Annotated in this window: 100 protein-coding genes, 10 tRNA genes and 4 pseudogenes (2 of these 114 only partly in view); 74 read left to right on the forward strand and 40 right to left on the reverse strand. The window is 59.1% G+C overall.

Features of this window, described 5'->3' with window-relative positions:
- Positions 1-86, reverse strand: partial view of a heavy metal response regulator transcription factor gene (locus ACYZT2_RS11115; RefSeq protein WP_461972067.1) — the start only. 595 nt of this gene lie to the left of the window's left edge; only the first 86 of its 681 coding nucleotides appear in the window; it begins with the start codon at positions 84-86; its stop codon lies off the left edge, out of view.
- Positions 87-241: 155 nt separating this feature from the next.
- Between ACYZT2_RS11115 and copI the strand changes: the two genes are divergently transcribed.
- A complete protein-coding gene (gene copI / locus ACYZT2_RS11120; protein ID WP_461972069.1) occupies positions 242-769 on the forward strand; it encodes a copper-resistant cuproprotein CopI in 528 nt (175 codons plus the stop codon).
- A gap of 61 nt (positions 770-830) precedes the next feature.
- On the forward strand, positions 831-1661 hold the full coding sequence (gene queF / locus ACYZT2_RS11125; RefSeq protein ID WP_461972071.1) for an NADPH-dependent 7-cyano-7-deazaguanine reductase QueF: 831 nt from the start codon (positions 831-833) through the stop codon (positions 1659-1661).
- Positions 1662-1834: 173 nt separating this feature from the next.
- On the opposite strand, the gene ACYZT2_RS11130 is transcribed toward queF, so the two are convergent.
- Both ACYZT2_RS11130 and ACYZT2_RS11135 read right to left on the reverse strand, forming a co-directional pair.
- Positions 1835-2098: a DUF4404 family protein gene (locus ACYZT2_RS11130; protein WP_461972073.1), complete on the reverse strand. Its 264-nt coding sequence runs from the start codon at positions 2096-2098 to the stop codon at positions 1835-1837.
- A 109-nt stretch (positions 2099-2207) separates the two neighbouring features.
- The gene (locus ACYZT2_RS11135; RefSeq protein WP_052965479.1) at positions 2208-2828 is read right to left on the reverse strand and encodes a hypothetical protein; all 621 of its coding nucleotides are present in this window, start codon (positions 2826-2828) and stop codon (positions 2208-2210) included.
- 200 nt (positions 2829-3028) lie between these two features.
- On the opposite strand from ACYZT2_RS11135, the gene ACYZT2_RS11140 reads away from it, so the two are divergent.
- Positions 3029-3718 (forward strand): MlaA family lipoprotein, encoded by a 690-nt coding sequence (locus ACYZT2_RS11140; RefSeq protein ID WP_461972075.1) that lies wholly within the window; start codon positions 3029-3031, stop codon positions 3716-3718.
- Positions 3719-3787: 69 nt separating this feature from the next.
- On the opposite strand, the gene ACYZT2_RS11145 is transcribed toward ACYZT2_RS11140, so the two are convergent.
- A complete protein-coding gene (locus ACYZT2_RS11145; RefSeq protein WP_461972077.1) occupies positions 3788-4087 on the reverse strand; it encodes a PilZ domain-containing protein in 300 nt (99 codons plus the stop codon).
- A gap of 275 nt (positions 4088-4362) precedes the next feature.
- On the opposite strand from ACYZT2_RS11145, the gene rssB reads away from it, so the two are divergent.
- Together rssB and rssC are read left to right on the forward strand one after the other, a co-directional pair.
- Positions 4363-5544, forward strand: a complete 1182-nt coding sequence (rssB, locus tag ACYZT2_RS11150; protein ID WP_038979995.1) for a two-component system response regulator RssB — start codon at positions 4363-4365, stop codon at positions 5542-5544.
- The gene (gene rssC, locus ACYZT2_RS11155; RefSeq protein ID WP_007897104.1) at positions 5544-6026 is read left to right on the forward strand and encodes an anti-sigma factor antagonist RssC; all 483 of its coding nucleotides are present in this window, start codon (positions 5544-5546) and stop codon (positions 6024-6026) included. The genes rssB and rssC overlap by 1 nt, the downstream gene beginning before the upstream one ends.
- 236 nt (positions 6027-6262) lie before the next feature.
- Here the strand turns inward: rssC and tal are convergent, their stop codons facing one another.
- The 3 genes from tal to dusA all read right to left on the reverse strand — a co-directional run bounded on the left by tal (position 6263) and on the right by dusA (position 8917).
- Positions 6263-7189 carry a transaldolase gene (gene tal / locus ACYZT2_RS11160; protein WP_461972080.1) on the reverse strand — a complete coding sequence of 309 codons (927 nt, stop codon included), beginning with the start codon at positions 7187-7189 and terminating at the stop codon, positions 6263-6265.
- Positions 7190-7374: 185 nt separating this feature from the next.
- Complete coding sequence (locus ACYZT2_RS11165; protein WP_461972082.1) at positions 7375-7746, reverse strand: DUF2388 domain-containing protein; 372 nt, start codon at positions 7744-7746, stop codon at positions 7375-7377.
- A 175-nt stretch (positions 7747-7921) separates the two neighbouring features.
- Complete coding sequence (gene dusA / locus ACYZT2_RS11170; RefSeq protein ID WP_461972084.1) at positions 7922-8917, reverse strand: tRNA dihydrouridine(20/20a) synthase DusA; 996 nt, start codon at positions 8915-8917, stop codon at positions 7922-7924.
- 415 nt (positions 8918-9332) lie between these two features.
- On the opposite strand from dusA, the gene ACYZT2_RS11175 reads away from it, so the two are divergent.
- Positions 9333-9593: a DUF6429 family protein gene (locus ACYZT2_RS11175; RefSeq protein WP_461972086.1), complete on the forward strand. Its 261-nt coding sequence runs from the start codon at positions 9333-9335 to the stop codon at positions 9591-9593.
- Between the two features lie 456 nt (positions 9594-10049).
- Here the strand turns inward: ACYZT2_RS11175 and ACYZT2_RS11180 are convergent, their stop codons facing one another.
- The 7 genes from ACYZT2_RS11180 to ACYZT2_RS11210 form a co-directional block, all read right to left on the reverse strand.
- The gene (locus ACYZT2_RS11180; RefSeq protein ID WP_461972088.1) at positions 10050-10562 is read right to left on the reverse strand and encodes a hypothetical protein; all 513 of its coding nucleotides are present in this window, start codon (positions 10560-10562) and stop codon (positions 10050-10052) included.
- Positions 10563-10583: 21 nt separating this feature from the next.
- On the reverse strand, positions 10584-10925 hold the full coding sequence (locus tag ACYZT2_RS11185) for a hypothetical protein (RefSeq protein WP_461972089.1): 342 nt from the start codon (positions 10923-10925) through the stop codon (positions 10584-10586).
- A gap of 149 nt (positions 10926-11074) precedes the next feature.
- Positions 11075-11998 (reverse strand): copper homeostasis membrane protein CopD, encoded by a 924-nt coding sequence (gene copD, locus ACYZT2_RS11190; protein ID WP_461972091.1) that lies wholly within the window; start codon positions 11996-11998, stop codon positions 11075-11077.
- A gap of 3 nt (positions 11999-12001) precedes the next feature.
- Entirely contained in the window at positions 12002-12385 is a 384-nt protein-coding gene (gene copC, locus ACYZT2_RS11195; protein ID WP_461972093.1) for a copper homeostasis periplasmic binding protein CopC, read from the reverse strand.
- 54 nt (positions 12386-12439) lie between these two features.
- Complete coding sequence (locus tag ACYZT2_RS11200) at positions 12440-13330, reverse strand: copper resistance protein B (RefSeq protein ID WP_461972095.1); 891 nt, start codon at positions 13328-13330, stop codon at positions 12440-12442.
- Between the two features lie 10 nt (positions 13331-13340).
- Complete coding sequence (locus ACYZT2_RS11205) at positions 13341-15125, reverse strand: copper resistance system multicopper oxidase (protein ID WP_461972097.1); 1785 nt, start codon at positions 15123-15125, stop codon at positions 13341-13343.
- A 144-nt stretch (positions 15126-15269) separates the two neighbouring features.
- Positions 15270-15974, reverse strand: coding sequence for a murein L,D-transpeptidase catalytic domain family protein (locus ACYZT2_RS11210; RefSeq protein ID WP_461972099.1), 705 nt, complete (start codon positions 15972-15974; stop codon positions 15270-15272).
- Positions 15975-16055: 81 nt separating this feature from the next.
- Between ACYZT2_RS11210 and ACYZT2_RS11215 the strand changes: the two genes are divergently transcribed.
- On the forward strand, positions 16056-17807 hold the full coding sequence (locus tag ACYZT2_RS11215) for a L,D-transpeptidase family protein (protein WP_461972101.1): 1752 nt from the start codon (positions 16056-16058) through the stop codon (positions 17805-17807).
- Here ACYZT2_RS11215 and ACYZT2_RS11220 read toward each other — a convergent pair.
- Positions 17804-18286: a hypothetical protein gene (locus ACYZT2_RS11220; protein WP_461972103.1), complete on the reverse strand. Its 483-nt coding sequence runs from the start codon at positions 18284-18286 to the stop codon at positions 17804-17806. The genes ACYZT2_RS11215 and ACYZT2_RS11220 overlap by 4 nt on opposite strands.
- Before the next feature lie 144 nt (positions 18287-18430).
- Between ACYZT2_RS11220 and ACYZT2_RS11225 the strand changes: the two genes are divergently transcribed.
- Positions 18431-19096, forward strand: a complete 666-nt coding sequence (locus ACYZT2_RS11225; RefSeq protein WP_461972105.1) for a ribonuclease T2 — start codon at positions 18431-18433, stop codon at positions 19094-19096.
- 112 nt (positions 19097-19208) lie between these two features.
- On the opposite strand, the gene ACYZT2_RS11230 is transcribed toward ACYZT2_RS11225, so the two are convergent.
- Positions 19209-19862: an HAD family hydrolase gene (locus tag ACYZT2_RS11230; RefSeq protein WP_461972107.1), complete on the reverse strand. Its 654-nt coding sequence runs from the start codon at positions 19860-19862 to the stop codon at positions 19209-19211.
- 211 nt (positions 19863-20073) lie between these two features.
- Between ACYZT2_RS11230 and ACYZT2_RS11235 the strand changes: the two genes are divergently transcribed.
- The 7 genes and pseudogenes from ACYZT2_RS11235 to ACYZT2_RS11265 all read left to right on the forward strand — a co-directional run bounded on the left by ACYZT2_RS11235 (position 20074) and on the right by ACYZT2_RS11265 (position 26004).
- Positions 20074-20571: a PAAR domain-containing protein gene (locus ACYZT2_RS11235; RefSeq protein WP_461972110.1), complete on the forward strand. Its 498-nt coding sequence runs from the start codon at positions 20074-20076 to the stop codon at positions 20569-20571.
- A 135-nt stretch (positions 20572-20706) separates the two neighbouring features.
- Positions 20707-21303: an alpha/beta hydrolase gene (locus tag ACYZT2_RS11240; RefSeq protein ID WP_461972112.1), complete on the forward strand. Its 597-nt coding sequence runs from the start codon at positions 20707-20709 to the stop codon at positions 21301-21303.
- Position 21304: 1 nt separating this feature from the next.
- Complete coding sequence (locus ACYZT2_RS11245) at positions 21305-21835, forward strand: hypothetical protein (protein ID WP_461972114.1); 531 nt, start codon at positions 21305-21307, stop codon at positions 21833-21835.
- A gap of 185 nt (positions 21836-22020) precedes the next feature.
- Positions 22021-23592, forward strand: coding sequence for a sensor domain-containing diguanylate cyclase (locus ACYZT2_RS11250; protein ID WP_461972116.1), 1572 nt, complete (start codon positions 22021-22023; stop codon positions 23590-23592).
- Between the two features lie 228 nt (positions 23593-23820).
- Positions 23821-24138: pseudogene (locus tag ACYZT2_RS11255) on the forward strand (EAL domain-containing protein); the annotation flags it as partial.
- Between the two features lie 118 nt (positions 24139-24256).
- Positions 24257-25051 (forward strand): exodeoxyribonuclease III, encoded by a 795-nt coding sequence (xth, locus tag ACYZT2_RS11260; protein WP_461972118.1) that lies wholly within the window; start codon positions 24257-24259, stop codon positions 25049-25051.
- A 113-nt stretch (positions 25052-25164) separates the two neighbouring features.
- Positions 25165-26004, forward strand: a complete 840-nt coding sequence (locus ACYZT2_RS11265) for an arylamine N-acetyltransferase family protein (protein ID WP_461972120.1) — start codon at positions 25165-25167, stop codon at positions 26002-26004.
- Positions 26005-26066: 62 nt separating this feature from the next.
- On the opposite strand, the gene ACYZT2_RS11270 is transcribed toward ACYZT2_RS11265, so the two are convergent.
- Positions 26067-26411: a BrnA antitoxin family protein gene (locus ACYZT2_RS11270; protein ID WP_461972122.1), complete on the reverse strand. Its 345-nt coding sequence runs from the start codon at positions 26409-26411 to the stop codon at positions 26067-26069.
- Positions 26408-26696: pseudogene (locus ACYZT2_RS11275) on the reverse strand (BrnT family toxin). Before ACYZT2_RS11275 ends, ACYZT2_RS11270 begins: the two are co-directional and overlap by 4 nt.
- Before the next feature lie 254 nt (positions 26697-26950).
- Between ACYZT2_RS11275 and ACYZT2_RS11280 the strand changes: the two are divergent.
- Both ACYZT2_RS11280 and ltrA read left to right on the forward strand, forming a co-directional pair.
- Positions 26951-28468, forward strand: coding sequence for a nucleobase:cation symporter-2 family protein (locus ACYZT2_RS11280; protein WP_461972124.1), 1518 nt, complete (start codon positions 26951-26953; stop codon positions 28466-28468).
- A 717-nt stretch (positions 28469-29185) separates the two neighbouring features.
- Positions 29186-30607 carry a group II intron reverse transcriptase/maturase gene (gene ltrA, locus ACYZT2_RS11285; protein WP_461968955.1) on the forward strand — a complete coding sequence of 474 codons (1422 nt, stop codon included), beginning with the start codon at positions 29186-29188 and terminating at the stop codon, positions 30605-30607.
- A gap of 795 nt (positions 30608-31402) precedes the next feature.
- Here the strand turns inward: ltrA and ACYZT2_RS11290 are convergent.
- Positions 31403-31478, reverse strand: a tRNA-Asn gene (locus ACYZT2_RS11290).
- Between the two features lie 225 nt (positions 31479-31703).
- Here ACYZT2_RS11290 and ACYZT2_RS11295 point away from each other — a divergent pair.
- Positions 31704-31934 (forward strand): hypothetical protein, encoded by a 231-nt coding sequence (locus ACYZT2_RS11295; RefSeq protein ID WP_123356271.1) that lies wholly within the window; start codon positions 31704-31706, stop codon positions 31932-31934.
- Here ACYZT2_RS11295 and ACYZT2_RS11300 read toward each other — a convergent pair.
- Together ACYZT2_RS11300 and ACYZT2_RS11305 are read right to left on the reverse strand one after the other, a co-directional pair.
- Positions 31931-32131, reverse strand: a complete 201-nt coding sequence (locus ACYZT2_RS11300) for a hypothetical protein (RefSeq protein ID WP_007905992.1) — start codon at positions 32129-32131, stop codon at positions 31931-31933. The two genes, ACYZT2_RS11295 and ACYZT2_RS11300, sit on opposite strands and share 4 nt — an antisense overlap.
- Positions 32132-32365: 234 nt before the next feature.
- Positions 32366-33562, reverse strand: coding sequence for an amino acid aminotransferase (locus ACYZT2_RS11305; RefSeq protein WP_461972127.1), 1197 nt, complete (start codon positions 33560-33562; stop codon positions 32366-32368).
- Between the two features lie 337 nt (positions 33563-33899).
- Between ACYZT2_RS11305 and uvrB the strand changes: the two genes are divergently transcribed.
- The 11 genes from uvrB to ACYZT2_RS11360 all read left to right on the forward strand — a co-directional run bounded on the left by uvrB (position 33900) and on the right by ACYZT2_RS11360 (position 42273).
- Positions 33900-35915 (forward strand): excinuclease ABC subunit UvrB, encoded by a 2016-nt coding sequence (gene uvrB, locus ACYZT2_RS11310; protein ID WP_007905988.1) that lies wholly within the window; start codon positions 33900-33902, stop codon positions 35913-35915.
- Positions 35916-36192: 277 nt separating this feature from the next.
- On the forward strand, positions 36193-37674 hold the full coding sequence (gene gltX / locus ACYZT2_RS11315) for a glutamate--tRNA ligase (RefSeq protein WP_461972130.1): 1482 nt from the start codon (positions 36193-36195) through the stop codon (positions 37672-37674).
- A gap of 294 nt (positions 37675-37968) precedes the next feature.
- Positions 37969-38044 (forward strand) — tRNA-Ala (locus ACYZT2_RS11320).
- Between the two features lie 79 nt (positions 38045-38123).
- Positions 38124-38199, forward strand: a tRNA-Glu gene (locus tag ACYZT2_RS11325).
- Positions 38200-38252: 53 nt separating this feature from the next.
- Positions 38253-38328 (forward strand) — tRNA-Ala (locus ACYZT2_RS11330).
- An 80-nt stretch (positions 38329-38408) separates the two neighbouring features.
- Positions 38409-38484 (forward strand) — tRNA-Glu (locus tag ACYZT2_RS11335).
- A 182-nt stretch (positions 38485-38666) separates the two neighbouring features.
- Positions 38667-39206: a TetR/AcrR family transcriptional regulator gene (locus ACYZT2_RS11340; RefSeq protein ID WP_461972132.1), complete on the forward strand. Its 540-nt coding sequence runs from the start codon at positions 38667-38669 to the stop codon at positions 39204-39206.
- 30 nt (positions 39207-39236) lie between these two features.
- On the forward strand, positions 39237-40070 hold the full coding sequence (locus ACYZT2_RS11345) for an alpha/beta fold hydrolase (RefSeq protein ID WP_007905981.1): 834 nt from the start codon (positions 39237-39239) through the stop codon (positions 40068-40070).
- 48 nt (positions 40071-40118) lie between these two features.
- On the forward strand, positions 40119-40568 hold the full coding sequence (locus tag ACYZT2_RS11350; protein ID WP_056744388.1) for an acyl-CoA thioesterase: 450 nt from the start codon (positions 40119-40121) through the stop codon (positions 40566-40568).
- Positions 40569-40735: 167 nt separating this feature from the next.
- The gene (locus ACYZT2_RS11355; RefSeq protein WP_038980070.1) at positions 40736-41695 is read left to right on the forward strand and encodes a tRNA dihydrouridine synthase; all 960 of its coding nucleotides are present in this window, start codon (positions 40736-40738) and stop codon (positions 41693-41695) included.
- 131 nt (positions 41696-41826) lie between these two features.
- Complete coding sequence (locus ACYZT2_RS11360) at positions 41827-42273, forward strand: Hsp20 family protein (RefSeq protein WP_461972135.1); 447 nt, start codon at positions 41827-41829, stop codon at positions 42271-42273.
- Positions 42274-42507: 234 nt separating this feature from the next.
- On the opposite strand, the gene ACYZT2_RS11365 is transcribed toward ACYZT2_RS11360, so the two are convergent.
- Entirely contained in the window at positions 42508-45786 is a 3279-nt protein-coding gene (locus ACYZT2_RS11365) for a PAS domain S-box protein (RefSeq protein WP_461972137.1), read from the reverse strand.
- A gap of 84 nt (positions 45787-45870) precedes the next feature.
- Positions 45871-46761 carry a LysR family transcriptional regulator gene (locus ACYZT2_RS11370; protein WP_461972139.1) on the reverse strand — a complete coding sequence of 297 codons (891 nt, stop codon included), beginning with the start codon at positions 46759-46761 and terminating at the stop codon, positions 45871-45873.
- A 158-nt stretch (positions 46762-46919) separates the two neighbouring features.
- On the opposite strand from ACYZT2_RS11370, the gene leuC reads away from it, so the two are divergent.
- From leuC to ACYZT2_RS11465, 19 genes are all read left to right on the forward strand, one after another.
- Positions 46920-48338, forward strand: coding sequence for a 3-isopropylmalate dehydratase large subunit (gene leuC, locus ACYZT2_RS11375; RefSeq protein WP_461972141.1), 1419 nt, complete (start codon positions 46920-46922; stop codon positions 48336-48338).
- An 11-nt stretch (positions 48339-48349) separates the two neighbouring features.
- Positions 48350-48994 carry a 3-isopropylmalate dehydratase small subunit gene (gene leuD, locus ACYZT2_RS11380; RefSeq protein ID WP_461972143.1) on the forward strand — a complete coding sequence of 215 codons (645 nt, stop codon included), beginning with the start codon at positions 48350-48352 and terminating at the stop codon, positions 48992-48994.
- A gap of 137 nt (positions 48995-49131) precedes the next feature.
- Positions 49132-49899: a class I SAM-dependent methyltransferase gene (locus tag ACYZT2_RS11385; RefSeq protein WP_461972145.1), complete on the forward strand. Its 768-nt coding sequence runs from the start codon at positions 49132-49134 to the stop codon at positions 49897-49899.
- Between the two features lie 61 nt (positions 49900-49960).
- The gene (gene leuB / locus ACYZT2_RS11390) at positions 49961-51043 is read left to right on the forward strand and encodes a 3-isopropylmalate dehydrogenase (protein WP_461972147.1); all 1083 of its coding nucleotides are present in this window, start codon (positions 49961-49963) and stop codon (positions 51041-51043) included.
- Positions 51044-51110: 67 nt separating this feature from the next.
- A complete protein-coding gene (gene asd, locus ACYZT2_RS11395; protein ID WP_047531244.1) occupies positions 51111-52223 on the forward strand; it encodes an aspartate-semialdehyde dehydrogenase in 1113 nt (370 codons plus the stop codon).
- Positions 52224-52465: 242 nt separating this feature from the next.
- Positions 52466-53476 carry an aspartate-semialdehyde dehydrogenase gene (locus ACYZT2_RS11400; protein ID WP_461972149.1) on the forward strand — a complete coding sequence of 337 codons (1011 nt, stop codon included), beginning with the start codon at positions 52466-52468 and terminating at the stop codon, positions 53474-53476.
- A 208-nt stretch (positions 53477-53684) separates the two neighbouring features.
- Positions 53685-56324, forward strand: coding sequence for a FimV/HubP family polar landmark protein (locus tag ACYZT2_RS11405; protein WP_461972151.1), 2640 nt, complete (start codon positions 53685-53687; stop codon positions 56322-56324).
- A gap of 479 nt (positions 56325-56803) precedes the next feature.
- Positions 56804-57628 carry a tRNA pseudouridine(38-40) synthase TruA gene (truA, locus tag ACYZT2_RS11410; RefSeq protein ID WP_305506799.1) on the forward strand — a complete coding sequence of 275 codons (825 nt, stop codon included), beginning with the start codon at positions 56804-56806 and terminating at the stop codon, positions 57626-57628.
- Between the two features lie 63 nt (positions 57629-57691).
- Positions 57692-58318 carry a phosphoribosylanthranilate isomerase gene (locus ACYZT2_RS11415; RefSeq protein ID WP_461972153.1) on the forward strand — a complete coding sequence of 209 codons (627 nt, stop codon included), beginning with the start codon at positions 57692-57694 and terminating at the stop codon, positions 58316-58318.
- Between the two features lie 193 nt (positions 58319-58511).
- Positions 58512-59432, forward strand: coding sequence for an acetyl-CoA carboxylase, carboxyltransferase subunit beta (gene accD / locus ACYZT2_RS11420; RefSeq protein WP_461972155.1), 921 nt, complete (start codon positions 58512-58514; stop codon positions 59430-59432).
- The gene (gene folC, locus ACYZT2_RS11425; protein ID WP_461972157.1) at positions 59429-60736 is read left to right on the forward strand and encodes a bifunctional tetrahydrofolate synthase/dihydrofolate synthase; all 1308 of its coding nucleotides are present in this window, start codon (positions 59429-59431) and stop codon (positions 60734-60736) included. Before accD ends, folC begins: the two co-directional genes overlap by 4 nt.
- Positions 60720-61382: an SPOR domain-containing protein gene (locus ACYZT2_RS11430; protein WP_461972159.1), complete on the forward strand. Its 663-nt coding sequence runs from the start codon at positions 60720-60722 to the stop codon at positions 61380-61382. Before folC ends, ACYZT2_RS11430 begins: the two co-directional genes overlap by 17 nt.
- Positions 61383-61662: 280 nt before the next feature.
- Complete coding sequence (locus ACYZT2_RS11435) at positions 61663-62223, forward strand: CvpA family protein (RefSeq protein WP_052965529.1); 561 nt, start codon at positions 61663-61665, stop codon at positions 62221-62223.
- Between the two features lie 41 nt (positions 62224-62264).
- Complete coding sequence (gene purF / locus ACYZT2_RS11440; protein ID WP_007905939.1) at positions 62265-63770, forward strand: amidophosphoribosyltransferase; 1506 nt, start codon at positions 62265-62267, stop codon at positions 63768-63770.
- 192 nt (positions 63771-63962) lie between these two features.
- Complete coding sequence (locus ACYZT2_RS11445; protein WP_461972162.1) at positions 63963-65174, forward strand: O-succinylhomoserine sulfhydrylase; 1212 nt, start codon at positions 63963-63965, stop codon at positions 65172-65174.
- Positions 65171-65947, forward strand: coding sequence for an SDR family oxidoreductase (locus tag ACYZT2_RS11450; RefSeq protein ID WP_461972164.1), 777 nt, complete (start codon positions 65171-65173; stop codon positions 65945-65947). The genes ACYZT2_RS11445 and ACYZT2_RS11450 overlap by 4 nt, the downstream gene beginning before the upstream one ends.
- A 256-nt stretch (positions 65948-66203) precedes the next feature.
- Positions 66204-66279 (forward strand) — tRNA-Val (locus ACYZT2_RS11455).
- 55 nt (positions 66280-66334) lie between these two features.
- Positions 66335-66411 (forward strand) — tRNA-Asp (locus ACYZT2_RS11460).
- Between the two features lie 92 nt (positions 66412-66503).
- Positions 66504-66580 (forward strand) — tRNA-Asp (locus ACYZT2_RS11465).
- A 176-nt stretch (positions 66581-66756) separates the two neighbouring features.
- Here the strand turns inward: ACYZT2_RS11465 and ACYZT2_RS11470 are convergent.
- On the reverse strand, positions 66757-68040 hold the full coding sequence (locus ACYZT2_RS11470) for an NAD(P)/FAD-dependent oxidoreductase (RefSeq protein WP_461972166.1): 1284 nt from the start codon (positions 68038-68040) through the stop codon (positions 66757-66759).
- Positions 68041-68224: 184 nt separating this feature from the next.
- Here ACYZT2_RS11470 and ACYZT2_RS11475 point away from each other — a divergent pair.
- From ACYZT2_RS11475 to ACYZT2_RS11490, 4 genes are all read left to right on the forward strand, one after another.
- Positions 68225-68301 (forward strand) — tRNA-Val (locus tag ACYZT2_RS11475).
- Between the two features lie 191 nt (positions 68302-68492).
- Positions 68493-68960: an anti-virulence regulator CigR family protein gene (locus ACYZT2_RS11480; RefSeq protein WP_461972168.1), complete on the forward strand. Its 468-nt coding sequence runs from the start codon at positions 68493-68495 to the stop codon at positions 68958-68960.
- 177 nt (positions 68961-69137) lie between these two features.
- The gene (locus tag ACYZT2_RS11485) at positions 69138-69614 is read left to right on the forward strand and encodes a hypothetical protein (protein ID WP_461972170.1); all 477 of its coding nucleotides are present in this window, start codon (positions 69138-69140) and stop codon (positions 69612-69614) included.
- Positions 69615-69817: 203 nt separating this feature from the next.
- Positions 69818-70273, forward strand: a complete 456-nt coding sequence (locus ACYZT2_RS11490) for a DUF2214 family protein (protein ID WP_461972172.1) — start codon at positions 69818-69820, stop codon at positions 70271-70273.
- Between the two features lie 194 nt (positions 70274-70467).
- Here ACYZT2_RS11490 and csrA read toward each other — a convergent pair whose 3' ends face one another.
- Positions 70468-70662 carry a carbon storage regulator CsrA gene (gene csrA, locus ACYZT2_RS11495; RefSeq protein WP_007905913.1) on the reverse strand — a complete coding sequence of 65 codons (195 nt, stop codon included), beginning with the start codon at positions 70660-70662 and terminating at the stop codon, positions 70468-70470.
- Between the two features lie 248 nt (positions 70663-70910).
- On the opposite strand from csrA, the gene ACYZT2_RS11500 reads away from it, so the two are divergent.
- Complete coding sequence (locus tag ACYZT2_RS11500) at positions 70911-71276, forward strand: SPOR domain-containing protein (RefSeq protein WP_461972174.1); 366 nt, start codon at positions 70911-70913, stop codon at positions 71274-71276.
- 73 nt (positions 71277-71349) lie between these two features.
- Here ACYZT2_RS11500 and ACYZT2_RS11505 read toward each other — a convergent pair whose 3' ends face one another.
- From ACYZT2_RS11505 to ACYZT2_RS11515, 3 genes are all read right to left on the reverse strand, one after another.
- Positions 71350-72039 (reverse strand): endonuclease, encoded by a 690-nt coding sequence (locus ACYZT2_RS11505; protein ID WP_429433919.1) that lies wholly within the window; start codon positions 72037-72039, stop codon positions 71350-71352.
- Positions 72040-72043: 4 nt separating this feature from the next.
- A complete protein-coding gene (locus ACYZT2_RS11510) occupies positions 72044-72334 on the reverse strand; it encodes a DUF1654 domain-containing protein (RefSeq protein ID WP_461972176.1) in 291 nt (96 codons plus the stop codon).
- A gap of 162 nt (positions 72335-72496) precedes the next feature.
- A complete protein-coding gene (locus ACYZT2_RS11515; RefSeq protein ID WP_461972178.1) occupies positions 72497-73585 on the reverse strand; it encodes an asparaginase in 1089 nt (362 codons plus the stop codon).
- A gap of 337 nt (positions 73586-73922) precedes the next feature.
- Between ACYZT2_RS11515 and ACYZT2_RS11520 the strand changes: the two genes are divergently transcribed.
- The 8 genes from ACYZT2_RS11520 (at position 73923) to ACYZT2_RS11555 (ending at position 81540) form a co-directional block, all read left to right on the forward strand.
- Positions 73923-74375 carry a hypothetical protein gene (locus tag ACYZT2_RS11520; protein WP_461972180.1) on the forward strand — a complete coding sequence of 151 codons (453 nt, stop codon included), beginning with the start codon at positions 73923-73925 and terminating at the stop codon, positions 74373-74375.
- Between the two features lie 179 nt (positions 74376-74554).
- Positions 74555-75511 carry a sugar ABC transporter substrate-binding protein gene (locus ACYZT2_RS11525; protein WP_253545580.1) on the forward strand — a complete coding sequence of 319 codons (957 nt, stop codon included), beginning with the start codon at positions 74555-74557 and terminating at the stop codon, positions 75509-75511.
- 56 nt (positions 75512-75567) lie between these two features.
- Entirely contained in the window at positions 75568-77121 is a 1554-nt protein-coding gene (locus ACYZT2_RS11530; protein WP_461972183.1) for a sugar ABC transporter ATP-binding protein, read from the forward strand.
- Positions 77118-78095 (forward strand): ABC transporter permease, encoded by a 978-nt coding sequence (locus ACYZT2_RS11535; protein WP_007905898.1) that lies wholly within the window; start codon positions 77118-77120, stop codon positions 78093-78095. Before ACYZT2_RS11530 ends, ACYZT2_RS11535 begins: the two co-directional genes overlap by 4 nt.
- A gap of 3 nt (positions 78096-78098) precedes the next feature.
- On the forward strand, positions 78099-79118 hold the full coding sequence (locus tag ACYZT2_RS11540; RefSeq protein ID WP_461972185.1) for a LacI family DNA-binding transcriptional regulator: 1020 nt from the start codon (positions 78099-78101) through the stop codon (positions 79116-79118).
- Positions 79119-79159: 41 nt separating this feature from the next.
- A complete protein-coding gene (gene rbsK / locus ACYZT2_RS11545; protein ID WP_461972187.1) occupies positions 79160-80077 on the forward strand; it encodes a ribokinase in 918 nt (305 codons plus the stop codon).
- Entirely contained in the window at positions 80074-80478 is a 405-nt protein-coding gene (gene rbsD / locus ACYZT2_RS11550; protein ID WP_461972189.1) for a D-ribose pyranase, read from the forward strand. Before rbsK ends, rbsD begins: the two co-directional genes overlap by 4 nt.
- A gap of 33 nt (positions 80479-80511) precedes the next feature.
- The gene (locus ACYZT2_RS11555; RefSeq protein ID WP_461972191.1) at positions 80512-81540 is read left to right on the forward strand and encodes a nucleoside hydrolase; all 1029 of its coding nucleotides are present in this window, start codon (positions 80512-80514) and stop codon (positions 81538-81540) included.
- 39 nt (positions 81541-81579) lie between these two features.
- On the opposite strand, the gene ACYZT2_RS11560 is transcribed toward ACYZT2_RS11555, so the two are convergent.
- Positions 81580-81786 (reverse strand): hypothetical protein, encoded by a 207-nt coding sequence (locus ACYZT2_RS11560; RefSeq protein WP_223570614.1) that lies wholly within the window; start codon positions 81784-81786, stop codon positions 81580-81582.
- A gap of 131 nt (positions 81787-81917) precedes the next feature.
- Between ACYZT2_RS11560 and ACYZT2_RS11565 the strand changes: the two genes are divergently transcribed.
- Positions 81918-82223 carry a hypothetical protein gene (locus ACYZT2_RS11565; RefSeq protein WP_461972194.1) on the forward strand — a complete coding sequence of 102 codons (306 nt, stop codon included), beginning with the start codon at positions 81918-81920 and terminating at the stop codon, positions 82221-82223.
- A gap of 163 nt (positions 82224-82386) precedes the next feature.
- On the forward strand, positions 82387-82704 hold the full coding sequence (locus ACYZT2_RS11570) for an I78 family peptidase inhibitor (RefSeq protein WP_038980107.1): 318 nt from the start codon (positions 82387-82389) through the stop codon (positions 82702-82704).
- Between the two features lie 72 nt (positions 82705-82776).
- On the opposite strand, the gene ACYZT2_RS11575 is transcribed toward ACYZT2_RS11570, so the two are convergent.
- Both ACYZT2_RS11575 and ACYZT2_RS11580 read right to left on the reverse strand, forming a co-directional pair.
- A complete protein-coding gene (locus tag ACYZT2_RS11575) occupies positions 82777-82989 on the reverse strand; it encodes a cold-shock protein (RefSeq protein ID WP_007905882.1) in 213 nt (70 codons plus the stop codon).
- Between the two features lie 290 nt (positions 82990-83279).
- A complete protein-coding gene (locus ACYZT2_RS11580) occupies positions 83280-83582 on the reverse strand; it encodes a hypothetical protein (protein WP_038980108.1) in 303 nt (100 codons plus the stop codon).
- Positions 83583-83956: 374 nt separating this feature from the next.
- On the opposite strand from ACYZT2_RS11580, the gene thrS reads away from it, so the two are divergent.
- The 9 genes from thrS to ACYZT2_RS11625 all read left to right on the forward strand — a co-directional run bounded on the left by thrS (position 83957) and on the right by ACYZT2_RS11625 (position 91408).
- Positions 83957-85879, forward strand: a complete 1923-nt coding sequence (gene thrS, locus ACYZT2_RS11585; protein WP_461972196.1) for a threonine--tRNA ligase — start codon at positions 83957-83959, stop codon at positions 85877-85879.
- Positions 85879-86430 carry a translation initiation factor IF-3 gene (gene infC / locus ACYZT2_RS11590; RefSeq protein WP_176469887.1) on the forward strand — a complete coding sequence of 184 codons (552 nt, stop codon included), beginning with the start codon at positions 85879-85881 and terminating at the stop codon, positions 86428-86430. Before thrS ends, infC begins: the two co-directional genes overlap by 1 nt.
- A 60-nt stretch (positions 86431-86490) precedes the next feature.
- Positions 86491-86685 carry a 50S ribosomal protein L35 gene (rpmI, locus tag ACYZT2_RS11595; RefSeq protein ID WP_008145659.1) on the forward strand — a complete coding sequence of 65 codons (195 nt, stop codon included), beginning with the start codon at positions 86491-86493 and terminating at the stop codon, positions 86683-86685.
- 27 nt (positions 86686-86712) lie between these two features.
- Complete coding sequence (gene rplT, locus ACYZT2_RS11600; RefSeq protein WP_007905879.1) at positions 86713-87069, forward strand: 50S ribosomal protein L20; 357 nt, start codon at positions 86713-86715, stop codon at positions 87067-87069.
- Positions 87070-87178: 109 nt separating this feature from the next.
- Complete coding sequence (gene pheS / locus ACYZT2_RS11605; RefSeq protein WP_054053056.1) at positions 87179-88195, forward strand: phenylalanine--tRNA ligase subunit alpha; 1017 nt, start codon at positions 87179-87181, stop codon at positions 88193-88195.
- A gap of 26 nt (positions 88196-88221) precedes the next feature.
- Positions 88222-90600, forward strand: coding sequence for a phenylalanine--tRNA ligase subunit beta (gene pheT, locus ACYZT2_RS11610; protein ID WP_461972198.1), 2379 nt, complete (start codon positions 88222-88224; stop codon positions 90598-90600).
- Positions 90601-90603: 3 nt separating this feature from the next.
- Positions 90604-90906: an integration host factor subunit alpha gene (gene ihfA, locus ACYZT2_RS11615; RefSeq protein ID WP_002553164.1), complete on the forward strand. Its 303-nt coding sequence runs from the start codon at positions 90604-90606 to the stop codon at positions 90904-90906.
- Positions 90887-91243: a MerR family transcriptional regulator gene (locus ACYZT2_RS11620; RefSeq protein ID WP_003179985.1), complete on the forward strand. Its 357-nt coding sequence runs from the start codon at positions 90887-90889 to the stop codon at positions 91241-91243. The genes ihfA and ACYZT2_RS11620 overlap by 20 nt, the downstream gene beginning before the upstream one ends.
- Positions 91244-91331: 88 nt before the next feature.
- Positions 91332-91408, forward strand: a tRNA-Pro gene (locus tag ACYZT2_RS11625).
- Between the two features lie 169 nt (positions 91409-91577).
- Here the strand turns inward: ACYZT2_RS11625 and ACYZT2_RS11630 are convergent.
- The 4 genes and pseudogenes from ACYZT2_RS11630 to ACYZT2_RS11645 all read right to left on the reverse strand — a co-directional run.
- A pseudogene (locus ACYZT2_RS11630) lies at positions 91578-91773 on the reverse strand (transposase); the annotation flags it as partial.
- 549 nt (positions 91774-92322) lie between these two features.
- Entirely contained in the window at positions 92323-93264 is a 942-nt protein-coding gene (locus ACYZT2_RS11635; RefSeq protein WP_461972200.1) for an NADP-dependent oxidoreductase, read from the reverse strand.
- 77 nt (positions 93265-93341) lie between these two features.
- Complete coding sequence (locus ACYZT2_RS11640) at positions 93342-93665, reverse strand: alpha/beta fold hydrolase (RefSeq protein WP_461973072.1); 324 nt, start codon at positions 93663-93665, stop codon at positions 93342-93344.
- Positions 93662-94141, reverse strand: a pseudogene (locus tag ACYZT2_RS11645) (SDR family NAD(P)-dependent oxidoreductase); the annotation flags it as partial. The gene ACYZT2_RS11640 and the pseudogene ACYZT2_RS11645, both read right to left, overlap by 4 nt.
- Here ACYZT2_RS11645 and ACYZT2_RS11650 point away from each other — a divergent pair.
- Positions 94083-94697, forward strand: coding sequence for a TetR/AcrR family transcriptional regulator (locus tag ACYZT2_RS11650; protein WP_461972202.1), 615 nt, complete (start codon positions 94083-94085; stop codon positions 94695-94697). The pseudogene ACYZT2_RS11645 and the gene ACYZT2_RS11650 sit on opposite strands and share 59 nt — an antisense overlap.
- A gap of 129 nt (positions 94698-94826) precedes the next feature.
- Here the strand turns inward: ACYZT2_RS11650 and ACYZT2_RS11655 are convergent, their stop codons facing one another.
- Positions 94827-96530 (reverse strand): ABC transporter ATP-binding protein/permease, encoded by a 1704-nt coding sequence (locus ACYZT2_RS11655; RefSeq protein WP_461972204.1) that lies wholly within the window; start codon positions 96528-96530, stop codon positions 94827-94829.
- Positions 96531-96729: 199 nt separating this feature from the next.
- Here ACYZT2_RS11655 and fhuF point away from each other — a divergent pair, with 199 nt between their 5' ends.
- Positions 96730-97419, forward strand: a complete 690-nt coding sequence (gene fhuF / locus ACYZT2_RS11660) for a siderophore-iron reductase FhuF (protein ID WP_461972206.1) — start codon at positions 96730-96732, stop codon at positions 97417-97419.
- 40 nt (positions 97420-97459) lie between these two features.
- Here fhuF and ACYZT2_RS11665 read toward each other — a convergent pair whose 3' ends face one another.
- The 4 genes from ACYZT2_RS11665 to ACYZT2_RS11680 form a co-directional block, all read right to left on the reverse strand.
- Positions 97460-99103, reverse strand: coding sequence for a cyclic peptide export ABC transporter (locus ACYZT2_RS11665; protein ID WP_461972208.1), 1644 nt, complete (start codon positions 99101-99103; stop codon positions 97460-97462).
- Positions 99100-102936, reverse strand: a complete 3837-nt coding sequence (locus ACYZT2_RS11670) for a non-ribosomal peptide synthetase (protein WP_461972210.1) — start codon at positions 102934-102936, stop codon at positions 99100-99102. The genes ACYZT2_RS11665 and ACYZT2_RS11670 overlap by 4 nt, the downstream gene beginning before the upstream one ends.
- Before the next feature lie 52 nt (positions 102937-102988).
- Complete coding sequence (locus tag ACYZT2_RS11675) at positions 102989-112105, reverse strand: amino acid adenylation domain-containing protein (protein WP_461972212.1); 9117 nt, start codon at positions 112103-112105, stop codon at positions 102989-102991.
- Between the two features lie 87 nt (positions 112106-112192).
- Positions 112193-115343, reverse strand: the 3' portion of a protein-coding gene (locus tag ACYZT2_RS11680) for a non-ribosomal peptide synthase/polyketide synthase (protein ID WP_461972214.1). 10796 nt of this gene lie beyond the right edge of the window; 3151 of the gene's 13947 nt are visible here — the last part of the coding sequence; its start codon lies beyond the right edge, outside the window; its stop codon occupies positions 112193-112195.

Here is a 115343-nt window from a genome sequence, read left to right on the forward strand (position 1 = left end):
AGTTCGGTGGTGAAACCGGCCTCGGTCAGGCCCTGGCGCAGGTAGTGGCCGGTTTTCGGTTGGTCTTCGACAATCAGCAGTTTCATGGGCGACTCGGGGCAGTTTGAACAGGTGCGTTATACCGTGGGCGGTGCCTGTGCAGGCCAACCTGACAAAGTTGTAATCTGCCTGTCAGGTGGCTGGCAGAGCCTTCGGATTAGAGTTTCCCACAAGCTGAACCTCATCTTGTTGGAGTACGACTATGTTTTTGCGAAATCGTCTGGCATTGGCCGCTTGCTTGCTGACACTGAGTGTAGGGCTTGAAGCCTCGCCGGCGCAGACCTACGACTTCGGTCAATCGGTCCCGGCCGCCAAGGCTACCCGCAGCGTTGAAATGGTAATGGGCGATATGTCGTTCGATCCGAAAGCCATTGAGATCAAGGCCGGTGAGACCGTTCGCTTTGTACTGGTGAATAAAGGCCAGTTGTTGCACGAATTCAACCTCGGCGACGCGGCGATGCATGCCAGGCATCAGCGGGAAATGCTCCAGATGCAGCAAAGCGGCATGCTGATGCCTACAGGCATGAAGGCCATGGACCACGGCTCCATGGGCCATTCTTCCGAAGGGCATGGGATGAAACACGATGACCCGAACAGTGTGCTGGTGGAGCCGGGTAAAACCGCCGAGCTGACCTGGACCTTCACCAAGGCCACCAACCTGGAATTTGCCTGCAATATCCCCGGCCACTATCAGGCCGGTATGGTCGGCAAACTGACAGTCAGTCAGTAAGCACTCAAAGGCGGGAGCAAAGGCTGGTAGAATCCGCTGATTCTTCAGTCAGGTTTCCGCCATGCATCCCGCAGCCGAACATTCGCCGCTGGGCAAATCCAGCGAATACATCGCCACCTACACGCCGTCCTTGCTGTTCCCGATCTCGCGCACCGCGAAATGGGCCGAGCTGGGTCTGACGGCGCAAACCCTGCCGTACAAGGGTGTGGACTTCTGGAACTGCTTCGAACTGTCGTGGCTGTTGCCGTCCGGCAAGCCCGTGGTGGCGATTGGCGAATTCAGCATTCCGGCGGATTCGCCGAACATCATCGAATCCAAGTCGTTCAAGCTGTACCTCAACTCGCTGAACCAGACAGCGTTTGCCGACACTGCAAGCCTTGAAGCGACGCTGGCGAAAGACCTTTCGGCTGCTGCCGGCAAACCGGTGGGTGTGCGGATTCGCAGCCTGAAAGAGGTTGAGGCAGAAGGTGTCGTGGCATTGCCGGGTGTGTGCATCGATGACCTCGACATCAGCGTCAGCAACTATGAGCATCCGCGTCCGGAACTGCTGCGATGCGATGAATCGCTCATTATTGAAGAGCGCGTACACAGCCATTTGCTCAAATCCAACTGCCCGGTTACTAGCCAACCGGATTGGGGCAGTGTAGCGGTGGAGTATCGCGGCGCGGCGCTGGATCATGCGAGTCTGCTGGAGTACATCGTGAGTTTCCGTCAGCACTCGGACTTCCATGAGCAGTGCGTGGAGCGAATTTTCCTCGACCTGCAACGGTTGCTGAAGCCAGAGAAACTGACGGTGTATGCGCGGTATGTGCGTCGCGGTGGGTTGGACATCAACCCGTATCGCAGCACCGAAGAAGTGCAACTGCCGAACCATCGCCTGGTCCGTCAGTAAATATCCAATGTGGGAGCGAGCCTGCTCGCGATGAGGACGGCACATCCAACATTAATGTTGGCTGATACTCCGCCATCGCGAGCAGGCTCGCTCCCACAGGTGATTACATTTGCAAATCCCGGATATGAAGAAAGCCCCGCTATCGCTAGCGGGGCTTTTTGCATCTGGCGGGTTCAGATCCCCATGTTGCCCAAGGCTTGCACGATGTTGCGCAAGGTGCCGGCAAGGGTCGGGTGTTCGAGTTCGAAGCGCTCGACGGCCAGGTTCACATTGTCGGCGAGGTTGGTGTCCTGGGTTTTGGTTTCGAGTTCAAGTTCCAGTTCGATCTGTTGCATCAGCGCGTTCAGGTCAGCGCGCTCGGCTTCGGAAAGCGGTGGATTCTGTTCCAATTGCTCGCGCAGTTTGTTGAGCTGTTCTTGCAGTTCGCGGGCAGGCATGGCGTTCTTCCTTTTATCGATAGGCACTGGCATAGACCGCAGCGGCGCGCCAAAGGTCTATGGCTGACCTTTAGATTAATCCACTCTCGGGCTATCTGCATGATCTCAGTCAGGGCTTTTCGCCCTTGAGCCGGCGCAGGCTGATATCGGCCAGGCAGGTGTCGAGTTCGCCCAGATGATCGATCACCGAATGCACGCCCAGGCCGAACAACTGCATTGTCGCCTTGCCGCGCAGATGTTCCCGTTCCTTTTGACTCAAGGCCTGCCATTCGCTCGGGGCCAGCCCGCACAGCGAGCCGCAGGACGCCAGGCCAATGGTCCACAACCCGGCATTCAGGCCCGATTGCAGAAGGCGCGGTTCGCCGCTGACCAGCACGCAACCGTCCAGACGTTCGACATTCAACGCCATCAAGGCTTGCCAACAGGCGTTCGGGGCCGGCCATGGGTTGATTGTTGCCGGGTGTTGCGAAGGTTTGATCCAGTCCGGGAGTGCCGCGGCCAGAGAGTGGCTGAGGGCGGGGGGCAGTTCATCGAGCCAGGCGCAAGGAATCTGTTGGCGCTGCAAGCTGGACAGGCTATCCAGAGCGCCGAGCGTGACTTCGGCGTGCTCGGCAGTCAGTGTGCCGGCTTGACGAGTGCGTGCGCCGAAATCCACCAGGCATCCACTGAGGCCGAACAGTACAGCGGTCAGGCTGGGTGCGATGAGAGGCGAGGTTTCGGCGCGTGGCATGTCAACATCCTTGAAATAGTAACAAGGCTATTCGCGGACGGTGACAGTTGAGTGACACGGATATGAATGGTGCGAAGTCAAACGAATCATCTGTAGGCCATCGCGCACGATGCTGCCTAAACCGATTTTTCCGTCATATACTAGCGGCCTTTGCGCCTGGGCCAAGCCCCCGCGCCAGTACGAATCCAAGGAGTTTCTCTATGCGCTGGAGCAATCATCTCGCTCAGCTTTGTATGTGTGCCAGTGTATTGCTGGTTCCGTTCGCGGCCCAGGCTGCCACGGAAGACGACCCTTGGGAAAGCATTAACCGCCCGATCTACAAATTCAACGATTTTGTCGACACCTACGCACTGAAGCCATTGGCTCAGGGCTACCAGTTTGTCACGCCGCAGTTTCTGGAAGATGGCATCCACAACATGTTCCGCAACGTCGGCGACGTGACCAACCTGGCCAACGACGTGTTGCAGGCCAAACCCGCTGCGGCAGGCGTCGATACTGCGCGTTTGATCTTCAACACCACCTTCGGCCTGCTGGGCTTCTTCGACGTGGGTACCCAAATGGGCCTGCATCGCAATGATGAAGACTTCGGCCAGACCCTCGGTTACTGGGGCGTGGGCAGCGGCCCGTACCTGATGCTGCCGCTTCTGGGCCCAAGCACCTTGCGCGATGCGCCTTCCAAGTATGTCGACGGCTATACCGGTCCGTACCGCTATATCCACGACGTGCCGGTGCGTAACTCGATCTTCGGCCTGAACATCGTCGACACCCGCGCCACCCTGCTGTCGGCCGAGAAGCTGGTCAGCGGCGACAAATACACCTTCATTCGCAATGCGTACCTGCAAAACCGCGAATTCAAAGTCAAAGACGGCCAGGTCGAAGACGATTTTTAATCTCGACCGGTAAAACGAAGAAGGCGGCCATTTGGCCGCCTTCGTTCGTTTGGCTTGCGGGTATCGAGGTTATTTCATCTTCAGGATTGTAAGCCCGAGTTTCTGATTAGCCCCGTCCTGTGCTTTCACCCATACCACCTCGGTGTGGGCTTCAAGGCCTTTTAGCGCCGCATGATCGGAATCGATCCGCACACTGAGCCGGTCACCGACCTTGAATAAGCGGGGCGCCTCAACTTGCATACCGCTGCTGGAAAGGTCAATGCAGACGGCTGGCACCTCGTCGCCTTCATGAATCAGCGCCACATCGGCATCGACCCGCATGCGGATAAAATCGCGCTTTTCGCTGTAGTCCCGCTCAGTTTGGCTCATGGGCTCGATCCTTCTTTTGGGTTACGGTTTTGGCTGTTCTTATAACTCCCGGTGATTTGACAAGTAAAGACGTCAAGCGACCATCGGCGTGAGCTTGAAACGCCTCGCGGATGGGAGTACCGTCTGCGCCTTAGAAGGGCACCTTTGGTGTACCTGTGAGTAGGGCGAATGCTCGAAAACGGTGCGGCAGAGAGGCTAGAAAGCGAATCCAGTAGTGTGTGCGGGGCCAATGCCCAGCCTGCTACGCCAACCTAATTCTGGCGCCGTTTGCCCACATGCCAAAAACCAGTGCCACGCTGCTGATAATCGATGATGACGAAGTAGTGCGCGCGAGCCTCGCGGCCTACTTGGAAGACAGTGGTTTCAGTGTCCTGCAGGCCAGCAACGGCCAGCAGGGTCTTCAGGTATTCGAGCAAGACAAGCCCGACTTGGTCATCTGCGATCTGCGCATGCCGCAGATGGGCGGACTCGAACTCATTCGCCAGGTCACCGAGCTGTCGCCGCAAACCCCGGTGATCGTGGTGTCGGGCGCGGGCGTGATGAACGACGCGGTCGAGGCCCTGCGCCTGGGCGCGGCGGACTACCTGATCAAGCCTCTCGAAGATCTGGCCGTGCTCGAGCACTCCGTGCGCCGGGCCCTGGATCGTGCGCGCCTGCTGCTGGAAAACCAGCGCTATCGCGAGAAACTGGAAAAGGCCAATCGCGAGCTCGAAGCCAGTCTGAACCTGCTCCAGGAAGACCAGAACGCCGGTCGCCAGGTGCAGATGAACATGCTGCCGGTCAGCCCCTGGAGCATCGACGAGTTCCAGTTTGCGCACCAGATCATCCCGTCGCTGTACCTGTCGGGTGACTTCGTCGACTACTTTCGGGTCGACGAGCGTCGGGTAGCCTTTTATTTGGCGGACGTTTCTGGTCATGGCGCTTCTTCCGCCTTCGTTACCGTATTGCTGAAGTTCATGACCACGCGCTTACTGTTCGAGTCCAAGCGCAACGGCACATTGCCGGAATTCAAGCCTTCAGAGGTCCTTGGTCATATCAACCGGGGGCTGATCAGTTGTAAGCTGGGTAAACACGTCACAATGGTCGGTGGAGTCATCGACGAGGAGACCGGTTTGTTGACCTATAGCATCGGCGGTCATCTGCCGTTGCCTGTGTTGTACACGCCAGACAGTGTTCGTTACCTGGAAGGGCGCGGTCTGCCGGTGGGCCTCTTCAATGAAGCCACCTACGAAGACCACGTACTGGAATTGCCGCCAGTGTTCAGCTTGACGCTGATGTCTGATGGCATTTTGGACCTTTTGCCGGAACCCACACTCAAAGATAAAGAAGCTGCTTTACCTCAACGGGTGAAGGCAGCGGGCGGCAGCCTGGATGGTCTGCGCCAGGTTTTTGGATTGGCCACGCTAGGGGAGATGCCGGATGATATCGCCCTGTTGGTGTTGAGCAGGAATCTTTAATGAGTACCGGTAGAATCCAGTTCGCCGAGCAGGACGGCACCTTCGTCCTGAAGTTCGTCGGTGAAGTTCGCCTGACCCTGTGTTCGGCGTTGGATGCGACTATTGAGCGGATCTTCACCGCGTTGAATTTCAACGCCATCGTGATCGACCTGACCGAAACCCGCAGCATCGACAGCACCACCCTGGGCCTGCTGGCCAAACTGTCGATCCTGTCGCGGCAAAAGGTCGGCCTGCTGCCGACCGTCGTCACCACCCACGAAGACATCACCCGTCTGCTGCAGTCCATGGGCTTCGAGCAAGTGTTCAACATCGTTGACCGCCCGATCCCATGCCCTGAATGCCTGACCGACCTGCCAGACCAGGACCAGTCCGAAGAAGTGGTGCGAGTCAAAGTCCTCGAAGCGCACAAAATCCTCATGGGCCTGAACGACTCCAACCGTGAAGCGTTCCATGACCTGGTGAATGCGCTGGAGCGGCATTGATTCCCTGAAGTGATGTGGGCCTGAAGGCTCCATCGCGAGCAGGCTCGCTCCCACATTAGTCTTGCGTCGAACACACCATTCCGGCTCCCCCAAAAATCCCCTGTGGGAGCGAGCCTGCTCGCGAAGGCGCCATAACAATCACCACATCTTTCAGCGCGAAGCCCACTACCCAAATTCAACGCAAAAAAAGGGCGAACCCATCAAGGTTCGCCCTTTTTGCATCCAGCTAACTCAAATCACAGCTTGGCCTGCAACAACGCCTCAAGCTTCTCCTGATCCCGAGCAAACTGGCGAATCCCCTCAGCCAGCTTCTCGGTCGCCATCGCATCCTCGTTGGACAACCAACGGAACTGCGCTTCATTCAAGCTAAGACGCGCTTCACCGGCATGCCCCGGCGCCAATTTGCGCTCCAGCTTGCCAGTGTCCACCGCCAGCTTCTCCAACAGATCCGGGCTAATGGTCAGACGATCACAACCGGCCAACTGCTCGATCTGATTCAGATTACGGAAGCTCGCGCCCATCACCACAGTCTTGTAGTCATTGGCCTTGTAGTAGTTGTAGATGCGCGTCACCGACTGCACGCCCGGATCATCCGCGCCGGTGTAGTCGTTGCCGGTGGCCTTCTTGTACCAGTCGTAGATGCGGCCCACGAACGGCGAAATCAGAAACACCCCGGCATCGGCGCACGCGGCAGCCTGAGCGAAGGAGAACAGCAGCGTCAGGTTGCACTGAATGCCTTCCTTTTCCAGCTTCTCGGCAGCGCGAATGCCTTCCCAGGTCGAAGCGATCTTGATCAGCACACGGTCACGGCCAACGCCGGCCTTGTCGTACAGGTCGATCAGCCGGTGCGCACGCTTCAATACGGCGTCAGTGTCGAACGACAAGCGCGCATCCACTTCAGTGGAAATACGGCCCGGTACAACCTTCAGAATTTCTTGCCCTACCGCAACGCCAAAACGGTCACTGGCCAGGCCCACATCGCCCTTGCAGTCGTGAACGCAAGCGTTCAGCAACTCGGCATAACCGGGAATGGCCGCCGCTTTGAGCAGCAGGGAAGGGTTGGTGGTAGCGTCCACGGGTTTAACGCGAGCGATTGCTTCGAAGTCGCCGGTGTCGGCAACCACGGTGGTCATTTGTTTGAGTTGTTCCAGCTTGGAAGTCATGAGCGTGCTCTGTCCTATGGGTCTAATGACATTACCCGAGCGCTTGCAGCCACTCAAGGGCGCGTACGTGTATCGATGGCCCCAGCGGCAACAACCTGAAAACGGATGTTTGAAAGGCGGGGCGTGGTATCGGTAGATACGATGCTGAAATGGGGGACAGGTTCAACGCAGGTGACGGTTAGTGGCTACTGACTGCTAATCAGCGCAGCCACCGCAAGATCGTCCAGCTGTTCGTCGTGCGTTTCCTGCCTGAAACGACTCAACGCCGAGGTGAAATACACCACTTCAAGCATGCCATCGCTGGCGAGATAAAGCTGCGCCGCCTCTACCTCTTGCACGGAGTAAACGCGTTTGTTCAACCCGGACATCTCTTGGGTGGCAGTGAAGGGCGACAGAACCGTGGTAGCGAGGCCAAAACCGGTAAATTGGGTGATTTGCCATGGGCTTTCTTCACCGAAACACATGAAGTCGCAGTGGGCGTAGGCCTTCGCAGATGTTGCAGAAAAAAAGGCGAGGAGGATACAGCGCTTGAAAAAAACAGAGTTGAACAAGGGCATAACAACAAGGACGTCCTGTCAGTAAATCGGCGTTATTTCACAGCAGGCAACATCCATGAGCTACCTGCCAGCCTGCGGGGTGCAGGCTTTAATTCGACATTCGAAGCGGCGCAATGATCCACGCTTTGCGCCGGCACAACAACGAGCAAAAGCGATTTTCATCAGTGAGGCGTGATCAACGCCCCTCCAACAACTCCGCCGCCTGATCCAGCAACGCCAAAGGCTCTTTGGCCTTATGAATATCCACCGACAACAACTGCCGAAACTTCCGCGCCCCCGGAAACCCGGTGCCCAGCCCCAGCACATGCCGGGTGATATGGTGCATCGATCCACCCGCCAGCAGATGCTCGGCGATATAAGGCCGCAACTGCGCCAGCGCCTCGGCTCGGCTAATCACCGGAGCCTTGCTGCCGAACAGCTGCTGATCCACCTCAGCCATCACATAAGGATTGTGATACGCCTCACGGCCCAGCATCACGCCGTCAAATGTCTGCAAATGCTCGTGACAAGCCTCCAGCGTCTTGATCCCGCCGTTGAGAATGATCTCCAGCTCCGGAAAATCGGTCTTCAGCCGCGTCGCCACGTCATAGCGCAGCGGCGGAATGTCGCGGTTCTCCTTCGGCGACAACCCCTCCAGAATCGCAATCCGCGCATGCACCGTAAAACTCGTGCACCCGGCATCACGGACCGTACCGACGAAATCACACAACTGCTCGTAACTGTCGCGCCCATTAATCCCGATCCGATGCTTCACCGTCACCGGAATCGACACCGCATCACGCATCGCCTTCACACAATCAGCCACCAACTGCGGATGCCCCATCAGGCATGCCCCGATCATATTGTTCTGCACCCGATCACTCGGGCAGCCGACATTCAAATTCACCTCGTCGTAACCGTGTTCCTGGGCCATGCGTGCGCATGCGGCCAGGTCCAAGGGAACGCTGCCGCCGAGTTGCAGGGCGAGCGGGTGTTCGGCTTCGTTGTGACGCAGGAAGCGGTCGTGATCGCCATTGAGCAGCGCGCCGGTGGTGACCATCTCGGTGTAGAGGAGGGCGTGCTTGGAGAGCAGGCGTAGGAAGAAACGGCAGTGGCGGTCTGTCCAATCCATCATCGGGGCGACGGAAAAGCGGCGGGAGAGCGGGACGGGTGTGGCGGTGATTGGGGGCATTGGCGGTTCTGAGATGGGTGGCGCTAGAAGGTGGGTGAAGTTTATCAGGATTGAGCCCTGCGGGGTTCAGGGGAGTCACCTCAGCATGCCGTGAGCACTGATAACTAATTTTTGTAAATGTTGAAAAAAACTATTTATTACTAGCGATAAGTCGACACATGGCAAAAAAACGATGTGTATATTTAGCGCGAGATAGTCGGGAGCAGTTCCACGGCAGCAGGGTTTCGAAGTCTTCAGTCGAAGCCCTGCTGCCGTGGCACTGCTCGCCAGAGCCAACGAAACCGCGCCCCCATCTTGCGGAAGGCGTAGTTCATGGATGGTATACGATTGATCTCTTCAATTTCGGTCAGCGCCTGTAGCGCCGCCGTGAGCACGAACTCGACGATACCTGTTGAATACGAGCGGAGTAACAATCATGGAATACGACGACAAACTGATTGAAGAAGCCGTACTTGCCCTGTTGGCAACCTTCAGTTTCGATAACGGCAATGCTTGGAAAGGGTTCGATTTCGAGACCATGAACCGATTGCATGAACATGGTTTCATCAGTAACCCGGTGAGCAAGAACAAATCGATCTGGTTGACGACGGAAGGGCTGGAGCGAGGTCGGCAGATCGCCGACCGGTTGTTTGGGTTGAGAACTCAAGTGAGGCATATATCCAACTCGGGTACCTGACTTCACGCCTAAGAGTGCCATCGCAAGCGTTCTGGTCGAGACCGCGAAGGTCAACGACCAAGAACCCTACGTGGCTGCGCCACGTACTTGAGCGGCCGCCGTATCCGGGATCGGTGGCCAACTAAGAAGCGTTGTTGTCTTGGAGTCGCTCATCAGAAATGCCGTGCCATGTGCTAGATGGGGTTTATGGATCGCATAGTGCGCTAGCCAAGCTGGCAGTTGATAAAGGACGAAAGTCCCTGCGAGAGAAGTTATGGCGAAACACCTCGACCCCGAGTCGTGTTGCCCTCGACCTAGGCGAAAACCATACGAATCGGCAATGGGGACGGATTTATTTTCGGTGATTTTTGGATATCTCGTCCCCTATTTATTTGTATCGAAACTCAAGCCAGCGTATTAGTAGTTTGTCTTTCTGTCGTCTGAAATAGCTGTTCTCTCGGGCTTTCAAGGTCTTCTCTATATCAGACCTGCCAAGGCTCCGCCGGCGGGGCCGCTACCCAGGATGATTCCTTGGCGTCCGGCCTCCTTGGTTTTGTTATCGGCTTTGTAAATCTCAGACGCTGCGAAGGCTGTGGTTACGATCCAGGCGACTTTTCCTGTCACCTTCATCATCTTGGTACCGCGAGTAACTTTGGCATTGTCCACACCAGACTTTTTCACAATCAGGTAGTGAACTTTGGATTTTTCTACATCGGTTAAAAGTTCAAATTTTTTTTTGTAAAGCGTGTGAGCGTACTTGTCCAGGGTGGTTTGGAGAGTGGGACCATTGAGCTTTATATATTCTGCAACCGCGACACCCTGAGCCGATGTGAACTTGCGATGCTCATTCATGATGTTGTTACGCATTTCTTGGCAATACGCCACGCCGTCTTTGGCTGTGACTTTGCCCGCCAGCCTCTCGACTGTCATCCACTGTCCCAATAGCCCATTCATTCCAATGGGTGATACGTGCCAGGCAAGACCCGACACGTATCCCTCCACATGAGTTGTTTATCCAATAGCCAAGGACTTACAACTCTCAACATACGCTTCAACTGAATTGCTAGCAGAGTGGACTCTTACCCCCTTGAGTTTATCGAATGGCGGCTCTTTCCAAAGCTTTGATGCGTCGATGGGAAGGACGACCTGTATAACCGTTCCTTGGGGTGGATCAGCAACAAAGTCGAAGTCTTGAATGCCGTCAGGCGGGAACTGAATATAAACCCGTGGCTCCAATCTCGGGTTTGTCCATCCAGCAGCACCCACGAGGCCAATTGCCAATATGTGTAGCTGTGGTGGGTTTGATTTAAGTAATTTTAACTCGACATCCACTACTTTCATTACGTCAGCCATTTTCGATCTCCTTTCGATAATTGCGCCTCTTTTTCACCTTGGCGCTTGGGTGTGAACCCTATGGCTTGAAATCTGGTGGTTAGACGCTAGTAAAGGACCCCCACCCTGTCCACTGACTGCTTTGGCCGGTCATCGGATGCTTTCATTCCCTACAGAGCACCCATTTCCGGGCTCAGCGTTCCTAGCCAAGCCACAAGCCCGATAATGACCACAGCCGCCACCAATTCCACCATCATGCTACGCCGTAGCGCATTAGCGGCGACCATGTATTGCCCCTCCCGCAACGACAGCTCCAGAAACGGCCCAAGGTGAAACCGGTTCAGCGCGGCAAGCACGAGCATCCCTGCAAACAGCACCACTTTGATGAACAGCAAAATCCCGTAAGTGCTGAGAAAAACTGCATCCAGCGTCGGCCCAACGATGAACAGATAATTCACAACCCCCGTCACCGCGACGACCACCACGATTACCGCGCCAATCACCTCAAATCGATTAACCGCGCGGGCCAACAACCTGATGCGTGCTTCGGTCTGCAGAGCATTAATTTTCGCCATCAACGCAAACGCCACCAGCGCCCCAACCCATGCCCCAGCCGCCAGCAAGTGCAGAATATCCACCACGAAATGCCAATAACGACGACTGCCTTCATCCATTGCTCCATGCCCGTTCCAGGCCAGGCTGGCAAGGGCAACACCGCCGGCAAAAGCCGTGACCAACAAACTGAAACCAGGCGCACGGAGCATCACCGCTAAACCAGCGACGATCAGCGCGATGATGCGAACCACACAGGCCAACCCGACGTCCGTCTCGAACACCATCATTTCGATGTGCGGACGCAGCGCGGCGAAGTCCGATTCCCCGCTCATGGCGCTCACCATCATCAGCATGCTGGCAACGGACAACAGCGCACCCAGCACTGCCGTTCCCGCTAACATCGACCGGAACGGCAACACCACTCCCGACATCCGCTCCTGTCCTTTAAGACCGTACAGCCCCAAAAACGCCACCCCAAACAACAGCATCAAATCCACATACAACGCAAAGCGCAGGGCAATGCTGATTGAGTCGCTCATCCATCACTTCACTTTGAACGTAACGCTGCCGGTGATCGGGTGAGTGTCCGAAGATACGGCGCGCCATTCGACTTTGTAGCTGCCGGTGGGCAATGGCGAGAGCGGGGTGATGACCATGGTTTTCGGGTCGCTGCTGGCGGAGACTTTGGCCTTCATCGGCATGGGCGAGTGGGCCATGCCGGGCATTGCGGTCATGACCAGTTTGGCGCCGGAGAATTGGGTCACGAGGTTTTCGGAGAAGTGCAGTTCGATCTTGCTTGGCGCTGCGCCGTCCGCGCCTTCGGCCGGGGTGGAGGAGAGCAGTTTCGGGTGGGCCTGAGCCAGTGCGCTCATGAGTAGCCCGGTGGAAAGTGCGATGGCAACAGCGGTGCTTTTGATTATGCGCATGCAAGGCCTCTTACCGCTTTAAGCGGTTGTTTTTTGGTGTTTGAGTTAATGCGTTTAGAACCATAGCCGAACGCCGAGGACGAGGCGGGCTTCGCTGCGGTCCTCGCCTTCGTCCTTGGCGTAGTCGGCGGTTTTGCCGTAGGTGCGGTTCCAGGTCACGCCGATGTAGGGCGCGAATTCCCGCCGGATTTCATAGCGCAATCGCAGGCCGGCTTCGGTGTTGGACAGCCCGGAGCCGATGCCCCGTTGCGGGTCGTTTTTGCCGTAGACGTTGAGCTCGGCGGTCGGCTGCAAAATCAGCCGGTTGGTGAGCAGGATGTCGTAGTCACCTTCCAGCCGTGCGGCGGTCTGGCCACCTTCGCCGATGAAGGCCGTGGCCTCGGTTTCGAAGTTGTACAGCGCCATGCCTTGCACGCCGAACGCGGCCCAGGTTTGCGGGGCGCCGGGTTTGAAATCCTGGCGCACGCCGGTCACCACGTCCCACCACGGGGAGATGGCGTGACCCCACAGGGCCTGGACTTCGGCGTCTTCGGTTTTGCCATTGACGCGTTCGCCTTCGGAGCGCAGCCACAGGCGATCGATGTCGCCACCGATCCAGCCGGACAAATCCCACGCCAAGGCGCTGCCGTCGTCGGCATCCTGCCATTCGAGTTTGTCGGCGAGGAAGTAATAGTTGAGCGCGGTGTCATGCACCGCGTGGCCGGCCGGGCTGACGTAGACGGCGGCGCGGTCGGCGTCGGTCAATGCCGGGATCGGCGTGCGACTTTGGGTCGGCGCGGCGGGCTGCATCTGGCCATCGTCCATGCTCTGCATCTGGCTGTGATCCATGCCCGGCATCTGGCTATGGTCCATGCCCTGCATATAGTCGGTGGCGGCCATGGCTGAAGAAACCGTAAAGCCAGTGAGTGCCAAAGCGAGGCGGGTAGAGCGAATCAGTCTGGTCATGGGTAGCGCCTCATTCTTCCACGCGAACTTCACGGAACATGCCCATTTCCATGTGATACAGGAGATGGCAGTGATAGGCCCAGCGGCCGAGCGCGTCGGCGGTGACCCGATAGCTGCGCTTTGATCCCGGCGGCATGTCGATGGTGTGTTTGCGCACCATGAACTGGCCGTTCTCGTCTTCGAGGTCGCTCCACATGCCGTGCAGGTGAATGGGGTGAGTCATCATCGTGTCGTTGACCAGCACCACCCGAACCCGCTCGCCGTACTTGAGTCGCAGCGGTTCGGCATCGGAGAATTTCACGCCGTTGAACGACCAGGCGAACTTCTCCATGTGGCCGGTGAGGTGCAGCTCGATGGTGCGGCCAGGCTCGCGACCATCCGGGTCTTCGAAGGTGCTGCGCAGGTCGGAGTAGGTCAGCACGCGGCGGCCGTTGTCGCGCAGGCCCAGGCCCGGGTCGTCGAGTTTCGGCGAGGTGGTCATGGCTTGCATGTCCACCAGCGGGTTGTCTTTTTCCGTGTCTGGATGGGATTGCATACCGGCCATGCCGCCCATGGCCATGCTGCTGTGATCCATCCCGGCCATATTGTCCATGCTCTGCATGTTACCGCCGTCCGTGCCCGTAATGCTGCTGTGGTCCATCCCCGCCATGTCACCGCCCATGCTGCCGTGATCCATCCCGCCCATGCCCATGTCATCCATGGTCACTAGCGGTCGCGGATCCAGCGGTGGCACCGGCGCCGACAATCCGGCCTTTACCGCAAGGGTGCCGCGGGCATAACCCGTTCGATCCATCGACTGGGCGAACAGGGTGTAGGCGTCCTGGGTCGGCTCGACGATTACATCGAACGTCTCCGCCACCGCGATACGGAACTCGTCGACGCTCACCGGTTTGACGTGTTGGCCATCCGCCGCGACCACGGTCATTTTCAGGCCGGGGATGCGCACGTCGAAGTAGGTCATGGACGAGCCGTTGATAAAACGCAGTCGCAGCTTTTCGCCGGGGCGGAATACGCCCGTCCAGTTCATGTTCGGCGCCTGGCCGTTCATCAAGTAGGTGTAAGTGGCGCCACTGACATCCGCCAGATCGGTGGGGTTCATCTTCATCTCGGCCCACATCTTGCGATCGGCAACTGTCGAGCCCCAGCCTTTCTCGCTGACGTCGTGGATGAAGTCGCCCACGGTGCGCTTGTGGTAGTTGTAGTAATCCGATTGTTTTTTGAGTTTGCTCATCAGGTCGACGGCGTCTTCGTCGGTCCAGTCGGTCAGCATCACCACGTAGTCGCGGTCGTACTGGAACGGCTCCGGTTCCCTGGCGTCGATCACCAATGGCCCGTAAACCCCGGACTGTTCCTGAAAGCCGGAATGGCTGTGATACCAGTAGGTGCCGTTCTGCCGGACCTTGAACTGGTAGACGTACATGCCATCCGGTTCGATGCCGTGAAAGCTCAGCCCCGGCACGCCGTCCATGTTGGCGGGCAGCAAGATGCCGTGCCAGTGAATCGAGGTGCTGTCCTTGAGTTTGTTCTTCACCCGCAGCGTGACGGTGTCGCCTTCACGCCAGCGCAGCAAGGGGCCGGGAATGCCGCCGTTGATGGTCATTGCCGAGCGAGGATTGCCGGTGATGTTGACCTGGGTTTCGCCGATGAACAGATCGAAGTCGGTACCGGCCAGCACATTCGGTTCGCCGGGGCTGGTGATCGCCCAGACCGGCGTGCGCCACAGCCCGAGGCCCGCGAGGACTCCACCCGCGGCCAGGCCCTTCACGAAGGTGCGTCTTGAGGTGTTGGAATGCATGCCGTTTTTCCCGTCCGTCAGCCTGATGAAGCCCTCACATCCATCCTGAGCGGAGGGAGAGAACTTAATGGGGTAGAGGCTAACGGGCGGCGCCTTTCAGCAGCCTGAGGCCAAGATTACATTTCTGACAGTTTCACTCTGTGTTCAATGATTTCCAGTCGGCCTGGCGGAGCCCGCCACGGTAGCGCTACCGCAATTGATATACGAAGAAGACTTCAACCAGCGTTGATCCGGATAGTAAGAAAACAACAACTGTCCGTCCTTCATCGAGTCGATCAGCTGATGCGCAATCGCAGGCCTCACAGCCGGGCAACCCAGGCTTCTGCCGATCCGGCCATTTGCCCGCGCCAGGTCAGGACTGACATACGGCGCGCCATGGATAACGATCGCCCGCTCGAAAGCGTTGTCGTTGAAACCCGGTTCCAGACCTTCCATGCGCAACGAATAACCGTTCTGCCCGACATAGCTGGACTGGGTTCGGTATAAGCCCAGACTGGTGGCGAAGCTGGCATTGCGGTTGGAGAACTGGCGGGCCATGTTTTCCCCGCTGTTGCGACCATGGGCGACCAGTTCGTGGAACAACAATTTGCGTTGTTTAAGGTCGAACACCCAAAGACGTTGCGCGGTCGAGGGCAGTGAATAATCGATCACTGCTAGTCTTTGAGCCGGAGCCGCACTTTGGGCCCGGCTGCATTGGGAAGCGCGTACGGCCAAGGCAATTACTTTGGCGTTGGCATTGGGGGCCGCTTTGATGAGGGCGGCTTCAAGCGAATCGGCGTAGGCTGCCGGTAAGGTAAACGCGGTCAGCAACAGGGCCGTTATTGAAAAGCCGCAGCGGTCTAGGGCCATACGCAAGTCTCATCTGATTGTTTCGAGTCTAGCAGCGCGCACGACGCTAGCCGGTTGAAAACGGGAGATTAAGGATTATCCATGGGGCAATTAACAAGGTTATTCGTCATAAGCCACCTATTTTTTATGGGCTTTCTGATAAGCGGCATGGCAATTGCGGAAACTTCGCCGATTGAGCCGCCATCTGCCGTTAGCGTGGTCGCGGAGGCAGCACCTGGCGATCACGTCGGTCAGGCAATTCAGGCGGCGCTGGCGCCATTGAGTTCAGCATTTCCCCCGTTGCTCACTTCGCCGCGTCATCAACGGGTCGACGTTAATCGAGCAGTGCTGGATTTTTATAGTCATCGTGGCTATCGCGCTGCCTGGACGGACGATGACGATGTCGTCCAGTTATTGAAAAGCCTGAGCGACACCGGGGTCGATGGCCTGGACCCTGCGGATTTTCGAATTGCCGAACTGGTCACGGCCAGAACGTCGACGCAGACAACTGCGCCCACTCCCGGGCAGCAGGCAGCTTTTGATATCTCGGCGACCCAGACGTTTATCACGGCGCTGCTGCAGTTGCGGCGCGGCAAGGTCGATCCTTCGCGGCTGGACATCCATTGGAATTTCGACCCGCTCGGCATCGACCCTCGGGAGGACGTCAATCTTTTCTTCGCCGCCCTCGACAGTCATGACGTCGCGCGCGCGTTCGCCCAGGCGCCGCCACAAGAAGCGATTTATGGCACGTTGCGACAGGGCCTGGCGAAACTGCGCAGGGTTCGCGACAGTGGCGGCTGGCCAAAGATCCCGGAAGGGCAGACGCTCAGCCCCGGCATGGATGACGCCTCGGTTGCGCTGTTGCGAGCCCGTTTGGTGGCGGGGGGGTATCTGACCGCGAAAAAGAACGCGCGATCTGACTATGACGATACCGTCACAGCGGCGGTGAAGAAGTATCAGGCCGAGCAATACCTCGGGGCGGATGGTGTGGCGGGGCCGGCGACACTCGCGGCGCTGAATGTGCCGGTCGAGGCGCGAATCGATCAGGTCCGCGTGAACATGGAACGGGCGCGGTGGCTGCTGTACAAACTTCAGGGCACCTTTGTCATCGTCGACATCGCCGGGTACAAGGTTTCGTTCTATCGCGATGGCAAGCTGATATGGCGCTCCCGGGTGCAGGTGGGTAAACCGTATCGCAGCACGCCGATTTTTCAATCGGAGATCACCTACATCACGTTCAACCCGACCTGGACCGTGCCGCCGACCATTCTGGTCAAGGACATGCTACCGAAAATTCGCAGCAACCCTGGCTATCTTGATGCAAACCGGATTCGTGTGATCGATCGAGAAGGCAACGTGCTCGACCCGTTTACCGTGGATTGGGACAACCCGCGCGGCCTTACGCTGCGCCAGGATGCAGGGTCGGATAACTCGCTGGGGCAGGTGGTCATTCGCTTTCCCAATGACTATGCGATTTATCTGCACGACACACCGCATCGCGAGTTGTTTGCGCAATCCAATCGCGCGACCAGTTCCGGCTGTATTCGGGTAGAAAACCCGCTGCAGTTGGTGGAGTTGTTGTTCAACGACCCGGTTCGCTGGGACAGCGCAGGGATTCAAAAGCAGTTAACCAACGGCAAGACAGAAAACATCAGGCTTCCCGTAAAAGTGCCGGTGTTGTTGGCCTATTGGACGGTGGACCTGAGCCTTGATGGGCGAGTGACGTTCAAACCCGATGTGTATGGGTATGATAAGCCGGTGTTGCGGGCGCTGAATCTGCCGTCCGAACGGCCAACGCTGGACGGGAGGCGAGCGGCGCCTCCCTCAATGGCGGTGGGGCAGAACAAGTTTTAAAGCCCCAGGCCTTCTTGTACTGCCAGCAGCAGATTATGTTCCGTCAGTGCGATCGCATCCGGTTGTTGTCCGGATTGTTCGATCGCCTGAAGCCACCACTGCGTCTCGCCGTGTTCGTTCACGGTTCGCAACAGTGCGAGTTCTTTCCCTATCGAATGGATCTCCATCCGCCCGGCACCGTCGGCGGTGAAGCGGGCGACGGGATCGAAGGTGATGCTGTGGTGGTTGCCTTCGATCAGCAATTGGTCGATGGCGTAATCGTAACTCGCCCCGTCCGGCGCCCTCTCGAACACGTGAGTGGAATTGCGTCGCAGCTTCAGGCCCACTTCGATCAGTGGCTGCAGCCAGGCTTCGATCTGGTGATACAGCTCGTAGGCCTGGGCGGGCCAGCTGTCGATAGCCTGATCGGCGATGGTCGCGTCGGCACTGGTTTGCCGGGATTGTTTCAGCTTCTCGGCGAGCTCGTCTGCTTTACTCATTTCGATTTCCTGTCGTGATGTCAGTTAATCGTAGCTCCTTCAAGGTCATGCGGTTTTGCCTTGCGTCATGCGATTGAAACACCCGCGTGACAAAACTATTCTTCGGCCCTTTACGGCCAAATCAACCATCCCAAGGAGTGGGTAATGAAGAAATTTTACGCAATCGTCGCGTTGATCGCGCTGACCTTCGGCAACATCGGCCTGAGCAGCGCCCGCGAAACCCAGAACAGTAAAGTCCAGGCGGAATCGGTCGCGGGGGTGTTCGATTACTACCTGCTGACGCTCTCCTGGTCGCCCACCTTCTGCCTGACCCACAAAGACGATTCGCAATGTTCCGGTAAAGGCTATGGCTTCGTGCTTCACGGCCTCTGGCCACAATACGCCAAGGGTGGCTGGCCGGAGTCTTGCCCGCCGAGGGTGACTTTGTCGCCGGCGGAAAACACCAAGGGTCTGACTTTGTTCCCGACCCAGAAGCTGCTCGATCACGAATGGGCCAAGCACGGTACGTGCAGCGGCCTCGGCGCCATGGGCTACCTGGACGCGTCCGACAAGGCGCTCGGTGCGGTGAAGATCCCGCAGAAGCTGCAACCGTTCAGCACTTCGTATTACTTCGAAGCCCAGGAAATCGCCCAGATGTTTCGCCAAAGCAACCCCGGGATTCCGGCCAATGGCATTGCCGTGATTTGCAATGGCCCGGAGTTGTCGGAAGTGCGGGTATGCATGGGCAAGGACTTGGGGTTCGGCGCGTGCGGGACGGGTGTGAAGACGCAATGCCGGGCAGGGGACATTCGGGTTCCGCCTTCGCGGTGATGGATTGGCTGTCGCGGACCAGTAGGAGCCAGCGGTGCGGCGATCCGACTTGCCGGCGAAGGCGTCTTTAAGAGCGCCTTCGCCGGCAAGCCTGGCTCCTACGAAAAGCGGTTTACCTCGCTGATTGGCTTTGCTGTACGGGCAACCCAAGCGCCACCAGTTCCTCGCGCAATTGTTCCGGGCTGAAGAACTGAACCGCATGAAATCCCTCCCGGCGTGCTCCTGCAATATTCGGCGCATGATCGTCGATGAACACCGCGCGGCGGCTATCAATGCCAAACCGCGATAGCAGCAACTGAAAAATCTCCGGCGAAGGCTTGATTATCCCCTCGGCACCCGACACCAGAATGCCTTCGAATCGCTGCAGGAACTCAAAGCGCTCAAGGGCAATCGGAAAGGTTTCGGCGGACCAGTTGGTCAGAGCTAATAACCGCACGCCTTTGGCATGCAGTTCATCGAGGATGTTCACCGTATCTTCTATGGCACCATCGAGCATTTCTTCCCAGCGCTCGCGGTAGGCACGAATCAGTGCCTCCTGGGACGGATGACGGGCGATGGCTTCCTCAATCGCTTTCTGCCAGGTTCTGCCTTGGTCCTGTTGTTCGTTCCAGGCGGTGTGGCAGACCTCTGACAGGAATGTTTCCATGGCCTCCAGGTCTTCACCGAACAACTTTCGGTAAAGGTTTCTGGGGTTCCAGCGGATAAGGACATTACCGAGATCGAACACAACGGTGTCAATGGGGGCAGGGTGGTGCGCAGTGCTCATGTTTTTCCTCCTTGGGTAAACGGTCCGGGGCAGGCGCGGCAGCCGATATCGAAGCGTCCGATAGGCTCCTGAGGTTTTTCATCCTAGCAGAGACGGTTTTCGTATTTTATTCGCACTCGGCTATCATCCGGGTTTGAACATATTTGTTATCTCCCGCATGCTTACACGCTTGTTCAATGGATTGTCAAAGAAGACTGCAAGGAGCTTGTTCATGAGTGGAAAACCCGCTGCCCGAGTGACAGATCCCACCGCTTGCCCGCTGCCGGGTCATGGCACGAACCCTATCGTGAGTGGTTCTCCTGATGTGAATTTCGACGGCTTGGCTGCAGCGCGGATGACCGATAAATCGGCCTGTGGGAGCCCTATCACCAGTGGCGTTTCCACCACGGTTTTCATCAATGGCCTGAACGCTGCGACTCAGGGCAGCATTGGCGGCCATGGCAACGTGGTCGTTGGCGGGTCAGGTACGGTCATCATTGGCGATACCGTCGTCGTGGCCCCATTCAGCGGGCTTGTGCCTATGCCGGTGAACTTTACCGATAAGTTGAAGCTGATTAATAAGGTTACCGGTGAACCCATGCCGGATCATCCTTACGTTATTCAACGTGCGGATGGTCGGCTGGAGCATGGTGTGTCCGATTTTTTGGGGTTTACCCACGAAATAAGCTCTCACTTTGCTGAAAACATCAAGCTGTTTTTGGAGGAGTAAAGCATGGGGGCTGAAACGGTTACTTGTGCTAACGGGAGCTCTTATAATCTGCAAACCGAGCATACACTGACGGATAAGAAGGATGTCAGTGAAAAGACTGTGCCTGTGTAAAGTACCAAGGCGATTGTTTTCTTTGTGGGTGGGGCAGGGGACAAGGAACGCTATTATTTTTCAGGACCCTTTAGAAATGTCCAAGATGCTCAGACTTCGTTTAATAAGCGAACTCTCTGCCTGGAAGAACAAGGGCGGTACCGCTCTGAATGGTTGGGTTATAACGAGGTCAGCGGAAAAAAAGATATCCAGAAATATGTCTTGGATGTCATTCCGTACAAGTCATGTCCTGTCTATGTTGTGGGGCATAGCCTGGGCGGATGGAATGGTGCTCATCTGACAAAAATAATGTCGGACTGGGGATACAAGATAAAAATGTTGGTTACTCTGGATCCTGTCGGTAAGGGGGCATTGGTTTGGTTAGGATCAGATATCTACCGAGCAACACCGGAGCCGGTTGCTGAACAATGGATAAATGTGAAGGCAACCCCTTCTAAGCCAGATCAGTCGGACGGAGTCGCGGATTTTGGGAGAAAGTGGTCGATCGCAAGTGGTCCGGCTATCAATGCGCATGTGGATGTCAATCATTACAATGCATTAAGCATGTTCACTCAACCTATTGCAGGTATGAAGTCTGCGAGCGATATGGTGTATGAGTCGATAATGAAAGAGTTTCCTTGATATGAATAAAATTCTATTGTTTCTGTTGGTCGCGGCATGCTCATCTTGTGCCAAGGATCATAATAAGCTGGCTGCGGATTTAAAGTTTTTATCGGTTGAGCGTGAAGGTGCTCTATCGCTATACGATATTCGCTTCAGCTCGGATATGAATATTCAAGATCTTTACGGTAGAGGCGAGGGGGTAGGGCAGGCTTCAACCATGCTTGTTTGTGCATTGGAACGTGATGATGATTTTTCGGCTGATCATACAATTGAACGTTCGGCTTATGGCTTGATTGAAAAAGAATCATCCGGAAATACTGCAGGAGAATTCAGTTATGTCAGTAGTGCATTTTTGAGTGAGACTTTGAATAAAGGTACTTCTCGAAGGAATTTATCGGCTGATGAGTTGAACGCTATGCTGTTGAGCAAAAAGAATATTCCCTGCAAGGTTGTTGTCACAGCTTATGGGTACAAACCTTATTACTCAAAAACGATGAGTATCCCATCCGCAGATCTACTGCGTGAAGTCAATAAACCCAAAGCCAATTGATCGCACAGTCACGGTCGATTGAATCCATATCGATGCAGCGATCTCCATTGAGCCGCCCAAAAGCATAACGTCACGACTATTTATCCCCCAACCCTGCGTTTACCCCGCACAACCCCGTAGACTAAGCTCCCAAAAAATAAGGATTTTGGGCATCTGCCCATGCCTTACCCGTTCAGGACTCGCTTTTGTCTATCCCCTTTCCCGATCCGCACCACGCGCCCGACGGTGCCTTGAAGCGGCTGCCCCTGCTCAGAGCTGCGGTGCTGTTTATTGCGGCGGTGTGCCTCTGCCTCTGTGGGCTGCTTTACCTGCAACTGGAGCAGTCGCGTCGACACGATCTGGCGTTGGCCGAGGTGTCTTCGTCGAACCTGACCCGGGCCATGGCACAGCAGGCCGAAGACACCTTCATGAAAGCCGATCTGGTGCTGACCAGTCTGGTGGACTGGATTCAGGCTGATGGTTTCGAGTCTGTCCAGATGCCGCGCTTGCAGAAAACCTTCGCGCGGCGGGTGCAGGCGCTGCATCAGTTGCACGGGATATTTCTGTTCGACAAGCAGGGGCAATGGGTCGTGACTTCGTTCGAGAATCTGTCTCGCGGAGCGGGTGCGGCGGATCGTGAGTACTTCAAGTTTCACCAGCAGAACGTGTCGTCCGTGGCGCACATCGGCCCGGCAATTCGCAGTCGGGAAAATGGCGAGTGGATCATTCCGGTTTCCAAGCGGATAAACGACAAGAACGGCGGTTTTCAGGGCGTGTTGTTGGCCGGGATCAAGATGTCGTACTTCGATCAATTCTTCAAAAGCTTCAGCATCGATGACAACGGTGCGATGTTTTTGGGGTTGACCGATGGGACATTGCTGACGCGACGGCCGTTTGTGGAATCGCAGATCGGCACGTCATTGGCCCAGGGCGAGATCTTTCAAACGCTCTTGCCCAACGCGACGTCGGGCAACGCCATGATCGGCTCGGTGGTGGATGGCATCGTCCGGTTGTATGGCTACCGTCAGCTCGATGCCTATCCAGTGGTGGTCGCGGCGGCATCCTCTAAAGACGCGATCCTCAAGGGCTGGTACGACACGGCGATTCAATCCAGTGTGATCGTCGCTCTGGTCGTCCTCGGTGTGGGGTTGTTCGGTTGGGTGTTCATTCATCAGGTGCGCGCGGGTGAGCGCATCGAGGCGGATTTGCGCAAGGCGCAGAAAACCCTGGAATTGATCGCCACCCACGACAGTCTGACCGGGTTGGCCAACCGTCGATTGTTCGAGCGCGCGCTGGAAATCGAGTTCGGGCGCGGTGCCCGGCAGTCGAGTCCGCTGAGCCTGATCATGCTCGATATCGATTATTTCAAGCGCTATAACGACACCTACGGTCATGTGGCCGGGGACCATTGTCTGGCCGAAGTGGCGCGGGCACTGAAGAGTTGCTGTCACCGCAAAGCCGATCTGGCGGTGCGCTACGGTGGTGAAGAGTTCGCGGTGTTGCTGCCGGATACCGACATCCACGGTGCGCTGACGATCGCCGAGCAGATCCGCCGCAGCGTCATGGACAAGAACATCATCCACAGCGGTTCACCCACGGGCTATGTGACGGTCAGCCTTGGCTGTTATTCGTTTGTGCCAACAGGGCACGACAGTACCGAAATGTTGATCAAGCGCGCAGATGCGGCGTTGTACCAGGCCAAGCATTCGGGACGAAATCGTTCGGCGGTGTTGTCGATGGAAGGAGGCGTCGAGGCGCTGATGCGCTCGGACCGCTGAAGCATTCCTCCAGAGGTGGGACGTATAAACGACGCATACTTCGTAGCAGCTGCCGAAGGCTGCGTTCGGCTGCGAAGCAGTCGTAAAATCATAGATTGCGATACGTCAGGCAGACCGCATTAGCCGGATTCACGACTGCTTCGCAGCCGAACGCAGGCTTCGCCAGCTGGCCGGAACCGCTGGCCCCGCCATCGGTGCCCGTGCCGCTGCTGCCATTGATGTCCGAAGTTGCGCGAGGCCTGCGAGACGGCCCTGACCTGGCCCGGTGCGATGATGGTCTCGGTCAATCTGTCGCCCGTGCAATTTGCCCGTAGCGATGTGATCGAGGACGTCCGGGAAGTGTTGGTCCAGACACGCTTGCCTGCCAGTCGGCTGGAGCTGGAGATCACTGAAAATGTGATGCTCAACGACGTCGATGGGGCTCTGGCGACCATGAATGCGCTCAAGGAGTTGGGCGTGCGGCTGAACATGGACGACTTCGGCACCGGTTATTCTTCGCTGGGTTACCTGCGCACGTATCCGTTCGACGGGATCAAGGCATCAAGGGATGATTTTTCGCCGCAGGGCACGCACCTTTAGTCGCCTGTTTCGTGCGCCACGGCAACTGCCGTGACGCACCCCGGTCACAACTGGATATCGCCCCATCCGTTGCGAGCGTCGGATCATGAAGAACCTGAAAATCGCCACCTTCAACGTCAACGGCATGCGCGCGCGCTTGCCGAATCTGCTGGCCTGGCTTGCGCGGGAGCAGCCAGACATCGCCTGCTTGCAAGAACTTAAATCGGTCGATGGCGCATTCCCCGTCGCGGAACTGGAGGCGGCCGGGTATGGCGCCGTCTGGCACGGCCAGGTGTCGTGGAACGGGGTGGCGATTCTGGCGCGCGATGCGCAGCCGTTGGAGAGCCGGCGCGGTTTGCCGGGTGATGACAGCGATACCCATAGCCGCTACGTGGAAGCTGCCGTGCATGGGGTTCTAGTAGGTTGTCTGTACCTGCCCAATGGCAACCCGCAGCCGGGGCCGAAGTTCGATTACAAACTGGCGTGGTTCGAGCGTCTGATCTCGCACGCCAAGGACCTGCAGAGCAGCGACCACCCGGTGGTGCTGGCCGGTGACTACAACGTGGTGCCCACCGATCTGGACATCTACAACCCGCGGTCCTGGCTCAAGGACGCGCTGCTTCAACCCGAGAGTCGCGCGTGTTATCAGCGATTGCTGGATCAAGGCTGGACCGATTCCCTGCGTCATCTGTATCCAGAGGAGCGCATCTATACCTTCTGGGATTATTTCCGGCAGCACTGGCAGAAAAACTCGGGGTTGCGCATCGATCATCTGCTGCTCAATCCGACACTGAGTCCTTACCTGCAAGAGGCCGGCGTCGATGCCTGGGTTCGTAACGAACCTCATGCCAGCGATCATGCGCCAACGTGGATTCGATTGGGTTCGCGCAAGCGTCGATAGTCTTGGCGCGTGCGGCGATTGGCTAAATCAATTGTCAGTCCGACCGTGTTTTCCCTTATACATGGCGCCCATCGGCGGAGCGATCCGCGGACTTCTGCATAAAGGATTGAGCGATGAGCGAGACACGACTGACGAATCTTGCGTTGTACCTGCAACGCCTGGGCTTCGAAGCCCCCCCGGCGCCGACCCTGGAAACCCTGCGCCAATTGCAATTGCGCCACACCGGTGCCTTTCCGTTTGAAAACATCGCCACCTTAATGGGCGAACCGGTGCTGATCGATCTGCCGTCCATAGAGCAGAAAGTCTTGCACGATGGGCGTGGTGGTTACTGTTACGAACTCAACAATCTGTTCCTGGCCTTGCTTCAGACACTGGGCTTCGATGCGCGTGGCATCACCGGCCGCGTAGTCATGAGTCAGCCCGAAGGCGCATGGACCGCACGTACTCACCGCTTGAGTGTGGTGACACTCGACGGCGTGCGCTACATCACTGACGTCGGCTTCGGCGGCATGGTGCCCACCGCACCGCTGATCCTGGATACCGAAGCCAAGCAGTCCACCCCTCACGAACCCTATCGCATCGAATCGCATGCCGACGGCTACACCTTGCGCGCCAACGTCGGTGGTGAATGGCGGGCGATGTACATCTTCGATTTGCAGCGTCAGGAAGACATCGATTACACCCTCGGCAACTGGTACGTCTCGACCCATCCCGAATCGTCCTTTCTCAAACAATTGATGGTGGCGCGGACGGGGGAGGGATGGCGACGGACGCTGAACAACGGCAGTTTTGCCATTCATCGCATGGGCAGCGACAGCGAACGGCGGCAGGTGGCGGACGTTGAGGAGTTGATCGGGTTACTGGAAAGTGAATTCGGAATTCGGGTGCCGGCGCATGAAGCATTGAAGCGAGTGCTTGAGCGCTTGATTGAGCCTGTGTCGCAGGCAAATTGAGCACCAAACAAAGGGGCGGATTTGATCAAATCGCCCCTTTTTCTGGTCGATGTCCAGGGGGGCTAGGAGCGAGCTTCAAGCTCCATCACGTGATGGATTTCGCTGAGGGCCTCTGACAACTTTTTCTCCAGGCTTTTCAGTTCGGAGGCGGTGATGCCTTTTTTGAAATGCCCGACATTGGCAACAGCCGTGTTCTGATCGGGCTTTGTCGTTTTGCCCTTATCACTGAGCAATGCCTGGCGCAGGGTATTGTTGATCACCGTCTGGTAGCCATACCCCTCGCTTTCTGCCAGCGCGCGCGCGGTCTCTATGACGACATCATCGAGCATGATGGTGATTCTGGTCTTGCCTTTGCTGGAGGCAACCGCTCCACGCTTGGCATTGCTGAAGTCGTATTCATCTTTCATCGGTCAAGCTCCATATAGTGGCGACGCTCGTTTTTAGTGGCGATGCGCGCAGAAATGATTCGCACGAAATTCGGGTCGCGGTAGGTGTATGCAACGACCAGCAGTCGACCTTTGGCATCCAGCCCGATGATGATCCATCGCTGCTCATCGTGGTGGTTGTCCTGAAGTGTCAGAGCTCGTTCGTCATAAAACACGGGTTCTGTCTCTGCGAGGCTGACGCCTTGATGCTTTAGTTTTGTTGGCCGCGTTCTTTGCCTTGTGATACTGAATTTCGAATGACTTCATTATGCATACATTATATGTATAAGCGAGGGGCGGCCGTGCCGACGGTCGCTTGGAAAGCAAAAGATTAGCGGTGGGGAGGAAAGGGGAGGAAGGATGTATTTCAAGAGTTTTTTAGGCTGGGGGCTCTACGGCTAAAGGGCAGTGTGAACATCTGTCCATAATCTGACCGGCTAGTTGTATACAACTCTATAGACAGTTGTCCTGACTATTGAATACAGTGTGCGCACAACAAAAAACCAGGGAACCCCCCAACCATGAAAACGCCCCATGTTTCACTCCAGCGGCCTGAGGATGAAAATCTCGGGATCGGCGCGAATATGGCTTATGGCTTGCAACACGTTCTAACCATGTATGGCGGTATCGTCGCGGTGCCTTTGATCATCGGCCAGGCGGCCGGGCTTTCGCCGGCGGACATCGGTTTGTTGATTGCTGCTTCATTGTTTGCAGGGGGCCTGGCAACATTGCTCCAGACCCTGGGTTTACCGTTTTTCGGTTGTCAGTTGCCGCTGGTGCAGGGCGTGTCGTTCTCTGGCGTTGCGACCATGGTGGCGATTGTCAGCAGTGGCGGGGAGGGGGGCTTTCAGTCGATTCTCGGGGCGGTGATTGCCGCGTCGCTGATTGGTTTACTGATCACGCCGGTGTTCTCACGAATTACCAAGTTCTTTCCGCCGCTGGTGACCGGCATTGTGATCACCACTATTGGCCTGACGCTGATGCCGGTGGCCGCGCGCTGGGCCATGGGTGGCAACAGCCATGCGCCAGACTTCGGCAGCATGGCGAACATTGGTCTGGCGGCGGTGACGCTGGTGTTGGTGCTGCTACTCAGCAAAATCGGTAGTGCAACTATCTCCCGTTTGTCGATCCTCTTGGCCATGGTCATTGGCACAGTCATCGCCGTGTTCCTCGGCATGGCGGATTTCTCGTCCGTCACCCAGGGCCCGATGTTTGGCTTCCCGGCACCGTTCCATTTCGGCATGCCGACCTTCCACTTCGCCGCGATTCTGTCGATGTGCATCGTGGTCATGGTGACGCTGGTAGAAACCTCGGCCGACATTCTGGCTGTCGGTGAAATCATCGAAACCAAAGTCGACTCCAAACGCCTGGGCAACGGCCTGCGCGCCGACATGCTGTCGAGCATGATCGCGCCGATCTTCGGCTCCTTCACCCAAAGCGCCTTCGCCCAGAACGTCGGGCTGGTGGCGGTAACCGGGATCAAGAGCCGTTTCGTGGTGGCCACCGGCGGTGTGTTCCTGGTGGTGCTCGGATTGCTGCCCTTCATGGGCCGGGTCATCGCGGCCGTGCCAACCTCCGTCCTCGGCGGTGCCGGCATCGTGCTGTTCGGCACCGTGGCGGCCAGCGGCATTCGGACGCTGTCCAAGGTCGACTACCGCAACAACGTCAACCTGATCATCGTCGCCACCTCCATCGGCTTCGGCATGATCCCCATCGCCGCGCCGAACTTCTACGACCACTTCCCTAGCTGGTTCGCGACGATCTTCCACTCGGGCATCAGTTCCTCGGCGATCATGGCCATCGTGCTGAACCTGACCTTCAACCACCTCACTGCCGGCAACTCGGATCAACAATCGGTGTTTGCGGCCGGTACCGAGCGCGTCTTGCGTTATCAGGATCTGGCGGCGTTGCGGGAAGGGGATTACTTCAGCGAAGGCAAGCTGCGTGACTGCGACGGGAATGAGATTCCGGTGGTGGAGGCAGAGCATGGGCATGCAGAGCCGCGGGCGGTGCATGCGAAAAGCAGTGAACATGTCTGACAGTGATCAAGTGTGGGTCGACCGATTCAACTGTCAGTCAGGTTGACACTCGCTCCACTCATGCTTGAGAATTGAATTCGAGGTCTGCAATTGCGCATCCTTGGGCTTGGCCTCCAGCATTGGCCCCCCATCTTGTTGGCAGCAGAGAAGCTGGCTCCCTCTGAAGTAGTGACGACTGGCATGCCGGTCGGATTCTGAACCCAAGGTCATTCGTGACCAGGAGCTAAAGAATCGCTGCGACTACTCCTCGAAGTATTCAAAAGGCGTCCTTCGGGACGCCTTTTTTATTGGTGCGCCAGGCATGGCGCGTTGCGCGCAAGCGCAACCAGCTGGGCTGTGGTGGCCACGCTGGTGACTTGGAGGTGAAAGTCCTCTACACACCCGGCAAGGGGAAGTGTTAGCCAGAGGCAAGGGTGTCGCGGGTGACTGCGAATCTGAAGGAAGCCCGAGGCAAAATGCTGGCCTGACGAACAGGAAGCGGATAGAGGCGGCGCAGCGGGGTAAGAAGGCCAAAATCTTCAAAGCCCAGTACTTGCACGGAACGCTGTGACGTAGATCCGACAGGCATAAGCAGGAAGGTCGCGCGAATTACCCTGGGAGATCTGCACGTTTGCCACTGTGCTACCGCGCGTCGAGAGGCGACGGGATGAGCGTGCAGAAGTCAGCCGAGGCCGTAGTAAGTGGCAAATAACCCTGCCACCAAGGGCCGAACAGGTTATGCCGCCAGTAGGCGTCAGAGTCTCGTTGAATACCGAAATGCAGAAATTTCTCCCAGAGAAGACTGTTACTCCGAGTCCCGGACAGAATCCGAGGATGACGGCTGATAGCGCAAAGGTATCGACGGCGTCTGTGACGTGGACGAACGCGGAGCCGGACACGCTGATGGCGCGGGTGCTTGCACCCGCCAACCTCAGACGTGCGTATCATCGCGTAGTCAGCAACAAGGGCGCGCCGGGTGCCGATGGCATGACGGTCGACCAGTTGGCGGACTATGTGAAACAGTATTGGCCGACCCTCCAGAAGAGGTTGCTGGCCGGCGAGTACCACCCGCAAGGTGTACGCGCCGTCGACATCCCCAAACCCAAAGGCGGCACCCGGCAGCTGGGTATTCCCAGCGTTGTGGATCGCCTGATCCAACAGGCATTGCTGCAACAGCTCACGCCGATCTTCGACCCGCTATTCTCGGACTATAGCTACGGCTTCCGACCGGGCAGAAGCGCCCACCAAGCCATCGAGAAAGCCCGCGCCCATGTGGCGGCAGGGCATCGCTGGTGCGTGGAACTCGATCTTGAGAAGTTCTTTGATCGGGTTAATCACGACATCCTGATGGCTTATCTGGCGCGCCAAATCGAAGACAAGCGGGTGCTCAAGCTGATCCATCGTTACCTCGAAGCGGGAACGATGTCAGGCGGTATCGCCAGCCGACGGCAGGAAGGGACGCCGCAAGGCGGCCCGCTCTCGCCGTTGCTGTCGAACATCCTGCTCAACGAACTCGACCGCGAGCTGGAACGACGGGGGCATCGTTTTGTGCGTTATGCCGACGATGCGAACATCTATGTGCGCAGCCCTCGTGCTGGCGAACGAGTGATGAGGAGTGTTGAGCGCTTCCTGAATCAGCGCCTGAAACTGACGCTGAGCCGGGACAAGAGCCGAGTTGCGAGGTCTTGGAAGTGTGATTACTTGGGTTACGGGATGAGCTGGCATCAGCAACCGAAGCTGAGAGTGGCGACGATGAGTCTAGGTCGCTTGCGCGACCGACTCAGAGAGCTGCTACGTAAAGCGCGGGGCCACAAGATGGCGAATATCATCGAGCGGATAAACCCCGTGCTGCGTGGTTGGGCGGGCTACTTCAAACTGAGCCAAAGCAAACGGCCACTTGAGGAACTGGACGGCTGGGTGCGTCGCAAGCTTCGCTGTGTCGTCTGGCGTCAATGGAAGCGGCCCTCTACGAGGGCGCGCAACTTGATACGCTTGGGACTTAATGAGGCGCGGGCGTGTAAATCGGCAGTCAATGGCCGAGGCCCATGGTGGAACTCGGGAGCGCCTCATATGAATCAGGCGCTGCCGAAGAAGCTGTGGGACCGACTCGGGCTGATCTCGATACTGGATACGATAGATCGGCTTAGCCGTGTAACCTGAACCGCCGTATACGGAACCGTATGTACGGTGGTGTGAGAGGACGGCGGATGTAAATCCGCCTCCTACTCGATCTTGGAACCCGGTTTGGCTATTGTGCCGAGAAGGGTGCCTACTGCGCGTCTCTTGGGATACCAGGTTACGACGTAATATCCGAAGCCGCGACGCTCGTTTCGAGGCTCCAGAATGAGTGAACCGGTAGGGTTTTTAAGTACGGCAACTCTATGATCACCTCTCATTTCCTTGAATTCACAATAGATGGGCGCGCCGGGTACGACCATTTTGGCGATGTGTGTCGCTACATCATCAATGGTGCGGCACCCATATTTCGCCAGGTCGGTCTTATGGGCTTCCCAGACATGTCGAACTCCGAATCCATTATTGATTCCTTTGTGTATTCCTACCCACAGGAATATCTCACCTCCCCGTAAATTGAACCGGGGCATGTCGGGAAGGGTGCCAAAGCTCAATGAGCCGCAAGGGTGAGGGACAAGGACGTTCTCCTTGAGTTTGAGTAACTCTGACACTTGAACGATCCAGGGATATCGGCAGGTGAAAGTCGCTATTCATAACGCACAAGTTCGCTGCCTCACAGACCTCATCTGGCCATCATGAAAGTGGCTACTGTTGCTCTAGTACAGGGTTTCCGGGGCTGAGGGGATAGCCTAAAGCACGGCTACAGAGAATCAGGAAGTTTCCTACTCTGTCGGAGGAGGGCATACATAGGCTCGCGTCTTTCCGTCAGCCACAAAAAAGCCCCTGAATCTTTCGATTCAGGGGCTTTTCGATTCTGCTGTCTGGCTCCACGACCTGGACTCGAACCAGGGACCCAGTGATTAACAGTCACTTGCTCTACCAACTGAGCTATCGCGGAATGGCGTCTATGTTACTGATTCAAAAAGAGAAGTCAAGCCTCTGTTGGCAGTTTGATGTTTTCATCGGATCAGAGGGGGTTATCGGCCATTGGCGGTTACCAGAATCGCGGTAGAGGTCTACCATGGTCGCCCGGAAGTGGTGACACGCGCTGCCGGCCCTCAGCCGAAAAGGTATGCGCCATGAATCACCCAAGCCTCACACCTCAAAACAGCGGGGTGTTCGCATGAGCATCGCTCAGATCAGCCTGCCCAAAGGCGTTGGCCCGCACGCCGAGAAACTGTTCGACGCCATCACTCAGGCCGGCACCGCTGACGAATTGAACCGCGCGGGCGGCAAGGCCGAAGGTTTTGTTTTGGGCCTGGAAAGCACCAAAGCGATAAAAAGCCAGGTGGCGGAGTCGCTTTATGTGGCCTATGACGACGCAGCCAGCCAGCGTGCAACCGAATTGGCTTAACCGCCGAAGGTAATGGTGCCGAGCATCAGCTTGGCGTACAGCATCGTGGCGGTCAGTTGCACCAGCCACAGCGCCAGGCCACCAAGGAACACGCCCGCAGCCACTTGCAGCACCAGGTTATTACCGCGTTTGGCCGAAGAGCGGGGCACGAAGTGGTCCAGCTCGTCGCGGTCGGCGCGTAGGTCATCGTTTTTCATGTGGGCTCTCAAGAATTCTCGGGTGTACATAAAACCTGTGGGAGCGAGCCTGCTCGCGATGGCGGCGGCACCTCTTGTATCTATGTGACAGAAAGACCGCTATCGCGAGCAGGCTCGCTCCCACATTTGATTTGTGTGGAGTTTAAAGGGCGCAGCTGCTGCTTTGAGATTTATCTGCGATCCATAAAAAAACGGGAAGCCCTATGGCTTCCCGTTTTCATATCACGCGACGACTCAGATCACCTGAACGATGGCCTTGGTCACGGCGTCGATGTTGCTCTGGTTCAGCGCGGCAACGCAGATGCGGCCGGTGTCCAGGGCGTAGATGCCGAACTCGCTACGCAGGCGGGTTACCTGCTCAACCGTCAGGCCGGAGTACGAGAACATACCGCGTTGGCGACCGACGAAGCTGAAATCGCGCTGTGGAGCGTTTTTCGCCAGCAGGTCGACCATTTGGGTGCGCATGCCGCGAATCCGCAGGCGCATTTCTGCCAGTTCCTCTTCCCACTGAGCGCGCAGTACCGGGCTGTTCAGCACGGCGGCGACGATGCTTGCACCGTGGGTCGGCGGGTTGGAATAGTTGGTGCGGATCACGCGTTTGACTTGCGACAGCACGCGCGCGCTTTCTTCTTTCGATTCGCTGACGATCGACAGGGCGCCAACGCGCTCGCCGTACAGAGAGAAGGATTTGGAGAACGAGCTGGAAACGAAGAAGGTCAGGTCCGATTCGGCGAACAGGCGCACGGCTGCGGCGTCTTCATCGATGCCGTCGCCAAAGCCCTGGTAGGCCATGTCGAGGAACGGCACGTGACCTTTGGCCTTGACCACGTCCAGCACGTTTTTCCAGTCCGCCGGGCTCAGGTCCACGCCGGTCGGGTTGTGGCAGCAAGCGTGCAGCACAACGATGGAGCCGGACGGCAGGGCGTTCAGGTCTTCCAGCAGGCCGGCGCGGTTAACGTCGTGGGTGGCGGCGTCGTAGTAGCGATAGTTCTGCACCGGGAAACCGGCGGTTTCGAACAACGCGCGGTGGTTTTCCCAGCTTGGGTCGCTGATTGCCACGACGGCGTTCGGCAACAGTTGCTTGAGGAAGTCGGCGCCGATTTTCAGCGCGCCGGTCCCGCCGACGGCTTGGGTAGTGATAACCCGGCCAGCGGCGATCAGCGGCGAATCATTGCCGAACAGCAGTTTCTGCACAGCCTGGTCGTAGGCAGCGATGCCGTCGATCGGCAAGTAGCCACGGGAAACGTGTTGAGCGGCGCGAATCGTCTCGGCTTCGACAACGGCGCGCGGGAGTGGAATTCGCCCCTCCTCGTCGCAGTAAACACCGACCCCCAGGTTGACCTTGTTGGTACGGGTATCGGCATTGAATGCTTCGTTGAGGCCCAGGATTGGATCGCGTGGTGCCATTTCGACAGCGGAGAACAGGCTCATTATTGCGGCGGCTCTGAATGGAGTGTGGAGGGACGTGTCGCGCTCCAGCCGAATGCACTAGAGCGGTGCACAAACGGGGAGCTAGTATAGAGGCCATCAGCGATTGATGGCGACAGGCGATTCGGCTTTTACGGTAAGTTTTTCGAATTATTTTTCGATCGTTGAGCGAGTGGTGTCATCAAAGGTTTATCCGATGTAGGACGTTTGCCTTGAAAGCGATGGCAATCGGCTCCACATTGAGCACAATCCAGTTTTTTTCCTCGGGCGACATCGGTCGTTTGTGGTTTTTTTCGTCGCTGTCCGGTTTGAGTGGACAGGCGCGAATCCAGAGGTATGTATGTCTGAATTCCAGCTAGTCACCCGCTTCGAGCCCGCCGGCGATCAGCCGGAAGCCATCCGCCTGATGGTCGAGGGCATTGAGGCCGGGCTGGCGCACCAGACGTTGCTCGGTGTGACCGGCTCGGGCAAAACCTTCAGCATCGCCAACGTGATCGCCCAGATACAGCGCCCGACACTGGTGCTGGCGCCCAACAAGACTCTGGCCGCGCAGTTGTATGGCGAATTCAAGGCGTTCTTCCCGAACAACGCCGTTGAATACTTCGTTTCCTATTACGACTACTACCAGCCCGAAGCCTATGTGCCGTCGTCCGATACCTTCATCGAGAAGGATGCCTCGATCAACGACCACATCGAGCAGATGCGCCTGTCCGCGACCAAAGCGCTGCTGGAGCGCAAGGACGCGATCATCGTCACCACGGTGTCGTGCATCTACGGTCTGGGTAGTCCGGAAACCTATTTGAAGATGGTGTTGCACGTCGATCGCGGCGACAAGCTCGACCAGCGCGCGCTGCTGCGTCGCTTGGCCGACTTGCAATACACCCGCAACGACATGGATTTCGCCCGGGCGACCTTCCGGGTGCGCGGTGACGTGATTGATATCCACCCGGCGGAATCCGATTTCGAAGCGATCCGCATTGAGCTGTTCGATGACGAAGTGGAGAGCTTATCTGCCTTCGACCCGCTGACCGGTGAGGTCATCCGCAAACTGCCGCGTTTCACCTTTTATCCGAAGAGCCACTACGTGACGCCGCGCGAAACCCTGCTCGAAGCCACTGAAGGGATCAAGGTCGAATTGCAGGAGCGCCTGGAATACCTGCGCTCCAACAACAAACTGGTGGAAGCCCAGCGACTGGAGCAGCGCACCCGTTTCGACCTGGAGATGATCCTCGAACTGGGCTACTGCAACGGCATCGAAAACTATTCGCGCTACCTCTCGGGCCGTGAATCCGGCCAGGCGCCGCCTACCTTGTTCGACTACCTGCCGGCCGACGCTTTGCTGGTGATCGACGAATCCCACGTCAGCGTGCCGCAAGTCGGCGCCATGTATAAAGGTGACCGTTCCCGGAAAGAAACGCTGGTGGAGTACGGCTTCCGTCTGCCGTCCGCGCTGGATAACCGGCCGATGCGTTTCGACGAGTTCGAAAGCATCAGTCCCCAAACGATTTTTGTCTCGGCCACGCCGGGCAATTACGAGGCGGAGCACGCTGGCCGAGTGGTCGAGCAATTGGTGCGCCCGACTGGCCTGGTGGACCCGCAAATCGAAATCCGTCCGGCGTTGACTCAGGTCGACGACCTGCTCTCGGAAATCACCAAGCGCGTCGCCCTGGAAGAGCGGGTGCTGGTTACCACGCTGACCAAGCGCATGTCCGAAGACTTGACCGATTACCTGGCCGACCACGGCGTGCGCGTGCGTTATCTGCACTCGGACATCGACACCGTGGAGCGGGTCGAAATTATCCGTGACTTGCGTCTCGGCGTCTTCGATGTGCTGGTGGGGATCAACCTGCTGCGTGAAGGCCTGGACATGCCGGAAGTCTCGCTGGTGGCGATTCTCGACGCCGACAAGGAAGGTTTCCTGCGTTCCGAGCGCTCGCTGATCCAGACCATCGGCCGGGCGGCGCGCAACCTCAATGGGCGGGCGATTCTGTATGCGGATCGCATTACTGGTTCCATGGAGCGGGCGATCGGCGAAACCGAGCGTCGTCGCGACAAGCAGATCGCCTTCAACCTGGCCAACGGCATCACGCCGAAGGGGGTGTTCAAGGACGTTGCCGACATTATGGAAGGCGCGGTCGTGCCGGGTTCGCGCAGCAAGAAGCGCAAAGGCATGGCCAAGGCTGCCGAGGAAAGTGCCAAGTACGAGGCGGAACTGCGCTCGCCGAGCGAGATCAGCAAACGCATTCGTCAGTTGGAAGAAAAGATGTACCAGCTCGCCCGCGACCTGGAGTTCGAAGCGGCGGCGCAGCTGCGCGACGAAATCGGCAAGTTGCGGGAGCGGTTGTTGGTCGTTTGATCTTTGTGTTGCCTGTTAGGGCCTCATCGCGAGCAGGCTCGCTCCCACATTGGACCGCGTCCGTCCGGGCAACTCGGTCAACTGTGGGAGCGAGCCTGCTCGCGATGGCGTCCGACCGGACGCCAATCTGTAAACCAATGCACCAAAGCCTTCAGCCTGGGGACATTGAGATGTAAATACCCCACTCACTAGAGCGTGGCAGGCTACGCCTGTTACCATTCGGCTCTTGTTGGAAGTTCGCTTTGATCTTCGCTTTTTATTCTTTTCGAGACATGCCATGACCACCGTCCGCACTCGCATCGCGCCATCGCCTACCGGGGACCCCCACGTAGGTACCGCTTACATCGCTTTGTTCAACTACTGCTTTGCCAAGCAGCATGGCGGTGAGTTCATCCTGCGGATCGAAGATACCGACCAATTGCGTTCGACCCGCGAGTCCGAACAGCAGATTTACGACGCCCTGCGCTGGTTGGGTATCGACTGGAGCGAAGGCCCGGACGTCGGTGGCCCGCACGGTCCTTACCGTCAGAGCGAGCGCGGCGATATCTATCAGAAGTACTGTCAGCAACTGGTCGACATGGGTCATGCCTTCCCATGCTTCTGCACCAGCGAGGAGCTGGACCAGATGCGCGCCGAGCAAATGGCGCGTGGCGAAACCCCGCGCTATGACGGCCGTGCGCTGTTGCTCTCTGCGGATGAAGTTGCGCGCCGCCTGGCCGCTGGCGAGCCACACGTCATCCGCATGAAAGTGCCTTCCGAAGGCGTGTGCGTGGTGCCTGACATGCTGCGTGGCGACGTCGAGATCCCGTGGGATCGCATGGACATGCAAGTGCTGATGAAGACCGACGGTCTGCCGACGTACTTCCTGGCCAACGTGGTCGATGACCACCTGATGGGCATTACTCATGTTCTGCGTGGTGAAGAATGGCTGCCTTCGGCACCGAAACTGATCCTCTTGTACGAATACTTTGGCTGGGAACAGCCGCAGCTGTGCTACATGCCGCTGCTGCGTAACCCGGACAAGAGCAAGCTGTCCAAGCGCAAGAATCCGACCTCGGTGACGTTCTACGAGCGCATGGGCTTCATGCCGGAAGCAATGCTCAACTACCTGGGCCGCATGGGCTGGTCGATGCCGGACGAGCGCGAGAAGTTCTCGCTGCAGGAAATGGTCGACAACTTCGACCTGCAGCGCGTCTCCCTCGGCGGGCCGATTTTCGACATCGAGAAGCTGTCGTGGCTCAACGGCCAATGGCTGCGTGACCTGCCAGTGGAAGAGTTCGCTGCTCGTCTGCAAAAGTGGGCACTGAACCCTGAATACATGATGAAGATCGCACCGCACGTGCAAGGCCGAGTTGAAACCTTCAGCCAGGTCGCACCGCTGGCGGGCTTCTTCTTTGCCGGTAGCGTGAACCCGGACGCCAAACTGTTCGAATCCAAGAAGCTTTCCGGCGATCAGGTCCGTCAGTTGATTCAGTTGATTTTGTGGAAGCTTGAAAGCCTGCGTCAGTGGGAGAAGGACAGCATTACCGCGACGATTCAGGCGGTGGTCGAATCCCTGGAATTGAAGCTGCGTGACGCCATGCCGCTGATGTTCGCCGCGATAACAGGCCAGGCCAGTTCGGTATCGGTGCTCGACGCGATGGAAATTCTCGGCCCGGACCTGACCCGTTTCCGCCTGCGCCAGGCGATCGACCTGCTGGGCGGCGTGTCGAAGAAGGAAAACAAGGAGTGGGAAAAACTGTTGGGCAATATCGCCTGATTCCACTTGTTGTCGACGTTCACCTGTAGCAGCTGCCGAAGGCTGCGTCGGGCTGCGGAGCAGTCCTTAACAGCCGCCACACAATCTGTCTGAAAGGGCAGAGCACCAGGATTGCAAGCGCTGCGCACTCGAACGCAGCCTGCGGCAGCTGCTACATGGAGCGGATACACCCCCGGATTTACGGGGTTGGGCGGTAAGTGATTGTTATGTGGGCAAAAAATTTTGGAAATTGTTAAAAATAAGTTTGACAGCCTTCTGATGCGCCATTAAGATTCGCCCCGTCCTCAGCGATGAGGGGCTATAGCTCAGCTGGGAGAGCGCTTGCATGGCATGCAAGAGGTCGACGGTTCGATCCCGTCTAGCTCCACCAATTTACACTTCAAGGTCTGGCCACACCGGCCTTGAAGCGATCAGCACTCAGCGTTGATCAAGTGTATAGAAGGGTTTGCGTCCCCTTCGTCTAGTGGCCTAGGACACCGCCCTTTCACGGCGGTAACAGGGGTTCGAGTCCCCTAGGGGACGCCAGTTTTACAGAAGCGATGTTGCAAGATGTCGCTCCGCCGCGAGGCGAAAAATCCGGGGCTATAGCTCAGCTGGGAGAGCGCTTGCATGGCATGCAAGAGGTCGACGGTTCGATCCCGTCTAGCTCCACCAATTTTACAGTTCAAGGTCTGGCCACACCGGCCTTGAATCGATCAGCTCTCAGCACTGATCAGTTGTATAGAAGGGTTTGTGTCCCCTTCGTCTAGTGGCCTAGGACACCGCCCTTTCACGGCGGTAACAGGGGTTCGAGTCCCCTAGGGGACGCCACGATTACCCGCTCTGCGGGATTTTTAAGGGTCATTCAATTATTGAATGGCCCTTTTGTTTGTCTGGCGTTTGGCCAACTCTCTTTTTTCCTCAAAACTGTTCTTCAGACCAGCGGTCACATCCACGACTTGCGAAAAATTATTATGAGAATAATATTCTAGTCGTAATATTCGGAGGCAACGATGAACGATAAAAAAGCTCAAACCCGCGAACGCATCCTCAAGGCTGCCAGTGCAGCGCTGATTCAGCGCGGCCCGGCCGAGCCGAGCGTGGGCGAAGTGATGGGCGCGGCCGGCCTGACGGTCGGTGGTTTCTATGCGCACTTCGAAAGCAAGGACGCATTGATGCTGGAAGCGTTCAAGCAGCTGCTCAGCCATCGTCGTGGCTTGATCGCCAATATGGACGCTGAGTTGACCGGCGAAGAGCGTCGCGCGTTGGTCGCGGCGTTCTACCTGTCGCGCAAACACCGTGATTCCACCGAGCAGGCATGTCCGATTCCGGCGTCGGTCGGCGAGCTGGGCCGTTTGCCGGACGAATTTCGTGTGGCGTTGAATGAGCATGTTGAGTTGATGGTCGCGCAGTTGTCGGCCAGCCCGGAAGAGGCCGACAAAGCCTTGGCCGACTTGGCCTTGATGGTCGGTGGTTTGGGTCTGGCGCGGGCGCTGGGGCCAGGAGAGTTGTCTGATCGATTGCTGCGCGCCGCCAAGTCGGCGGTGCTATGACCTAAAGGCGTCAGCCTGAGGAGATGGGCGATGAACACGTTGAGCTGGGTTCGTGGCGTTAATGGCACCTTGGGCTGGTTCGCGCCGAAGCTGGTGGCGAGCAAGATGCGTCTGGCATTCATGACCCCGCGGGAATTACCGCCGCGCGACTGGGAATTGCCGCTGCTGGCTAAATCCGAACGAATCACTTTGCGCTTCGGTCTCTCTGCGCTGCGTTGGGGGCAGGGGCCGGCGGTATTGTTGATGCACGGCTGGGAGGGCCGGCCGACACAGTTTGCCGCGCTGATCACGGCGCTGGTCGATGCCGGTTACACCGTGGTTGCACTGGACGGCCCAGCTCACGGTCGTTCGCCTGGACGCGAGGCAAATGTGGTGCTGTTCGCTCGGGCCATGCTCGAAGCGGCCGCTGAGTTGCCGCCGCTGCAAGCGGTGATCGGTCATTCCATGGGCGGCGCCAGTGCCATGCTCGCGGTTCAGTTGGGCTTGCGCACCGAAACCCTGGTCTCGATCGCCGCCCCGGCGCGAATTCTCGGGGTACTGCGTGGGTTCGCACGCTATGTGCGCCTGCCGCCCAAAGCCCGTTCGGCGTTTATTCGCCAGGTCGAGAAAGACGTCGGCATGCGCGCCGCTGCGCTGGACGTTGCGCGCTATCAGCTCGACATGCCGGGGCTGATCGTCCATGCCGAGGACGACAACTTTGTTCCGGTGAAGGAATCCCAATTGATCCACGAAGCCTGGTTCGACAGCCGTCTGTTGCGCCTGGAAGAGGGTGGGCATCAGCGGGTGCTCGCCGATCCGCGGGTGATCGACGGCGTTCTCTCGCTGCTGGCCGGTCGCAGCCTGCAATCGCGCCAATCGGCCTGAGCATCCGTTACACTGCCCCGGTCGAAATAATCTGACCGGGAGTGGGGCATGGGCTGGGATCGGGCAACGCCGTTTATCATTGATCTGGAAGTGGGCGCCGAGGACATCGACGGGCTGGGCCACGCGAACAACGCGGTGTACGTAACCTGGCTCGAGCGCTGCGCCTGGCGCCACTCGCAACGGCTTGGGCTGGATCTGGTCGAGTACCGGCGGCTGGATCGGGCGATGGCGGTGGTACGGCACGAGATCGATTATCTGGCGGCGGCCTATGAGGGCGATGAGTTGCAGTTGGCGACCTGGATCGTCGATTGGGACCAGCGCCTGAAAATGACCCGACACTTCCAGTTGAAGCGCCCCAGCGACAACACGACGTTGCTGCGGGCGCAGACCACTTTCGTGTGCATCGAACTGTCCACCGGCAAGCCCAAGCGCATGCCGGCGGAATTCATCGAAGGCTACGGCCCGGCGTTGCAGATGTTGGATACGACCAAAATCTAATGTGGGAGCGAGCCTGCTCGCGAAGGCGGCGTATCAAACAGCTTATGTTTCGACTGACACACCGCTTTCGCGAGCAGGCTCGCTCCCACAAGGGAATCAGCGATGTTCTGCAGATTCCTCGCGCAATCCAGTAAACTGCCGCACGTTTTTCGTTGAGTGTGTTTTTCATGCAAATTGCTTTGGCGCCCATGGAGGGGTTGGTCGACAACATCCTGCGGGACGTGCTGACCCGTGTGGGCGGTATCGATTGGTGCGTGACCGAATTCATTCGGATCAACGATCAGCTGCTCACGCCTGCCTATTACCACAAGTTCGGCCCGGAACTGCTGACCGGCGCCCGGACCGCCTCCGGCGTGCCGCTGCGGGTGCAACTGCTCGGCTCCGATCCGGTGTGCCTGGCGGAAAACGCCGCATTGGCCTGCGAGTTGGGTTCCGAAGTCATCGACCTGAACTTTGGCTGCCCGGCCAAGACCGTCAACAAATCCCGTGGCGGCGCGGTGCTGCTCAAAGAGCCTGAACTGCTCAACCAAATTGTCGAACACGTCCGTCGCGCGGTGCCAGCGCACATTCCAGTGACCGCCAAGATGCGCCTCGGTTTCGACAGCCCGGACGGTGCACTGGTTTGCGCCACGGCCTTGGCCGAAGGCGGCGCGGCGCACATCGTGGTTCATGCGCGTACCAAGACCGATGGCTACAAGCCGCCAGCCCACTGGGAATGGATCCCTCGGGTGCAGGACGTGGTCAAGGTGCCGGTGTTTGCCAACGGCGACATCTGGAGCGTTGAAGACTGGCGCCGTTGCCGCGAAATCAGCGGCGTCGAAGACATCATGCTCGGTCGTGGTCTGGTATCGCGCCCGGATCTGGCCCGGCAAATCGCCGCCGCCCGCGCCGGTGAAGACGTCGTCGAGATGACTTGGGCCGAACTGCTGCCGCTGATTCAGGACTTCTGGCTGCAAGCCAAGGCGCAGATGACGCCACGTCAATCGCCGGGCCGCTTGAAGCAGTGGCTGGCGATGCTGACCCGCAATTATCCTGAAGCGGTAGAGCTGTTCACCGTCCTGCGTCGTGAGACCGAACTGGATAATGTCTCGCGTTTACTGGGTCTGCAGGTGTCTGAAGCGGCCTGAATCTACTTAAAAAAAATCTGAAAAAAATCTCTTGAAAATCAATCAGCGGTCCTTATCTAAGGATTACGCGATGCCGAATTCGGGTCGCGGAGACAAAAAAACTTGCTGATTATGTTCAGGAGATTTGAATCATGAATACTGCATTTTCCCTGGCCCCACTGTTCCGTTCCTCGGTAGGTTTCGACCGTTTCAACGACCTGTTCGAAACCGCCCTGCGCAATGAGCCAGGCAGCACCTATCCACCCTACAACGTTGAAAAATACGGTGATGACCAATACCGCATTGTTGTCGCGGCCGCCGGTTTCCAGGAAGAAGACCTGGACCTGCAAGTGGAGAAAGGTGTGCTGACCATCAGTGGCGGCAAACGTGACGCGGACGAAAACGTCACTTATCTGTACCAAGGCATCGCTCAGCGCGCCTTCAAACTGTCGTTCCGTCTGGCGGACCATATTGAAATCAAGGCCGCCGAACTGCGCAACGGTTTGTTGAGTATCGACCTGCTGCGCGTGATTCCGGAAGAAGCGAAAGCCAAACGCATCCCGATCAACGGGACGCAGAAGCCGGCTCTGCAGCACTGAGTCAGAGCAACGAAAAGGGCGCCATCCACTGGCGCCCTTTTTTGTGCCTATCTGTAGCAGCTGTCGAGCTTGCGAGGCTGCGTTCGGCTGCGCAGCAGTCGTGAATTCAGACGGCGCGGTGTTTCAGTAAGACCTTGCAGGCAGGTTTTACGACTGCTGCGCAGCCGAACGCAGCCTCGCAAGCTCGACAGCTGCTACAGCCGAACGCAGCGGCTCGGCAGCTGCTACATCGACTCATTTCAACAGTTTCTGAAACTCCTCCACCGGCAACGGCCGACTGTGTAAATACCCTTGATACAAATGGCAGCCCAGCCCCTGCAAAAACGCCAATTGTTCCAGGTTTTCCACCCCTTCGGCGATGACTTCCAGCTCCAGACTGCGGGCCATGGCAACGATGGCGCGAATGATTTCGGCATCGTTGGGGTCGGTGGTGGCGTCGCGGATGAACGACTGGTCGATTTTCAGGGTGTCTACCGGCAGGCGTTTGAGGTAGGTCAGCGATGAATAACCGGTACCGAAATCGTCCATGGCAAAGCTCACGCCGAGTTTTTTCAGGCGCCGCATTTTGCTGATGGTGTCGTCCAGGTTCTGGATGACGATGCCTTCGGTAATTTCCAGTTTCAGCAGCGAGCAGGGCAGGCCATGGCTGCCGAGGCTGTGTTCGATGCGTTCGACGAAATCGTTCTGGCGGAACTGCCGGGGGCTGATGTTCACGCACAGGCTGAAATCGAGCGGATCGATCAGGCCCTCGGCGATCAGGTGTTTGAAGGCCGCGCAGGCTTCGTCGAGGATCCACGTGCCGACTTCCAGAATCAGCCCGCTGTCTTCCAGCACCTTGATGAACTCGGTAGGCGATTGCGCGCCCAGTTGTGGATGGTGCCAGCGCACGAGGGCTTCGGCGCCGGTTATGCGGTTGTCTCGAGCATCCACCTGAGGTTGGTATTGCACGCTGAACTCACCCCGGGAAAGGGCCAGGCGCAGATCGGTTTCCATGCGCAGGCGTTCGCTGGCGGCCTTTTGCATGGTGTTGTGATACATCTGCGTGGTATTGCGACCCGAGTCCTTGGCGCGGTAAAGGGCGATATCGGCGCGTTTGAGCAGGTCGGTCGGGGTCGAGCCGTGGTCGGGGATCAGTGCGATGCCGATGCTCGGCGTTACTTGCAGGCGCTGTCCGTCGAGGAACATCGGTTCGGACAGCAGTTCGCGCAAGGTGTCCGCCAGCTCCCGGACCTGAGCGCTGACGTCGCTGCGCGAGCCTTCCAGGCCGCTGAGCAGCACCACGAATTCATCACCGCCCAGACGCGCGACGGTGTCTTCCATGCGCACGCTGGCTTCAAGGCGCGCGGTGATGATTTTCAGCACCGTATCGCCCACCGGATGGCCAAGGGAGTCGTTGATGTGCTTGAAGTGGTCGAGGTCGAGGAACATCAGCGCGCCGCGCAGGTTGTGGCGCTTGAGCAGGGCGATCTGCTGGCTCAGGCGATCCATCAACAGTGCGCGGTTGGGCAGGTTGGTCAGCGGGTCGTGGTAGGCCAGGTGACGGATCTGCGCTTCGGCATTTTTCAGCAGGCTCACATCCCGCGCGGTCAGCAGCAGGCACGCCGTTTCGTTGAGGGTGATCGGCTCCACCGAGACTTCGACGGTCAGCAGTTCGCCGCGTTTGTTGCGCCCCAGCATTTCCTGATGGTGAACCCGGCCCTTGATCTGTAGCTCCGCCAGCAGCGCCGAGCGTTGTTTTTCTTCGGCCCAGATACCGACTTGATACACCGTGCGGCCGATCACTTCATCAGCGCGGTAGCCTGTCAGGCGACAGAAACCATCGTTAACCTCCAGATAGCGTCCGGTGTCGCGCTCGGTAATCGTGATGGCGTCGGGACTTGAGTGGAAGGCCTTGGCGAACTTCTCCTCGCTGGCCTTGAGCGCCGCTTCCGAACGTTGCTGCTGGGTGATGTCGCGCAGGGTGGTAACGATGCACGGCTGGTCGCCGACGCTGATCTGCCGGCTGGAAATCACGCAGGTCAGGGACTGCCCATTCTTGTGCTGAACGATGATCGCCACATTGTTCAGGCCCTGTTCGCGGATGACCTGTTCGATCCTTTGCAGACTCTTTGCCGAAGCGTCCCACAGGCCGATTTTGTCGGCGCTGCGACCAATCACGTCCGTGGTGCTCCAGCCGAATGTCTGAGTGAAACTGGAGTTGATCTCGATGAAATGGCCGGTATCCTGGCGCGTGACGCAGATCGGGTCCGGGCTGACCTGGAACAAGGTGGCGAATTTCTCTTCCGACGCCACCAGTTGCTGTTCGCGCTCCACCTGATCAGTGATGTCCAGCAGTGTGCCGGCCATGCGCAGCGGGTTGCCGTGGTCGTCGCGATAGAGTCTGGCGCGGCTTTCCAGGTAGCGCGAACTGCCGTCCTGCAGCTGCACCCGGTACGTCAGTTGATAATTGCCGGCCGGGCCCTCGCGCAAGCTGCGGTAGGCGTCACGCATGGTGCCGCGCTCTTCGTCGGGTACGCCTTCGAAAAATGCATCGAAGGATTCATGGAAGGGTTTGGGGTCCAGCCCATGCAACTGGGCGGCCCGCGCCGAGCCGTAAAGCATGCCGCTGGGAATGTGCCAGTCCCAGGTGCCGAGTTGCGCCGAATCCAGGGCCAGGTCGAGGCGTTCCTGGCTGTCTTTGAGGGCGTGCTCGGCGATTTTACGTTCGGTGGTGTCGAGGAACGTGCTCAGCAGATATGGCTGACCTTCGAGTTCGACCTTTTGCGCGCTGAGGATGCCGTCGTGGACCTGCCCATTGCTGGCGCGAAACTGCACCTCCATGTTGATCAGTTCGCCTTTGGCCTTGGTGGCCTTGACCAATTCAGCTCGTTGCTCCGGATTGACCCAAAGGCCCAGCTCCAGGGTGGTTCGGCCGATGGCGTCCTGCACCGGCCAGCCGAACAGGCTTTCGAAATACTGGTTGGCTTCGCTGATCAGGCCGTCTTCCTGACGGGTCAGCAGGACCATGTTCGGGCACAGGTGAAACAACGTGGCGAAGCGTTTTTCCGAACTGCTCAGCGCCTGTTCGCGCTGGCGCTGATGGGTGATTTCACGAATGACCCCAATCATTCGCGGTCGGCCGTTTTTGTCCGGCAGCAGGCTGCCATTGATTTCCAGCCAGTGCAGGCTGCCGTCGGGCCAGCGTATGCGATGGTGCATGGCCTGTGCCAGCGGGGCGCCGGCGATCACTGCATTGAAGGCGCGGACGGCTTTCGCCCGGTCTTCCTGAGGCAGTAGGTCGAGGTATTCCAGGTCCTCGGGCAACGGTTGCCGGGGATCGAAGCCGAACAGCGCCTGAGTACCGCGGGACCAACTGATCTGTCCCCGCTCGATGTCCCAATACCAGGCACCCAGCCGGGCGCCGTTGAGGGCCGCCAGCAACTGCGGGGCGCTTTCCCAGCTCTGCTCGGACCGTTTTGGGTCAAGTGCCTGAATTCGCGGCATCGGCGGCATACGTTCAACAGATTTGGGCATGGATAACAGGCCTTGGGCTGAATTGGGCGTTAGGCACAGGGTTTTGAGGCTCTATAGGCGTAGCACAAAAAGAAGAAGCACAGCTTAGCCGCGAGTCCCTGGCTGATCGATTTGTGCATCCAGCAGAGCCATGAAGGCCCGTGCCGCGTTCGACAGCGTCCGTTCGGTGTGCAGGATATAGCCTAGCTGGCGAGTGAGCTGTATGCCCGGCAAAGGTATGCGCGTCACTTGATCGTCCAGCATGGTGCGCGGCAAAACGCTCCAGGCGAGGCCGATCGAGACCATCATCTTTATGGTTTCCAGATAATTCGTGCTCATGGCGATGTTCGGCGTCAGGCCCTGGGCCTCGAACAGGCGCTGCACGATGTGGTGGGTAAAGGTGTTGCCTCCAGGGAAAACCGCGGGGTGCAGGGCGATATCCGCCAGGCTCACGGGACCGTTAGCGATCAGCGAATGCTCCGGGGCGACCACGAAATCCAGCGGGTCGTCCCACACGGGCATGGCTTTGACCAGTGCGTGGGGTTCCGGTGCAAGGGTGATTACCGCCAGTTCGGCGCGGCCATGGAGGATTTCTTCGTAAGCCACTTCCGAATCGAGGAACTGAATATCCAGCGCAACTTGTGGGTAACGTCGAGTGAACTCCCTTAATAAGGGCGGCAAACGGTGCAGGCCAATGTGATGACTGGTGGCCAATGTCAGACGACCGGAGACTTCGCCGGTCAGGTTGGTCAGGGCTCGGCGGGTGTCATCCAGCACATTAAGGATCTGATAGGCCCGTGGCAGCAGGGCGCGACCGGCTTCGGTCAAGCTGACTTCCCGGCCCAGTCGATCGAACAGCCGCACCTTCAATTGCTGTTCCAGCCCGGCGATGCGCTTGCTGATGGCGGGTTGCGTCAGGTGCAGCCGTTCGCCGGCCCCGGAGAAGCTCCCAGTCTCGGCAATCGCGATAAAAGCATTGAGGTTGGCGAGGTCCATGATGATGTCTCGGTGGCATTCCAGTTGGTTATGCAAAGCATAAAAAATATGAATTTGAGTTATTTAATGTAACCCCCTAGGATCGACCTCACAAGCCAAGGGGTTATTGAAACTTTCAAGATCCGGGGCATAGAAACAAGCTGATGAGGAACCGTCTGATGGCCGGCAAAACGCTCTACGACAAGCTCTGGGATTCGCATTTGGTCAAGCAGCGCGACGATGGCTCGGCGCTGATCTATATCGATCGTCACATCATCCACGAAGTGACCTCGCCGCAAGCCTTCGAAGGCTTGCGTCTGGCCGGGCGCAAGCCTTGGCGCATCGATGCCAATATCGCGACCCCCGACCACAACGTTCCGACTACTGCGGAGCGCAAGGGCGGCATCGAAGCGATTGTCGACCAGGTCTCGCGTTTGCAGGTTCAGACCCTCGACGATAACTGTGACGAATACGGCATCGTCGAATTCAAGATGAATGATGTCCGCCAAGGCATCGTCCACGTCATCGGCCCGGAGCAGGGCGCAACCTTGCCGGGCATGACCGTGGTTTGCGGCGACTCCCACACCTCGACCCACGGCGCATTCGGTGCCCTGGCTCACGGTATCGGCACTTCCGAGGTCGAGCACGTGCTCGCCACTCAGTGCCTGGTTGCGAAAAAGATGAAAAACATGTTGGTGTCCGTCGAAGGCCAATTGCCGTTCGGCGTGACCGCCAAGGACATCGTCCTCGCTGTGATCGGCAAGATCGGCACCGCCGGCGGTAACGGCCATGCCATCGAGTTCGCCGGTAGCGCGATTCGCGACTTGTCCGTTGAAGGCCGCATGACCATTTGCAACATGGCGATCGAGGCTGGCGCTCGCGTAGGTCTGGTGGCCGCCGACGAAAAAACCGTGGCGTACGTCAAGGGCCGTCCATTTGCTCCGAAAGGCGCGGAATGGGACTTGGCTGTCGAGGCCTGGAAAGACCTGGTTTCCGACGCGGATGCCAAGTTCGACACCATCGTCGAACTCGATGCCACTCAGATCAAGCCGCAAGTCAGCTGGGGTACCTCGCCCGAGATGGTCTTGGCTGTTGATCAGAACGTTCCCGATCCTGCGAAGGAAATGGACCTGGTCAAGCGTGGCTCCATCGAACGCGCCTTGAAATACATGGGTTTGACCGCCAATCAGGCGATCACCGACATTCAGCTGGACCGCGTATTCATTGGTTCCTGCACCAACTCGCGGATCGAAGACCTGCGCGCCGCTGCCGTGATCGCCAAGGGCCGCAAAGTGGCTTCAACCATCAAGCAGGCCATCGTGGTGCCGGGTTCGGGGCTGGTGAAGGCTCAGGCTGAATCCGAAGGCCTGGACAAGATTTTCCTCGAAGCCGGTTTTGAATGGCGCGAGCCGGGTTGCTCGATGTGCCTGGCGATGAACCCGGACCGTTTGGAGTCGGGCGAGCATTGCGCGTCGACCTCCAACCGTAACTTCGAAGGCCGTCAGGGCGCCGGTGGCCGTACGCACCTCGTCAGCCCGGCCATGGCCGCCGCCGCCGCTGTGAACGGGCGTTTCGTCGACGTCCGTGAATTGATCTAAAGGAGCGCAGCATGAAAGCTTTTACCCGGCACACTGGTCTTGTCGCGCCTTTGGATCGTGCCAACGTCGACACCGATCAGATCATTCCGAAGCAGTTCTTGAAGTCGATCAAGCGCGCCGGTTTCGGTCCGAACCTGTTCGATGAGTGGCGTTATCTGGATGTTGGCCAGCCGTATCAGGACAACTCCAAGCGCCCGTTGAACAAGGACTTCGTCCTTAACGCCGAGCGTTATCAGGGCGCCAGCGTGTTGCTGGCCCGCGAGAACTTCGGTTGTGGCTCCAGCCGCGAACACGCGCCGTGGGCGCTGGAAGAGTACGGTTTTCGCAGCATCATCGCGCCGAGCTATGCCGACATCTTCTTCAACAACAGCTTCAAGAACGGCTTGCTGCCGATCATCTTGAGCGACGCTGAAGTCGATGAACTGTTCCAGCAGGTTGAAGCGGCTCCGGGCTATCAGTTGCAGGTTGATCTGCAAGCTCAGACCGTGACCCGTCCGGATGGCAAAGTGTTGAATTTTGAGATTGACGCGTTCCGCAAGCACTGCCTGCTCAATGGCCTGGACGATATCGGCCTGACCTTGCAGGACCACGAGGCGATTGCCACGTTTGAAGCCAAACATCGCGCGAGTCAGCCGTGGTTGTTTCGTGATGCGTGATTTTGCGTAAGGCGTAAGAACGCCTTCGCGGGCAAGCCTCGCTCCTACGGTTGAAATGCATTCCCCTGTAGGAGCGAGGCTTGCCCGCGAAGAGGCCTGCACAGACACCGCAAAACTGATTCCCAAAAGGAAGTCCCATGACCAGCACCGCCCAGCACAGTCAGGTAGTACAAAAGCAATTCGGTGAACAGGCCTCGGCCTACCTGAGCAGCGCCGTACACGCTCAAGGCACTGAATTCGCGCTGCTACAGGCTGAACTGGCAGGGCGGGGCGATGCCCGTGTGCTCGACCTCGGTTGCGGTGCCGGTCATGTGAGTTTTCACGTGGCTTCGCTGGCCAAGGAAGTGGTGGCTTACGATTTGTCCCAGCAGATGCTCGATGTGGTCGCCGCAGCCGCTGTCGACCGAGGTTTGAGCAATGTGACCACGGTCAACGGCGCCGCCGAGCTTCTGCCCTTCGCCGATGGCGAGTTCGATTTCGTCTTCAGCCGCTATTCGGCGCACCATTGGAGCGACCTCGGGCTGGCCCTGCGGGAAGTTCGTCGGGTGCTGAAGCCGGGCGGGGTGGCGGCGTTCATCGATGTGTTGTCACCGGGCAGCCCGTTGTTCGACACTTACCTGCAAAGCGTCGAAGTGCTGCGCGACACCAGCCATGTGCGCGATTATTCTGCCGGTGAGTGGTTGCGTCAGGTCAGCGAAGCGGGGTTGCATACCCGCAGCACCACACGCCAGCGGCTGCGCCTTGAATACACGTCCTGGGTCGAGCGCATGCGCACACCGCAAGTGATGCGCGCGGCGATCCGCGAGTTGCAGCAGTCGATGGGCAATGAAGTTCGCGAATATTTTGAGATTGAGGCCGATGGTTCGTTCAGTACAGATGTGTTGGTGCTGTGGGCTGAGAGATAAACGCCCGAAGACTTTTTCCGGGAGTGCCCTTGGGCGCACCGACTGATGACATGAGGAAAGCATGAGCAAGCAGATTCTGATTCTCCCGGGTGACGGTATTGGCCCGGAAATCATGGCCGAAGCGGTCAAGGTGCTGGAGCTGGCGAACGACAAGTACAGCCTGGGCTTCGAACTGAGTCATGACGTGATCGGTGGCGCCGCCATCGACAAGCACGGCGTGCCGCTGGCCGACGAAACCCTGGCCCGTGCCCGTGCCGCCGATGCGGTATTGCTGGGCGCCGTGGGTGGCCCGAAATGGGACACTATCGAACGTGACATCCGCCCTGAGCGCGGCCTGCTGAAAATCCGTGCACAACTGGGCCTGTTTGGCAATCTGCGTCCGGCGATCCTGTACCCGCAACTGGCCGAGGCTTCCAGCCTGAAGGCAGAAATCGTTGCTGGCTTGGACATCTTGATCGTCCGTGAACTGACCGGCGGCATCTACTTCGGCGCGCCACGCGGTGTGCGTGAACTGGAAAACGGCGAGCGTCAGGCTTACGACACTCTGCCGTACAGCGAAACTGAAATCCGCCGTATCGCCCGTGTCGGTTTCGACATGGCCCGAGTGCGCGGCAAGAAGCTGTGCTCGGTGGACAAGGCCAACGTGCTGGCGTCCAGCCAACTGTGGCGTGAAGTCGTCGAGCAAGTGGCCAAGGACTACCCGGACGTCGAACTGAGCCACATGTACGTCGACAACGCCGCCATGCAACTGGTGCGTGCACCGAAGCAATTCGACGTGATCGTCACCGACAACCTGTTCGGCGACATTCTTTCCGACGAAGCGTCGATGCTCACCGGTTCGATCGGCATGCTGCCGTCGGCGTCGCTGGATGCCAACAACAAAGGCATGTACGAGCCGTGCCACGGTTCGGCGCCGGACATCGCTGGCAAGGGCATTGCCAACCCGTTGGCGACCATTCTGTCGGTGTCGATGATGCTGCGTTACAGCTTCAATCTGCAGGACGCGGCCGATGCCATCGAGCAGGCCGTGAGCCTGGTATTGGATCAGGGCCTGCGCACAGGCGACATCTGGTCGACCGGTTGCACGAAGGTTGGTACGCAGGAAATGGGCGATGCAGTAGTCGCCGCGCTGCGGAATCTGTAATCTCTTTGGCCCGCTGCAACTTTCAACCATGAAAGCAGCGGCCCACTTTTAAGAAGGTGTAGTTGCGATGAAACGTGTAGGTCTGATCGGTTGGCGCGGTATGGTCGGTTCCGTGCTCATGCAGCGGATGCTGGAAGAGCAGGATTTCGATCTTATTGAGCCGGTGTTTTTCACCACTTCCAATGTCGGTGGCCAAGGCCCGTCCGTGGGCAAGGACATTGCTCCGCTCAAGGACGCTTACAGCATTGAAGAGCTGAAAACCCTCGACGTGATTCTGACCTGCCAGGGTGGCGACTACACCAGCGAAGTCTTCCCGAAGCTGCGCGAAGCCGGCTGGCAGGGTTACTGGATCGACGCCGCTTCCAGCCTGCGCATGCAGGATGACGCGGTGATCGTGCTGGACCCGGTGAACCGCAAGGTCATCGACCAGCAGCTCGATGCGGGCACCAAGAACTACATCGGCGGCAACTGCACCGTCAGCCTGATGCTGATGGGCCTGGGTGGCCTGTTTGAAGCCGGCCTGGTCGAGTGGATGAGCGCGATGACCTATCAGGCGGCCTCCGGTGCCGGCGCGCAGAACATGCGTGAACTGATCAAGCAAATGGGGGCGACCCACGCCGCTGTCGCCGATCAACTGGCCGACCCGGCCAGCGCCATCCTCGACATCGATCGCCGTGTTGCCGAAGCCATGCGCAGCGACGCGTACCCGACTGAAAACTTCGGCGTACCGCTGGCCGGCAGCCTGATCCCGTGGATCGACAAGGAACTGCCGAACGGTCAGAGCCGCGAAGAGTGGAAGGCCCAGGCCGAGACCAACAAGATCCTCGGTCGCTTCAAGAGCCCGATCCCGGTCGACGGCATCTGCGTGCGCATCGGCGCCATGCGTTGCCACAGCCAGGCGCTGACCATCAAGCTGAACAAAGACGTGCCGATCGCCGACATCGAAGGGCTGATCAGCCAGCACAACCCTTGGGTCAAACTGGTGCCGAACAACCGCGAAATCAGCATGCAGGAGCTGAGCCCTACAAAGGTTACCGGTACCCTGAACGTGCCGGTTGGCCGTCTGCGCAAGCTGAACATGGGTTCGCAGTTCGTCGGTGCCTTCACCGTCGGCGACCAACTGCTGTGGGGCGCGGCCGAACCGCTGCGTCGCATGCTGCGGATTCTGCTTGAGCGTTGATCGATTGATGTAATGAAGAACCCGCGCCTTGAAAGATGTGCGGGTTTTTTTTGGAAGTTGTGCCGTCTGTCAGGGCCTCTTCGCGGGCAAGCCTCGCTCCTACATGGAATCTCGCCGCTCTTGTAGGAGCGAGGCTTGCCCGCGAAGAGGCCGGCACAGCCCCCACAAATCCCCAGCCCAATTGCCTCACTGCCAACCACCCGGTAAAGTGCCGCTCCCCCCGTTTCGCCTGAGGTAGAACCATGAGCCAGTCCTTCGATATTGCCGTGATCGGCGCCACCGGTACTGTCGGCGAAACACTCGTCCAGATTCTCGAAGAGCGGGATTTTCCGGTCGCTAACCTGCACCTGCTGGCGAGCAGTGAATCGGCCGGGCATTCGGTGCCGTTTCGCGGCAAGAACGTGCGGGTGCGGGAAGTCGATGAATTCGATTTCAGCAAAGTCCAGTTGGTGTTCTTTGCCGCCGGCCCGGCGGTGACCCTCAGTTTCGCTCCGCGTGCCACGGCCGCCGGTTGCTCACTGATTGATCTGTCCGGCGCCTTGCCGGCCGATCAGGCGCCGCAAGTGGTGCCTGAGGCCAACGCTGAAATTCTGGTCGGCCTGAAAAAGCCCTTCCAGGTCAGCAGCCCAAGCCCTTCGGCCGCGACGTTGGCGGTAGTGCTGGCGCCGTTGCTCGGTTTGCTCGACCTGCAACGCATCAGCCTGACGGCGTGTCTGGCGGTCTCTGCCCAAGGCCGCGAAGCGGTCACCGAGCTGGCCCGGCAAACCGCCGAGCTGCTCAATGTACGTCCGCTGGAGCCAGCGTTTTTCGATCGACAGATGGCTTTTAACCTGCTGGGGCAAGTCGGTAAACCTGATGATCAGGGCCATACGTTGCTGGAAAAACGCCTGGTGCGCGAACTGCGTCAGGTCATGGCGCTTCCTTCATTAAAGATTTCTGTCACTTGTATTCAAGCTCCGGTGTTTTTCGGCGATAGCTTTAGCGTGACCTTGCAGTCTTCAAGCGCTGTCGACCTGGCGAAAGTCAACGCGGCACTGGAAGCGGCGCCCGGTATCGAACTGGTCGAGGCGGGTGATTACCCGACCCCGGTAGGCGACGCGGTAGGGCAGGACGTGGTTTACGTTGGTCGGGTTCGCAGCGGGATCGACGACCCGGCGGAACTTAATATGTGGCTGACGTCAGATAACGTACGCAAAGGGGCCGCGCTCAATGCTGTGCAGGTGGCTGAATTGTTGATAAAAGACCTGCTGTAAAAGATACTTGGCAACAATTTATCGAATGATTCCCGTCGAGCGTCATGCTTGGCCGGAATGCTAAAGGTGAGCCACCCCGCAGGGCTTCCCATTGCATGAATAAAATGATCGCGCGCGACGACCCTTCGCCGCCGCGCGCAATGCCTTACGGCAGCGGCAATCAACACCTTCTCGCTGGCCGAGGAATGTTCAAACAAAGGAAGAGGTTATGGTTCAAGTTCGCAAACTGGTGTTAGCAATAGCGGCCGCCTCGGCGCTGTCCTCCGGTATGGCGCATGCCCTCGGGCTCGGGGAATTGACCCTGAAATCGACGCTGAACCAGCCTCTGGTCGCAGAGATCGAGTTGCTCGACGTCAAGGACCTTACGGCTGCCGAAGTGGTACCGAGCCTGGCCTCGCCCGAAGATTTCGCCAAGGCTGGTGTCGATCGTCAGGCGTTTCTCAATGACCTGACCTTCACCCCGGTGCTTAACGCCAGCGGCAAAAGCATCCTGCGCGTCACGTCCAGCAAACCGCTGTCCGAACCGATGGTCAAATTCCTGGTTCAGGTGATGTGGCCCAACGGTCGTCTGCTGCGCGATTACAGCGTGCTGCTTGATCCGTCCAAATTCTCGCCGCAGACCGCCGATGCTGCCGCACAACCGGCGCCAGCCGAAACGGTAACCGCGCCAGTCACCGGCGCGACCAAATCGTCGCAATACACCACCACGCCGCGCGATACCTTGTGGGAAATCGCCGCGAAGGCGCGTAATGGCGGTTCGATTCAGCAGACCATGCTGGCCATCCAGGCGCTGAACCCGGATGCGTTCATCGACGGCAACATCAACCGGCTGAAAACCGGTCAGGTGCTGCGTCTGCCTGATCAGGTGCAGAGCACCAACCTGCCACAACCCACGGCCATCGCTGAGGTCGCCGCGCAGAACACCGCGTGGCGTCAGGGCCGTCGCTATGTTGCGAAACCGGGAACCGGTCAGCAGCAACTCGACGCCACCAAGCGCGCTCGCGGTGAAGGTGCTTCGCCGCAAGCCGCCGCAGATAAACTGAGCCTGGTCTCTGCCGACCCCGGCAAGGGCGGCAAAGGTGCCGCCGGTGATGCGAAAGCGTTGAACGATAAGCTGGCCGTCACCGCGGAAAGCCTCGACGCGACTCGTCGTGACAACGCCGAATTGAAAAGCCGCATGAGTGATCTGCAAAGTCAGCTGGACAAGCTGCAACGCCTGATCGAACTGAAGAACAACCAATTGGCCAAGTTGCAGGCCGAAGGCGGCGCGGATGCACCGGCTTCGAGCGCTCCGGCGATGTCGGCTGAGTTGGCGGCAAACCCTGCGGCAACGCCAGCGAATGCGGCTCCGGCAGTTCCTGCGCCAGAGGCTGCTGCACCAGAAGCCGTTCCGGCAGCAGCCGTCGAGCCAACACCTGCAACATCCGACGATCAGAAATTCAACGAGCTGCTGACCAATCCGATCCTGCTGGGGCTGGTGGGTGGCGGTGCGGTGGTGCTGCTGCTCTTGCTGCTGTTGCTGGCTCGTCGCCGTAAAGCTCAGCAAGAGGCCGAGAAGCATCTGCGCATGGCCCGTGCCTTGGAGGAGGAGCAAGAGTTCTCCGTCGACCAGGATCTGCCGGAAAGCAGCTTCGAAGGCTTGGAAGTTCCGCCGCCGAGTGTGAAACTCGCGACCGCACCAACGCCAGCACCCGCGCCGGCCCCGGTGATTGCTCCGGTTGTGGTGACGCCGCCGATCGCTGTGCCACTGGTCTCGCCTGCCGCCGAGCGATCCGAGCGTTCCGACGACGTACTGGCCCAGGCGCAGTCGCACATTGCAGGTGGTCGTCTGAATCAGGCTGCCGCATTGCTGGAAGACGCTATCAAGCAAGAGCCGCAACGCAGTGACCTGCGCTTGAAGTTGATGGAAGTCTACGGTCAGCAGGGCGACCGCGATGCGTTCGTCGCCGAGGAGCGTCAACTGGTGGCCAACGGCGATAACTTCGCCCGGGTCGAAGAGTTGAAAAGCCGCTTCCCGGCCATGGCTGTTGTGGCGGCCAGCGGTCTGGCTGCGGCTGCAATCGCCGCCGAGCTGGACGCGCAATACGTCAAGGACCTGCTGCTGGACGAGCCGCAAGCCCCGGAACCGGCATTGTCTGACTTCGACAGCGCATTCGATCTGAGCCTGGACGATTTGGAAGCGGCTACTCCGATCGCGCCAGTTGTTTTGGCGGAGCCAGAGCCAGCACCGGCACCAGAACCAGAAGCTCTGGCTGAGCTGGACGAATTCCCGCTGGACGACGATCTGAGCTTTGAGTCGGTGCTGCAGCAACAGACTGAGATCAAGGAAAACCTCGACGACCTGTCGGACTTCGATCTGGACATGGATCTGGGCGGCAATGCCTCCCCGGCAACCCTGGCCGAAGATGACTTCCTGTTGAGTCTGGATGAAGATCTCAAGGGTTTGCCTGCCGCCGAAGCGTTGCCCGTGACCGAGCCGACGCTCGACGACCTGGAGCTGCCTGCGGATTTCGACCTGTCACTGGCCGATGAAATGGACGCTGCCCCGGATCAACCTGACGCCTTCGAAAGCGAACTCAACGACGTCAACGCCGAACTGGATCGTCTGTCCCAGAGCCTCGGTGAGCCAAGCTTCACCGCCGAAGACGCTTTGGCCTCTGCGGCCGATGAGCCGGACTTCGATTTCCTCTCCGGCACCGACGAAGTCGCCACCAAACTCGACCTGGCCCAGGCCTACATCGACATGGGCGACAGCGACGGCGCTCGGGACATCCTCAATGAGGTGGTGACCGAGGGTGATGCTGGTCAGAAGAGCGAAGCCAAGGACATGCTCTCGCGTCTGGCGTGAATCATCGGTAAGGCATAAACAAAACGGCAGCCCATCGAGGCTGCCGTTTTTGTTTGGGCGGTGATGCGATGGCGCCTGTTGGATCGCCTTCGCGGGCAAGCCTCGCTCCTACAGTTGATCGGGGTTGTCCACATCATTTACGCAAGGCACTAATCCCCTGTGGGAGCGGGCTTGCTCGCGAAGGGGGCATCCCATTCGACATCCATGGCGGCAGTTACTCCGCTTTCGCGAGCAAGCCCGCTCCCACATTTGATCGGGGTTGCCCGCATTATTTGCGCCAGACGCCAATCCCCTGTGGGAGCGAGCCTGCTCGCGATGAGGGCATCCCGTTCAACATCAAAACCGGCATTGCACCGGTCGGGTAGGGCGCAGAAAACACACGGCTCTGGCATCCCGGTCCGGTGGCCTTATAATGCCTGCCTTTGCGTAGATCAGCAGGCTGTCACCCCTTGGCAAATATAGATAATCCGGCCGCCGAAATGGCGGCCGACGGCTTTTTCCGGATCGCGTTGGGTGTTGAGTACAAAGGTTCGCGCTATCGCGGCTGGCAGCGTCAGGCCTCCGGCGTGGCCACGGTGCAGGAAACCCTCGAAAAGGCCTTGTCCAAAGTCGCCGACTCACCGGTGTCGCTGCATTGCGCAGGGCGTACCGACGCCGGTGTGCATGCTTGCGGGCAAGTGGTGCATTTCGATACCCAGGTCGAGCGTTCGATGAAGGCCTGGGTCATGGGTGCCAATATCAATTTGCCGCATGACATCAGCGTCAGTTGGGCCAAAGTCATGCCGGCGGATTTCCATGCGCGATTCAAGGCCATTGCCCGGCGCTATCGCTACGTGATCTACAACGATCAGATCCGCCCGGCGCACCTGAACGACGAAATCACCTGGAACCACCGTCCATTGGACGTCGAGCGCATGTCGGAGGCCGCTCAGTACCTGGTCGGAACCCATGACTTCAGCGCATTTCGCGCCGGTCAGTGCCAGGCCAAGTCGCCGATCAAGGAGCTGCATCACCTGCGCGTCACGCGTCATGGCAAAATGATCGTGCTGGATATCCGCGCCAGCGCGTTCCTGCACCACATGGTGCGCAACATCGCAGGCGTGCTGATGACCATCGGTGCCGGCGAGCGTCCCGTGGAATGGATGAAGGAAGTCCTGGAAAGCCGTGTGCGTCGTTCCGGTGGGGTGACGGCCCATCCGTTTGGCCTGTACCTGGTGCAGGTCGAGTACCGCGATGAGTTCGAATTGCCCGAGCGTTACATCGGCCCACACTTCCTGACCGGCTTCTCGGAACTTGACGGCTGACGCCTTCGAACGCTTTTGTTACCATCCGGAACTTTCCCGGATTTGTCCTGAGGTTCTATCGACATGTCAGCCGTTCGCAGCAAAATTTGTGGGATTACCCGCATAGAGGATGCGTTGGCTGCGGTCGAGGCCGGGGCCGATGCCATCGGATTTGTGTTCTACGCCAAAAGCCCGCGGGCCGTGACGTTCCAGCAGGCGAGGGCAATCATCAAGGCCTTGCCGCCATTCGTGACCACCGTGGGTTTGTTCGTCAATGCCAGCCGCTGCGAGTTGGGGGAAATCCTCGATGCCGTGCCGCTGGACCTGTTGCAGTTCCATGGCGACGAAACCGCTGCCGATTGTGAAGGCTGGCATCGCCCGTACATCAAGGCGTTGCGGGTCAAGGCCGGTGATGACATCGCAGCCGCTTGCGATGCCTACGCCAGTGCCAGCGGAATTCTGCTCGACACGTATGTCGAAGGCATTCCCGGCGGAACCGGTGAAGCGTTCGATTGGTCTCTGATACCGCAAGGCCTGAGCAAACCGATCATCCTGGCGGGCGGCTTGACGCCAGACAACGTCGCCGAGGCGATTGCCCGGGTTCGGCCTTACGCGGTGGACGTCAGCGGTGGAGTAGAGGCGAGCAAGGGCATCAAGGATCACGCAAAGATTCAGGCATTCATCAAAGCGGTTGTAGGAGCTGTACGATGATGTGACGGCTGGCACACTGCCGCCGTCCACAGCTTGGTAGAAAAGAGGCTGAGGATGTTTTGGGTTGTACGCAGGTCGCATCTCGCTGACCCGGCAAGCCATCGATCATCGCCGCACACATGAATTTAGCTCAAGGGCATACGCGGGGCTGCGAACCAGAGCGTTCGGGCCGCCGGTACTGGAGAAAGAAAGCATGAGCAACTGGTTAGTAGACAAACTGATCCCTTCGATCATGCGTTCCGAGGTCAAGAAGAGCTCGGTGCCTGAAGGTTTGTGGCACAAATGCCCGTCTTGCGAGGCGGTGCTGTATCGTCCGGAGCTGGAAAAGACCCTGGACGTTTGCCCCAAGTGCAACCACCACATGCGTATTGGCGCACGCGCGCGCATCGACATCTTCCTTGATGCTGACGGCCGTGCCGAACTGGGCGCGGACCTGGAGCCGGTTGACCGTCTGAAATTCCGCGACGGCAAGAAGTACAAGGATCGCCTGACCGCTGCGCAGAAGCAGACCGGCGAAAAAGACGCACTGATCTCCATGAGCGGCTCCCTGCTGGGCATGCCGGTGGTGGTGTCGGCCTTTGAATTCTCCTTCATGGGTGGCTCGATGGGCGCCATCGTCGGTGAGCGCTTTGTGCGCGCCGCCAATTACGCTCTGGAAAACCGTTGCCCAATGATCTGCTTCGCCGCCTCCGGTGGTGCGCGGATGCAGGAAGCGCTGATCTCCCTGATGCAAATGGCCAAGACCTCCGCGGTGCTGGCGCGTCTGCGTGAAGAAGGCATTCCGTTCATCTCGGTACTGACCGACCCGGTCTACGGTGGTGTTTCCGCCAGTCTGGCGATGCTCGGCGATGTAATCGTCGGTGAGCCGAAAGCCCTGATCGGTTTCGCCGGCCCGCGCGTTATCGAGCAAACCGTTCGCGAAAAACTGCCGGAAGGCTTCCAGCGCAGTGAGTTCCTGCTGGAACACGGCGCGATCGACATGATCATTCATCGTCAGGAACTGCGTCTGCGTCTGGGCAACCTGCTGGCACAAATGATGGGCCTGCCGACGCCAAAATTCGTCGCCGCGCCTATCGAGCCGATCGTTGTTCCGCCGGTGCCTGCCAACCTATGACCCAACGCACCCTTGGCGAGTGGCTCGCCTACCTTGAACAGTTGCATCCTTCGGCCATCGACATGGGGCTGGAGCGTTCGCAACAGGTAGCGTCCCGCATGGGACTGGGCAAGCCGGCGCCTCGGGTGATCACGGTCACCGGCACCAACGGCAAGGGTTCTACCTGCGCGTTCGTGGCTTCATTGCTGCGGGCGCAGGGCCTGAACGTGGGTGTCTACAATTCTCCGCACCTGTTGCGTTACAACGAGCGGGTGCAGGTCAATGGTGTCGAAGCCACTGACGCCGAGCTGTGCGAAGCCTTCGCTGCTGTCGAGGCCGGTCGTGGCGACACTTCCCTGACGTACTTTGAAATGGGCACCCTGGCGGCGTTCTGGCTGTTTCAACAGGCAGGGCTTGATGCGGTGGTGCTGGAAGTGGGTCTGGGCGGGCGTCTGGACACGGTCAACGTGGTCGATGCGGACATGGCGCTGGTCAGCAGCATCGGCGTCGATCATGCGGACTATCTGGGTGATACCCGTGAATCCGTGGCTTACGAAAAAGCCGGCATTTTCCGCCAGGGTGCGCCTGCGCTCTGTGGCGATCTGAATCCCCCTCAACCTCTGCTGGATAAAGCGCGCGAGCTCAATTGCCCGTTTTTCCTGCGTGGGCGCGATTTCGACCTGGGTATCACCGATTACAACTGGCAATGGCGCGGCCTCGATGCTCAAGGGCGTGCAGTCGAATTGCATGATCTGCCATTGCTTGATCTGCCGATGGAAAACGCCGCACTGGCGTTGCAGGCTTACCTGCTACTCGGCTTGCCTTGGGTGGATACGCAGATTATTGATGCCCTGAAAGCGACACGCGTGGTCGGTCGTCTCGATCGCCGTCAGTTCGACTGGCAGGGCAAGCGTCTGAATGTGTTGCTGGACGTGGGGCACAATCCTCATGCGGCAGAATACCTGGCTCGTCGTCTGGCCAGTCGACCGCCGGCAGGCAAGCGTCTGGCGGTGTTCGGGTTGTTGGCGGACAAGGATCTGGATGGTGTGGTCGGTGAATTGAATGCTAGTGTCCAGCATTGGGCTGTCGCCCCGCTGGATTCGCCGCGGGCGCGGCCCGTTGAGCAGTTGCACGCGGCGTTGCAGAACCTTGGCGCCTCGGTAACGTCTTATGACAGCGTGGCCGCAGCCCTGGAAGGGCAGTGCGCGCAGGCGACGAGCGACGACGAAATTCTGTTGTTCGGATCATTTTATTGTGTCGCCGAGGCCCTTGAATGGCTGGCCCGGCACTCCACGGAGGAAGCGGCAAATGGCTTTGCTGGATAAGGCGTACAAGCAGCGCATGGTCGGTGCCCTGGTGCTGGTGGCGCTGGCGGTGATTTTCCTGCCAATGCTGTTTTCCCGTCAGGACGAACAGCGCCAGGTGAGGGTCGACGCACCGGCAGCGCCGCAAGCGCCGGCTGTGCCGCAAGTGCAGGTCGAACCGGTGGTGGTGCCTGAACCGCAGGCATTGCCGCAGGAGCCTGTGCCAAGCGATGAGGAAATTGTCGCGCAGCAAGCGCCGTCGACACCGATTGCGCCAAGTGCTCCCGTGGCCCCAGCGCCACCGGCTGCCAAACCGGTCACGCCACCTCCGGCGCCAGTTGTTAAGCCTGTGCCGGCACCTGCCCAGCCAATTGCTGCCGCACCGAGCAAGCCGGCTACCACCCCAAGCCGCGTCGATGCCAATGGCCTGTCGGTCAGTTGGTCGGTGCAACTGGCGAGCCTGGCGAGTCGAGAAAGCGCTGAAAGCTTGCAAAAAACCCTGCGCAGCCAAGGCTATAACGCCTATATCCGCTCCGCCGATGGAAAAAATCGGGTGTTCGTCGGGCCGCTGATCGAGCGCGCGGAAGCCGATCGTCTGCGTGACTTGTTGAGTCGTCAGCAGAAGCTCAAGGGTTTTGTGGTGCGTTTCCAGCCTGAGCGCGGTTAACACCGACGGCTATTGGTAGCAGCTGCCGAGCCTGCGAGGCTGCGTTCGGCTGCGAAGCAGTCGTAAATCCTGCTAATGCGATGTGCCTGATGCACCGCAGGGCTCCATTTTACGACCGCTGCGCAGCCGAACGCAGGCTTCGCCAGCTGCTACACGGGCGGGGCGTAGCTTAGGCAAGGGAAAACTATCTCCCTGATTTTAAAAGCACTGACAATCTCAGCTTACCGACAGCCATGGGCTCTGCTAAAATGCGCCGCCTTATCTGTCTGTAGGCTGCACTGTGCCATTTACCTGGGTTGACTGGGCGATCGTTGCAATCGTCGCCATCTCCGCTTTGATCAGTCTTAGCCGCGGCTTCGTCAAAGAAGCACTCTCGCTGCTGACCTGGATCATCGCAGGAGGCGTTGCCTGGATGTTCGGTGGTTCATTGTCCGAGTACCTTGGCGGATATATCGAAACGCCGTCGGCTCGCGTGATCGCGGGCTGTGCCATCATGTTTGTCGCCACTTTAATCGTAGGCGCAATGATCAATTATCTTATCGGCGAATTGGTTCGCGTCACCGGGCTATCCGGGACCGATCGATTTCTCGGCATGGCCTTCGGCGCTGCGCGTGGCGTGTTGCTGGTGGTTGTGGCGGTCGGGCTGTTGAGCCTGGGGCCGGTACAGCAAGACGGGTGGTGGCAAGAGTCACAGCTCGTGCCAAAATTTCTATTGGTTGCAGACTGGTCCAAAAACCTGATTCTGGGGTGGAGTAGTCAGTGGCTTGCCAGCGGAATCAGCGTACCCGCTGATATACCGTTCAAGGAGCATCTCTTGCCGACGGCCAAAACGCCTCAGTGAGTTGTGTTCAGTTCAGATCCATTAAGTAGGGGTTGCGTCGCATGTGTGGCATCGTCGGTATCGTCGGTAAGTCGAACGTCAATCAGGCGCTGTATGACGCGCTAACCGTCCTCCAGCACCGCGGCCAGGACGCTGCCGGTATCGTGACCAGCCATGATGGCCGGTTATTCCTGCGCAAGGACAATGGGCTGGTGCGTGACGTGTTTCATCAGCGTCACATGCAGCGCCTGGTCGGCCACATGGGCATTGGCCATGTGCGTTACCCGACCGCGGGCAGCTCGACTTCGGCCGAGGCCCAACCGTTTTACGTCAACTCGCCGTATGGCATCACCTTGGCGCACAACGGTAATCTGACCAACGTTGAACAACTGGCCAAGGAGATTTACGAATCTGACCTGCGCCATGTCAACACTAACTCCGATTCGGAAGTGCTGCTCAACGTGTTCGCACACGAACTGGCCCAGCGCGGCAAGTTGCAGCCGACCGAAGAAGACGTGTTCGCTGCCGTCACCGACGTGCACAACCGTTGCGTCGGCGGTTACGCGGTCGTCGCGATGGTGACCGGTTACGGCATCGTCGGTTTCCGCGATCCGCACGGCATCCGCCCGATAGTCTTCGGTCAGCGTCACACCGACGAAGGCGTCGAGTACATGATCGCCTCCGAAAGCGTCTCTCTGGACGTGCTCGGTTTCACCCTGATTCGCGATCTGGCGCCGGGCGAAGCGGTCTACATCACTGAAGACGGCAAGCTGCATACTCGTCAGTGCGCGACCAACCCGTCGCTGACTCCGTGCATTTTCGAACACGTCTACCTGGCGCGTCCGGACTCGATCATTGATGGCGTTTCGGTCTACAAGGCCCGCCTGCGCATGGGTGAGAAGCTTGCCGAGAAGATCCTGCGCGAGCGTCCGGATCACGACATCGACGTGGTCATCCCGATTCCGGACACCAGCCGCACCGCGGCCCTGGAGCTGGCGAACCACTTGGGCGTCAAGTTCCGCGAAGGCTTCGTGAAGAACCGCTACATCGGCCGGACCTTCATCATGCCGGGGCAGGCTGCACGGAAAAAATCCGTACGCCAGAAGCTCAACGCCATCGAACTGGAATTCCGCGGCAAGAACGTGATGCTGGTGGACGACTCCATCGTTCGCGGCACCACCTGCAAGCAGATCATTCAGATGGCTCGCGAAGCCGGCGCCAAAAACGTCTATTTCTGCTCCGCGGCACCGGCCGTGCGTTACCCGAACGTCTACGGCATCGACATGCCGAGCGCTCACGAGCTGATCGCCCACAACCGTTCGACCCAGGACGTTGCCGACCTGATCGGCGCTGACTGGTTGATCTATCAGGACCTGCCTGACTTGATCGAAGCGGTCGGTGGCGGCAAGATCAAGATCGAGAAGTTCGATTGCGCGGTGTTCGACGGCCAGTACGTCACCGGCGACGTCGACGAGGCTTACCTGAACAAGATCGAGCAGGCGCGCAACGATGCCTCCAAGGTCAAGACCCAGGCAGTCAGTGCGATCATCGATCTGTACAACAACTGAGTTCCTACCTACCGGCCTGTATCTGTAGGAGCGAGGCTTGCCCGCGAAGGCGGTATCACAGGCAACATTGATGTTGAATGTGACGACCCCTTCGCGGGCAAGCCTCGCTCCTACAGTAATGGGTGTTCTCCTGCAGGCCGGTTTTGTATCTATTACTCTTTTTATTTCAAGAGCACGGCAAGGAGTGACAGCATGAGTCAGGATTGGGATGCTGGTCGGCTGGACAGCGACCTCGAAGGCGTAGCGTTCGATACCCTGGCCGTACGCGCCGGTCAGCACCGCACGCCGGAAGGCGAACACGGTGATCCGATGTTCTTCACTTCCAGCTACGTATTCCGTACCGCCGCCGACGCGGCCGCGCGCTTTGCTGGCGAAGTGCCGGGTAACGTTTACTCGCGCTACACCAACCCGACCGTACGCGCGTTCGAAGAACGTATTGCCGCGCTGGAAAGCGCCGAGCAAGCCGTGGCCACCGCGACCGGCATGGCCGCAATCATGGCGGTAGTGATGAGCCTGTGCAGCGCCGGCGATCATGTTCTGGTCTCGCGTAGCGTGTTCGGCTCGACCATCAGCCTGTTCGAGAAGTACTTCAAGCGCTTCGGCATCGAAGTCGATTACGTGCCTCTGGCGGACTTGTCCGGCTGGGATGCGGCGATCAAGGCCAGCACCAAGTTGCTGTTCGTCGAATCGCCGTCCAACCCGCTGGCCGAGCTGGTAGACATCAAGGCGCTGTCGGAAATTGCTCACGTCAAGGGCACGATGCTGGTGGTCGACAACTGCTTCTGCACCCCTGCGTTGCAGCAGCCGTTGAAACTGGGTGCGGACATCGTTGTGCACTCGGCGACCAAGTTCATCGACGGCCAAGGCCGTTGCATGGGCGGCGTTGTGGCCGGTCGTAGCGAGCAGATGAAAGAAGTCGTCGGTTTCCTGCGTACCGCCGGGCCGACTCTGAGCCCGTTCAACGCCTGGATTTTCCTCAAGGGCCTGGAAACGCTGAGCCTGCGCATGAAGGCGCACTGCGCCAATGCCCAGCAACTGGCCGAATGGCTGGAGCAGCAGGACGGTATCGAGAAAGTCCATTACGCCGGTCTCAAGAGCCATCCGCAGCACGAGTTGGCCCTGCGTCAACAGAAGGGTTTCGGGGCGGTCGTGAGTTTCGAGGTCAAGGGCGGCAAAGAGGGCGCCTGGCGCTTTATCGATGCGACTCGCCTGATCTCCATTACCGCCAATCTGGGCGACAGCAAAACCACCATCACGCACCCGAGCACCACCTCCCACGGTCGTCTGGCGCCGCAAGAGCGTGAAGCGGCAGGGATCCGTGACAGCCTGATCCGCGTTGCGGTCGGTCTGGAAGACGTCGCAGACCTGCAGGCCGATCTGGCGCGCGGGTTGGCTGCCTTGTGATCGAGTTGTCGACGCCGACCACGGGCACCCATGGCCGGGTCGCGCTGGTCACCGGTGCTGCGCGCGGCATCGGTCTGGGGATTGCGGCTTGGCTGATCAGCGAAGGCTGGCAGGTGGTGTTGACTGATCTGGATCGTGAGCGCGGTTCGAAAGTGGCGAAGGTGCTTGGCGAAAACGCCTGGTTCATCGTCATGGACGTTGCCAACGAAGCACAAGTGGCGCTGGGCGTGGCTGAGGTTTTAGGTCAGTTCGGGCGTCTGGATGCGCTGGTGTGCAATGCGGCGGTGGCCGACCCGCATAACATCACCCTGGAAAGCCTCGATCTGGCCTACTGGAACCGGGTCCTGGCGGTGAACCTCAGCGGGCCGATGCTGTTGGCCAAGCACTGTGCGCCGTACCTGCGCGCTCACAGCGGCGCCATCGTCAATCTGGCCTCGACCCGTGCCGCGCAGTCGGAACCCAACACAGAGGCTTATGCGGCGAGCAAGGGCGGTCTGTTGGCCCTGACTCACGCCTTGGCTATCAGTTTAGGGCCGGAGATTCGCGTCAACGCGGTCAGCCCGGGCTGGATCGACGCGCGAGACCCTGCGGCACGGCGTGCCGAACCGCTGACCGACGCCGATCATGCGCAGCATCCGGCGGGCAGGGTAGGGACGGCCGAGGACGTGGCGGCGATGGTGGCGTGGTTGCTGTCGAAGAACGCCGGGTTCGTCACGGGCCAGGAGTTCGTGGTCGATGGTGGCATGACCAAGAAGATGATTTACAGCGAGTAATAGGGCGGGGTTCTGTCTCCAGCATTGATGTTGAATGTGCCGCCGCTTTCGCGAGCAGGCTCGCTCCCACTTTAGAAAGCATGTTGCCTGAAGAAACGCGGGTCCACTTTGGGAGCGAGCCTGCTCGCGAAAGCGGTCTGACGGTTGTCGACCTCGTTAGGATTGACACGATTTTGTCTTTTTCAGAAAAACTTCAAGCGGGGTATTGACTTAGCTTCGGTACCTGCGTAAATTTCGCGGCCTCGGAGATGCAAACGGGTGATTAGCTCAGCTGGGAGAGCGTCTGCCTTACAAGCAGAATGTCGGCGGTTCGATCCCGTCATCACCCACCACTTCCGAGAGTCTTGCGAAAGCAAGATGGAAGCTTTTAAAAGCCTCCACCGACGCGCAGCGGTAGTTCAGTCGGTTAGAATACCGGCCTGTCACGCCGGGGGTCGCGGGTTCGAGTCCCGTCCGCTGCGCCATATTTTCCGAGTCGGATTTATCTGATTCGAGATTGAAAAGCTTCTGAGTTTTCAATCAGACGAGTTACTTGGGCGAAAGTCCAAAGCAATACGCAGCGGTAGTTCAGTCGGTTAGAATACCGGCCTGTCACGCCGGGGGTCGCGGGTTCGAGTCCCGTCCGCTGCGCCATATCTGCCTCAAGGCCCACTGAACGCCTTGAAGCTACGAAGCAAGCCGCTGGTAAAGCCAGTGTCTGTTTCGAGTCGATAGCAAAGACCCTGGTCGAAAGACCGGGGTTTTTTGTGTCTGCGATTTGGCTTTTCCTCTCTCATGTCCTTCCCACCAAACCTTTCTGCGCCCCTTGGTCAGAACCCTAGTTTGTCCCGCAATCCGTAGTACCAAGCGCCCAACGCAGCGAACGGTGTTCGCAGCAGTTGTCCGCCGGGGAACGGGTAGTGGGGCAGGTCGGCAAAGGCGTCGAAGCGTTCGGCCTGGCCGCGCAATGCCTCGGCCAGCACCTTGCCCGCCAGGTGCGTATACGTCACGCCGTGGCCGCTGCAACCCTGGGAATAGTAGATGTTGTCGCCCAGCCGTCCGACCTGGGGAAGTCGCGACAGGGTCAGCAGGAAATTGCCGGTCCAGGCGTAATCGATTTTCACATCCTTGAGCTGCGGGAAGGCCTTGAGCATCTTCGGTCGAAGGATCGCCTCGATGTTCGCCGGATCTCGCGCGCCATAGACCACGCCGCCGCCGAAAATCAGGCGTTTGTCAGCGCTCAGGCGGTAGTAGTCGAGCAGATAGTTGCAGTCTTCGACGCAGTAGTCCTGGGGCAGCAGGCGTTTGGCCAATTCATCGCCCAAGGGTTCGGTGGCGATCACTTGAGTCCCACAGGGCATCGACTTCGCCGCCAGCTCCGGCACCAGGTTACCAATATAAGCGTTGCCAGCGACGATGATGAATTTGGCCCTGACCTTGCCCTGAGGCGTATGCACCACCGGATTGGCGCCGCGCTCGATGCGCACCGCTGGCGACTGCTCGTAAATAGTGCCGCCCAGCGACTCCACGGCTGCTGCCTCGCCCAAGACAAGATTGAGCGGATGAATATGCCCGCCGCTCATGTCGAGCATGCCGCCGACGTATTGATCGCAAGCCACTACTTCACGGATGCGTCGCTGATCCATTAACTCAAGTTGCGTGTGGCCGAAACGTTCCCACAGGCGTTTCTGGGATTCCAGATGACCCAACTGCTTGGCGGTAATGGCGGCGAACACGCCGCCGTCCTTCAAGTCGCACTGGATGTTGTATTTGGCCACCCGCTCACGAATGATCCGTCCACCCTCAAACGCCATTTGCCCCAGCAACTGAGCTTGCTTGGGGCCGACACTGCGCTCGATCACATCGATATCACGGCTGTAGCTGTTAACGATCTGGCCACCATTGCGTCCCGAGGCGCCAAAACCCACTTTGGCCGCTTCCAGGACCGTTACCCGAAAACCGTTCTCCAGCAGAAACAGGGCGGAGGACAGGCCGGTATAACCGGCGCCGATGACACAGACATCGGTCTCTACATCATCCTGCAAGGCCGGGCGCGGCGCCGCCGCATTAGCCGACGCGGCGTAGTAGGACTCTGGGTAGGGAGTGTTCGCCATCCTGCAGCCTCTGTTTAATATATTTTACGAGTGCATCGATCCTACCCGAGTTAAAAAACGACCGCCAGCCAGCGGAAAATCTTCGTTGCAGCCGGGAAATTAAATATTTTGCATATTCATAGGGTTAGGTGAAAAAAAAGGTGTTGACACCCCTCCGGAATTCCGTAGAATGCCGCCTCACAGCAGGCACGTAGCTCAGTTGGTTAGAGCACCACCTTGACATGGTGGGGGTCGTTGGTTCGAGTCCAATCGCGCCTACCAAACAAAATCCGCTCTGCTGGGCGGTCTAGAAGGGCTCACCGAAAGGTGGGCCCTTTTTTGTTGTCTGCGATTTGCAAAACTCTGCAAAACCCTCGTTCAAAACGCCCGACCTCTTGTGGGTGTAGTTTCTGAACTAACACACCCATAACCGTCTACATTGCAGGAGGCATCCCCTTTCTGAGAGAACGGATATGTTTAGATCTCGCTCGTTGATTGCCGCTATGACGTGTCTTGCCTTGTCGTCCGGTTCAATGCCTGCATTGGCCGACCCGGGAAACGGGAAGGGCCAGGGAAGCGGTAAGGGAAATCCACAAAACAGCCAGGGCCATGGCAACTCCAGCCAAGGAAACAAAGGCAAAGGTTCAGGGGGGGACGATTGGAGTCACGGCCCGAGCATCAACCACGGTAGTGTCCTTGGAATCGTGGGTGGTTATCGCGACTACTGGAGCCCCGGGCCCGCGTTGCCACCCGGCATTCAAAAAAATCTCGCACGCGGAAAACCGCTACCGCCGGGGATCGCCAAAAAACTCGATGGCCGATTGCTCGGCAGACTCCCGCACTACGATGGTTACGAGTGGCGGCAGGCTGGCACTGACTTGATATTGGTGGCGATTGCTACCGGGATCATCTACGAGGTTCTCAATGACGCATTCGATTGATATGAAAGCGACAAATTCCAATCGCGCCCTCGCCGCATAACGATCTGCAAAATCACCGGAAGCAATGTGCATTTTCGATAATTGCACATTGCCTGCCCGTTGGTCGTCGGCCTTTGAACTGTGTGGCGCCGAAACAGTCAATTACTCCGTGCGATTTCAACCTCACGGAAGCCCCCCATGTTATTAAAAAACAAGAGTTTTGCAGCTGTCATGTCATGCGTGATGATGCTTGCGGCCGCCCCATTATTGCCAGCTGATCTGTCCATCATGACTTCCGCCTACGCGAAGGATGGTGGTGGTGGTGGTGGCAACGGCGGCGGTAACGGCGGTGGCAATGGCGGTGGCAATGGCGGCGGTAACGGCGGTGGCCACGGTGGGCCCGGCCATTCTGGCGGCGTCAGCAATGGCCACGGCAATGGCTTGAGCAGTGATCACGCAGGCAAAGCTGTCCGCGATCGTGGTGTCAGTGGCAACCACTATGGTAACGATCGTAATGATGATAGCGGCCATGGTGCAGTGACTTCGGGCATTGCGAAGTCCAAGGACACGCGAGGAGTAACGAAGGCCTCTGCCATTTCGGCCTCTACGCCAGGTGATCACAATGCAAAAGGATTAAGCAACGCTCGCACTTCGACTTCAAAACGAACGGATTAAGTCCAACATTCTCAAAAGCCGGGTATCCATCAGGAACCCGGCTTTTTTGCGCCCGCTATTTGCCATTGAGTCTGACATTAAAACAACCGGCGTATGGGTTGCCCTGATGTGCGGATAATCAGCGGAGCCACGTGCATAGGCAAATCCCCTCCGATGGACTACTACTGTAGGGCTGTTTCAACTTCGTCTGTAGGAGTATGTCGATGCTGGCTCACTGGTTTCTGGCGGCCATTCACCTCTCGGCCTTTGCGTTGGGCTTTTGGGCGGTGCTGACCCGCGGTACGGCTTTACGGCGTCTGATTGCCGGGGTGGGGGAGGCGCGCAGCGTTCTGCTTGCGGATAATCTGTGGGGGATATCAGCAGTCATTCTCTTGGTCACGGGTGGGATGCGAGCCTTTGGCGGGTATGAAAAAGGCACTGATTACTATCTACATCAACCGCTGTTTCACCTCAAAATGACACTCTTCGTCCTTATTCTGTTGCTTGAATTTGCGCCGATGGTGGCGCTGATCAAATGGCGGATTGCGCTGGGACGTGGGGCGGCTATCGATACCGGGCGCGCAACGCTGTTTGCCCGTATCAGTCATATCGAAGCGCTGCTGTTGGTGCTGATGGTCGTGGCCGCCGCGGGCATGGCCCGTGGGGTAACGGTTGGTTAGCCGGGAAGGAGGACGCCCTTTCTCGCAGCAAATCCGAAACGTCTGACAGTCAGGTATGGGGCGAGGGCGGTAGTATCGGCTCCACATTGTGAAGGCATAGCAAAGAGAGGCTGAGCGGAAAGCGATGCGGTGCTTGAATCTTTAGCCAGCCGTTATTCGAGGCTGAATGGGCTGGCTACTGACTACAGCAGGATTCAGGGTGTTTGCGGCTTGTCTGGGGCGGTCAGGCCAGCCTGAATACGTTGATAGATTTCTTCGCGATGCACCGCAACGTCTTTCGGGGCGTTGATGCCAATCCTGACTTGCTGGCCGCTAACGCCCAGAATGGTGATCGTTATATTGTCACCGATGTTTATGCTTTCACCGACTTTGCGGGTGAGTATCAGCATGGTTTTCTCCTTGATTGCTTGTGGGGCACCTGATTCGGACAGTGCAGAGGTCGGTATAGGTATAGATTAGTGCGAAGTCTCGCGGTTTGGGTGCCTCTTTCTGACGCGCAGATGCTGCATTAATTCCCAAGACGTAACTATACAGAGGCCGTAACCATCATTCTCGTTGTTTTGCGCCCATTTTGCGGCGTTCGAGAAGGATCCATGAGTGTTAAAATCGCCGCTTTCAGCATTCAGAGGGAAGCGTTGTGGGCAAAATGGCCTTGGTAATCGCAGTATTGACGTTGGCCGGGTGCGATGAGGGTAAGGGGGTTGACGCTCAAAAGCCGCAACCGGCAGTCGCCTCCGCACCCGCAGCGACAACCGGTCCGCAATGGGACGTCGAGGTGCGCGGCGAAACCCCTCAGGCGGTCAGCGACCTGAGCGGCTGGTTGATTGAGCATAGCTTCGTTTCCAGCGTCATCAGGGAGAATGGAAAGGTTCGTATCCTGATAGGGCCGTTCAATTCGAAAACCGAGGCAGAAGCCAAACAAGCTGAAGTGACGGCAGCGCTCACTCGGGCGAAAAAAAGGAACATTGAGTCGCTGGTCGTTGAACACCCGACGGCCCAATAATCAAAATCGGCGGTTAGAAACGAACAAAGGCCTGGGGTGTGATGCCCCAGACCTTTGTGTTTTTAGCGGCCGGTCAGCCGCAGGTTTTCATATCTACCGGGCCGACAAACTCGTTGCCGCGGCCCATCACGCACGCCACGCTCTGATTGCGTTGACGTTCCCAGGCCTGTACCGGATAGGTCTTGTTCCAGGCTTCATACAGCTGCCGATCCTGTTTTGACAGGCGCAAGCCGTACTGCTTGCTCATGTAGAAGTAAGTCCGGGCGATCATGCCGCGAATGGAAGGGCGGGGCATGACCTTCTTCGCCTTGAAGTCGACCTGTGTCAGGCACGAACCGTATTGACCGGTTTGCACCGGCAACCAGCCGAAGCTGAAGTTGCTGCGATCGCCATTCACCTCGCCGATGCTTGGCACCAGATTGTGCAGATCGGCCTCGGCTTTCTGATAGGTCGGGTCGTACCGCGTGCAGTTTTTGCGACCACCTTGTTGCCAGCATTCGCGTTGATGGCCGATCTGCCAGGCCGGGACAATGTGTTCCCACTCGATACGCGAGGCGCGTTTGGCATTTTTACGCGGCACATAACCGCAGGCAGCGAGGTCGATACGGTTGCCGGTGTATTTGCAGCCGCAATAAAACTCGGTGGATTGCGGAGCGTACAACTTCCACGCGACTTTCTTGGCTTCGTTGAAGGTGCGTGGGGCGCCAGCCTGGGCGCCGAGGGTGATGCACAGAAGCAGTAAAGCAAACCAGCGGACACTCATTGACTCAATCTTCCTTCGGCACAACCCAGAAAATCTGCACACCGCCATCGTCGCGATGGGCGAGGGTGACGTTATCGTTCTCGTCGATTTCTTCGAGCAAGCGTTCCCACTCATCCACCGGTTCGTCCGGAAGGCGAAAGATCAGTGCTGCTTTGGCTTTCTGAGCGGTGGGGGAATTGATGATTTTCTGAACGCGTATACCCAGGCGTTCATAGGCGTCAGGAGAGACAGAGGTAGTGGCCACGGAATTATCCTTATTAAGCTGTACGTGCATACAGTATTTAACTGTAAGCATTTTCGCAACTGCTTAAAATTCAAGAAAATCCTCTGACAGTAGTTTTTTCCGTTTGGTGTAGGACGATGGGGATTTTTTTATCGGAAAAGTCGTGAACCACTCACCAGGGCTGGCGAGTGGTGACAACGGTGCCCGACCCGGAACAGATCGGGCGAGGGCGAATCAGTATTCCCAGAACATCCGTTGCAGCTCTTTGCTGTCGTTGGTCTTGGTCAATGCGACCATGGCCAGGATGCGGGCTTTTTGCGGGTTCAGGTCGTTCGCCACAACCCAGTCGTACTTGTCGTCAGGCTGTTCGGCGTTACGCAGTACGAAACCACCGGCGTTGACGTGGGAAGAACGAATGATGTGCACGCCGTCCTTGCGCAGGGCTTGCAGGGCGGGAACTACGCGGGATGAAACCGAGCCATTGCCGGTGCCGGCGTGGATGATGGCTTTGGCGCCTGATTGAGCCAGGGCTTTGTAGGCGGTGTCGCTGACGTTGCCGTAGGAGTAGGCAATTTCGACGTCAGGCAGGCTCTTGATGGTTTTGATGTCGAATTCCGAATCCATGGTGTGGCGCTTGGCTGGCAAGCGGAACCAGTAGGATTTGCCTTCGACCACCATGCCCAGTGGGCCCCAGGCACTTTTGAACGCCTCGGTCTTGATGTTGATCATTTTGCTGACGTCGCGACCCGACTGGATTTCATCGTTCATGGTCACTAGTACGCCTTTGCCGCGCGCGTCTTTGCTACTGGCCACGGCGACGGCGTTGTACAGGTTCAGCATGCCGTCGGCCGACATGGCGGTGCCTGGGCGCATGGAGCCGACGACGATGATCGGCTTGTCGGTTTTTTCCACCAGGTTGAGGAAGTAAGCGGTTTCTTCCAGGGTGTCGGTGCCGTGGGTGATGACAATGCCATCGACGTCATTGCTGTCGGCCAGCTCAGCCACCCGGCGGCCCAGTTGCAGCAGGTTGTCGTTGGTGATGCTTTCGGACGCGATTTGCATGACCTGTTCGCCGCGAACGTTGGCCAATTGGCTCAGTTGCGGAACCCCTGCGATCAATTGTTCGATGCCGACTTTCGCCGCTTGATAGGTGGCGCTGTTGGCGGCGCTGGCGCCCGCGCCGGCAATGGTGCCACCGGTGGCCAGGATCACCACGTTCGCCAGTTTCTGTTGGGTTTCGACTTCTTTTGCCTGAAGGGCGGTCGGGAGGAGAAGCAGGAGGGCCAAAGCGCCCGGAATAAAAGTGTTGAAGGCAGATTTCATTATTGTTTTCTCTAGTAGTGAGACGGTGCGGATGCAGGTTCATCTAGAAGCGCCCCAGGCAGATCTGAACGCCGGGGGTGTAGAAGAAGAGCAGGATCTGTACCAGCCTGATATTCAACAATAAAATCTTTCAACCCGATGATTTTTATATGAATTATTAAAACGTCTGGAAAATTGTTCGCGCTTGCTCGTCCGGGTTTCCGAACATATGTAGCTTTTGCGTTCGGCTCTCCGACCTCCATTAAGAAAGTCGCCTTGCGAAATCGAAAATCAGTGCTAAAGAAACTCCCGCGCAGGTCGATGCTCCTTTAAAGGAATCTTTCTCCAAGGAGTTCACATGTCGTTTACTGTCGGTTTTCCAAATGCAGGCGCCATCACTATTGCGGGCAAGTCCCCGGCGACTATCAACGCGTTGAGTGAAGCGACGTCCGACGCCTCGGCACAAGCGCTGGGTGAAGAGGAAGGGAGCGACAACCAAGTCAGAACCGGTGGCGGTGCGCAGACTCAGGGCGAAAGCAAATCCGAAAAAAGCAGCAGTCAAAGTATTGCGGTGCAGGTATTGCTCAAGCGCATGCAGGAACTGCAGCAGCAATTGCGCGAACAGCAGCAGCAACTGGCGGCCGCTCAGGCCGCGAATTATCCGACCCCGGAAGCCAAAGTCACCGCTGTGATGTCGATTCAGGGGCAAATCGCCGATACCAGTGGCGCGCTCGCGCAAGTGACGGGCAATCTGGTAAAAGAGCTGGCCAAGGGTTCCAGCAGTGGCAATCTGGTCAGCACCACGGCATGAGGCAAAAGGGTCGGCTTTTGCCAATCGAGACACAAAACCGGTCATTGACAAAGCTCGACAGGGTTCGCATAGTTCGGTCTACGCAAACGTTTGCGCGATTGCCTTTGATGTCTCGATCCCGTAAGGGCAGAATCCAGCGCAAGCGTTGCTCAGAATAATCATAAGATCGGAGTGAACCCATGAAGCTGCCATTCGCTGGACGTCTTCTCGCTGTCGCAATGCTGGCTGCCGCATCCGCCGCGTTGCCCGTCTCTTCGGCTTTCGCCGAAACCCCAGAAAAACCTAAAGTCGCACTGGTCATGAAATCCCTGGCCAACGAATTCTTCCTGACCATGGAGGACGGCGCCAAGGCCTACCAGAAAGACCACTCCGGCGACTTCGAGCTGATCTCCAACGGCATCAAGGACGAAACGGACACGGCCGGCCAGACGCGTATCGTCGAGCAAATGATTTTGTCCAAGGTCAACGCATTGGTCATCGCCCCGGCGGACTCCAAGGCCATGGTCCCGGTCATCAAGAAAGCAGTCGATGCCGGCATCACCGTGATCAACATCGATAACCAGCTGGACCCCGCCGTGGTCAAAAGCAAAAACATCACCGTCCCATTCGTAGGTCCGGACAACCGCAAAGGCGCGCGTCTGGTGGGTGAGTACCTGGCCAAACAACTGAAGGCTGGTGACGAAGTCGGCATCATTGAAGGCGTTTCCACCACCACCAATGCCCAGCAGCGCACGGCGGGCTTCAAGGATGCGATGGAAGCGGCGCAGATCAAAGTCGTGTCCCTGCAATCCGGTGATTGGGAGATCGACAAGGGCGGCAAGGTTGCCTCGTCGATGCTCAGCGAATACCCGAACATCAAGGCCCTGTTGGCCGGCAACGACAGCATGGCCGTCGGCGCAGTATCTGCCGTGCGCGCAGCGGGCAAGGCCGGCAAGGTGCAAGTGGTCGGTTACGACAACATCAACGCCATCAAGCCAATGCTCAAGGATGGCCGCGTCCTGGCTACCGCCGACCAGTTTGCTGCCCGGCAAGCGGTGTTCGGCATCGAGACGGCGCTGAACATAATCAATGGCAAGAAAGTCGATAGCGGCGTCAACGGCGTCATCGAAACTCCGGTAGAGCTGGTTACCAAGTAGTCCTTCTGGCGACACAACGGTGCTCGCCTCTTGGGGCGAGCACATGGAGAGTTTTTATGTCCGTTTGCGCCCCGAACGCTGTCCTCTCGGTCAGCGGTATCGGTAAGACTTATGCCCAACCCGTCCTGACCGGCATCGACCTGACGCTGATGCGCGGCGAAGTGCTGGCGCTGACCGGCGAGAATGGCGCCGGTAAAAGCACCTTGTCGAAGATCATTGGCGGACTGGTCACACCGACCACCGGCCAGATGCAATTCAAGGGGCAGGAATACCGTCCCGGCAGCCGGAGCCAGGCCGAAGAGCTGGGCATCCGTATGGTCATGCAAGAACTCAATCTGTTGCCGACGTTATCGGTGGCGGAAAACCTGTTTCTCGACAACCTGCCCAGCCACGGTGGCTGGATCAGCCGCAAGCAACTGCGCAAGGCAGCGATCGAAGCCATGGCCCAGGTCGGCCTGGACGCCATCGATCCGGATACTTTGGTCGGCGAACTGGGGATCGGCCATCAGCAGATGGTCGAGATCGCTCGCAACCTGATCGGCGATTGCCATGTGCTGATCCTCGACGAGCCGACCGCGATGCTCACGGCCCGTGAAGTCGAAATGCTGTTCGAGCAGATCACTCGCCTGCAGGCTCGTGGCGTGTCAATCATCTACATTTCCCACCGCCTCGAAGAATTGGCACGGGTGGCCCAGCGCATTGCGGTATTGCGCGACGGCAACCTGGTCTGTGTCGAGCCAATGGCCAATTACAACAGCGAGCAACTGGTCACCCTGATGGTCGGCCGTGAATTGGGCGAGCACATCGACATGGGGCCGCGCAAGATCGGCGCGCCGGCCTTGACGGTCAAAGGGCTGACCCGTTCCGATAAGGTTCGCGACGTGTCCTTCCAGGTGCGCGCCGGTGAAATTTACGGGGTTTCCGGTTTGATCGGGGCAGGGCGTACCGAGTTACTGCGCCTGATCTTCGGTGCCGATACAGCCGACAGTGGCACCGTCGCGCTGGGGGCGTCGGCTCAGGTGGTGAGTATTCGTTCGCCGGCCGACGCGGTCGGTCACGGCATCGCCCTGATCACCGAAGACCGCAAGGGCGAAGGTCTGCTGCTGACGCAATCGATCAGCGCCAACATTGCCTTGGGCAATATGCCGGTGATTTCCAGCGGTGGCTTCGTCAATAACGGTGACGAGATGTCTCTGGCCCAGCGTCAGATCAACGCCATGCGCATTCGCAGTTCCAGCCCGACGCAATTGGTCTCGGAATTGTCCGGCGGCAATCAGCAGAAAGTCGTGATCGGCCGCTGGCTCGAGCGCGACTGCACGGTGATGCTGTTCGACGAGCCGACCCGTGGCATCGACGTCGGCGCCAAGTTCGATATCTACGCATTACTCGGTGAGTTGACCCGTCAGGGCAAGGCGCTGGTAGTGGTGTCCAGCGACCTGCGCGAACTGATGCTGATCTGCGATCGCATCGGTGTGCTGTCGGCAGGGCGTCTGATCGACACCTTCGAGCGTGACAGCTGGACCCAGGATGATTTGCTTGCCGCCGCGTTCGCCGGCTACCAAAAACGTGATGCGTTGCTCAATGAAGCAGCGCCTAGGGATCTTCCATGAATACTGCATCTTTGGCCGGCAAACGTAGCGGCAATTTTTATGGCCTTGGTACTTATCTGGGCCTGGCCGGTGCCTTGCTGGCAATGGTCGCGCTGTTCTCGGTCCTGAGCAGCCATTTCCTGTCTTACGACACCTTCAGCACCTTGGCCAACCAGATTCCCGATTTGATGGTACTGGCGGTCGGCATGACCTTTGTATTGATCATCGGCGGTATCGACTTGTCGGTGGGGTCGGTGCTGGCGCTCGCGGCCTCGGCGGTCAGCGTGGCGATTCTCGGTTGGGGCTGGAGCGTCTTGCCCGCGGCCTTGCTCGGCATGGCGGTAGCGGCATTGGCCGGGACTATCACCGGCTCGATCACCGTGGCGTGGCGGATTCCGTCGTTCATCGTGTCCCTCGGCGTGCTGGAAATGGCGCGAGGCCTGGCGTATCAGATGACCGGTTCGCGCACCGCCTACATCGGTGATGCCTTCGCCTGGCTGTCCAACCCGATCGCCTTCGGCATCTCGCCATCATTCATCATCGCCTTGCTGATTATCTTCATCGCCCAGGCCGTGCTGACGCGTACCGTGTTCGGTCGTTACTTGATCGGCATCGGCACCAACGAAGAAGCAGTGCGTCTGGCGGGGATCAATCCAAAGCCCTACAAGATCCTGGTCTTCAGTCTGATGGGGTTGTTGGCAGGTATCGCTGCGTTGTTTCAGATTTCGCGCCTGGAAGCAGCGGACCCGAACGCTGGCTCCGGTCTGGAGCTGCAGGTGATCGCCGCGGTCGTGATCGGCGGCACAAGCCTGATGGGCGGGCGCGGCTCGGTCATCAGCACATTCTTCGGCGTCCTTATCATTTCGGTACTGGCGGCTGGTCTGGCGCAGATCGGCGCGACCGAACCAACCAAGCGCATCATCACCGGTGCGGTAATCGTGGTGGCGGTGGTGCTTGATACTTATCGCAGTCAGCGCGCAAGCCGGCGGACCTGAGTCATGGCAACAATCAAGGATGTAGCGGCACTCGCAGGCATTTCCTACACCACGGTTTCCCACGTGGTGAACAAGACGCGGCCGGTGAGTGAGGAAGTACGAATCAAGGTCGAGGCAGCGATCAAAAGTCTCGACTACGTGCCCAGCGCCGTGGCCCGGTCGTTGAAAGCGAAAACCACCGCGACCATCGGCCTGCTGGTGCCCAATAGCCTCAACCCGTACTTCGCCGAGTTGGCCCGTGGCATCGAGGATTACTGCGAGCGCAACGGTTATTGCGTGATCCTCTGCAACTCCGACGACAACCCGGACAAGCAACGCAGCTACCTTCGCGTGTTGCTGGAAAAACGCATTGACGGCTTGATCGTTGCCTCGGCCGGGGGCGACAGCGGCTTGGCCGAAGGTCTGGCGGGTGTGCGTACGCCAATGGTGATCGTCGACCGTGGGCTCGAAGGTCTCGATGCCGATCTGGTGCGCATCGATCACGAATATGGCGCTTATCTGGCAACCCGACACCTGTTGGAGCTGGGGCATCGGGATATCGCCACGATTGGCGGGCCGGCGAGTACCAGCGTGGCGCAGATGCGTCTGGCCGGTTATTGCCGCGCCTTGAAAGAGGCGGGCGTCGACGTGCCGCGCGAGCGCATGCTGGAAAGCGACTTCACCAGCACTGGCGGTTACAACGCCGCCGCGATCCTGCTGGAAAAGAATCCGCCCAGCGCCATCTTCGCTGGTAACGACATGATTGGCATCGGTGTGTTGCGCGCCGCTGCCGAGCGCAATATTCGTGTGCCCACCGAGTTGTCGGTGATCGGCTTCGACGATATCCAGATGAGCCGTTACGTCTATCCGGCGCTGACCACCGTGGGCCAGTCGATCCTGCAGCTTGGCGAGATGGCGGCCGAAGTGCTGTTGCGCAGGATTGCCACACCGGATCTGGCGACCGATCAGCGCATCGTGACGCCCAGTATTGTCCTGCGAGAATCGACTGCGCCGCTGGCCGGTGTGTTTGCCCAATTCCGCTAAACCAAAAGCACCGCAGAAACAGCATTGACGAGTAGTGATGTATGCCAGCAAAAGTAGTGGTAATAGGCAGCCTGAACATGGACCTGGTAACCCGGGCGCCACGGCTGCCCCGTGGTGGTGAAACGCTGATCGGCGAATCGTTTGCCACGGTTTCCGGGGGCAAAGGCGCGAACCAGGCGGTGGCCGCGGCGCGGCTGGGGGCGCAGGTGTCGATGGTCGGTTGTGTCGGCAGCGACGCCTATGGCGAAGCGTTGCGCGGGGCATTGTTGGCCGAGCAGATCGATTGCCAGGCGGTCAGTACGGTCGAAGATTCCAGCGGCGTGGCGTTGATAGTGGTCGATGACAACAGTCAGAACGCGATCGTGATTGTTGCCGGTGCCAACGGTGCTCTGACGCCCGAAGTGATCGACCGTTTCGATGCGGTGTTACAAGCGGCCGATGTCATCATCTGTCAGCTGGAAGTGCCGGATGCCACGGTCGGCCATGCTCTGAAGCGCGGTCGTGAGCTGGGTAAAACCGTGATTCTCAATCCGGCACCGGCCAGTCGCCCGCTGCCGGCGGATTGGTATGCGGCCATCGATTACCTGATACCCAACGAAAGCGAAGCCTCGGCCTTGAGCGGTTTGCCGGTGGATTCCCTGATCACCGCCGAAACCGCCGCGACCCGCTTGATCTCCATGGGCGCCAGCAAAGTGATCATCACCCTCGGTGCTCAGGGATCGCTATTGGCCAATGGCACGCGGCTTGAGCATTTCCCTGCACCGAAAGTGAAGGCGGTCGACACCACCGCGGCCGGCGACACGTTCGTCGGTGGTTTTGCCGCAGCGCTGGCGGCCGGCAAAAGCGAGGCTGAAGCCATCCGTTTCGGCCAGGTCGCCGCTGCGTTGTCGGTTACCCGGGCTGGCGCTCAACCTTCGATTCCCACCTTGTCCGACGTACAGGCCTTTAAAGCACCATGAAAAAGACCCCTTTGCTCAACGTCGCGCTGTCGCAGCTTATCGCCTCCCTGGGCCATGGCGACACAGTCGTGATCGGCGACGCCGGCCTGCCGGTTCCGCCCGGCGTCGAATTGATCGACCTGGCCTTGACCCACGGGATTCCGGATTTTGTCAGTACCTTGAAGGTCGTGCTCAGCGAAATGCAGGTCGAAAGCCATGTGCTGGCCCATGAGATTCTGGACAAGAAACCGTCGGCCTTGAGCGCGCTGGATGATCTGAATGCCGAAGGTGCGCTGGGCCGGCGTGAACTGCTCAGTCATGACCAATTCAAAGTACTCAGCCGACAAGCACGGGCGATTATTCGTACAGGCGAATGTCAGCCGTACTGCAACATCGTCTTGGTGGCTGGCGTAACGTTCTAACTTTCCGTTCTTCCCACGCACAAGGAGTGCGCTATGCACCGCTATGCTCAGAAACTGCACCACCTGCTCCGGAGTCTGCTGCTTTTGTCCCTGATTACCGCAACAAGCGCCCAAGCGGCGGAAAAGATCGACTTGATCATCGACACCGATCCGGGGGCCGATGATGTGGTCGCCTTGCTGTTTGCCCTGGCATCGCCGGAAGAGTTGAATATTCGTGCGCTGACCACCGTTGCTGGCAACGTGCGTCTGGACAAGACCTCGCGTAATGCGCGTCTGGCCCGCGAGTGGGCAGGGCGCGAGGAGGTGCCTGTTTACGCGGGCGCGCCGAAACCCATGATGCGCACGCCGATCTATGCCGAGAATATCCACGGCAAGGAAGGCTTGTCGGGCGTCACGGTGCACGAACCGAAGAAAGGCCTGGCCGAAGGCAATGCGGTCAATTATCTGATCGATACCCTGAAAGCCGCCAAACCCCACAGCATCACCATCGTCATGCTCGGCCCGCAAACCAACCTGGCCTTGGCGCTAATCCAAGAGCCTGAAATCGTTCAGGGCATCAAGGAAGTGGTGATCATGGGCGGTGCGCACTTCAACGGCGGCAACATTACCCCTGTGGCTGAATTCAACCTGTTCGCCGACCCTCAGGCTGCGGAAGTGGTGCTGAAAAGTGGCGTCAAGCTGACCTACCTGCCGCTGGACGTGACCCACAAGATCCTGACCAGTGAAGCGCGCCTGAAGCAGATCGCCGCCCTGAACAACAATGCCAGCAAGCTGGTGGGCGATATTCTCAACGAGTACGTCAAAGGCGACATGGAGCACTACGGCATGTCGGGTGGCCCGGTGCATGACGCCACAGTCATCGCTTATCTGCTCAAGCCGGAGCTGTTTACGGGGCGTTCGGTCAACGTAGTGGTTGATAGCCGCGAAGGGCCGACCTTCGGCCAGACCATTGTCGATTGGTATGACGGCCTGAAGGCACCGAAAAATGCCTTCTGGGTTGAAAGCGGCGACGCTCAGGGCTTCTTCGATCTGCTGACCCAGCGTTTGGCTCGCCTGAAGTAAGCTGTATACCCGCAGGTGCCAGCCTGCGGGTTTTTACAATCACTCGCTATCTGTCAGGCCCATATAATCGGCGGGGTATCTCTCGAGTATCTGGGCGATGAATGTCTGTGCGGCTTGTGTCCCCAGTTCCTTGACTAGTAAATCGATACCAATGATTGCCAACTCTTCCGGACTGCCCGGGCTGTAAGAGCTATGGCCCTGTGGCCACTTGGCTTTGATGTCGGCGTCGATGCTTACGGTGGTCATGATGGCGCTCGTGAAGTCGGAAAGGCTGAGTGTCGAGTTAACCATTTTGCGCAACGTTTGGCACTCCGACTTAGGCATGAGGGGAGGGCTATGCGACACTTGGTCTTTGATGAATTTTCAAGGACCGCGCTGTGCAGATCGATTTGAACACTCCTGACGGCTTGACCCTCGACGCGGTGCGTCAGCTACTGGCCTCGGCCAGCGATGATGAGCACACCCAGTTGCGGGTCACCAAGGGTGGCATCGCCTACATTTCGTCGGGCATTGTGGGCGGCACGGACATCGACGGGTTGCTGTTTCGCCTGGAGACGTGGGCCAAGGGTTCCGGTTATGTCGGTTTGGTCGCGGCCAGCGATGAGGTCTGGGTCATGCAGATCTTCAATGCGCTCAAGCAAAATTGGCCGAAACCGCCTTTCGACTACATCGACGTCTATTGAGCGCTGTTCATATTCAGTCACGATTGAGTGATGAACGGCGTACCGATGCTCAGGCACACTCGCCGCTATCCGGATCGAGGGCGAGGCGAAGGCCCGTCTTGAAACCAAACGCCAAAATGGCGGTCGCACGATCTCAGCTTAACTATTGAAAAAAGGAGGCTTCATGCCTTGGAAGCTCGCGTCATTGGGTACTTTGTTGGCTGCCACTCTGCTGGCCGGTTGCAGCAGTACGTCCACCGAGTCGGCAAAGGACCCTGTGGCGACCGACACCGGCCACAGCCGTTGTGAAGCAAAGGCTGCCGAATTCACCATTGGCAAAAAGGCTTCGCCCCAATTGCTGGAGCAGGCACGTACCCGCGCAGGCGCGCAGAATGCCCGGTTCCTCAAGCCTGATGACATGGTGACTCTGGAGTACCGCTCCGATCGCCTGAACCTGAACACCGACAACAATCTGGTGGTCACCCGCGTCAACTGCGGCTGATTGCTTCGGGCTTTTGTTTCGCCCATAAAAAACCCCGTCACATGGACGGGGTTTTTTTAGTGCGGCAGAAAATTACTCTGCGCGGACTTGTGCAGCTTGCATACCCTTTTGGCCTTTCTCAGCCACGAAGGAAACGGTCTGGCCTTCTTTCAGGCTTTTGAAACCGTCGCTTTCGATAGCTTTGAAGTGTACGAACAGGTCGTCACCGCCACCTTGAGGAGTGATGAAGCCGAAGCCTTTTTCATCGTTGAACCATTTAACGGTGCCGGTTTGGCGATTAGACATGGTGTATCTCCAAGAAACATATATTTTCAGTAGTACTGTGCTGCTCAGGCCAACTGGGCACACCGGACTATCATAGTCGAAATGTTCGCTTTGGGAGCCCCCTGGGTGTGCTGTTTGCCCTACAGTCACGTTTGCTTTGTTGCTTCGTGTGGCTGAAAGCCCCGGTTTAAAAGGCTTTCAGCCGAAAGTAAAGACGATAAAAAAAGCTGTAAAACCTGCATAATTTGTACGAAAAAGCTAAATCCCATCACTTTTTATCGGCGGTGAGCCGAGTTGAAAGGACTTTTTTCTCACTTTTTCGCCGGTGCATTGGCCTTGCATTTAGCTATCTGACCCAGCGCTTTCTGTTGCAGCTCCGGGCTGGCCTTGTTATCCATCAGGGCCTGAATGTCGCCAGCCGGGTACGATTTGATCGCGTCGGCACCGCAAGCGCAGTGAGACTTCGCAGCCGCAGCGCCGATCTGCGGGGTGGCCGCTTGAGTGCACTGAGCCATGTATTTCTCGCGCTCGCCCTTTGGCCAATCGGCATGGGCAGCCAGCGGCAGCAACAGGACGACGGGTGCGACGATGGCGAATAAACGATTCAGACGCATGCTGAGATGCTCCTTTTGGGTCAATGTCTTGTTATCTGAGGGGTAAAGCGGGGTTCAAGTTCAGCACTCTGGCATAAAAATGCGTGATTTGCCCCAGCAGAAAACCTTGCCGCCGCGATGACCGTTCATCTGTGCTAGCATGCCTCGCTCGGGCGTTTGCAGGCTCCGGATGACCTTCAGTCCCGGTAGCGGCAGAGGCGCGAATAACCCTGATTTGAATCCCAGTCACTCTGGTTCGGTTTTCCGGTTGGCCGCAAGGCTCCTGCCGCTGTAAGGCAGGCGTTCGTTATTGAATGGCCTGGATCGGATCTTGTACTGGCTCATCCCAACCCACGTGACCTTTGGTAGGGGTCACCACTAGGAGAGGAGGCGCCATGCCAACTATTACTCTTCCCGACGGCAGTCAACGTTCATTCGATCATCCGGTTTCCGTAGCCGAGGTCGCCGCATCCATTGGTGCCGGTCTGGCCAAGGCCACCGTGGCCGGCAAGGTCAATGGCAAGCTGGTCGACGCCAGTGACATCATCGACAGCGATTCCTCGCTGCAAATCATTACGCCAAAGGATGAAGAGGGGCTGGAGATCATTCGCCACTCTTGCGCCCACCTGGTTGGCCATGCGGTCAAGCAGCTGTACCCGACGGCCAGGATGGTCATCGGTCCGGTCATCGACGAAGGCTTCTATTACGATATCGCCTTCGAGCGTCCTTTCACGCCGGACGACCTGGCCGCCATCGAACAGCGCATGCAACAGCTGATCGAGAAAGATTACGACGTAATCAAGAAAGTCACTCCGCGCGCTGAAGTGATCGAAGTGTTCAAGGCCCGCGGCGAAGACTACAAGCTGCGCCTGGTCGAAGACATGCCGAACGAGCAGGCCATGGGCCTGTACTATCACGAAGAATACGTCGACATGTGCCGCGGTCCGCACGTGCCGAATACACGCTTCCTGAAATCCTTCAAGCTGACCAAGCTGTCGGGCGCCTACTGGCGTGGCGATGCCAAGAACGAGCAATTGCAGCGCGTTTACGGCACCGCTTGGGCGGACAAGAAGCAACTGGCGGCTTACATCCAGCGCATCGAAGAAGCCGAGAAGCGTGATCACCGCAAGATCGGCAAGCGTCTGGGCCTGTTCCACACCCAGGAAGAGTCGCCGGGCATGGTGTTCTGGCACCCGAACGGCTGGACGCTGTACCAGGTGCTCGAGCAGTACATGCGCAAAGTTCAGCGCGACAACGGCTATCTGGAGATCAAAACTCCACAGGTCGTTGACCGCAGCCTGTGGGAAAAATCCGGGCACTGGGCCAACTACGCCGACAACATGTTCACCACGCAATCGGAAAACCGCGATTACGCCATCAAGCCGATGAACTGCCCGTGCCACGTGCAGGTGTTCAATCAGGGCCTGAAAAGCTACCGCGAGCTGCCGATGCGTCTGGCCGAGTTCGGTGCCTGTCACCGTAATGAGCCATCGGGTGCGCTGCACGGCATCATGCGTGTGCGTGCGTTTACTCAGGACGACGCCCACATCTTCTGCACTGAAGAGCAGATGCAGACCGAATCTGCTGCGTTCATCAAGCTGACCATGGACGTTTATGCCGACTTCGGCTTCAAAGACGTCGAGATGAAACTGTCCACTCGTCCGGAAAAACGCGTCGGTTCCGACGAGCTGTGGGATCGCGCCGAAGCTGCACTGGCTGCAGCCCTTGATAGTGCTGGCCTGCCGTATGATCTGCAGCCAGGCGAGGGTGCGTTCTACGGTCCGAAGATCGAATTCTCGCTGAAAGATTGCCTCGGCCGTGTCTGGCAATGTGGTACCCTTCAGCTCGATTTTAACCTGCCTGTCCGTCTGGGAGCCGAATACGTCTCCGAAGACAACAGTCGCAAGCACCCGGTTATGTTGCATCGGGCGATCCTGGGTTCGTTCGAACGTTTCGTCGGAATCCTGATCGAGCACTACGAGGGTGCATTCCCCGCGTGGCTGGCTCCGACCCAGGCAGTGATCATGAATATCACTGATAAACAGGCTGATTTCGCCGCTGAGGTTGAAAAAACTCTCAACGAAAGCGGATTTCGTGCCAAGTCTGACTTGAGAAATGAAAAGATCGGCTTTAAAATCCGCGAGCATACTTTGCTCAAGGTTCCTTATCTCTTGGTTATCGGAGATCGGGAAGTCGAGATGCAGACTGTCGCTGTGCGTACTCGTGAAGGTGCTGACCTGGGCTCGATGCCCGTCGCCCAGTTCGCCGAGTTCCTCGCTCAAGCGGTTTCCCGGCGTGGTCGCCCAGATTCGGAGTAATTACTATTAAGCGTGAAATGAGACAAGATAAACGAGCTGCACCGAAGGCCCCGATCAACGAGAATATCTCGGCACGCGAGGTTCGGTTAATTGGGGCTGAAGGTGAACAGCTTGGGATTGTGTCAATTGAAGACGCGCTTCTTAAGGCTGAAGAGGCCAAACTGGATTTGGTGGAAATTTCCGCCGATGCAGTACCCCCTGTTTGCAAACTGATGGACTACGGCAAATCGATCTTCGAGAAGAAGAAGCAGGTTGCCGCGGCCAAGAAAAACCAGAAGCAGATTCAGGTTAAAGAAATCAAGTTTCGTCCAGGGACGGAGGAAGGGGATTACCAGGTAAAACTGCGCAACCTGGTACGTTTCCTGAGTGATGGGGACAGGGCCAAGGTATCCTTGCGATTCCGCGGCCGTGAGATGGCCCACCAGGAGCTGGGGATGGAACTCCTCAAGCGAGTTGAAGGTGACTTGCTCGAGTACGGTTCGGTCGAACAGCATCCTAAGATGGAAGGACGCCAACTGATCATGGTCATCGCCCCGAAAAAGAAGAAGTAATCAATAGGGCACGGCAGGCCTTCTGATTATGTTTATCAACTGAATGCGGAGTATCCGAACATGCCAAAAATGAAAACTAAAAGTGGTGCTGCTAAGCGGTTTCTGAAAACTGCTAACGGTATCAAGCACAAGCACGCTTTCAAGAGCCACATCCTGACTAAAATGTCGACCAAGCGTAAGCGTCAACTGCGCGGTAGCAGCTTGCTGGCACCGTGTGACGTGGCAAAAGTCGAGCGCATGCTGCGCCTTCGTTAATTTAGTCAAGAATAGAGGAAGTAACTCATGGCTCGTGTAAAGCGTGGCGTCATTGCCCGTAAACGTCACAAAAAAATTCTGAAACTTGCTAAAGGCTACTACGGCGCTCGCTCGCGCGTATTCCGTGTTGCCAAGCAAGCGGTAATCAAGGCAGGCCAATACGCCTACCGTGACCGTCGTCAGAAAAAACGTCAGTTCCGCGCTCTGTGGATCGCTCGTATCAACGCTGGTGCACGTATCAACGGTCTGTCCTACAGCCGTTTCATCGCCGGCCTGAAAAAAGCGTCCATCGAGATCGACCGTAAGGTTCTGGCTGATCTGGCAGTGAACGAAAAAGCGGCGTTTGCTGCGATTGTCGAGAAAGCTAAAGCCACCTTGGCTTAAGTACCCCCGACAGTCACCCGGCCTCACCTCTGTGGGGCCAGGTGTTAAACGTCATAAATAGGGGAAGAGCCTTCAAGCTCTTCCCCTATTTTGTATCTGGAGTCTGTACATGGAAAACCTGGATGCGCTCGTCTCTCAAGCACTAGAGGCTGTGCAAAGCGCTGAAGATATCAATGCCCTGGAGCAAATCCGGGTTCACTACCTTGGCAAAAAGGGCGAATTGACTCAGGTGATGAAGACCCTGGGGAATTTGCCGGCAGAAGAGCGCCCGCAAGTCGGTGCGCTGATCAACGTTGCCAAGGAGCGTGTCACAGAGGTTCTCAATGCGCGCAAGGCACTGTTTGATGAGGCCGACCTGGCCGCCAAACTGTCCGCCGAGTCCATTGACGTGACCCTGCCTGGCCGTGGCCAGACCTCCGGTGGTCTGCATCCGGTTACTCGCACTCTGGAACGTATCGAACAGTTCTTCACCCACATCGGCTACGGCATCGCCGAAGGCCCTGAGGTCGAAGACGATTACCACAACTTCGAAGCGCTCAACATCCCAGGCCATCACCCGGCCCGGTCGATGCATGACACCTTCTATTTCAATGCCAACATGTTGCTGCGCACCCATACCTCGCCGGTACAGGTCCGCACCATGGAATCGAAACAGCCGCCGATCCGCATCGTCTGCCCAGGCCGTGTGTACCGTAGCGACTCCGATATCACTCACTCCCCGATGTTCCACCAGGTCGAAGGCCTGCTGGTCGACCGCGATATCAACTTCGCCGACCTGAAAGGCACCATCGAAGAGTTCCTGCGCGTGTTCTTCGAAAAAGAACTGGCCGTGCGTTTCCGTCCTTCGTACTTCCCGTTCACCGAGCCCTCCGCTGAAGTCGACATGGAATGCGTGATGTGCAGCGGTAAAGGCTGCCGCGTCTGCAAACAGACTGGCTGGCTGGAAGTGATGGGCTGCGGCATGGTTCACCCGAACGTGCTGCGCATGTCCGGGATCGACCCGGAAGAGTTTTCGGGCTTTGCCTTCGGCATGGGCGTTGAGCGTCTGGCCATGCTGCGTTACGGCGTGAACGACTTGCGTCTGTTCTTCGACAACGACTTGCGGTTCCTCGCGCAATTTCGCTAGTCGTAACGAATTCTTAGGAGAGCAGGATGAAATTCAGTGAACAATGGCTGCGTGGCTGGGTAAGCCCGCAGGTAAGTCGCGACGAGTTGGTTGCTCGTCTGTCGATGGCCGGTCTTGAGGTCGATAGCGTTACGCTGGCCGCCGGTGAATTCAGTGGCGTGGTGGTGGGCGAGGTGCTGAGCACCGAGCAACACCCGGACGCCGACAAGTTGCGTGTTTGCCAGGTCAGCAGTGGCTCGGAGACCTTCCAGGTAGTGTGCGGTGCGCCAAACGTGCGCCCGGGCCTGAAGATTCCGTTCGCCATGATCGGTGCCGAACTGCCAGGCGACTTCAAAATCAAGAAAGCCAAGCTGCGTGGCGTTGAGTCCAACGGCATGCTGTGCTCCCAGGCTGAGCTGCAAGTCGGTGAAGGCAACGATGGCCTGATGGAATTGCCGGCCGATGCGCCAGTCGGTCAGGACATTCGTGAGTACCTGAGCCTTGACGACGCCAGCATCGAGGTCGACCTGACCCCGAACCGCGGCGACTGCCTGTCCCTGGCCGGTCTGGCCCGCGAAGTCGGCGCGCTTTATGCCGCCCAAGTCACGCGTCCGGTCGTTGCCAGCGTTCCGGCCGTGCACGATGAAGTGCGTTCGATTGAAGTACTGGCACCGGCCGCGTGCCCGCGTTACCTGGGTCGTGTGATCCGTAACGTCGACCTGTCCAAGCCTACGCCGCTGTGGATGGTCGAGCGTCTGCGTCGTGCCGACGTGCGCAGCATCGACGCCGCCGTCGACATCACCAACTACGTGATGCTGGAACTGGGTCAACCGCTGCACGCGTTCGATCTCGCCGAAATCAATGGTGGCATCCGCGTACGCATGGCCGAAGAAGGCGAGAAACTGGTGCTGCTCGACGGTCAGGAAGTCAGCCTGCGTAGCGATACGCTGGTGATCGCCGACCACGCTCGTGCGCTGGCCATTGCTGGCGTCATGGGTGGCGAGCACAGTGGTGTGTCCGCGACCACGCGCGATGTATTCCTGGAAAGCGCGTTCTTCGACCAGATTGCTGTTGCTGGCAAGGCTCGTTCCTACGGCCTGCATACCGATGCCTCGCACCGCTACGAGCGTGGCGTGGACTGGCAACTGGCCCGTGAAGCCATGGAGCGCGCCACTGGCCTGCTGCTGGAAATCACCGGCGGCGAAGCGGGTCCGATCATCGAAACCGTGAGCGAGCAGCACCTGCCGTCGATCGCGCCGATCACCCTGCGTGCCCAACGCATCACCCAGATGCTGGGCATGGAAATGGATTCGGCCGAAGTCGAGCGTCTGCTCAGCGCCTTGGGCCTGACCATCTCTGCCGATGGGGCAGGGCAGTGGCGCGTTGAAGTGCCAAGCTTCCGTTTCGATATCAGCCTGGAAGTCGACCTGATCGAAGAACTGGCCCGTCTGTACGGTTACAACCGTCTGCCGGTTCGCTACCCGCAAGCCCGGCTGGCGCCGCAAGCCAAGGCCGAAGCGCGTAGCGATCTGCCTGAACTGCGTCGTCTGCTGGTGGCTCGTGGTTATCAGGAAGCGATCACTTACAGCTTCATCGATCCGAAACAATTCGAGTTGTTTAATCCGGGTGTCGAGCCGCTGCTGCTGGCAAACCCGATTTCCAACGACATGGCTGCCATGCGTTCTTCCCTGTGGCCTGGTCTGGTCAAGGCGCTTCAGCACAACCTGAACCGTCAACAAGATCGCGTCCGCCTGTTCGAAAGCGGCCTGCGCTTCGTCGGTCAGCTGGAAGGCCTTAAGCAAGAGCCGATGCTGTCGGGAGTGGTGTGCGGTAGCCGTCTGCCGGAAGGCTGGGCACAAGGTCGTGATGTCGTGGATTTCTTCGACGTCAAAGCCGATGTGGAAGCGCTACTGGGCTTCGCCGGTGCACTGGATTCGTTCACTTTCGTGCCGGGCAAACACCCAGCATTGCACCCGGGTCAAACCGCGCGCATCGAACGTGAAGGCCGTTTGGTAGGTTTCGTTGGCGCGATTCACCCGGAATTGTCGAAAACCCTCGGTCTCGACCGTCCGGTCTTCGTATTCGAGCTGGTTCTGGCCGAAGTGGCGTTGGGCAAAATGCCTAAATTCCAGGAGTTATCGCGCTTTCCTGAAGTGCGTCGTGACCTTGCACTGCTGGCGGATAAAGACGTTGCGGCCACTACCGTACTGGACGTAATCCGTGAAAATGCAGGTGAATGGCTGACAGACCTCAGGCTATTTGACGTGTATCAGGGTAAAGGCATTGATCCGCATAGAAAAAGCCTTGCAGTTGGCTTGACCTGGCAGCATCCATCGCGCACTCTTAATGACGATGAGGTGAATACCACGACGCAAAACATCCTCACCTCGCTCGAACAAAGGTTGAACGCCACGTTAAGGAAGTGACGTATGGGGGCTTTGACGAAAGCTGAGATGGCGGAACGTCTGTATGAAGAGCTGGGCCTGAACAAGCGGGAGGCCAAGGAATTGGTCGAACTGTTTTTTGAAGAAATCAGGCACGCTCTTGAAGACAACGAACAAGTCAAATTGTCCGGTTTCGGCAATTTCGACCTTCGGGACAAACGCCAGCGGCCTGGCCGCAATCCGAAAACGGGAGAAGAAATCCCGATCACGGCTCGCCGTGTGGTCACCTTTCGTCCAGGGCAGAAGTTGAAGGCCCGAGTTGAGGCTTATGCTGGAACCAAGTCATAACGACGAACTACCCGTCATCCCGGGCAAACGCTACTTCACCATTGGTGAAGTCAGCGAGCTATGTGCCGTAAAACCGCACGTGCTGCGCTACTGGGAGCAGGAGTTTCCTCAACTCAACCCCGTCAAACGCCGCGGAAACCGCCGGTATTATCAGCGCCAGGACGTGCTGATGATCCGGCAGATCCGCGCGCTTCTTTACGATCAGGGGTTTACCATCGGCGGCGCACGCTTGCGTTTGTCCGGCGATGAAGCCAAAGACGACACCACCCAATACAAACAAATGATCCGCCAGATGATCGCTGAGCTGGAAGATGTTCTCGTGGTTCTCAAGAAATAAATTCCTGCTTTTAAATACTTCCAGTTTTCAAAAGCTTGCGATATATTCTTGAGCGTTCCTCGAGATGAGGAACAGATCAACGCCTAGTCGGGGCGTAGCGCAGTCCGGTAGCGCACTAGCATGGGGTGCTAGGGGTCGAGTGTTCGAATCACTCCGTCCCGACCATATAATTCAATGACTTAGCCGAACTCTTACCAGTTCGGCTTTTTCATGCCTGGAAAATTACTCCCACATTTACTCCCACGGATATCTTGGATCTTGGTAGCGCTGCCATCTGAGAGGCGTATTGTGTTCGAGTCTCGTCCGCTGCGCCATATTTGCTTCCACTAAGGCCGATACAGGTCTGCAAGGTTGTCGTCGGAAAATACCGCGCTCAAGGCTTCTGGCATGCCTTTAAGGCCGTCAGTTACAGCGATCAATACATCTTCAACGCCACGGGTCTTCAGGTCGTTGAAGACCTTCATCCAGAACTTGGCTCCTTCCGTGTTCTCGATCCAGATCCCCAAGATATCCCGGGTGCCATCCGGTAATCGCTCGATAAGCGCTTTCTTAAACGCCATCGACGCGCTCTGAATCGCCTCGGCACTCATCGGGTCTTTGACGAACTGATCAATCAGTTCCTTCGGAATCGAAGGAAGCTCGGTTTTGGCCTCCGAGGCCGGTTTCTTTTTGCTCGGCATACAGGCTCCTTTTCAACATGTTATGCCCGAACACAAAATTTCTGACAGTCTCCCTGGCCACGGTCTCCTGGCATCGCTATAGAAAACCCGGTTTAGCGTTTTTACACACTCTGGGCCAATAGCGGACGTTCGGCCTACATCCTCTTTTGACAAACTCGCCATTCGCTACGAGCTTGTGGCGAAGTAAGCAATGTTTCAATTGCAGAGTGGCCTGACCATTTCTCGTTACTGCTCAAGCATCAAGCTACGCCAAATGATCATCGGCTGTTTCACAGGCGCGACTTTCGGTTGCAACTGCTCCTGAGTGTTCTGTTGTGCGGGGGTTGCTCCTCTGGTTCAGGTGTCGGAATCTGACGCTCGGTCGCATGCTCATTGTCTACGCGCATTTTTGTACTGCACTTATTTAATCGTTATGGCGACTTTGACTTTTGATCTGCCCTGTTCGACATATCGCAACGCCTCGGTAGTCGATTCAAAAGGGAAGGAACGATCGATGACCGGTTTGATGGAGCCAGCTTCGATAAGCGAGGTGATTTTTTTTAGTTGTACCCCGTCGGCACGCATAAACAAAAATGCATAGCTGACCCCATGCTTGCGAGCTTTTCTGCGAATACCGCTGCTCAGCAGGCGCATGACTTGCCGCAGCACCCAGGACAAGCCTTGCTCTTGGGCAAATTGCGCGGTCGGCGGCCCCGAAAGGGAGATGAGCTGTCCGCCTGGCTTGAGAACCTTGACCGATTTCTCCAGTACATCGGCGCCGAGGCTGTTCAGCACCACATCGTAATCGTGTAACTCGTTGGCAAAATCCTGCTGTTTGTAATCGATGACCACGTCCGCCCCGAGGTGTTTGGCGAGCTGGATGGCAAGCGTGCCAACCCCGCCTGATCCGGCGTGAATCAACACCTTCTGGCCTTTTTTCACTTGGGCGGTCTCAACCAGCGCCTGCCAGGCCGTCAAGGCGGCCAAGGGGATGGAAGCCGCTTCGGCCATATCGAGATTCGAGGGTTTCAGCGCGAGCGCGTTTTCGTTCACGGCAATCCGTTCGGCAAACGTCCCGATCCGTGCCTCGGGAGGACGTGCATAGACCTCGTCTCCTGGCTTGAATCGCTTCACCGCCGAACCCGTGCGAACGACCACTCCGGCCAGGTCATTGCCCAATACCAAGGGAAATGTATAAGGCAGGATCAGTTTGAATTCGCCCGTTCTGATCTTCGAGTCCAACGGGTTCACGCTCGATGCATGCACCTGGATCAGAACGTCATGCACACCGACCGCAGGGTCGGGCACTTCGCCAATCATTCCGTTCTGCTTGCCGTAGCGGTCGATAATAAATGCCTTCATGTTGCAGCTGCTCTTGTCGGTGGAATGAGAATGGGGCGCGGCCCCGGCAACGTTGATGCGATTAGACGTGCAGGCTGTCAGGCGTCGAGGAACGTCAAAGCCTTGGCCACGAAATCGGTATGGTGCTGGAAAATGCTGCCGTGCCCGGCGTCCTGGTAAATGATCAGTTGCGCGTTGGGGATTCGCTTCGCCAGCTCAATCGAGTTCACGGTGGGCACCATGATGTCGTTGTCCCCGTTGGCGATCAGGGTCGGCATACGCAGGCGACCGAGATCTTGCGGCGCCTGCTTGCCCCAGGCAGTAATGGCTTTCAATTGCCGTGAAAACGCGCGGGGTGTCGGGCCTTTGTCCCGGTCTTGCCGGCGCTCTTTCAATCGGCCAACCTGCTCGACATGGGTCAGACTTGAGTCAAATAGCGTTGCGCCACGGCGGACTGCCTGATCTGCGACAAAAGACCCTGACGCGCGGTTTGCAGGGCATCCCAGCGCTCGCCTTCATGCAGTGGAGGAATGGTCACCGGTTCGCGACGGTCGAAGCCAACCAGTGCGGCATCGACCAGATCACCCACTTCCATGAGTTCGCTCAAGGTGTTGATGTCGATACCGGCGCGACCCCAAATCTCCGTGCGGGTGGCGGCGGGCAGTACGGCTTGCACATAGACACCCTGAGGCGAAAGTTCCAGGCTCAGGCCTTGGGAAAGGAACAGCACAAACGCCTTGGTCGCCCCATAGACCGACATGCCGAACTCAGGCGCCAGACCCACCACCGAACCGATGTTGATGATCGCGCCTTCGCCTGCTTTGGCCAGGCGTGGTGCGATGGCGCTGGCCAGCCGCACCAGCGCGGTGGTGTTGAGGGCCACCAGTTGCGCAACGCTGACGGCCTCAGTCGTGTTTCGCGAGCGCGGTTTTGACGGTGTCGGCGTGGCCGACCTTATGGCCGCCGCCGGTTTCACCCATGGCGGTTTCTACAAACATTTCGGTTCGAAGGCTGACCTGATGGCAGAAGCCTCGGCCAACAGCCTTGCGCAGTCACTGGTCAGCGCCGAAGCACTGAGCGTCCAGGATTTCATTGGCGTGTATGTCTCGAGGGATCATCGCGACGGGCGCGCCACGGGTTGCACCATGGCGGCGTTGTGCGGCGACGCTGCGCGTCAGTCCGGCGATTTGAAGTCAGCATTCGCTGAAGGCATCGAGCGCACGTTGCAAACGCTCGGCAAAAAATATCCAACCGGTCCGGATGCGCCAACAGGTGAGGCGAGGGTGAAAATGATCGACCTGCTGGCGCGCGCGGTCGGCGCGATCATGTTATCGCGCGCCTGTCCGGACGACTCGGCGCTGGCCGATGAAATTCTGGCGGTGTGTCACACGCAAATGACCGCATCATTATCTTCAGGAAAAGACAGCATCGACTCGGTCGGAGAATGCTCGTAAGTCAGGACAGCAGGGCACTGAGTCGGTCGCCGAACAGATTCCAGGCGTTTTTCTTCTCTTCGGCTGTGCAACTGAACATCTGAATGAGGTCGGCGAAGAAACTGGATGGCATCCGAAGTCCGCGCGAACTCATGCAGGTTGCTTCACCTTTCGATGCACCCACTGTGCCTCGCTTTGCAGCTCCAGGACTTGCCAATGGAAGCACTCAAGCGAAGCATTGTGTCCGACGCTGATCAGGATCGTTTCCGGTAGCGCCTGTTTGAGCATTTGATAGCAGCGCGCCTCGTTGGCCGAATCCAGTGCCGAACTGCTCTCGTCGAGGAACAGAATCGTGGGGCGGGCCAGCAGTGCCCGGACGAACGCACAGCGTTGCAGTTCGCCGACGCTGAGGGTCTGCGACCAGTCTCGTTCCTCATCCAATTGATCGCTCAAATGGTGCAGGCCGACTTGCTGCATGGCCAGGCTCAGAGCGGCATCTTCTTCGCGTCGGGGAGGATTGGGATACCAGAGCGCCTCGCGCAGGCTGCCCAGCGGCAGATAAGGTTTTTGCGAAAGTGTCAGAGCACGCTCACGGTCATAACAGGTGGAGCCAGAAGCATGATGCCAAAGCCCCGTGATCGTACGAATCAATGTCGACTTGCCGTAGCCGGAGGGCGCACTGATCAGAAGACTGTCGCCGGGCTTAAGTGAAAGGTTGAAACCTTTGAACAATTGCCGGCCGTTCGGCAGCCAGATGTTCAGATCCTTGATATCGAGGCCGCTGGTCTGCTGCTCGAGTCTGACCTTCGACTTGACCTCGACATTATCCAAACGCTCCTGGAACCCGATCAACCGGTCGATCACCGATTTCCACTCGGACAGCTCCGGAAACACACTCACCAGGTAGGCGATGGCCGCGTGCACTTCGCCGAAGGCAGCGCTTATCTGGGTCAAACGGCCGAGGGGAAATGCGCCCGCGAAGAACTTCGGCGCCATGATGAACATTGGAATGACCGTAGCGCTGTTCAAATAGAAGGTCGAGTAGCCCATGATCACCTTCTGTTTTTTTACCAGCGCCCAGAAGTTCTCCAGTGCCGCTTCCAGTCGCTGGTTGAAACGTGCATTTTCCAGGGCTTCTCCGCGGTACTGGGCGACTGAGTCGGCGTTTTCCCGCAGGCGAATGAGCGAGAAGCGAAAATCCGCTTCGCGCCGCTGTTGCATGAAATTGAGACTTGGCAGCGCGCGCCCCAGCCAGAACGCGACGCCGGTGCCTAATATCGCGTACACCAGGGCCACCCACACCAGCAACCCCGGAATGACCATTGACTGACCGTTGAATGGCACGCTGACGAGGCTGGAGGCCTGCCAGAGGATATGCAGGAAGGAAAACAGCGACACCACCGACGTCAACAGTCCCAGACTCAACTTGAGCGACTTGATGATAAAGAGGTCGATGTCTTCGGCGATGCGCTGATCGGGGTTATCGACCTCCGTCTCGGTCAGTTTCAGCTTCTGGTAACGCTGGCTGGCCAACCATTGATCGAGCATGTTCCGGGTGGCCCAGCGACGCCAGCGTATCGTCAGCTTCTGCTGGAAATGGAACGCGCCCACGGTGAAGGCGGTCATGCCGATCTGCAGCAGGATGAACTGCAGGCTGCCCAGGAGAAAGCCAGCGTAATCCATGGCTTGCAATGCGTTATAGAAATGCAGGTTCCAGAAGTTGGTGAGGATGTTGATCCCCACCAGGCACAGGGTCATGAGCACGGTGGCCAGAAGCAGCAACAGAGCCGGGTACTTCTCCTCGGACGCCCAGAAAGGCCGCGCGAGGCGCCAGAAATTGCGGAGTGTGTGCATGTGGTCTTGATGAGCCCGGTCGCTAACGACGTTGAGTTTGCAGGGGAGGGAGGATAGGATCGGCCAATGCTAATCGTTTGCATTAATTAGGGAAAGCCGCGAGGGGCCCGTTATCGAATTTCCAGAATGGCTGAACCAGGCCTGGCCGCCGATACAACGGGTCATCCGGCATGAACCAGGTGATCAGCCTTCCATAGCGTTGAACCAGCTTGCCGACCCTGCCGTACTGCAACCGTTGCTGATCCGGTTCGCCCTGCGTTACCCGGGGGTGAACCGCGCAGCCGTGGTTTCGCAGTGGTCGATGAACTATATGAGCATCGTCCTGCCGGCCACCCTGGCCTGTGTCCTCACGCGTCATTGCGCGATCGACTTCTGGGGCAAGGAGACGGTGTTGTTGCACGATGACGGTGAACCTCTGGCGTTGAGTTTGACCGCCCGACTACCGACCATGGCCTCCCAGGATCGTGCAGCCTACTGGTCGCGGTTGATCCATGAGCACCTGGCACCGCTTTTCATCACCTTGGCCGCCGCCGGTGGCCTGGCGCCGAAAATATTGTGGGGCAACCTCGTAGCCATTTGGGATGGTGCCTTCGTGAGAATGGATGCCAATTTATCCAGGGACGGATTCGCCGAGGCGCACCAGTGGCTGGAGCAGATCACGGTGAATGACGGGCGCCTGAAATTACGGGGCCTGCAGCGCATGGTCGAGTCACCCGCGCCGCAGATTTGTCCCCGGCTGGCATTGCGTCGGCATTGCTGCCTGCATTACCAGTTGCACGAGCCGGTCGAAGGCGAGCCGCCAGTACTCTGCGAGTCATGCCCCAAGCTGCATCGCCTGCCTGTGGAAGAACAGGTGAGCTACCTGCACTATATCTATCAGGACGGTTGAGCGACGGCACCGGCTCATCCGCTGGTGCCGGGCGCTGACATCAGGCATAAGCCGCGTGGGCTTCGACTTGGGTGAGGCGGCCGTTCTCGACTTTCAATACCCGGTCGGCCTGTTGGAAGTAAGCGTCGTCGTGAGTGATTACGATCACGGTCTTGCCCCGGGCTTTCAACTCCGGCAACAGTTCCATGTAGAACACCCGCTTGAAGGTCGGATCCTGGTCCGCTGCCCACTCGTCGAACAGATAAAACGGCTTGTCGTCCAGATACGCCGACACCAGCGCCAATCGCTTGCGTTGACCCGTGGACAGATCCACGGTGGAAAAGCGGTCGTCGACGATGCTGACTTTATGCCCCAGCCCCAAGGCCTTTACATAACGCGTCGCTTCGGCGGTACGGTGCTCGGCGTCCGGTCCGTCGTCGCCCAGCAAATGTTCGAACAGGTGGAAGTCGGCGAATACCGCGGCGAAGTGCTGGCGGTATTGCTCGCGGTTGTCGTCGTCCACCTCCACGCCGTTGAGCACGACGCAGCCGGTTTCCGGCGCATACAGTCCGAGCAGCAGCATCGACAGCGTGGTTTTGCCACTGCCGTTGCCTCCCACCACGAAGACCAGTTCGCCCTGCTCCAGCGTCAAGTCCACTGGCCCGAGCATGAAGGGATGATCCTCATGTTCGCCGGGATAGCGGTGGCACACACCGTTGAGCAACAGCTGCATCGGGCCTTCATTGGCGAACACGTTACCGACCGGCGCGGCGGCCTGGGCTTCGGTGCTCAGCTCGGCGTCCAGTTGGCGAATACGGTTCAGGGCAATACTGGCCTGACGCAGCGACGGCAGGGCAATCATCAGGTCGGAAATCGGCCGCACCAGGTACAGCAGGGTGATGGTGAAACTGGTCAGCACGGTGATCGGCTGCGGCAGCCAGAACGGCACGACAAACAGCAGCACGCCCAGGTTGAGGTAAAACAGCAGCGTACCGAGGTTTGCCACCACCGAATACCCGGCCATGCCGCGCAGGAAACGCACGCGAAACTCGTCGGCCCCCGGACGGATGACCCGCTCGACGAAGGCCTCACCACGGGCGTTGTTCAGCTGCAGTTCCTTGCTGCCTTCGATCAGGCTGCGAAAGTGCTGATAGAGCACGTCCTTTTGCTGCCGCACCCGTTCCAGATGGCTCAATGGCCCGCGTTCGGCCAGGTGAAACGCCACCAACCCAACCAGCAAAAACAACGCCAGAATCGCCAGCAACGACCACGACAGCCAGGCCAGATAGGCAAAGCACGCCAGGGTCACCACGGCGTTGACGAACAGCAGCGGCACCCACTCGAACGCTGCGGTAAAGGTGTGCACGTCTTCGGTGAGGATCACCAGCAAACGGTGTTTGCCCATGCCTTGCAGGCGTTTGAGTGGGGTGGCGAGCAGCTTGCGCGACAGGTCGATGCGCATCTGGAAAATTGCGCTTTGGGTCAGGTGCAGCAGCGACAGTTCCGAACAGAGTTTGCTCAGCAACATGCCGATACACAGCCCGAAAAACCCCAGGGCCAGTTCTGGCAGTTGCTGCGGGTTGGCCAACCCGCGGTTGATCAGAATCACCAGCCCCGCACTGGCCAGACCGCCCAGTGCACCGGTGATGGAGGCCAGCGCCAGCAGGCGTGCCGATTGGCGGTAGAGATAGAGAATCAGGTTCATGCGACGGTTTCCGTCGAGGCCACGGCCAGCGACTTGTTGAGTTGTTCATGGAAGGCGGACTGTCCGAGGATCGTGTCGTGATCGGCGGCAACCTGATGATGACAGGTTCGCTGGCTGATCGCGTCCCACTGCGCAGGCAGGGTCGGGCGCTCGACGAGGGTCTGTTCGGCCCACCACAGGTGCAGGGTGGCATGCACAGCGGGCACTGAATAGCCGTTGACCCAACGCCGCGCGTCGGCCATCACGTTCAAGGTTTGTTCGACGTAGGCTTGCGGTGCGTTGAGGTTCAGGCCGTTGGCAGTCGACCATTGCAGCAAGGCGAAACGCAATTGCTCCACTTGACCCAGCCCGGCGGTGGCCGTGCGCAGTTCCGTCAGACATTCCGGGGCGAGCGTGGCCAGTCGCTGGCGACTGTCGCTGCTCAGCTCTTGCCGCACGATTGTATACAGCGCATCCCACGCCAGCGCCTCGTCCTCGGCGTGGAAGGTGCTGTCAAACAACCCCAGCCATTCGACCCTTTGCCCTTGCGCTTCCAGTTGCCGGGTCAGCTCCAGCGCGAGCAATCCGCCCATGGACCAACCGCTCAGGCGATACGGGCCTTGAGCCTGAATCTGGCGGATCTGTGGCAGGTACTCGCTGGCCAGCGCCACCAGGTCTTGGCTGCGCAGCAACTCGGGCAGCGCAATGCCGTACACCGGCATATCCTTCGGCAACCCGGCGACCATCGGCACATAGTGATGCACCCCGCCCGCTGGCTGATGCAAACAGAACAACGGCGTCTGTTGCGCTTCGCCGGCCTGCAAAGTAATGACGGCTGAGCGATTGTGCGGCTCGGTGATCTGCTCGGCGAGCCGGATCAGCGTCGGGTGCTGGAAGATCACGTTGACCGGCACTTCAATACCGAGCGTTGCACGCAGCCTTGCGGTCATGCGCACCACCAGCAACGAATGGCCACCGAGGGCGAAAAAGTCGTCGTGGCGACCGATCACTTCGGCTTCCAACAGTTCTTGCCATACCGCTGCGAGCACCTGTTCGACATGACCTTCGGGCGCCGCGTAAGCCGCGAGGCTGCGGTTCGGCACCCGGGCCAGCAAGGCGCGATGATCGACCTTGCCGTTGGCGGTGCGTGGCAGTTGCGCCAGCCACTGGATGTCGGCGGGAATCATGTGCGCCGGCAACATTGTCGCCAGGGACTCACGCACGGCGCTGGCCTGAAGCTGGGTGGTCGATTCGACGAAAGCACGCAAGCTCGGTTCGGCCTGGGTAGTGTCCAGCAAGACCACCACCCGTTTGGCGCCGCTGACGCTGCACAGCGCGGTTTCGATTTCGCCCAGCTCGATACGGTAACCCCGCAGTTTTATCTGCGAATCGGTACGCCCCAGGAACACCAGTTGCCCGCCCAGATCCTGCCAGGCGAAATCGCCGGTGCGGTACAGACGTTGGCCGTCGAGAGAGGGATGACTGGCCCGGATGAATTTTTCGGACGTCATCTGCGGCAGGCCCAGATAACCTTCGGACAATCCCGGCCCGGCAATATGAATTTCACCCTTGAGTCCCCGGGCCACGGGGGCGCCGTCGCTGTCGAGCAAATACACCCGGGTGTGGGCAATGGCGCGGCCAATGGGGACGGACCCCGCGTTCTGACCGGGTTGGCACAGAGCGACGGTGCTCCACACCGACGCTTCCGTAGGACCGTATTCGTTGTACAGCTGCGCGTTGGTTTGGCGCCGATAATGACTGTCGACCAACGCTGGCGGGCAGCTTTCACCGGCGACAATCGCGGTGTTCAATGGACTCGGGGCATCGCCCAACTCGTCCAGGATCAAGGCGTACAACGAAGGCAGTGCCAGCAGGTGTGATACGCCGTGGCTGCGGATCAACCGGGCCAGTTGCAGCGGATCTTTCTGTTCGGATTCGCTGGCCAGGTGCAGGCAACCGCCCTGGGCCAGGCTCCAGAACAGCCCGGCGATGGAACTGTCGAAGGCGAACGACGACAGCAACAGGAAGCGTTCCACCGGCTGCGGATACCCCGCCAGCCGCGCCGCCAGGGAATGCAAAGCGTTGGCATGGCTGATGATCACGCCCTTGGGTTGGCCGGTACTGCCGGAGGTGTAAATCAGGTAGGCCGGCTGATCCCGTGAGACCTCAGGCTCGTCCCGTAGCGGCACCGCCGGCATGGCTTGATCAATCGCCAGCGCACTCGGCTGCCAGTCCGCCGGCAGGTCTTGCACACGAGCGTGATGGGTCAGCACCAGACGTGCCTGGCTGTCGCGCAGAATATGTTCGATGCGCTCGGTGGGGTAAGCCGGGTCGATCGGCACGTAGCAGGCGCCGGCGCGCAGAATGGCGACCAGCGCCACCACTGCATTGATGTCCCGCGGCAGGAAATGCGCGATCCGCGCACCGGGTTCCAGGCCTTGGGCGAGCAGTTGCTGGGTGAGGGCGCTGACTCGCTGATCAAGCTCGGCGTGGCTCAAGGTGCCGCTCGGGCCGGTGACCGCCGGGCGCTGGGCATTGTCGGCCGAACCCCTTGAGAAGCAGGCGGCCAGGTTCGGCAGGGCGAACGTGGCCGCATAAAGCTGTTCTTGCGCGGGGCTCAGAATTGGCGAAGTGGCCAGTGCGCCGACCACCCGTTGTTGCTCGGCGGCGCTGCAAGTTGTCAGTTGGCTCAGGCTGGCGGCCGGCTCACGCAGGCTGTGCTCGATCATGCTCAGCAACTGCTCGGCGAGGAGCTCGACATGGCCTGGCGTGTAGAGCGTGGCGTCAAAATGCAGCGACAAAGTGCTGGCCGAACGCGGTTGATACTGCAACAGCAAGGCGCAGCCTGCACTGACACTGTCAGCCTGTTCGATCTGCCAACCGGCATCGCTCAGGGCGCTGTGAGGCGCAATGGAGAGTTCGCGAAAGCCTACGCCCGACAGCGATGGCACGTTGCTCAAGTGGCTCGGATAGCTATCCCGCGCATCGTTGAGCAGGCCGACGCGCTCTGTCAGTTGCTGGCACAGTGCGGCAAACGACAACTCGGGCGCGGTGTCGAGGGTCAGCGGCAACGGTTCGGAAAACAGCCCGAGGGCATCGCCCAATACGTCTGGACGTGCCTGGTGTTCGTAGGCCAGCGTCAGTCGTTCGGCTTCGCTGTAGCGTTGCCACAGGGTTACCCAAGTGGCGAGGATAAGCATGCCGCTGGTGACGCCGAGGCTGGCCGCTTGCTGATCGAGGCGTTGCAGGGTCGCGCCGTCGAGTGGCAGTTGCACCCGGCCCGGTTCGATAAGCCCGGATGGCGCCGTGTTCTGGCGCTGCCAGGGCAACGGCACGTCCGCGATCACGGCACTGAACTGCTCATCCCAGAACCGCTGGCTCTGTTCGTCGTCCACCGACTCCAGACGCCAGGCGGCGTAGTCGGCGTACTGCAGCGGCGGTTCCTCAGACGCCGCTTGCAAGTAGCCCTGGGCCCACTCTTCGCCGAGGTAACCCAGGCTGGTGCTGTCCAGATGCAGCGCCGGCAAATGAAGCGTTGCTGATCTGCCATCAACGTCCAGTTGTAGCTCGATCCCCAATGCCTGCAAATCAGCGGTCGAATCGTCGATCACCTGCATCGGCAACGACAGCCCCGGCAGTTGCTGGTAACGGGTGCGCAGAATCTCGTGGCGTTGCATCAGCGCCAGTAAACTGTGGTTCAGTCGTGCGCCGTCGAGGGGCTGTTCGCTGCGAATGCGCAGCGTGGCCCGCTGCGCTGTCGGTGCCAGGCGAGTTTGTTGCAGGCGCCACAGGTGAGCTTGCTGCGGCGACAGTTCAAAGCCTTCGAATGGCGTGTTTTCGTGAGTCTGAGTCATGCTGAGACCTGTACAAAAAAGTGGGACATGAGCGTCGGTTGGCCGATGACCATCATTGTTCGGCATCCTTCACGACGCTGCGGCGACGGGCCTGGCCCAGGGTGCTCTGACGCGCGTTGCCGGCTTCACGCAGCGCGGCCTGGGCCTGGTCGCGACGGGTCTGTTGCAGTTGATTGAGTGGTTGCAGCAACTGGGCGACGCGGGTGTCAGCGTCCAGCACTAGCTGCTCCAGCAGGCAGATGAACAGGCTGTCGAGCAGTTCGATGTAGGCACTGGCGTAACGCCCGGTGTCGTAGTCGTACACCACCAGCAGACCTTCGCCGTCATCCACGACGTTGATCAGCAGGTCCACATCCGAAGCCTGAGGCTCCAGTTCTCGCTCGCTGATCGCCAGGCCCGGCAAATGCAGGTCCTGTTGACGGGTGTTCTGCACCACCAGTTTGACCTGGAAGAACGGCGTGTAGCGTGCGTCCCGCTGCGGCAGCAGGTCGGCCACCAGGGCGTCGAACGGCAAGTCCTGATGGGCGAAGGCATCCAGCGCCACACGCCGGGTATCGCTCAGCAGCTCACCAAATGTCTGCTCGGGCGTCACGCGGCAACGCAGCACCAACTGGTTGACGAAGAAGCCGACCATGTCTTCGGTCTGTTGCTGATGACGGTTGGCGATGTCGGTGCCCACCAGCAGGTCTTCACGTCCGGTCTGCTGATGCAGCAACACGTTCAGCGCACTGTGCAGCAGCATGAACGGCGAAGCCTCACGGGCCGTCGCCAACTCGCCGATGGCCCGGGCCAGCGATGCGGGCACGCGACTGCGATGACGTGCACAACCGCCATGCTCGCGGGCCTGCCGAGAGGTTTGGGCGCCCGGCAACAGCAGCGGCGCCGGGCTGGCTTGCAACTGCTGGCGCCAGTAAGCCAGTTGTTGCTGCCAGACCGGCCCCGGCAGGTGGGTGCGTTGCCATACGGCGAAATCGGCGTATTGCAGGGCCGGGGTTTCGATGCGGGTGGTCGTCGTGCCAAAGCCGACGTAGTCCGTGGCCAGTTGATCCACCAGTTGCGCAATGGACCAGGCGTCCACGGCAATGTGATGCATGGCGATGGCCAGCACATGAGTTTGCGCGTCCAGTTGCAACAACCGTGCACGCATCAATGGTGCCTGCGTCAGGTCGAACGGTTGGCCGAAGACCTCGGCCAACTGCAACTGGATGCCCCGCTCCTGTTCCTGCGCCGAAACTTGTTGCAGATCGCTGATCGGCAAGACAAACGTCTGCGCCGGCTCGATCCGCTGCCAGGGTTCACCGTGATCGCTGTGCACGGTGCTGCGCAGCACTTCATGGCGGGCGATCAATTGTTCGAACGCCAGGCGCAGGGCTTCGACATTCAGTGCCCCGCTCAGGGTCAGGGCGAACGGAATGTTGAAACCGCTGGAGCCAGGGTTCAGTTGCTCCAGGAACCACAGACGTTGCTGGGCAAACGACAGCGGCAGCGGTCGCGAACGTTCCGCCGGGCTTATCGCGGGCAAGGCCAAAGGTGCCGCCTGCAAGCGAGCGCAGTCGATCGCGCGTGCCAGGTTTTCCAGTACCGGGTGATCGAATACCGCCCGCAGCGGCAGGTCCACCGCGAGCTGGCTGCGAATCCGCGAGACCACCAGTGTCGCCAGCAACGAGTGTCCGCCAAGGGCAAAGAAGTTGTCGTCGGCGCCGATGGCGGCCACGTTGAGAATCTGTGCCCAGATCGCGCCCAGTTGCAGTTCGGTGTCGGTACTTAGCGGTCGTTCAAGACTCTGATCGCTGTTGTCCAGTGGGCGAGCGGTCAGCAGCTTGCGATCGACCTTGCCGTTGGCGTTCAGCGGCAGAGCTTCCAGCGGTTGCCAATGGGCCGGCACCATGTATGACGGCAGACGTTGGGCAAGCCATTCGCGCAGCACGGCCACCGGCGTGTCGTCACCGGTCCAGTAGGCGACCAGTTGCAAGTCGCCACGTTGGTCGGCGTTGACGATCACGGCCACGGCTTGCACGGCGGGATGACGTCCCAGGTGATCTTCGATTTCCCCCAGTTCGATGCGGTGACCGCGGATTTTCACCTGCTGATCACGGCGACCGAGGAACTCGATCACTCCGTCTGCACGCCAGCGACCCAGGTCACCGGTGCGGTAGAAACGCGCGCCGGGTTCGAATGGATGTGCGACGAACGCAGCCTGGGTTTTCTCCGGATCGTTCAGGTAACCACGACCGACGCCGACGCCACCAACGCAGATTTCCCCCGGCACGCCCACCGGCACCGGCCGCAGTGCAGCGTCCACCAGGTACAGATGGTTGTTGGCGGTTGGCCGGCCAATCGGCATGGCAGTACCACTTTCTTCCGGCACAGCGGTCAGCGGGTGGAACGCCACGTCGTCCGAGCATTCCGCCGGACCATAGGCGTTCATCAGCGGCACATGGGCAAAGCGGCTAAGCCAGGCCTGGGCCAGCGCCGGTGGAAGGGCTTCGCCGGTCGGCAGCAACCAGCGCAGCGCCGACAGTTGCGTGTCGGTGCTGGCGAGGTCGAGCAGGGCACGGATCATCGTCGGCACGGCTTCGAGCACCGACAATTGTTGGTGCTCCAGCGCTTCCAGCAGGCGCTCTGGGTCGTGGGCGATCACGTCCGGCAGAATGTGCACGGTGGCGCCGAGGATCGGTGCGGCGAGGAATTGCCAGACCGAAATGTCGAACGCCGGGGAGGCGGTCTGGGCAATCCGGTCCGCGCTCGACAGGCCCAGGGCCGGCACCTTGCCGAAGATGTTGTTGAGCATGCCCCGTTGCTCGACCATGGCCCCTTTGGGCGTGCCGGTGGAGCCTGAGGTGAAGATCACGTACGCCAGATCATCAGGGCTGCCTGTGACGTTCAGTGGCGTTGCATCGCCCGCCAGCCATAGGGCTTCGGTGCGCAGGCGGCGCGGGGTTGCGGTGCTCTCAGCCAGTGCCGGGTCGATGACCGAGTCGGCACTGTCACTGGTCATCAGAATCGTCGCCCCGGACAGTTCGAGGATTTCGCTCAGGCGCTGAGGCGGATGCTTGATGTCCAGCGGCAGGTACGCCGCGCCAGCCTTGAGTACAGCAATCATCATGCTCAGCAATGGCAGTCCGCGTTCGGCGGCCAGTGCCACCAGCGTGTCGCGACCAGCACCGGTTTCGATCAGTGCTCGGGCGAGACGACTCGAGCGCTGATCCAGTTCGGCGTAGCTCAGGCTGTCGGTGCCGCACACGGCAGCGATACGCTGCGGATGCTCCGCCACGTGCCGGGCGAACAGCTCGGCGTAAGTTTGATCCAACGGGAAGTCGAGTTCACTGCGGTTCCAGTCCACCAGCACGGTCTGGCGTTCGTCCGGCGTCAGCAACGACAGCGTGGCCAGCGGCGCGTCAGGCTGGGCGACCATTTGTGTCAGCAACTGACGCAGATGGCCGAGCATGCGCTGCACGGTATCGGTGTCGAAACGTGCGGCATCGTAAGTCAGGCGAATGCCTAGCCGATCACCGGGGTAGAGCACCACGGTCATCGGGTAGTTGGTGTGTACGCGGTCTTCGTAGATGTCGACGTTGAAGTCGACCTGACGGTCCGACAGACCAGCGTCGAACGGTGCGTTTTCAAACACCACCAGGCTGTCGAACAGAGAGCGACCGTGCTCGATTTCACTCCAGCGCTGAATGTCCACCAGCGGTGCATGTTCGTAGGCGCGCAGCTCGTAGTTGTGCGCGAATAACGCTTGTAGCCACGGCACCACGGTTTGCGAGTCGTCAACCTTGACCCGCAGCGGCAGGCTGTTGATGAACAACCCGACGATGTCTTCCACGCCCGGCAAATCGGTCGGACGTCCAGACACCGTAACGCCGAACAGCACGTCATCGCTGCCGCTATAGCGGGACAACAGCAAGGCCCAGGCGCCCTGAATCCAGGTGTTGGGCGTGAGCTGGTGCTGTTGGCACAACGCGGTCAGGGCGCGGGTGTCGGCAATCGACAGGGTGACGTCAAGGTTGGCCACCGCTTCGACCGCTTGCTCGGTCACGGCCGGGCGATTCACCACCAGCGGCGTCGGCGCGCTGAAACCGGCCAGTTCGCGGGTCCAGAATTGCTCGGTGATGGAGCTGTCCTGGCAGTGCAGCCAATGGATGTAGTTGCTGAACGATGGCAGCAACGGGCGGGCTACGGGCTGACCGAGCACCCGTGCCTGGTAGTGGGCGAACAGGTCGGCCATCAACAGACCGAAGCACCAGGCATCGGTCAGAATGTGATGGAAGCTGCGCACGATCAGGAACTCCTGATCGGCGACCTGGAACACGCGAAGGAAGGTCAGGGGCGGGCGGCGCATGTCGAATCCCTGCCGACATTCGGCGTCCAGCACGGCGTCCAGTTGGCGCTGGCGGGTCGCTTCGTCGAGGCCACGCCAGTCGTACCAGGCGAATGCCGGGTCGGTCTCGTGGTAGACGCATTGCAGCGCGGCCTTGCCGTCCTGCCACCAGAAACCGGTGCGCAGCATCGGGTGCCGAGCCAGCTGTTGCGCCCAAGCGTATTCGATGGCACTGCGGTCCAGTTCGCCGTCCCAGCGATAACGTTGCTGCATCAAATAAATGCCGCTGTTGGGGCGCAACAAGGTGTGCAGCAGCATGCCTTCCTGCATGGGCGACAGGGGCAGCAAGTCGTCGATACCAGCCCAGTCGAAGTTCGCACCCAGGGCCGTGAGGTCGTGTCCGGCGGCGCGGCACAACGGGAACGCATGGGCACCGGGAACGGCTTGCTCGGCGTCGGCGGCCAGCAGGGTCAGACGCTGCTCCAGCGCCTCGGCCCAGCGTTCGGCGCCCGGGCCACGGCAATCGATCTGCAGCTGACCGTGTTGCAGGCTGACGGTCAGGGTCAGTCCGGTAGCATCGATCTGCGAGCTGCTGGCGATGACTTCGCCCAATGGTCCCTCATGGGTTTGCCATTCGCCGGCCATGACGATATGCACAATCGGCTGCGGCAGGCTCAGCAGCGGTTCACGCAAGTAGTCGTTGTCGGCGAGATAACGCAGCACACCGTAATCGTCACCGGCGTGCGGGGCGGCGGCCAGTTGCGCGTCGATCTGTGCGAGCAACTGCGCGGCGCTGGCGGTCGGTGTCACGGTCAGGCGCAGAGGAACGGCGTGGCTCAGCGCACCGACTACCGTGGCCGGGTTGAAGTCGGTACGGCTCAGGGGACTGGTGAGCGGCAAGCGTGAGCGCTCGCAGCGGCCGCGATCCAGTGTCAGCCAGACGCCTTGTTCAACACTTTGTTGCGCCAGTTCCGCAGCGACTGCCGTGGCTACCAGCGACACCCAGGGCGCATGGCTACGTCGTTGCAGCAGGCTCAGGCGAGCACTGAGTGGTGGCAGAATTTGCACGCGGCTTTCAGTGGCCATGCCACCCGGTTGCGGGGCGGGCGGCAGGGTTTCACCGGCGTATTGCAGCCAGTATTCCCAGGCTGATTCCAGCCCGTCTTCATCGGCGGCGTAGCTGTTCTGATGCTCGGCCCATTCATCCAGATTGCCGCCGTGACGCGGCAATTCGATTGCACGGTCGTATTGCGCTTGAGCCACGGCCAGCGCCAGATCGGTCATCAGTAACGCCCAGGAGACCGCATCCAGACGCAGTGCATGGGTGACCAACAGCACGGCGTCGCCGTGTTCCGAGAGGCAGGCGTGCCAGCCTTCGCCTGCCGCGTGATCCAGCCTGGCCAAGGTGGTTTCGGCCAATTCGGCCAATGCATTCGAGTCGTCGAGGTTCAGTGGCTGACGGCTGGCGCTGACCGGTTTAGGCGTGGTCGGCAAGGTTTGCGCCCAAGAGCCGTCGGCCTGTCGGGCCAGACCCAATTGCAGCGCACGGTGTTGCTGTTGCAGGGCCAACACGGCGCGGTTCAACACCTCGACGCTGATCGGTGCATTCATGGCCACGCAGCGCCAGTCCGCCATCAGTGGGCCGGCTTCAAGCCGAGCGTGCTGACCCGGTGTCAGCGGCACATTGCGCGCAGCGCTGGACGTACCACGGCTGTAGTTCGCGCCTTGGCTGATCACCGCGGAGATTTCGGCGATGGTGCGGTTTTCGAACAATTGCTTGGGCGTCAGCTTCATGCCGCGCTGGTGGGCGCGAGCGATGATCTGCAGGTTGAGAATCGAATCGCCGCCCAGGGCGAAGAAGTTGTCGTGAATGCCGACGCGCTCGACCCGCAAGACATCCTGCCAGATCTCGGCGAAGGCGATTTCCACCGCGTCACGCGGGGCTTCGTAATTGTCCTGACTGGTAGGGGCATCGGGCAGTGGCAGGCTAGCGATGTCCGGTTTGCCGTTAGCGTTCAGCGGGATGGCATCCAGGGCGATGAAGTCTGCCGGCACCATGTAATCCGGTACGCGCAGGGCCAGGTCATAACGCAGTTTGTCCGCCGACATCGAGGTGTTGGCCACCAGCCAGGCGACCAGGCGCGGTGTTTCGTTGGCCGGTTGCACCACGCGCACCAGCACTTGCTGGATGTTGCTCGACAGGCGTTTGATTTGCGTTTCGACTTCGCCCAGCTCAATGCGGTAGCCGCGCAGTTTGATCTGATTGTCGACGCGCCCGAGGAACGCCAGTTCGCCGGATTCCAGCCAGCGCACACGGTCGCCGGTGCGGTAGGCGCGGGGCAGATCGGCGACGGCAGTGAAGCGCGTCGCGGTTTGCGCCGGATCGCCCAGGTAGTCGATGGCCAGGCCTTCGCCGCCCACCCACAGTTCGCCCGGCACACCGACAGGCACGGCGTGACCGTGGCTGTCGAGGACCCGCAGTTGGCGGTTCGGTTGCGGATGGCCGAGCGGTTGCACACCGGCCAGTGGTTGGTCGATGCGTGACAGGCAAATGCCCACGGCACTTTCGGTCGGGCCGTAGTGGTTGTACACCGCAAGGTCCGGGCTTAGCCCACGGATAGTGTCCAGCAACCCACCCTGCAGTGCTTCGCCGCCGAGCAACAAGGCGCGCCGCGGCAGCAGGCCGGCGTCGGGGTGAGCAGCGAGCAAACCGTGCAGATGGTTGGGGGTGAGCTTGACCACATCGGGGATGAATTCGGCAAAGCACTGCGCCAGGGCGTTCGGGTCGGCACGGGTGTCGTCGTCCACCAGCAGCAGGCTGCCACCGCTGACCAGCGCACCGAACAACTGGGTGTAACCGAGGTCCGCCGCCAGGGTCGACAGCAATGCATGGCGCCAGGGTTGTTCAACCTGGGCGCAACCCAGCTCGGCGAGAATGCCACTGACATACGCGACGATGGCACGATGGGACAGGCGCACACCTTTCGGCGTACCGGTGGAGCCGGAGGTGTAAATCACATAGGCGCAAGCCAGTTGGTCCACCGCTGGCAGGTCGATGCCGGTGGCGCGGGCCGAGGCGTCGATCACTTGCGCAGCGGCGCTATCGAAGGTCGGCGAACCAATGATGAAGTCCACCTCGGCACTGGCCATCAGCGCACTCAGGCGCGAGGCCGGTTGGCCCAGGTCCAGCGGCAGGAAACAACCGCCGGCCTGCATCACCGCCAGCAGCGAGACCACTGCGTCGTTGCAACGAGGCAGGGCCAGCGCGACACGATCACCGTGTTGCAGCCCGCGCTGGCGCAAAACACTGGCCAGTCCGGTCGAGGCTTCAAGCAGTTCGCCGTAGTTCAGCACGCCGTTGGCATCACGCACGGCTTCACGCTCGGGATGGCGTCTGGCCTGGGCGGCGATCAGTTCGTGCAGCGCAGCATCAGGCAATTGGAGAGTCGCGCCGTTGCCCCAGGTGCGGGTCAGGCTCAGTTCCTGCTCCGGGCACAACGGCACGTCGGCCAGTGGCCGGGTGGCGTCGCGGCTCAACGCTTCGATCAAGGTCACCAATTGCTGCAACAGGCGCGCACCAGCGGCATCGGACAAGCGTTTGCGCTGATGCACCAGATGCAACTGCAAGCATTCGTTTTCCATCGAAGCGATCAGCGACATCGGGTAGTTGTTGCGTCCGCCGGTGTGGCGCAAAGGCGCGCAGTGTTCGGCATCCGGCAACCCGACAAGACCGTCGTCGATCTGATCAAGCTCCCGAGGGAACGGGAAGTTTTCGAACACCATGATCGCTTCGAACAACTCGCCACCGGGTGGCAGCGCGGTTAATGCCCGCAGGCTGGCCAGCGGTGTGTGTTCGTGCTCGCGCATTTCGGCGTTCCAGTCCTGGATGCCCGCGAGCCATTGGCCAACGGTCGGCGCATCGTCCCAGCGAACGCGCAACGGCAAGGTGTTGATGAACAGACCGACCATGCGCTCGACACCGCTCAGGCGCTGCGGACGCCCGGCCACGGTGACGCCGATCAGGGCTTCGTCGCTGCCGTTATGGCGGCCCAGCAGATAAGCGTAAGCCGCTTGCAGCAAGGTGTTGATGGTCAGATTGTTGTCGCGGGCGAAGCCGGTCAGGCGAGCGGTCGTTGCGGCATCCAGCATCAACTGATGCTCGGTGCAGGGCAGGTGCGCCTCCACCGGATCGGCGAGCAAGCCGCGCGGGTCCGATTCGGGCACGCGGGTGGTGTTGGCGAAATCCGCCAGGCGACTGCGCCAGAATTCATCGGCCAAGGGGCGCTCGCTGAGATAAGCCACGTAATCCTGAAACGGACGTATCGTTTCCAATGCCGCGTTTTGCCCGCGACGGGCGGCGCGATACAGATCGCGCCAGTCCGCCAGCAGCGAACCGACACTCCAGCCGTCGAGCAACAGGTGATGGTGCGTCCACACCAGCGACCACTGCGCTTGTCCGTTCACATCGTCCAGACGCGCCAGGGTCAAGCGCATCAGCGGCGCGGCCCCGAGTTCGAACGCCTGAGCGTGATCTTCTGCCGCGAGGGCTGCCAGCCCTTGCGGGTTACCGCGCAGATCGACTTCGCGCAGCGGCAAATCGACCTCTTTGAGGATGACCTGATAAGCGTCGTCCAGCTCTTCCCAGAGAAACGCCGTGCGTAACACCGCGTGGCGTTGCATCAGGGCCAGCCAGGCCTGACGGAACGCATCGAGGTCGAGGTCACCGGCCAGTCCGATGTTCATCTGCTGGTAGTAAACCCGGGACTCGGGCGCATAGGCCTCGTGGTACAGCAGGCCTTTTTGCAGGGGCGTCAGCGAATAGATGTTTTCGATTTGGTCATGCATGGCAGCAGTGTTCAATCCAGAAAAACGAGGAGGCACGTGCGCCGCGAACGGCGCACTCCGAAGTCAAATACAGGTCGATGCCGGGGCTCACTTCTTCGGCCCCAGGCGTTTGAGCAGGGTGTCGAGGGTCGCCTGGTTCATGCCTTTGGCCAGTGGGAAGTCCGACGGCATCAGCGTCCCGGCCTGCGGGTCGAGGCAATGCCCGACCAGCGCTTGCAGATGCTCCAGCAAGCGAGCGGGCAAGCGGCTGTCGGCGCTCGGCGTGACGCTGTGCCACTCGACATGCAACACGCCGTCTTCCAGCCACGCCACCACTTCACGGCCATGGGTCACCCGGTTGGCCAATGCCACTTCTGGTGGCGGGGTCAGGCTGCTGGCGCGCAACCAACCCTGCGGCGTTTGCTCATGCCCCAAGTAGTTGAACAGCACATCACCACGGCTTGGCGGCAATGCGCCGCGCTGGCGCAGCAGCCCGTGACCGAGGCCATTGCCCGGTACAGCGCGCAAGGCCTCCTTGGCGTTGCGCACCCGATCGCCGGGGGCACCGCTGGAGGTCACGCGCAACGGGTACAGGGTGGTGAACCAGCCGACGGTGCGGCTGACATCCAGGCCTTCGAACGGCGCATCGCGACCATGGCGCTCCAGATCCACCACGATGTCGGCGCGGCTTTCGGCTTCCGCCAGCGTCGCGGCGAGGGCGGCGATCAGCAGTTCTTCCGGTTGCGTGCGATACGCGGCGTGGGACTCGGTCAGCCATTGATGGGTGCGAGCCGCATCCCAACGGGCCGACAAGGTTTGACGCTCGGCGACCGTGACCACCGGCGCGGTGTTCACTGCGGTCTGGGCGTTCCAGTAGCGCTGTTCGGCGCTGACCTTGCCGGCATGGGCGTGCAGGTGCGCGGCCCATTGACGGTAGGACGTGGTTTTCGCCGGCAAACTCGGGTTCTCGCCACGTTCCAGCCCTTGATACAGCCGCTGGAAATCTTCCATCAGCGGCGTCCAGGACACTGCATCGATCACCAAGTGATGCGCGACCAGATACAGGCGTTGCGGTTCGCCCTCCAGCAGGGCAGCGGCGAACAGCGGGCCATGTTGCAGATCCAGGCTTTGCGCGACTTGCTGCAGTTGCTCAGGGTGTTCGCAGCAGGTCAATTGAGCGGGTGATACCGGTGCGATGTGCGCCTGCCATTGCCCGTCAACCTCTGCGAAACGCAGGCGCAAGGCATCGTGGTGGGCGACCAACCGATCCAGCGTCACCTGCACCAGGGCCGGCTGCAGACGACGATCGCTGTCGGCCAGCACCGACTGATTCCAGTACGCCGCCTGCGGCTGTTGTTGGTCGAAGAACCACTGATGCAACGGCATCAACGGCATTGCACCGGTCACGTCACCTTGTTCGGCCAGAGTCAGCAATGGACTGGCCACCTGCGCCAGTGCCGCCGGGGTCGGCGAGCGGAACAGGTCTTTTGGTGTGAGCGAGTAACCCTGTTCGCGCAGTCGGGAGATCAGCTTCAAACCGAGAATCGAATCGCCGCCCAACGCGAAGAAGCTGTCGGTAGTACCCACTTCGCGGCCACCGGTCAGGGACTCGCCGAGCAGTTCACCGAACAGTTGGCAGAGCAGCGTTTCCAGTTCGTTGCGCGGTGCGGCGTAATCTTCCTGAGTCTGCGGCAATGGCAGGGCAGCCAAGGCCTTGCGGTCGATCTTGCCGTTGGTGGTCAGGGGCAAGGTCGGCACTTCAACCCACACCGCCGGCACCATGTACGTCGGCAGCTGGTTTTTGAGTTGGGCGGCAAGCAGCGTATCGAGGCCCGGTTGCGCCGCGTTGCTGCTGTAGAACGCCACCAATCGATTATCGATCACCAGGGTGCAGGCACCGGTGATGGCAGGCTGGTTAAGCAGCGCTGCATCAATTTCTCCCAGTTCGATCCGCTGCCCGCGCAGTTTCACCTGATGGTCGAGGCGCCCCAGGTACTCGATGTTGCCATCGGCGAGGAAGCGGCAACGGTCGCCGGTGCGGTACAGGCGATCACCGTCGATGAACGGGCTGGCGAGGAAACGTTCCTCGGTCAGGTCCGCACGTTTCAGGTAACCGCGAGCGACGCCGACACCGCCGATGTACAGCTCGCCGATGCTGCCGATCGGCAGTGGCTGCATGGCTTCGTCGAGGATGTACAGGCGCAGGTTGGCGATCGGTTTGCCGATCGGCACGATCACGTCGTCCACCGAGCAACGCCAGACCGAGACGTCGATGGCGGCTTCGGTCGGACCATAGAGGTTGACCAGTGCCGCCGGGTGTTGGCTCATGAAGCGCCGCACCAAATCCACCGGCAGCGCTTCGCCGCTGGCGAACACCTGACGCAGACTGTGGCAATTGACCAGGCTCGGTTCTTCAACAAAGGCGCGCAGCATCGACGGCACGAAGTGCAGGGTGGTGACCTGCTCCTGTTGGATCAATGCGCTGAGGTACGCCGGGTCGCGATGACCGTCCGGACGGGCGACCACCAGCGTGGCACCGGTGATCAGCGGCCAGAAGAATTCCCACACCGACACGTCGAAGCTGTACGGGGTTTTCTGCAAGACGCGGTCGTTCGGGCCAATCGGGAAGGCGTCCTGCATCCAGTACAGACGGTTCATCAAGGCGCCGTGTTCGTTCATCACGCCTTTCGGTTGGCCGGTGGAACCGGAGGTGTAGAGCACGTAGGCCAGATCGCCCGCATCAACGCTCAGCGGTTCAGCGGCCGGCGATGGTGGCAGGGCGTCGAGGGTCCAGGCGTTGTGCCCGACCGGCAGACGCGACAGCCATTGTGGTTGAGTCAGGGTGACCCGGGCATCGGCATCTTCGATCAGGAAGGCCAGGCGTGCAGCGGGCAGTTCCGGGTCCAGCGGCAACCACGCGGCGCCGGCATGCACGATGCCGAGCAGGGCGACGACCATCTCCACCGAGCGCTCCATGCACACCGGGACGATGGCGTCGCTGCCGATACCGGCGGCACGCAAGGCGCGGGCAACGGTTTGCGCGCGTTGATCCAGTTCGGCATAACTCAGGCGTTGGCCTTCGAACACCAGCGCCGGGGCGTTCGGGCTGAGGGCCGCCTGTTGGGTCAGCGCGGTGTGCAGATTGGTCGGGCCGGTGTAGTTGCGCTCGGTGGCGTTCCAGCGATCCAGTTGCTGCTGATCCTGTTGTTGCGGGAACAATTCGACCAGCGCTAGCGCAGGCGTTGTCACCAGTGCGTCC

This window comes from Pseudomonas sp. MDT1-85 (assembly GCF_054898065.1).

Coding starts and splice junctions, on each gene's coding strand:
- ihfA (WP_002553164.1), top strand. CDS start 90,604: ATGGGGGCTTTGACGAAAGCTGAGATGGCGGAACGTCTGTATGAAGAG.
- rssB (WP_038979995.1), top strand. CDS start 4,363: ATGCCAAAAACCAGTGCCACGCTGCTGATAATCGATGATGACGAAGTA.
- ACYZT2_RS11580 (WP_038980108.1), bottom strand. CDS start 83,582: ATGCGTCTGAATCGTTTATTCGCCATCGTCGCACCCGTCGTCCTGTTG.
- ACYZT2_RS11560 (WP_223570614.1), bottom strand. CDS start 81,786: ATGACCACCGTAAGCATCGACGCCGACATCAAAGCCAAGTGGCCACAG.
- pheS (WP_054053056.1), top strand. CDS start 87,179: ATGGAAAACCTGGATGCGCTCGTCTCTCAAGCACTAGAGGCTGTGCAA.
- ACYZT2_RS11405 (WP_461972151.1), top strand. CDS start 53,685: ATGGTTCAAGTTCGCAAACTGGTGTTAGCAATAGCGGCCGCCTCGGCG.
- ACYZT2_RS11620 (WP_003179985.1), top strand. CDS start 90,887: ATGCTGGAACCAAGTCATAACGACGAACTACCCGTCATCCCGGGCAAA.
- ACYZT2_RS11515 (WP_461972178.1), bottom strand. CDS start 73,585: ATGAAATCTGCCTTCAACACTTTTATTCCGGGCGCTTTGGCCCTCCTG.
- rssC (WP_007897104.1), top strand. CDS start 5,544: ATGAGTACCGGTAGAATCCAGTTCGCCGAGCAGGACGGCACCTTCGTC.
- thrS (WP_461972196.1), top strand. CDS start 83,957: ATGCCAACTATTACTCTTCCCGACGGCAGTCAACGTTCATTCGATCAT.
- ACYZT2_RS11675 (WP_461972212.1), bottom strand. CDS start 112,105: ATGCATGACCAAATCGAAAACATCTATTCGCTGACGCCCCTGCAAAAA.
- ACYZT2_RS11145 (WP_461972077.1), bottom strand. CDS start 4,087: ATGAGCCAAACTGAGCGGGACTACAGCGAAAAGCGCGATTTTATCCGC.
- ACYZT2_RS11135 (WP_052965479.1), bottom strand. CDS start 2,828: ATGCCACGCGCCGAAACCTCGCCTCTCATCGCACCCAGCCTGACCGCT.
- ACYZT2_RS11230 (WP_461972107.1), bottom strand. CDS start 19,862: ATGAGCACTGCGCACCACCCTGCCCCCATTGACACCGTTGTGTTCGAT.
- pheT (WP_461972198.1), top strand. CDS start 88,222: ATGAAATTCAGTGAACAATGGCTGCGTGGCTGGGTAAGCCCGCAGGTA.
- ACYZT2_RS11520 (WP_461972180.1), top strand. CDS start 73,923: ATGTCGTTTACTGTCGGTTTTCCAAATGCAGGCGCCATCACTATTGCG.
- leuC (WP_461972141.1), top strand. CDS start 46,920: ATGGCCGGCAAAACGCTCTACGACAAGCTCTGGGATTCGCATTTGGTC.
- ACYZT2_RS11555 (WP_461972191.1), top strand. CDS start 80,512: ATGCACCGCTATGCTCAGAAACTGCACCACCTGCTCCGGAGTCTGCTG.
- ACYZT2_RS11185 (WP_461972089.1), bottom strand. CDS start 10,925: ATGGCTGACGTAATGAAAGTAGTGGATGTCGAGTTAAAATTACTTAAA.
- truA (WP_305506799.1), top strand. CDS start 56,804: ATGGCGGCCGACGGCTTTTTCCGGATCGCGTTGGGTGTTGAGTACAAA.
- ACYZT2_RS11235 (WP_461972110.1), top strand. CDS start 20,074: ATGAGTGGAAAACCCGCTGCCCGAGTGACAGATCCCACCGCTTGCCCG.
- ACYZT2_RS11400 (WP_461972149.1), top strand. CDS start 52,466: ATGAGCCAGTCCTTCGATATTGCCGTGATCGGCGCCACCGGTACTGTC.
- leuD (WP_461972143.1), top strand. CDS start 48,350: ATGAAAGCTTTTACCCGGCACACTGGTCTTGTCGCGCCTTTGGATCGT.
- ACYZT2_RS11345 (WP_007905981.1), top strand. CDS start 39,237: ATGAACACGTTGAGCTGGGTTCGTGGCGTTAATGGCACCTTGGGCTGG.
- ACYZT2_RS11505 (WP_429433919.1), bottom strand. CDS start 72,039: ATGAGTGTCCGCTGGTTTGCTTTACTGCTTCTGTGCATCACCCTCGGC.
- purF (WP_007905939.1), top strand. CDS start 62,265: ATGTGTGGCATCGTCGGTATCGTCGGTAAGTCGAACGTCAATCAGGCG.
- ACYZT2_RS11385 (WP_461972145.1), top strand. CDS start 49,132: ATGACCAGCACCGCCCAGCACAGTCAGGTAGTACAAAAGCAATTCGGT.
- ACYZT2_RS11350 (WP_056744388.1), top strand. CDS start 40,119: ATGGGCTGGGATCGGGCAACGCCGTTTATCATTGATCTGGAAGTGGGC.
- ACYZT2_RS11540 (WP_461972185.1), top strand. CDS start 78,099: ATGGCAACAATCAAGGATGTAGCGGCACTCGCAGGCATTTCCTACACC.
- copI (WP_461972069.1), top strand. CDS start 242: ATGTTTTTGCGAAATCGTCTGGCATTGGCCGCTTGCTTGCTGACACTG.
- ACYZT2_RS11430 (WP_461972159.1), top strand. CDS start 60,720: ATGGCTTTGCTGGATAAGGCGTACAAGCAGCGCATGGTCGGTGCCCTG.
- asd (WP_047531244.1), top strand. CDS start 51,111: ATGAAACGTGTAGGTCTGATCGGTTGGCGCGGTATGGTCGGTTCCGTG.
- ACYZT2_RS11655 (WP_461972204.1), bottom strand. CDS start 96,530: ATGCACACACTCCGCAATTTCTGGCGCCTCGCGCGGCCTTTCTGGGCG.
- xth (WP_461972118.1), top strand. CDS start 24,257: ATGAAGAACCTGAAAATCGCCACCTTCAACGTCAACGGCATGCGCGCG.
- ACYZT2_RS11370 (WP_461972139.1), bottom strand. CDS start 46,761: ATGGACCTCGCCAACCTCAATGCTTTTATCGCGATTGCCGAGACTGGG.
- ACYZT2_RS11340 (WP_461972132.1), top strand. CDS start 38,667: ATGAACGATAAAAAAGCTCAAACCCGCGAACGCATCCTCAAGGCTGCC.
- ACYZT2_RS11245 (WP_461972114.1), top strand. CDS start 21,305: ATGAATAAAATTCTATTGTTTCTGTTGGTCGCGGCATGCTCATCTTGT.
- ACYZT2_RS11225 (WP_461972105.1), top strand. CDS start 18,431: ATGAAGAAATTTTACGCAATCGTCGCGTTGATCGCGCTGACCTTCGGC.
- ACYZT2_RS11665 (WP_461972208.1), bottom strand. CDS start 99,103: ATGAACCTGATTCTCTATCTCTACCGCCAATCGGCACGCCTGCTGGCG.
- csrA (WP_007905913.1), bottom strand. CDS start 70,662: ATGCTGATACTCACCCGCAAAGTCGGTGAAAGCATAAACATCGGTGAC.
- ACYZT2_RS11485 (WP_461972170.1), top strand. CDS start 69,138: ATGTTATTAAAAAACAAGAGTTTTGCAGCTGTCATGTCATGCGTGATG.
- leuB (WP_461972147.1), top strand. CDS start 49,961: ATGAGCAAGCAGATTCTGATTCTCCCGGGTGACGGTATTGGCCCGGAA.
- ACYZT2_RS11570 (WP_038980107.1), top strand. CDS start 82,387: ATGCCTTGGAAGCTCGCGTCATTGGGTACTTTGTTGGCTGCCACTCTG.
- accD (WP_461972155.1), top strand. CDS start 58,512: ATGAGCAACTGGTTAGTAGACAAACTGATCCCTTCGATCATGCGTTCC.
- ACYZT2_RS11165 (WP_461972082.1), bottom strand. CDS start 7,746: ATGCCCTTGTTCAACTCTGTTTTTTTCAAGCGCTGTATCCTCCTCGCC.
- ACYZT2_RS11220 (WP_461972103.1), bottom strand. CDS start 18,286: ATGAGTAAAGCAGACGAGCTCGCCGAGAAGCTGAAACAATCCCGGCAA.
- folC (WP_461972157.1), top strand. CDS start 59,429: ATGACCCAACGCACCCTTGGCGAGTGGCTCGCCTACCTTGAACAGTTG.
- ACYZT2_RS11445 (WP_461972162.1), top strand. CDS start 63,963: ATGAGTCAGGATTGGGATGCTGGTCGGCTGGACAGCGACCTCGAAGGC.
- ACYZT2_RS11210 (WP_461972099.1), bottom strand. CDS start 15,974: ATGGCCCTAGACCGCTGCGGCTTTTCAATAACGGCCCTGTTGCTGACC.
- ACYZT2_RS11140 (WP_461972075.1), top strand. CDS start 3,029: ATGCGCTGGAGCAATCATCTCGCTCAGCTTTGTATGTGTGCCAGTGTA.
- queF (WP_461972071.1), top strand. CDS start 831: ATGCATCCCGCAGCCGAACATTCGCCGCTGGGCAAATCCAGCGAATAC.
- ltrA (WP_461968955.1), top strand. CDS start 29,186: ATGCCGCCAGTAGGCGTCAGAGTCTCGTTGAATACCGAAATGCAGAAA.
- rbsD (WP_461972189.1), top strand. CDS start 80,074: ATGAAAAAGACCCCTTTGCTCAACGTCGCGCTGTCGCAGCTTATCGCC.
- ACYZT2_RS11525 (WP_253545580.1), top strand. CDS start 74,555: ATGAAGCTGCCATTCGCTGGACGTCTTCTCGCTGTCGCAATGCTGGCT.
- ACYZT2_RS11175 (WP_461972086.1), top strand. CDS start 9,333: ATGGAATACGACGACAAACTGATTGAAGAAGCCGTACTTGCCCTGTTG.
- ACYZT2_RS11305 (WP_461972127.1), bottom strand. CDS start 33,562: ATGAGCCTGTTCTCCGCTGTCGAAATGGCACCACGCGATCCAATCCTG.
- ACYZT2_RS11480 (WP_461972168.1), top strand. CDS start 68,493: ATGTTTAGATCTCGCTCGTTGATTGCCGCTATGACGTGTCTTGCCTTG.
- rpmI (WP_008145659.1), top strand. CDS start 86,491: ATGCCAAAAATGAAAACTAAAAGTGGTGCTGCTAAGCGGTTTCTGAAA.
- ACYZT2_RS11355 (WP_038980070.1), top strand. CDS start 40,736: ATGCAAATTGCTTTGGCGCCCATGGAGGGGTTGGTCGACAACATCCTG.
- rbsK (WP_461972187.1), top strand. CDS start 79,160: ATGCCAGCAAAAGTAGTGGTAATAGGCAGCCTGAACATGGACCTGGTA.
- ACYZT2_RS11215 (WP_461972101.1), top strand. CDS start 16,056: ATGGGGCAATTAACAAGGTTATTCGTCATAAGCCACCTATTTTTTATG.
- ACYZT2_RS11270 (WP_461972122.1), bottom strand. CDS start 26,411: ATGAAAGATGAATACGACTTCAGCAATGCCAAGCGTGGAGCGGTTGCC.
- ACYZT2_RS11510 (WP_461972176.1), bottom strand. CDS start 72,334: ATGCTTACAGTTAAATACTGTATGCACGTACAGCTTAATAAGGATAAT.
- ACYZT2_RS11295 (WP_123356271.1), top strand. CDS start 31,704: ATGAGCATCGCTCAGATCAGCCTGCCCAAAGGCGTTGGCCCGCACGCC.
- copC (WP_461972093.1), bottom strand. CDS start 12,385: ATGCGCATAATCAAAAGCACCGCTGTTGCCATCGCACTTTCCACCGGG.
- ACYZT2_RS11200 (WP_461972095.1), bottom strand. CDS start 13,330: ATGACCAGACTGATTCGCTCTACCCGCCTCGCTTTGGCACTCACTGGC.
- ACYZT2_RS11415 (WP_461972153.1), top strand. CDS start 57,692: ATGTCAGCCGTTCGCAGCAAAATTTGTGGGATTACCCGCATAGAGGAT.
- ACYZT2_RS11575 (WP_007905882.1), bottom strand. CDS start 82,989: ATGTCTAATCGCCAAACCGGCACCGTTAAATGGTTCAACGATGAAAAA.
- ACYZT2_RS11530 (WP_461972183.1), top strand. CDS start 75,568: ATGTCCGTTTGCGCCCCGAACGCTGTCCTCTCGGTCAGCGGTATCGGT.
- ACYZT2_RS11670 (WP_461972210.1), bottom strand. CDS start 102,936: ATGACTCAGACTCACGAAAACACGCCATTCGAAGGCTTTGAACTGTCG.
- ACYZT2_RS11280 (WP_461972124.1), top strand. CDS start 26,951: ATGAAAACGCCCCATGTTTCACTCCAGCGGCCTGAGGATGAAAATCTC.
- dusA (WP_461972084.1), bottom strand. CDS start 8,917: ATGCCCCCAATCACCGCCACACCCGTCCCGCTCTCCCGCCGCTTTTCC.
- ACYZT2_RS11650 (WP_461972202.1), top strand. CDS start 94,083: ATGGCGCTGGCCAGCCGCACCAGCGCGGTGGTGTTGAGGGCCACCAGT.
- ACYZT2_RS11490 (WP_461972172.1), top strand. CDS start 69,818: ATGCTGGCTCACTGGTTTCTGGCGGCCATTCACCTCTCGGCCTTTGCG.
- ACYZT2_RS11265 (WP_461972120.1), top strand. CDS start 25,165: ATGAGCGAGACACGACTGACGAATCTTGCGTTGTACCTGCAACGCCTG.
- ACYZT2_RS11535 (WP_007905898.1), top strand. CDS start 77,118: ATGAATACTGCATCTTTGGCCGGCAAACGTAGCGGCAATTTTTATGGC.
- gltX (WP_461972130.1), top strand. CDS start 36,193: ATGACCACCGTCCGCACTCGCATCGCGCCATCGCCTACCGGGGACCCC.
- ACYZT2_RS11365 (WP_461972137.1), bottom strand. CDS start 45,786: ATGCCCAAATCTGTTGAACGTATGCCGCCGATGCCGCGAATTCAGGCA.
- rplT (WP_007905879.1), top strand. CDS start 86,713: ATGGCTCGTGTAAAGCGTGGCGTCATTGCCCGTAAACGTCACAAAAAA.
- ACYZT2_RS11360 (WP_461972135.1), top strand. CDS start 41,827: ATGAATACTGCATTTTCCCTGGCCCCACTGTTCCGTTCCTCGGTAGGT.
- tal (WP_461972080.1), bottom strand. CDS start 7,189: ATGACTTCCAAGCTGGAACAACTCAAACAAATGACCACCGTGGTTGCC.
- ACYZT2_RS11300 (WP_007905992.1), bottom strand. CDS start 32,131: ATGAAAAACGATGACCTACGCGCCGACCGCGACGAGCTGGACCACTTC.
- ACYZT2_RS11205 (WP_461972097.1), bottom strand. CDS start 15,125: ATGCATTCCAACACCTCAAGACGCACCTTCGTGAAGGGCCTGGCCGCG.
- ACYZT2_RS11130 (WP_461972073.1), bottom strand. CDS start 2,098: ATGCCTGCCCGCGAACTGCAAGAACAGCTCAACAAACTGCGCGAGCAA.
- ACYZT2_RS11470 (WP_461972166.1), bottom strand. CDS start 68,040: ATGGCGAACACTCCCTACCCAGAGTCCTACTACGCCGCGTCGGCTAAT.
- uvrB (WP_007905988.1), top strand. CDS start 33,900: ATGTCTGAATTCCAGCTAGTCACCCGCTTCGAGCCCGCCGGCGATCAG.
- ACYZT2_RS11635 (WP_461972200.1), bottom strand. CDS start 93,264: ATGAAGGCATTTATTATCGACCGCTACGGCAAGCAGAACGGAATGATT.
- copD (WP_461972091.1), bottom strand. CDS start 11,998: ATGAGCGACTCAATCAGCATTGCCCTGCGCTTTGCGTTGTATGTGGAT.